Raw genomic sequence first — 114,834 nt, forward strand, 5'->3', positions numbered from 1 at the left:
GGTCCGTCGGTCCACACCACGTCACCGCCGGTGACCATGAAGCGACCGACCAGGTCGGCGCTGGTGAGGTCGTCGTGGCAGCTGATCGTGATCACCGGACGGCCGAGGAGGTGTCCCATGTGCTCGACGAAGCGGGTCTTTCCGCAGCCGGTCGGGCCGGTGAGCATCACCGGCATGTGCTCGGCGTACGCCCACTCGAAGAGCTGAACTTCGTTGCCGCCAGCCAGGTAGAGATCGTCGTTCATTCGGATACCAGCTTTCGATGGATGTGTGCCAGTACTTCCGGGAGGTCGTCCACGTTGCGGATTCGGCGAGACCTGCGGTCCCCGAACACTTCCGGGAGGGGATCGACCCGTACTGGCCCGATGCCGATGTAGTACACGGCGACGCCGGCCTCGTCGGCCTCGTCGAGGGCATGGGAGACGTCGGCCCACGCGTACCGGCCCTCGTATCCCTCGTCCGACATGAGGCCGTCGCCGATGACGATGAGCAGGCGTCGTTCGGACGGTTGATCGAGCAGGCGCCGGGTGAGATGCCGGATCGGTGCGCCGAGGCGGGTGTAGCCGCCTGCGCTCAGGCCCAGGCTGCTCGGGTCGACGAAGTGCGGATCGGCGAAGTCCTTGAGGCAGCTCACCTCCACGCGGTGCCGGGTGTTCCCGGAGAACACGAAGATGCCGTGCTTCTCCCGCGACAGCGTCATCGCTCGCGAGAGCGCGTCCGCGCACGCCAGCTCGGTGCGGAAGGCCCGCCCACCGTTCGTGCTCAGCGATGAGCTCCCGTCGAGGAGCAGCGCGGTGCTGACGTCGCGTGAACTCGGCAGCAGTTCACGAAAGACCCGAGGCTCGTCCGCTTCGCCGGCGCGGGTGTCGATGTAGTGGGACACGTAGCGGTCCACGTCGATGTCGGAGCCGTCGTCGAGGCCCGTGCGCATCGCGCGATGGGTGTGTTCGGCGAACCACCGTCGGATGTCGGGGGACACGGCCGAGACCGGGCTGTTGCGCGTCGGGTACCTGCGCTCGAGCACCGCGACGTGATCGGGCAGGAACTCGTCACGCCACATGTTCCACTCGGGATACGGGATGCCGGCGCGCTGGTCCGGACGGATCTCGATCTCCTCGTTCTCGGGTTTGCTCGGTGGCGGGAGATTGGAGTTGCGCGCACCACCGTCACCGCCGACCGGCACGGACATCAGTCGCTTGGCGTCGGTGCGCGACGACGTCCAGGGCATGCGTCCGTACGCGCGTCGCACCGCAGCGGAGAGTGCACCGCGTGCGGGGGCCCGCAGGGGGAGGTTCCCCAGAACGGGATGACCGTCGATCGGTTTGCGTGAGCGCGCGAGCGACAGGGCCCGCTCGATCATCTCCGCGCCCTCGAGTTCGTGGTCACCGATCTCGAGATGTGGGACGAGGCGCCGGATCTCGGGCAGGAGGCCGGGGAGTCGGTCGGCGATCCAGCCCGCGGCCACGCTGCCCTCGACCAGGGACAGTGCCCCGAGTTGTCGCGGGTCGAGTTGGTGCAGCTCGTACCCTGCGATCCGGTCCTTCGAGGGCGAACACTGCAGGGCCACGCCGCATGTCAGCGTCGATCGCTGCCAGTCCGGTCCGAGTGAGGGGTACGGGACGTTGACGATGCGACGGCTGGGACTCAACCCGAACCCGCGGTGGGGACCGGTCATCAGGCGGACGCCGTCGCGTCGCTGCTCGGAGAAGGCGACCGCGGTGAGCCCGCAGCTCCGCTCGACGGTCAACGCGTGTGAGGTCTCGGCGACGGTCATGGCGCACCGTCCCCGGGGTGCGTGGGTGTGCGGTGCGTTCCGCTCAGAAGGTCCCGATGTTGCGCATGATCCAGTACCAGAACGCGATGACCAGAACCATTACGCCCCAGGCGAATGCGAGTCGAACGATTTCCTGCCACATGACTGTCTCCCTTTCGGTGTGTTGATCGGTTCATCGAGGCTCCAGGCTTCGCAATGTTGTCGTGAGGTAGCTGTTCAGGGTCGACGTGCGCAGTGGTTCCGCGCCCGCGGTGGTGGTGAGCAGGGCGTAGAGGCCGAGGAGGAAGAACGCGGCGCTGTGGTAGGGATCGACGACGATCTCGGCCTCGCCGGAAGCGTCGGCGCGCTGCATCGTGGTGGCGACCAGGACGATGAGAGGGTGGCTGCGCCATTCGTCGGTCAGGGGCCTGGTGGGTGAGAAGTACGACCCGAGAAGGTCTTTGAAGAGCAGTCTTCCGAGGCGCTCCTCGATCGCGACGGTGAGGTCGATGACCTTCTTCAAGATGGCTGTGAGATCTCTTGGAGTGGAGAGGAATTCGCTGAGTTCGCTCGCGATGCGACGCTCTTCGCCTTCCTCGAGTGCCAGGAGGACGTGCTCCCTGGTGGGGAAGTGGAAGTAGAAGGTTCCGCGTGACACGCCTGCGGCCGCGGCGATCGCGGCCAGGTCGGCGTCCGCCATCCCTCGTTCGCTGAACTCGGCCACGGCGGCGTCGAATACCCGCTGTCGGGTCAGGATGCGTTGGGCTTCGCGCCCCGTCGACTCCATGCGATTGCCGGTCATCGTGTTCCCGCACCTTCTGGATTGTCTTCCCGTAAGTGCAACTGGAACGATGATGGCATACTCGTTGACACTTGTCAGTGAAAACTGGGAACCGGGCAGAGCGCGTTCGATCGGCGCGCGGGGTGACGCGTCAGGCGAGGTGGGCCCGAGGGGTGGCGGCCGCAGATCGACGAGCGGATCGGCGCGGGCGACAGAAAGGGGGTACGAAACGAGAAAGGCCCCCGACCGGAGTCGGGGGCCTTTCTTCGGGGTGACCGACGGGACTCGAACCCGCGACAGCCAGGATCACAACCTGGTGCTCTACCAACTGAACTACGGTCACCATCGCTTCCCACGCGCCGCCCTTGCGGGCTGTGCGTCAGCAGCGTGGACGATACTAGCGTGTCCGGAGCTCGGAATGCCAATCGGCGTCTATTCGGCGACCAGATCCTTGACGACGGCGGCAATGTCGCTGGTAGACGGGCCGGGGTCGGCGACGAACGCGGTGCGCCGGTAGTACTGCAGTTCCCGGATCGACTCCTTGATGTCGGCGAGGGCGCGGTGCGCCAGACCCTTCTCGGGCTGACCGAAGTAGATCCGCGGGTACCAGCGTCGGCACAGTTCCTTGATCGAGGAGACGTCGATCATCCGGTAGTGCAGGTACTCGTCGAGCTGCGGCATGTCGCGGGCGATGAAGCCGCGGTCGGTGGCGATGGAGTTGCCGCACAGCGGGGCGGTGCCGGGGTTGGGAATGTGCTCGCGGATGTAGGCGAGGACCTGCCGCTCGGCCTCCTCGAGCGTGACGGTCGAGGCGCGGACCTCGTCGGTCAGGCCCGACTTGGCATGCATCTCCTGCACGACCTCGGGCATGTCCGCGAGGGCCGCGTCGTCGGCGTGGATGACGATGTCCACGCCCTCGCCGAGGATGTTCAGTTCGCTGTCGGTGACGAGCGCCGCCACCTCGATCAGCTTGTCGGTACCGAGCCGCAGCCCGGTCATTTCGCAATCGATCCACACAAGTTTGTCCTGCACAAGCATCCACAGTAGTCAGGGCGGTCTCGGATAGGGTTCGCGGTGGAGCCAAGTCGGGTGGGAATGCGATCGAGGAGGAGCGGATGACGGTGGACCCGGGGTCGGACGCGGCCGCGCTGGCGGAGCGGGCGGCGGCCGCGAAGGCGGCGGCGGAGGAGGCGGCCCGGGTCGCGGCGGAAGCGGCCGCAGCCGCCGAGGCGGCCGCGAAGGCGGCGGCGGAGGCGGAGGGTGCGCAGCCACAGGCGCAGCAGCCCGAGGCCGGTGCGGTGCGGGGCGCCGCCCAGGAGATCGCCGCGGGCTACTCCTTCGAGGGCGGCGCACTGGAGTTGGGCACCGTCGTCGTGGACGGGGTCGTGGACTCGACTGCGCGGGTCCGGATCCCGCTGGCCACCCTGAACCGGCACGGCCTGGTCGCGGGTGCCACCGGCACCGGCAAGACCAAGACGCTGCAGGGTATCTGCGAACAGCTCTCCGCCGCCGGGGTGCCGGTGGTGATGGCCGACGTCAAGGGTGACGTGTCCGGCCTGTCCGCGGCCGGCGAGGCGAGCGAGAAGATGGCCGCGCGCGCGATCGAGACCGGCATCACGGACTGGGCGCCGACCGCGTTCCCGACGGAGTTCGTCTCCCTCGGCACCGAGGGCATCGGGGTGCCGATCCGGGCGACCATCACCAGCTTCGGGCCGATCCTGCTCAGCAAGGTGCTCGGACTCAACGACACGCAGGAGTCCACGCTCGGCCTGATCTTCCACTGGGCCGACACCCAGGGACTGGCGCTGCTCGACCTGAAGGATCTGCGGTCCGTCATCGCGCACCTGACCTCCGACGAGGGCAAGGCCGACCTCAAGGGCATCGGCGGCGTGTCCTCGGCGACCGCGGGAGTCATCCTGCGCGCGCTGGTCAATCTCGAGGCCGACGGCGGCGACACCTTCTTCGGCGAACCGGAGTTCGACACCGCGGATCTGCTCCGCGTCGGTCCGGACGGCAGGGGCGTCATCACGCTGTTCGAGCTGGGCGCCCAGGCGGCACGGCCGGCGATGTTCTCGACGTTCCTGATGTGGGTGCTGGCCGACCTGTTCCAGACGCTGCCCGAGGTCGGCGACGTCGACAAGCCCAAACTCGTGTTCGTGTTCGACGAGGCGCACCTGCTGTTCGCGGACGCGTCGAAGGCGTTCCTCCAGCAGGTCGAGCAGACCGTGAAACTGATCCGGTCCAAGGGCGTCGGAGTCTTCTTCTGCACCCAGTTGCCGACGGACGTGCCGAACGCGGTGCTCTCGCAGCTCGGCGCCCGGATCCAGCACGCGCTGCGTGCGTTCACCCCGGACGATCAGAAGGCGCTGAACAAGACCGTCCGCACCTACCCGAAGACCGAGCACTACGACCTGGAGAAGGCGCTGACCTCGCTGGGGACGGGCGAGGCGATTGTCACGGTGCTCTCGGAGAAGGGCGCGCCGACGCCGGTGGCGTGGGCGAAGATCCCGCCGCCGCGGTCGCTGATGGACACGATCGGCGAGGACGCCGTCCGTGCGGCCGCCGCGGCGAGCCCGCTGCAGGCGAAGTACGGCGCCACACTCGACCGGGAGTCCGCCTACGAGCTGCTGACCGCGCGGTTGGCGGCCCCGACGGACCCGCTGCCGGACCTGCCGCCGGCGCTGCCGGATCTTCCGGACCTGCCGCCGCCTGCCCCGGACGAGCCGAGCGCGGTGGAGAAGATCCTGCAGAACTCCGCGGTCAAGAGCTTCCTGAGGTCGGCCGCGACCGTCGCGGGCCGGGAGATCTCCCGCTCGATCTTCGGCACCGGCCGCCGCAAGCGCTGACGCGGCCTGTGCGCCTTTCCGATGGCGGGACCCGCCAGGAGGGCGCACAGGCGGTGCAGCCGCCTACGGCAACAGGCGGGGGACGACCTTGCCGGCGGCGTTGCGGGGCAGTTCGTCGAGGAAGGTCACGTCGCGGGGCACGCAGAACCGGGTCAGGTGTGACCGCACGTGGTCGCGGACGCCGTCGGTGGTCAGCGCGGACCCGTCCGTGTCGGTGGTTCGCACGACGTACGCCGCGAGGCGCGCACCGAACTCCGGGTCGTCGACCCCGATCACCGCGGCTTCGAGAACGCCGGGCAGCTCACTGAGCAGGTTCTCCACCTCGCGTGGGTAGACGTTCTCGCCGCCGGAGACGATCATGTCGTCGCTGCGGCCGTCGAGGAACAGCAGGCCCTCGTCGTCGAAGTGGCCGACGTCGCCGGTCGACATCATCCCGTCGACGACCTCCTTCTCGCCGCCGGCCCGGGTGTAGCCCTCGAAGAGCATCCCGTTGCCGACGAACACCCGTCCGACGGTGCCTGCGGGGACCTCGGTGCCGGTCTCGTCGAGGATGCGCACCGTGGTGCCGAGGGGTGGCCGCCCCGCGGTGTTCGGATGCCGGAGCAGTTCGTCGGGCTGCGCGATCGACGCCCAGCTCACCTCGGTGGAGCCGTAGAAGTTGTAGAGCACCGGACCGAACACGTCGAACGTCTTGTGCACGACGCCGGTCGGGATGGCGGAACCGCTGGCGGCGATCACCCGCAGGGACGCGAGGTCGACGTCGCGCTGATCCTTGGGGAGGTCCGTGATCCGCTGCAGCATCGTGGGGACCACCCACAGGGTGTCGGCTCGGTGGTGGGAGACGGATTCGACGGTGGCCGCGGGCTCGAAGCGGCGGGTCAGCACCATGGTCGAGCGCAGCGCGAGCGCGAGCTGGGTCCCGGCCAGGCCCCAGGTGTGGAAGATCGGTGACGCGATCACCGTGACGCCGTTGCTGCGCAGCGGCAGCCGCGACAGTACCGCGGACGCCGGCATCCAGTTGCGCGGCTCGGGGCGGGAGGCGCCCTTGGGAGTGCCGGTGGTGCCGGAGGTGAGCACGACCAGCCGACCGCGTCGCGGCCGTCTCGGCAGGGCCAGTGCGCTGCCGCCGCGGCCGTCCTCGAGGAGGCCCTCGAACCGGGCCCAGCCCTCGGCGCCGTCGCCGCCGTCGGTCGCGTCAGGGTCCTCGAACACCGCGACCCGCAACGTCGAGTCCGGGATCAGGGGTGTGAATTCGGGGTCGACGAGCAGCCAGTCCAGCTTCTGTTCCGCGACGATCTCGGCGAGCTGGGCCGCGGACGCGCCGGTGTTGAGCAGCACCAGGTCGGTGCCGAGCCGGGCCGCCGCGCCCATCGCGGTGACGAAGCCACGATGGTTGCGGGCCAGGACCCCGATGCGGCCGCGCTCGCGCAGGCCGCGGTCGTGCAGGGCCAGTGCGAGGGCTTCGGCGTCGGCGTCGAGTTGCCGGTAGGTGACCGGGCCGCGGTCGTCGACGACCGCCACCCGGTCTCCGTCGCGGCGGGCGGCGGAGGCGAGCAGGCCGCCGGCGGTGAAGTCCCACTGGTACCAGGCGGAGGCGACGCCGGGGAGGGCGCTCGGGGCGATCGGTCCGACGATGCCGGCCTTCGTGATCGGAATCAGGCCCTTGATCAGGTCTGTTGCTCTGGAAAGGCGCGGCATGCGGGCGGGTCCTCCTGGGGTCGTGGCGCGACTCGCCCCAACTTACTTGCCGGTAAGGACTGGCGCCAGGGGCAGAGTGCTACAGACCTGCCTCGCGACGCATCAGATCGTCCAGCGTCTCGCGGCGGATCAGCTCGCGCACGGAGCCCCCGGCTACCGCAACGACCGGCGGGCGCCCCACGGAGTTGTACGACGACGCCATGCTGTGGTGGTAGGCGCCGGTCACCGGCACGGCCAGCACGTCGCCGGGTCGTACGTCCGCGGGGAGTGCCGCGTCCTTCACAATCTCGTCACCGGACTCGCAGTGCCGTCCCGCGACGGTCGCGACCATGTCCGGCGCGGTCGAGTGCCGATTGGCCAGCGTCACGGTGTAATGCGCGCCGTACAGTCCGACGCGCGGATTGTCGCTCATGCCGCCGTCGACGCCGACGAAGGTCCGGCCGCCCTCGACCCGCTTGACCGACAGCACGCGGTACACGGTCACCCCGGCCCGCCCGACGATCGCCCGGCCCGGTTCGAGGGTGATCCGCGGTCGCGGGAAGTGGTGCCGGGCGCAGGCGTCGTCGAGGGCGTCCTCGATGGTCGCGGAGAGCGCCGTCGGGTCCAGGCACGGATCGCCGGCGGTGTACGAGATGCCGTGTCCGCCACCGAGGTCCAGTTGGGTCAGGATGGTGCCGTGATCCAGCCGGATCTGTGCCATCTCGGCGATCATCCGGTCGACGGCGATCCCGTAGCAGTCGGCGTCGGTGATCTGGGAGCCCAGATGGCAGTGCAGGCCGATCAGGTTCAGTCGTGGGTGGCCCAGCACCCGCCGGACCGCTTCGTCCGCCTGGCCGTGCGCGAGGGGGAAGCCGAACTTCTGGTCGTCGACCCCGGTGGTGACGGCGCGGTGGGTGTGCGCGTCGATGCCGGGTGTCACCCGGACCAGGACGTTCTGGCGGTGCGCGGACGACGCGGCCAGCAGCGTGATCTCGGCGGCCGAGTCGACGACGATCCGCCCGACTCCGGCCGCGCGGGCCGCGGACAGGTCGGCGGCGGTCTTGACGTTGCCGTGCAGGATGATTCGGCGCGGATCGACACCGGCGGACAGTGCGATCGCGAGTTCGCCTGCCGAGCACACGTCGAGCGCGAGGCCTTCCTCGGCGACCCACGCGGCCACTGCCCGGGTCAGTAGGGCCTTGCCTGCGTACGCGATCTCGGCCTCGGGGAAGGTCTCGCGATAGACCCGGCAGCGATGCCGGACGTCGCGTTCGTCGAGGATGTAGGTCGGTGTGCCGAACCGGTCGGCGATGTCGGCGATCGCAACTCCGCCGACGGTGATCCGGCCGAGTTCGTCGACGTGGGTGGTGGTCGGCCACAGGGTGGGGTCGAGTCGCGGGGTCATCGCCGAGCGCAGCGACGGCAGGATGTCGAGCAGGGTCACGGTGGGCTCCTGAAGGTGGGTTACACCCTCCGGAGTACTCGCCCGCGCCGTGTCCGTCGCAGTCCCTGACGGGGTCTTGACGCCGCCCGCAACGGGTTTGACGCCGGGCTGACGGTCGGGGGCGCATCCGGTGCGCACGGCGGATCGCGGTCGGTGCCACTGACGAGCGGCTTCACACGCTTCCGATGGCGACGTCGATGAGGGTTTGCGCCGCCGCATGCGCGTGCTCGGCCGCGCTCGGGTCTCCGGAGATGGCTGCCGTCGTCTGGGCGCCCTCGGCCAGCAGTACGAGCTGCGCGGCCAGGGTGGGCGGACCCCCGATCTCGTGCACGAGTTCGTCGACGGTCGCCTGGAACGACGCTTTCTGGGCGCGGATGGCGGCCGCGACGGCCGGATCGGTGCGCCCCAGCTCGCCGTAGGCGTTGATGAATCCGCAGCCGTGGAAGTCGTCGGTGCAGAACCACTGGTGCAGGTAGTCGTACACGGCGAGCAGCCGGTCGCGTGGGCTGTCCTGTTCGCTGAGGAACGCGCCGAGGTCGCGTTCCCATCGTGCCCGCTTGTGATCGAGGACCGCCAGGACGAGGTCGGCCTTGGAGGGGAACTCCTGGTACAGCCGCTTCAGGGGAACCCCGGCGGCCGTGCGCAACTCGTCCATGCCGACCGCGGCGTAGCCCTTCTCGTAGTAGAGCCGGTCGGCGGTCTCCAGGATGCGGTCGCGCGGGTCCTCTGCGTTCATGTGACCAGAATACTTGCCACGAGAACGAACGTTCTCTATTCTCTCGAACATCGGGAGAACGGTCGTTCTCCCACGAAGAGAAATGAGCGGACATGGGCTTCGTCACCGTTGGTACCGAGAACAGCACTCCGATCGATCTCTACTACGAGGACCACGGGTCCGGGCAGGCTGTCGTGCTGATCCACGGCTACCCGCTCGACGGCTCCAGCTGGGAGAAGCAGACCCGCGCCCTGCTCGACGCCGGCTATCGCGTCGTCACCTACGACCGCCGCGGATTCGGGCAGTCCAGCAAGGTCACCACCGGCTACGACTACGACACGTTCGCCGCCGACCTGAACGCGGTGCTCACGACGCTCGACCTGACGGACGTCATCCTCGTCGGGTTCTCGATGGGCACCGGTGAATTGGCCCGCTACGTCGGTAAGTACGGGCACGAGCGCGTCGCGAAGCTCGCCTTCCTCGCGTCGCTCGAGCCGTTCCTCGTTCGGCGTGACGACAACCCGACGGGCGTGCCGCAGGACGTGTTCGACGGGATCGAAGCCGCCGCGAAGGCCGATCGGTTCGCCTGGTTCACGCAGTTCTACAAGGACTTCTACAACCTGGACGAGAACCTGGGTACCCGGATCAGCCAGGAGGCCGTCACGGCGAGCTGGAACACGGCGACCCGCTCCGCGCCGGTGGCCGCCCACGCGGTCGTTCCGACGTGGATCGAGGACTTCCGGCAGGACGTGGCTGCCGTGCGTGCGAGCGCCAAGCCGGCACTGATCCTGCACGGCACCGCGGACAACATCCTGCCGATCGACTCGACCGGCCGTCCGTTCCACGAGGCGCTCCCGGAGGCCGAGTACGTCGAGATCGAGGGGGCGCCGCACGGTCTGCTGTGGACGCACGCCGACGAGGTCACCGAGGCGCTGCTGAAGTTCGTGCGCGGCTGACCTGCCGCTGTTCACCGTGTCGGCCCGGGGACGCCGGGCCGACACGGTCGGCTAGCCGCCGAGCTTCTTGTAGAAGGTGCCCACGACCGGGGCGATGACGGCGCGGGGGGAATAACCGCCTGCCACGGACATGCCCTTGCTCAGGATGCCGGGCACGACGCGCATCTTGTTCTTCGCCAGCGCGTCGAGGGACAGCTTGGCGGTGTACTCGCTGGAGATCCACAGGAAGTCCGGGACGAGCCGGTCCACGATCGACGCCTCGGCGGGGTCCGGGGTCTCGGTCCGCACCGGGCCCGGAGCCAGCAGCGTGACATGCACACCCGAGTCCTTCAGTTCGCCGCGCAGCGACTCGGAGAAGGTGTTCACGAACGCCTTCGTCGCTGCGTAGGTGGCGTTGTTCGGAATCGGCATGTTGCCTGCGGCCGAACCCACCATCAGGATGCCGCCCGACCTGCGCGCCAGCATCCCCGGCAGCACCGCGAGGGTGAGGTCGTGCACCGCAACGGCATTGAGCTCGACCTGCGCGCGTTCGTACGCCGGGTCCAGTTCCGCGACCGGTCCGAAGGTGGCGATTCCCGCGTTGTTGCACAGGATCGAGATCTCCCGGCCGGCCAGCTCCTCGACCAGCGGTGCACGTCGGTCCCGGTCGGCCAGGTCCACCGCGCGGACCTCGACGGTGACGCCGTGCGCGTCGGACAGCTTCGCGGCAAGCGCGTCGAGCAGGTCCTCACGGCGGGCGACGAGGATCAGGGAGTGGCCCCGGGCGGCCAACTCGGTGGCCAGCGCCTCGCCGATTCCGGAGGAGGCGCCGGTCACGACCGCGCGGGCGTCGGGGGTTGGGGTAGGCAGGCTCACGGCGCTCAGGCTAGTGCCTACAGCGTCGCGGCGAGCCGGGTGCCCTGCTCGATCGCCCGCTTGGCGTCGAGTTCGGCGGCGACGTCGGCGCCGCCGATCACGTGGACAGGGACGCCCGCGGCGGTCAGGCCGGCTTCGAGGTCGCGCACCGACTCCTGCCCGGCGCAGACGACCACGTTGTCGACCGCGATCGTCCGCGGGCGTTCGCGCTTCTCCCCGAAGCTGATGTGCAGGCCCTCGTCGTCGATGCGTTCGTAGTTGACGCCCGAGATCTGTTGCACGCCCTTCTTCTTCAGCGCGGCGCGGTGGACCCAGCCGGAGGTCTTGCCGAGCCCGGCGCCGATCGGGGTGGACTTGCGTTGCAGCAGGTACACCTGACGCGGCGACGGCGCGACGACCGGTTCGGTCAGTGCTCCGGGCGCGGACTCGTCGTGGGTGACGCCCCACTCCCGGTTCCACTCGGCCAGATCCACGGCGGGGGAGTGCGCGTGGGTGAGGTACTCGGAGACGTCGACGCCGATGCCGCCTGCGCCGATCACCGCGACCGTCGACCCGACCGGTTTCCCGTCGCGCACGAGTTCCGCGTACGACAGCACGCTCGGGTGGTCGATGCCGGGGATCGACGGGATGCGCGGGGTGACGCCGGTGGCCAGCACCACCTCGTCGTAACCGCCGTCGACGAGGGTCTTCGCGTCGACGCGGGTGTTCAGGTGCACCTTGGCGCCCGCGACCTCGAGGCTGCGGGTGTAGTAGCGCACCGTCTCGGCGAACTCCTCCTTGCCGGGGATCCGGCGGGCGATCGCGAACTGGCCGCCGACCTCGGTGCCGGCCTCGAAGAGGTTCACCTCGTGGCCGCGCTGTGCGAGGTTCAGTGCCGCGGACAGTCCGGCCGGGCCTGCCCCGACGACGGCGATCGACTTTCGGCGCCGGGTGGGGGAGAGCACCAGTTCGGTCTCGCGTCCGGCGCGCGGGTTGAGCAGGCAGGAGACGCGCTTGTTCGCGAACGCGTGGTCCAGGCACGCCTGGTTGCAGGCGATGCAGGTGTTGATCTCGTCGCTGCGGTCGGCGGCCGCCTTGTTCACCCACTCCGGGTCGGCGAGCAGCGGCCGGGCCGCCGAGACCAGTTGCGCGTCGCCGCGGGCCAGGATCTCCTCGGCGGTCTCGGGCATGTTGATCCGGTTGGACGCGCACACCGGGATGCTCACCTCGCGGGCGAGGCGTTCGGTGAACGACGTGAACGCGGCCCTCGGCACGGAGGTGACGATGGTCGGGACGCGTGCCTCGTGCCAGCCGATGTCGGTGTTCAGGATCGTCGTGCCCGCGTCCTCGAGTTCCTTTGCGAGGGTGACGATCTCGCTCCAGGTTTGCCCCTTCTCGACGAGATCCGCCATCGACAGCCGGAACAGGATGACGAAGTTCTCGCCGACGGCGGCGCGGGTGCGGCGCACGATCTCCACCGCGATGCGGCGGCGGTTCTCGGGCGAGCCGCCCCATTCGTCGGTGCGCCGGTTGGTGCGCTCGGCGAGGAACTGGTTGAGGAAGTAGCCTTCGCCGCCCATGATCTCGACGCCGTCGTACCCGGCTTCCTGCGCCAGTCGGGCGCAGCGGACGTAGTCGTCGATCGTGGACTCGATGCCGCGTCGGGTCAGTGCGCGCGGCCGGAACGGGTTGATGGGGGCCTTGATCGACGACGCCGACACGCTCAGCGGCTGGTAGGAGTACCGCCCGGCGTGCAGGATCTGCAGCGCGATCTTGCCGCCCTCGGCGTGCACGGCGTCGGTGATCTCCCGGTGCCGGGCCGCCTGCTTGCGGGTGATCAGATCGGCGCCGAAGGGCAACAGCCAACCGGTGCGGTTGGGGGCGTAGCCGCCGGTGACGATCAGTCCGACACCGCCGCGGGCGCGTTCGGCGAAGTACGCGGCCAGCTTCGGGACGTCGCGGGTGCGGTCCTCCAGCCCGGTGTGCATCGAACCCATCACCACCCGATTGCGCAGGGTGGTGAATCCGAGGTCCAGCGGGGACATCAGGTGCGGGTACGGAGTGGTCACGGGTGGGCCTTCCATCGGACGGGTTGGGCTGGGCAGGGACGGGTCATGTCAGAGGGCGGCAAGGATCTCCTCGCACCACTGCGTGAAGCCCTCCTCGACGCGGATGCCGCCGCGTAGCACGAGGTACTGGTGCAGTGCGCTGCCCGACAGGCGGTCGGGTACCGGGAAGTCGCGCTTCTCGATCATCCGGTAGACCTCGAGCCGCTGGGCGTGGCCGTCGCGGTGCCGGACGACCTCGGCGCGCACGTCGCCGGGATCGGCGTAGGCGGCGGCGCGGATCTTCACCGCGAGCTCATTGCGCAGGTGGCCGACCTCGGTCGGTTCCGCGATCCACCGCGCGAGTTCCGCCCGGCCGGCATCGGAAACGCGGTAGACGCGCTTGTCCGGCCGTCCCTGCTGGCCGACCGCCTCGCCGGTGACCCAGCCGGCCTCGTCCATCCGCTTGAGGACGCGGTAGATCTGCTGGTGCGTGGCGCTCCAGAAGAATCCGATCGACTTGTCGAACCGGCGGGCCAGCTCGTAGCCCGAGCCGGACTGTTCCGACAGTGAGACGAGTAGTGCGTGTTCGAGAGCCACGACGCCAGTGTCGACGACCCGCCATCGATATGCAACTCGGTGAATATGCTCCTGTGTGCATATCCCACTCGGCGAGGCGCGCTCGACTCCACGCCCGCGAACCGTTCGCTCGCCTCGCGCGCTGGCTTAGGCTCGCGCCATGAGCACAGCGGTCGACGGTGAAGTGGTCACGCGGACGCAGGTGTTCGCGTGGGGCCTGTGGGACTGGGGATCGGCCGCGTTCAACGCGGTGATCGTCACGTTCGTCTTCTCGGTGTACCTGACCGACGCGGTGGGTGACGACCTCCCGGGGTCGGTGTCGGCGAGCAGCTGGCTGGGCTGGTCTCTCGGCGCGGCGGGGCTGTTGATCGCGCTGCTCGCGCCGGTCACCGGGCAGCGCGCCGACGCGGCAGGCCGGCGCAAGCGCTCACTCGCGCTGCTCACCACGACCGTCGTGGGCTGCATGCTGGCGATGTTCTTCGTTCAGGACGACCACCACTACCTGTGGCTGGGGCTGGGGCTGCTCGGCGTCGGGTCGGTGCTCTTCGAGCTCGCACAGGTGCCGTACTTCGCGATGCTGCGCCAGGTGTCGACCCCGGAGAACATCGGCCGGGTGTCCGGCTTCGGTTGGGCGATGGGGTATTTCGGTGGCATCGTACTGCTGCTGGTGTGCTACTTCGGGTTCATCGTCGGCGACGGCGACACCCGTGGACTGTTCGGGATCGACACCGCCGGAGGCCTGAACATCCGGGCGGTGGCCGTGCTCGCTGCGGTGTGGTTCGCGGTCTTCGCCGTGCCCGTGCTGTTCGCGGTGCCGGAGATGCCACGGTCCGAGGAGGCGGACGAGCGCCCGGGCTTCCTCGGCTCCTACCGGGTGCTCTGGCACGACCTTCGGGAGCTGTGGTCCGAGGACCGGCGCACCGTCGGGTACCTGGTGGCCAGCGCGCTGTTCCGGGACGGACTCGCCGGTGTGTTCACGTTCGGGGCGGTCCTCGCGGTCAACGTCTACGGCATCGCGTCGGGAGACGTGCTGATCTTCGGTGTCGCGGCCAACGTGGTCGCCGCACTCGGTGCGCTCGTGGCGGGCCGGCTCGACGACAGGGTCGGACCGAAGGCGGTGATCGTCGGCTCCCTCGCGTCGATGCTGGTGGTCGGAGCGATTCTGATGGCGGTGTCCGGGGTCGTCGCCTTCTGGATCCTCGGCCTGCTGCTGTGCCTGTTCGTCGGCCCGGCGCAGTCCGCGGCGCGCACCTTCATGGCCAGACTCAGCCCGCCCGGCCGGGAGGGGCAGATGTTCGGCCTGTACGCGACCACCGGACGCGCGGTCTCGTTCCTGTCGCCGACGCTGTTCGGGCTGTTCGCGTGGCTGTTCGCCAGTGACCGGGCCGGCATTCTCGGCCTGCTGGTGGTGCTCGGCATGGGGTTGGCGGCGCTGCTACCGGTGCGGGCGCCCTACCGCACCGCTTCGGTGCGCTGAATCCCCAGCTTCTCCGGGAACAGCCGGCGCTGGACGATCCACCCGGCGGCCGAGAGGGCGATCCACACCAGCGTCGAGGTCACCTGCTCCCATCCGGCCTCCGGGTGACGCAGGAACTCGAAGGCGCCGGACATGCTGCCGAGCCCGCTGAGCATGATGCTGGCACCGCCGATCGAGGTCAGCCACAGCAGCGCCCGGGCGCGGAACTTGTCCGCCAGGAATGCCGCGGCGACCGCGAGCGCCAGGATCACGATCGCACTGAGCGCCCAGTTGTTGTCGCCGGGTTGGAGGACGTCGGCGAGTTTCGCGCCGGCCATTGCGCCGGTGAGGCCGCCGATGAAGTACGCGGAGAACTTGAAGACCAGGGTCGTCACGATCCACGACACCACCGCGCCGATCAGGCCGAACAGCACCAGCGTCCACACCGAGGCGTTGAACAGGTCTGCGATCAGCCAGCCGAGGCCGAATCCGGCGGCGAGCACTGCCAGGTGCATGGATCGGATTCCGTAGAAGCACAGCAGTGCGCCGACCAGGAGTACCGCGATTCCGCTCATGACTGGGTTCCTTCCACCCGCGAGATGATCGCCTCTGCCAAGGCGTCGGGTGCCAGTTCGGGCACCCAGTGACCGATGCCGTCGAGCTCGACGAATCGATAGGGGCCGGTGACGAATTCACCGCACCGCTCGGCACCTGCCCGGCCGAGCGCCTCGTCGCCGGTGCTCCACACGAACGTCGTCGGCACCCGCACCGCGGGGGTGTCGGAGAAGTCGCGTCCCATCGCCCGGTACCAGGACAGCGCCGCGGTCAGGGCGCCCGGTTCGGTCAGCACGCGCAGGTGCGCGTCGACGAGCGCCGGATCGACACCGGCGTAGATGTCGCGCAACCGCTTCGCGTCGTCGGCGAGCAGTGCGCGTTCGGCGGAGTCCCCGTGCCGGAACACCCGGATGTACTGGGATCGGGCCTGCTGGTCGGCATCCTCGCGGAGCGCCCACCCGAATGCCGCGGGGTGCGGGACGGACACCGCGGTCAGTGAGCGGACCCGGTCGGGTCGATGCGCGGTCGTCCACCAGGCGACCGCGGCGCCCCAGTCGTGTCCGACCAGGTGGGCGGACGGCAAGCCGAAGTGATCGAGCAGGCCGAGGACGTCGCCGCCGAGTTCGTCGACGGTGTAGTGCTCGACACCCACCGGCCGGGCGCCCGCGGAGTAGCCGCGCTGCGTCGGTGCGATCAGCCGGAACCCGGCGGCCGTCAGTTTCGGAAGCAGCGGCTGCCAGCAGGCGGCGGTCTCGGGGAACCCGTGCAGCAGCACCACGGGCACACCGTCCACGGGACCCGCGGTCGTGACGTCGAAAGTGTGGTCTCCGATGGCTGTCGCGGACGTTTCGACCGGATCCATGCGTTCCCACCGTCTGTCGGGGCCGGTGCCGGATGGGCGTCGACCTGGTGTTTCGAACCCTACGTCAGTGGACGCGCGCTGCGCGCGAGTCCGGGGAAGCCACGCCGTCGGGGATTCGCGGTGACATCCCAGTGGCTGCGTGGTAACCAATCAGGAAGCATCAAGGTTGCTATTCCGTATTGTCCGGTATCGGGGAGGTCACTGTGACAGTCGAGAATCGAGTCGTGCCGCCACTGAACATCGCGGGTCGGCCGGTGGCCCAATGGCTTGCCGGGGCCGCCCCCGCGCTGACGGAGCGAGTGATCGCTCGCCTGATCGACGAGCTCCCGATCTACCGCGCACTGCCCCGTGAGGAGGTGCACGGAGAGATCGCCGACATCGTGCACCGCAACATGGAGCTGTTCGCAACGCTGGTGTTCGAGCGGCGCACCGCCCGCGACTCCGAGCTCGTCGAACAGCGGCACTCGGCGGCCCGCCGCGCGGAGGAGGGGGTGCCGCTGGACGCCGTCCTGCACGCCTATCACACCGGGATCGGGCTCGCGTCCGAGGAACTGTTCGACGGCGCCGGTCCCGACGACATCGCAGACGTCCAGGTCGTGACGACGATGATCCTCGACTTCCTGCGCCGATTGACGATCGCCGTCAGTGCCGCGTACCTCGAGGAACGCCAGATCATGGAGAGCCAGGAGAACTCGGGGCGTCGGTCGCTGATGTCCGCCCTGATGTCGGGGGAGGGCCTCGAGGCGGTCGTGCACCGCACCGGGTTGCGGCTGGCGCCGCACTACCTGGCGCTGAGTCTGACGATCGGCGAGAACGCCGACGAACGGGGTCTCGGCGTCAGCGGCACCGTTGCGGGGCGCCGCAAACTGCGGCGAGTGCAGGCGGAACTCGATCGGATCACCGGCGAGGCGGCGCTGACGGTGATCGACAGCGGTGGCGGGGTGGCGCTGGTTCCGTGTCCAGCGAGTCCGCCCGACTGGGAGCAACTCCGAGCGGTCGTCGAACGACTCGGCCGGGTTCTCGGTGCGAACCTCCATGTCGCCGGGGCGATCGCGGCGCCCGCCGGGATACCCGAGGCCGTCGAGCAGACCGCCGAGATCGTCGCACTGGTGGCGCGGTCGCGGCGCCCGCCCGGGCTGTACCGCCTCGCGGACGTGCTGCTCGAATACCAGCTCAGCCGGCCCAGTGCCGCGCAGCGGGAGTTGGCCGGACTGCTCTCGCCGTTGGCCGGCAAGCCCGAGTTGATGCAGACCCTCGAGGCATATGTCGCGGCGGGTCTCAATCGGCGGGCCACCGCGGCTGCGCTGGCGGTGCACGCGAACACCGTCGACTACCGGATGCGGCGGGTGTTCGAGCTGACCGGCCTCAATCCCTCCGACCCCGCCGACCTGCCGCACATCGGTGCGGCGCTGGTGGCGCGCCGGGTGCCGGAGTGAACACGGTCGCCGGTGGCGACCTCCGGCCCCCACGGTCGATTCGCGCCGTGATCCGTTGGGGTGCGCTTGCTTTCGCTTGGTGTTGCGTTCTTGTCGCGCTCGTGGGCGTCGTCGCGCACGTCGCCCCGGTGACCTCACCGCCGGTGGTGGTCGCCGCGTCCGCGGCCCCGTACCTGATGTGGGCGGCGGTGCCGGCGGTGGCGGCGTTCCTGGTGGTGCGACATCGGCTGGGCGCAATGGTTGCCGTCACTACCGTGGCCGCCGCGGTGTGGACGCAGGCGCCGCTGTACATCGGTGCGCCGCACCCCGGTGCGGATTCCGGCGAACTGACCGTCATGCAGGCGAACATCGAGTTCGGCAAGGCGGATCCGGATGCGGTTGTCGCGCAGGCACGTTCCCGCGGCGTCGATGTGCTGACGGTCGACGAGCTGACCGTCGCGGCGGTCGACGGGTTGACCGCCGCCGGCCTCGACGAACTCTTGCCGCACCGGTACCTCCGGCCCGCCGCGACCGGTGCCGACGGCACCGGCATCTGGAGCCGATATCCCCTGTCGGAACAGGTGCAGCATCCCGGCTTCGCGATGGCGGCCCTGTCCGCGAGGGTGGCGGTGCCCGGCGATCGGTCGGTCATCGTGCTGGCCGCGCATCCGCTGCCGCCGTGGCCGCGGCAGCAGACACCGATCTGGGCAGACGAGCTGGCCCGCCTGGGCGGCATCCTCGATGGGTTGCGGGCCGACGCCGACACCGTCCTGATGGCCGCGGATTTCAACGCAACCTGGGACCACACGCAGTTCCGGGCGCTGCTCGGCGACGGCGTCCGGGACGCCGCCGAGCAAGCGGGTGCCGGTGTTCTGCGCACCTATCCCGCGGACCGGTGGTGGCCGCCGTTGCTGTCGATCGACCGGATACTCGTCTCCGGTGCGACCGCCACCGCTGTCGACGCCGTCGACCTGGCCGGCTCCGACCATCGCGGAATCGTTGCCCGGATCGTGATGCCGGGGTAGTCGGGTGTCCCTGAACATCTCGAAACATCCCGATCCGCACCGGATCCGGGTGAACACCTGGTGCTCACCCGGATTCGGTGTGTGGGTCGGTTGGCCGGGGGTCAGCTCGCGACGCCGCCGAGCAGTTCGAGCAGCGCCGCCGGGCGCAAGTCCGCGCTGCCGGTGCCGCCCGCGGGCTCCGTCGGGGCGCCGGTCAGGGTCACCTGGGCCACGGGGCCCAGCTTGACGTACGGGTTGGTGGAGGCGCCTTCCTTGCACTGCGTGATCACCGCGTAGGTGCCGGCCGCGAGCTCGATCGAGGTGCCGGTGGCCGCGCCGCCCGTGAAGCCGGGGTACTTGATCTCGTCCACCCGGGTGGTCTTGTCGTACACCGCGGCGTCGAACGGGAAGATCTGCGCCTCACAGTGATTCATGGCCTCGGTGGTGGCGATGTCGTGCAGGGCGACGGTGATGGTGTTGCTGCCGGAGGTCACCGTCGAGGAACCGGTGACGGTCGCGGAGCCGAGCGCGGGGTTCGCGACCAGGGCGAGGGCGGCGAATCCGGCGACGGCGGCGGCACCGGCGATGCGGCGCGTGCTGAACGAAGACATGGGGGTCCTTTGTGTGACACCGCGCGTCGACGTGCGCGGTGAACGTGAGTGCCCGCAGGTGGTTTGGGGACGCGACCGGCGGCGCACATGATCGAACTGAGCCTGCCCTTCGTGAGGGCAGGCTCAGTTAAGGCGAACGTCGGGCATGCTGTCAACGTCTGTGGCCGCCATCGCTTTTGTCGCTTAAACCGCAGGTAAAGAGCATGAAGACCGTCCAGTTCGTGCTGTCCGATTCGTCCCGGGGTTTGTCCGCTTCGGGCCTCTGGTTGCGCCGCAATGGGGGAGGTTTGGGTGTCGGCCGGGTGCGACACGCGTAATTTATGTCACTCCAGGATCTTTCGGCTGCGTGGCGGTGCGGGGAGTGGAACCGGGCGGGTGATACTCGATCGTCCACTATCGAGCAAGGAGTTCCCCGTTGAGTTTCCCCACTGTCACGCGCCGGCGGCTGGCGATCGTCACCGCCGTCACCGCGGCGCTGGCACTGTCCGGCTGTGCGCCCACGGCCGACGCCGACTCGTTCGGCGGCCTCGACTTCGGCAGCGCAGGCGGCGCGGAGCCGGAGTCGTCCGTCGCGGCCGACGCCCTGGCGGCGCTCGCCGCGATCCCGGTCAAGGGCCGCGCGCCCAAGACCGGCTACGACCGCGACCTGTTCGGGCCCGCCTGGACCGATGACGTGCGTGTCGCGGGCGGGCACAACGGCTGCGACACCCGCAACGACATCCTCGCCAGGGATCTGGTCGAGGAGACGTTCAAGCCCGGCACCCGCGACTGCGTCGTCCTCACCGGAGTGCTGTACGACCCGTACACCGCCAAGCGCATCGATTTCGTTCGTGGCCAGGGCACCTCGACCGCTGTGCAGATCGACCACGTCGTCGCGCTGTCCGACGCCTGGCAGAAGGGGGCGCAGCAACTCGACGAGGCCACCCGTCGCGACCTCGCGAACGATCCGCGCAACCTGCTCGCCGTCGACGGTCCGACGAATTCGCAGAAGTCGGACGGCGATGCCGCAACGTGGTTGCCGCCCAACAAGTCCTATCGCTGCACGTACGTCGCCAAGCAGGTTGAGGTCAAAGCCGCCTATGGTCTGTGGGTGACGCAGGCCGAGAAGGATGCGATCAGCACCCAGCTCGCCACCTGCTGATTCACGACCGAGTCGCCGAGCGCCAGCCGCCCATGCCGATGATGATCAGGCGCAGCTGTCGCTCGGCGCGGTCGACGACGGCGTCCTGGTCTCGGGGTTCGGCCTCGAGCAGGTCGATCACCGTCGCCATCATCACGCCCACGATCAGGTTGGCGGCCATGTCCAGGTCCGCCGCCGACCATTCACTCAGTGCCGGTATCCGCCCGAGGTCGGTGCTGAGTTCGCTTGCAAACAGCCGTAGTTCGGACGCGATGGCGCGGCGCACCTCGGCGACGCCGCCGTAGCGCTCGCGGCTGAGGAACCGGAACTGCCCCTCGTTCGCGCGGACCTGGCGCACCAGGACCGCCAGCGAGGTTTTCGCATCGCGCGGACTCGGGTCGCGGCGGGCCTCGCGCAGCATTCGGCGGAGCATGCGCATGCAGTCCTCGACGAGCGCGACTCCGAGCTCGTCCGTCGACGCGAAGTGCCGGTAGAACGCCGTCGGGACGATGCCCGCGGTGCGGGCCACCTCGCGCAGGCTCAGGCTTGCGAGGCTGCGGTCGGCGAGGAGGTCGAGGGCGCCGTCGAGCAGGGCCGTCCGGGTGCGTTCCTTGCGCTCGGCTCTGCTCTCGGGTGCGGTCACCGGTCGAGTGTATGCCCGTGCACCGGACGGCGCGTCCACTACCTGTTATCGGCGTCACATTGCATTTCCCCTTGACATCTACCTGGGACTTCCTGTCACACTCATTTGTGTACAAGTGTTCACTGAAACTGTTGCCGAGGGGGCTTCCAGTGTCGACACAGACCCGATCTCGCGTGCTGTCGCTGCTCGAGGCGATGACCACCCCACACCCGCTCGACCGCTATCTCGAGCTCGTCGACCCGATGGCCACGGTGCGTGACCTGCGCGCCGAGGTGGTCGCCATCCGTCGCGCCACTGCGGACACCGTCACGCTGACGCTGCGGCCGACCCGACGGTGGCGGGGCTTCAGGGCGGGTCAGTTCGTCCAGGTCGGAGTCGTGATCGACGGGGTCCGGCACACCCGCTGCTATTCGCCGGCCTGCGCAGAGGGCGACCCCGGCATCGAGTTGACCGTCAAGGCCCACCCCGACGGCCTGGTGTCCCGCCACTTGCGCGAGTGCGGCGCAGTGGGCACGGTCGTCACCCTGTCCCAGGCGGAGGGGGCCTTCGCGCTCCCGACGCCGCGGCCGGCGAAGGTCCTGCTGGTCAGCGGCGGCAGCGGGATCACGCCGGTGATGTCGATGCTGCGGACCCTGGTGGCCGAGGGGTACGGCGGCGACGTGACGTTCCTGCACTACGCGAACCGGGCCGAGGACGTGCCCTACCTCGCCGAACTGCGCGAACTGGCCCGCGGCCACGGCAACGTGCATCTCGTGCTCGCCTGCACGCATGCGGACGACGGCGACCTGTTCGGACGCTTCGGGCCCGAGCATCTCGATGTCGCGGCACCGGCGCACGCACAGGCGCAGACCTACCTGTGCGGGCCCGCCCCACTGATGCGCGCGGTGCGCGAGTTGTACGACCGACGAGGCCTCGGCGACCGTCTGCACGCCGAGGACTTCGCCCCGGTCCAGACGCCTGTCGACGTGGATGTCGACGGTTCGGTTGCGTTCACGGCCTCCGGCGTCGCCGCGCCCAACGCCGGTGCCAGCCTGCTCGAGCAGGCCGAATCAGTGGGTCTCACACCGGAATACGGCTGCCGGATGGGGATCTGCTTCACGTGCACCACGGTCAGGACGTCGGGCTGCACCCGAAACCTGCGCACCGGCGAACTCGACAGCGACCCCGACAAGCCGATCCAGTTGTGCGTCAACGCGGCCGTCGGCGACGTGTCCCTCGACCTGTAAGACCATCACCCGAAGGAGAGTCCCATGTTCGGTCTGTCCCTTTCCCTACCCGGCCTGTCCGCCCTGCTCGGTGGCAGCTCCCGCGTCACCGCCTCGTCCACTCCCGAGCCGGTGGTGCTCAGCCACCAGCAGGTCGAGGACATCGGCCGTGAACTCGACACGCTGCGTGACCGGGTCGTCGCCGACCTCGGTGCACGGGACCGCGACTACATCTACTCGATCATCAAGGCGCAGCGCGGCTTCGAGGTCGCCGGGCGGGGCCTGATGTACCTCGGCTTCCTGCCACCGTTCTGGATCGCCGCGGTCGGGGCCCTGTCGATCTCGAAGATCCTCGACAACATGGAGATCGGCCACAACGTCATGCACGGCCAGTACGACTGGATGCGTGAACCCGGGCTGAACTCGCGGGTGTTCGAATGGGACACCGTGTGCCCCGCGGACCAGTGGCGGCACTCGCACAACTACATGCACCACACCTACACCAACATCGTCGGCATGGACCGCGACATCGGCTACGGCATCCTCCGGATGGACGACGCGCAGCCGTGGCGGCCCTACCGCCTCGGCAACCCGGTGTATGCCACCGGGCTGATGCTGCTGTTCCAGTGGGGCGTGATGCTGCACGATCTCGAGGTCGAGAACATCGTGGCGCGCAAGCGCACCTGGCGGGACGTGAAACCGCTCGTGCTGGGGATGTGGCGCAAGGCCGGCCGCCAGGTGCTCAAGGACTACGTGATCTTCCCGGCGCTGACGGGGCCGCTGTTCGTGACGACGCTGCTCGGGAACGCGACCGCGAACCTGGTCCGCAACGTGTGGGCCTACTCGATCATCTTCTGTGGCCACTTCCCGTCCGGCGTACAGACGTTCACGCAGGAGGAGACCGCCGACGAGACGCGGGGCGAGTGGTACGTGCGGCAGATGCTCGGCAGCGCCAACATCGAGGGCGGCCGACTGTTTCACATCATGTCCGGCAACCTGTCCCACCAGATCGAACACCACCTGTTCCCGGACCTGCCTGCGAACCGGTATCCGGAGATCGCGCCTCAGGTGCGGGAGCTGTGCGCCAAGCACGGCCTGCCGTACAACACCGGCGGGTTCTTCCGGCAGATCGGATCGGTGTGGGGCAAGATCGTCACGCTCGCGCTGCCTCCCTTCCTCACTCGGTCGACTCCGCCGGTCGGTGTTATCGTCGAGCGTTCCCCGGTCTCGGTCTGAGAGTGGAGTCACCCATGGTGGGCAAGTTCGAACGGCGCAAGGACACCGTGCAGGAGCTGACGGAATCCGGGGCCACGCACGTCGGCCGGATTGCGATGATCATCGCCGGTGCCGTCCGCGACGTGACCCGTGAGATCGGCGACTGGATCAGCGACGGAATCGAGATGCAGGAGGCCGCCAAGCGGGCGCGCGCCGACGCGGAGCGCGATCGTGGCGAGCGTGACGACTCCGGCGAGGCCGGGGTCGATCCGGACTAGCGGGGCTCCGCGGCGTTCGTCACCGCCAGTCCTCGGACTCGGCGTTCGCCGCGATCCGGCGCAGCAGCGTGGCCAGGGTGTCGAGTTCCGCCGCGTCGAGCCCCGTGAGCATCCGGCGGTCGCGCTCGACCCGGCGCGGAAAGTCGCGGTCGACCACCGCCCGCCCGGCGTCCGTCAGTTGCAGCAGGACCACCCGGCCGTCCCGCTCGAAGGGCAGGCGTTCGACCAGACCGTCCCGGGTGAGCCGGTCGGTGTGCTTCGTGGTTGACGCACCGCTGGTCATCGTCGCCGCGGTGACCTCGGACGCCCGCAGCGGACGGTCGCTGCGGGCGAGGGCGCACAGGATCTCGAACTCGACGCGCGAGACGCCGCTGCCGGCGAGAGCGCGGTCGAGTTGATGCAGCGCCTGTGAGCCGATGCGGGTGATGCGCCCCATCACGTTGATCGGCGCCGTGTCCACGTCCGGGTACGCGGCCGCCCATTCGCGCCGGACACGATCGACGAAGTCGCCGGGGGAGTCCGGCTCAACACTCATGGCGTCATCCTAGGCGATCGATTTCACAACGTTTCATATGTATTTTACTTGTGAAATATTTGCTAAGGTGGTGTCATGCCGTCCTCAACCCGAATCGATGCTGCGCGGTTGCGGCACTCGCGAGACGCCCTGGTCCACTCCGTCTCGGCGGCCACCTGGCGCACGGCGTTCGACATCCGGTCGGCGGACGCGACGGTCGCGATCTCGATGCGGGTCGGTCTGGCGGCGGCGCTCGTCCTGGTGGCGTTCGGGCTCACCGGGCACGGAGGCGTGGCCGGGTTCGCCACCCTCGGCGCACTGTCCTCGGCGTTCTCCCGACACGAACCATTGCGCCGGACCGCGCAGAAGGTCGGCTTCATCGGACTGCTCGTCGTCGCCTCGGTCCTCGCCGGCGGCCTGATCGGGCTGGCCGGCCTGCCGATGTGGGCGCAGATCGGATTGATGGCGGTCGTCTCGGCGGTCGGTGCGGCGGTGCTCTTCGCGTTCCGGATCGCGGGCCCCGGCCCGGTGGTCCTCGTCTTCGCCGGCACGGCGGCGGTCGGTGCGACCACCGGTGTCGCCGATCTCGGGGTGGCCGTGCTCGGCACCGCAATCGGTGCCGCCGTCGGCTTCGTGACCGCGCTGCTGCCGTTCGTGTTCCTGCCCTGGGGGCCCGCGCGGCTCGCGGTGGCCCGCGCGCTTGCCGCGGTCGCCGCGGTCCGGGGCGGCGCGGATACCGCGGCCGCGCACGGCGCGATTGCCGCCGCCCGTGAGAAGCTCGCGCTGACCACCCCGTCCGTCGATCACGACCACGTACGTGACCTCGCCGCAGTGCTCACGGAGGCCGAGGCGGCGCTGGGCGCATGGGAACGCGGGGATGCGGCCAGACTCGACGGTGTCGTTCGGCACGAAGCCGAGCTGCGGAAGGTCAAGCGGCACAGGATCATTCTCGGATCCCACATCGCCAAGACGGCACTTCCCCGGCCCGTGCCCTTCGGTGCCGCCGGTGCCGCGGGCCTGCGCACCCGGACGGCCGTCGTGTACGCCGGTCGCGTCCTCATGGCCTCCGCCGTCGCCGGCTGGCTCGCCGCCGCGGTGGGACTCGATCATCCGCTGTGGGCCTCGATGGGCGCGATGGCTGCGATGCAGGGCGTGACCTACGGCCCGACGGTGCAACGCGCGATCCAGCGTCTGCTCGGCAACGTCGGTGGTGCGTTGATCGCCGCCGCGTTGATCGCGCTCTCGCTCGGCTACTGGCAGTCGGTCGTCCTCATCGTCGCCATGCAGATCGGCGCCGAGGTGACGGCGACCCGGAACTACGCGCTGTGCTCGCTGTTCGTCACGCCGATGGCCCTGCTCGTGGTGGGACTCGGCGCCACCGTCGATCCCGGCGTCGGGGTCAGCCGTGTCCTCGACACCCTCGTCGGTGTCGTGGTCGGCGTGGTGGTCGCGGCCGTCACCATCAGCCGGACCGACCGGGCGCACCTGCCTGCCGTGGCGTGAGGTTGCCCCAGTTCGCAGCGTGTTGGGGGTGCCGCGTGATAATTATCCGCAATGACAACACTCGGCGTACCCGGCGGTGCGCCGCGAGGGAGCGGAGGCGGATATGAGTGACGCGGTGCGGGTGGGCGACCTCGTCCACATCTCGGACACTGCGGGAACCTGGGTGGTCGAGGAGATCCGGTCCGGGATCGCGCTGCTGCGCGACGGTGAGGATCGACGCATCTCGTCGCGCGTGTCGAAGCTGACCGTGGTGCGTCGGGGCGGCGCCGCCTGACCGGGCGTCGGCGTCAGGGCGTCGCGAGGAACTTCTCGACCGAAGGTCGCGCCTTGGGGTTGCCTTCGTCGATGCCCATGATGGCGCCGATGCCGCCGCCGACGACGTTGCCGATCATGCAGCCGGCCATGAAGTTCGGGAAGATCGACACGCAACCGATGAGCAGTCCGACGACTGAGCCGGCCATCGCCCGTTGCTGGCCGCCGTTGACCCAGCCCTTGTTGACTTCGTCGGCCATCTCATTGAAGGCGTCCTGCTTGGTCTGATTCTCCGGCCACACCTGTTCGGCGAACATCTGGGCCACCGGCGGCGGGGGAGGCTGCGACGGGTCCACGGGCTGCCCGGGGAGGCCCGGGAGGCCCGGTAGTTGGGGCAGTGCGGGCAACGGTGGAAGCGCGGGCAGGTCGACCTGGATCGGAGACGGCAGCGTGAACGCGGGCAGCTCGGGTGGCGGAATCGACGGCAGTGGTGGCAGTTCGGGCAGTGCGGGCAATTCCGGTAGCGGTGGTGGGGCCGGAAGCTGTGCGGCCGCGGTGCCCGCACCGGATGCGACGGTGGCGGCGACGAGCACGGGCATGACGAGTGCCTTGGCCATCTTCATGGCGATCCCCACTTGATCTGAACTGATCTGGACGCTTCTCACGGACACGGCTGCGATCTGCGATTCGTGGACGCCTGCCGGCCGCGAATCGCCCTGGGACGTATTCCATGGCCCTCCGTGGAGGGTCGGCAAAGCCAGGGGCCAACTTTACCGCGCACAAACCGCTCGCACAGGCGAATCGTGGCCTCGGAGCACGAGTTTGCGGTGCCGGGTTCGTGGGGCGGAATCGCCACGTGTTCGCGGACGGTCGCCGAAACCGCCGTGACCAGCGGGCCTCCTCGCTAGCCGGGACTTGCCTGTGGCGTCGATTCGCGGCACCCGTCGATTCGCGGATTCGCGGCAGCGTCGATTCACGGCACGGTCAAATTCTCGTGCCGCGCCGCGTTCGCCTGTCCGGCTGCGCGTTTCGGGTGGTGAGGCAGGACACCAATCCCGAACGCTTCGGCGGCGGTTGTGCCGGCAATGATTGCCCGCATCGCCAGGGAGGGTGCCGATCTCGTCAATTCTGTTGACCCGAAAGGTGATAGGGCGTTCGGGTTGGTGGGGCCGATGGCTGAAGTACGTCGTGAATCGGTTGGTCGCAGGGATCGGCGGTCCCCGGCCACAGCCGTGGCCGGGGACCGCCGTCGTCGGCTAGGAGCCGAGGCTTCCGCCGCCGCCGAGACCGCCGAGGCTTCCGCCACCTCCGAGGCCTCCGAGGCCGCCCCCGCCGCCGTTGCCGCCCTGCATCTTCTCCATCACGGTCATCAACTTGTCGAGCACTTCGATGAGTTGGGTCATGAATTCCATGGTTTCCTGCACCTTCACTGTCGGAACACGAGTGGTGGGGCGACGACGGAGCGGACGCATCGGACGGTGCACGCGATGCGTCCGGTCCTCGCCGCCTGGTCGGGGCACTTCGTCAGCGTGGAGGGGACCGGCACGGGGCGGTCGGGCGATTCTCGAGAATGTGGTGACCGGGACGGTCGATGTGACGTTCGGGCATGGGACTCACCTCAACCCCGTCTATCGACGCCCGCACCCGTAGTGTTTCACATCACATCGGCTCGTCGTGGGGAGTTCCCGGACCGGAGCCTGCGGTGGCGGGGCCGACGGTCCGCGGATCCCGCTTCGGACGCCCTCGGTGATCCTCTCGGAAGCCCCTCGGTCCGGGTGCCGCGGTGGTAGCTTCCAGCTGTCGGAGCGGCCGGTCGAACCCGTCGAAAGGGATTCCATGCGTGCATCTTTCGTGGCAATCGCGCTCGCGGTGTCGACGGTGCTGGGCGTGCACGCGGGGCCGGCGTCGGCGGAGTCGCTTCCCGTGCCTCACGACGTCACCGCGGGACTGCGGGCCGAAGCAGCCAACCCGGGCGGAACGCTTCCGGAATCGAACGACTGGTCGTGCAGGCCGACCGCCGAGCATCCCCGGCCCGTGGTGCTCGTGCATGCGACGTTCCTCAACCGCCAGGCGAACTGGTCGACGTACGTTCCGCTGCTGAAGAACGAGGGCTACTGCGTCTTCGCGCTGACCTACGGGACGCTGCCGGGTGCCTGGCCGCTGAACGCGATCGGGGGAATCGGCTCGATGAAGGACAGCGCCCGGCAGCTCGGCGGTTTCGTCGACGAGGTCCTCGCGGCGACCGGGGCGGAGAAGATCGATCTCGTCGCCCACTCCCAGGGGACGCTGATGCCGAACCACTACGTCAGGTTCCTCGGCGGCGCGGCGAAGGTGGACAGGTACGTGTCGTTGGCTCCGCTGTGGCGGGGAGGTGGCAGGGCGCCGGCAGCGGACGATCCGACGGTCGGCGCACCCTACGACCTCGACCCGATGCAGCGGGACGTCATCGGCCGTGCCTGCGCCGCCTGCCTCGAGATGGAACCCGGCTCGGACTTCATTCGGGAGATGAACGCCGACGGCGGCCCGTACGCGCCCGGCGTCACCTACACGAACATCATGACCCGCTACGACGACGTCGTCGTTCCCTACACCAGCGGTTTCGTCCCCGGGCCGAACGCGACGAACATCGTCGTCCAGGACCGGTGCCCGCAGGACATGTCACACCACATGGGCATGGCCGGTTCGCCCGTCGCCGCTGGTCACGTGCTCAACGCGCTCGACCCCGCACACCCGCGCCCGGTGCCGTGCATGCCCGTCTCGCCGAACACGGGAGCGCCGCTCGGCTGAGGTGGGTCCGGCCGGTCAGGGTCGGGTCCGGATCGACGTTGTGCGCGACGCGGCGCAGCAGCGTGGTGGCCGCCGGGGCCGGTCGCGGTCCCGTTTCGACGTCCTCTCGGCGTGAACCACTTGGATATCCTGGGGTGGTCAACGAGGTGCCTTGTGCTGTCCCTTTCGAAGATGACCGGCGGAATCGACGCGGGCGATGTCCGATAGCGATCCGTTCGCCACCCAGCGCGGCGTGGCCGTTTCGGTCGACGCGGAACTGGCCGCGGCCGGGTTCACCGATGCACTGGAGATCGGGCGCGGCGGTTTCGGAGTGGTCTACCGCTGCAGACAGTCCTCACTCGATCGAATGGTTGCGGTCAAGGTGCTGACTGCCGATCTCGACGAGGACAACCGTGCACGGTTCCTGCGCGAGCAGCGAGCCGCGGGTCGGCTGACCGGTCACCCCAACGTCGTGACCATCCTGCAGGTCGGAGTCACCGAGCACGACCGGCCCTATCTCGTCATGCCCTTCTTCGCCCGGGGCTCCCTCGAGACACGGATCCGCGGGCAGGGGCCGCTGACGCTGGAAGCCGTCCTGCGGCTCGGCGTCGACATCGCCGGTGTCCTCGAAACCGCCCACGATCTCGGCGTCCTTCACCGCGACGTCAAGCCCGCCAACATCCTCCTCACCGACCAAGGGAAGTTCGCCCTGACGGACTTCGGCATCGCGCACATCACGGGAGGGTTCCGGACCACCACGGGTGTCGTCACCGGCTCGCCTGCGTTCACCGCGCCCGAGATCATCGCCGGCGAGACCCCGACCGGTGCCACGGACGTCTACGGGCTTGGCGCCACGATGTTCGCGGCGGCCACCGGACACGCGGCCTTCGAGCGCCGTAGCGGTGAGCGGATCGTCGCCCAGTTCGTGAGGATCGCTGCCGACCCCACACCGAACCCACGTGACCACGGCATCGACGACGACGTCGCCGACCTCATCCAATCCGCCATGGCCGGAGATCCCGGCGATCGCCCCACCGCCGGGGAGTTCGGCAGGCTGTTGCGCCGCGGACAGCGCGCTCACGGGTTCCCTGCAGACGACGGTCGCGAGCCGGTGGATCGGGGCGAGAGCCCCGGCAGCGCCTCCGTCTCCGGCGGGGCAGCGTCCACCGCACACCCGTCGTGGACGGAAGCGCCACCGACGGGACCCACGAGCCGAACCGGGACTCTGCCGCTCGAGCTGACCAGCTTCGTCGACCGCCGCGCAGAGGCGAGCGAGGTGGCCAACCTGTTGGCCACCAACCGGCTGGTGACATTGACCGGAATGGGTGGGGTGGGTAAGACCCGGCTCGCGTTGCGGGTCGCAGGTAAGGCGCGAACCCGATTCGCCGACGGTGTGATCCTGGCCGAACTGGGTGAGCTGCGCGACGAATCGCTCCTGGTCAACGTGGTTGCCGGTGCCGTGGGAGTGCGGGACCGCGGGGCAATTCCCCTGGCACAGGTGCTTGAGGACTTCCTTTCCCAGCGTGAGCTCCTCCTCGTCCTGGACAACTGCGAACAGGTGCTGGACGGGGTCGCGCACCTCGCTGAATCGCTGCTCCGCTCCAGCCCCCGGCTACGGCTCCTCCTGACCAGTCGCGAGCCGATCGGTGTCAGTGGGGAGGTGGCGATGCCGATCCCGCCGCTCGCCGTGCCGGACCCCGAGCAACCACCGAAGCGTCCGGTTCGCAATGACGCGATGACCCTGTTCGTCGAACGCGGGGTGGCCGCCGCCCCCGGCTTCGAGGTCACCGAGGAGAACCAGGTCACGATCGCCCGAATATGCCGGCGGCTCGACGGGCTGCCGCTGGCGATCGAGCTGGCCGCGGCGCGGCTGCGGGCCATCTCGCCGGACGAGATTCTGGACCGGCTCACCGACCGCTATGCGCTGCTGAGTCGCGGGAACAGGGCAGCCCCGTCACGACAGCAGACACTGCGAATGTGCATCGATTGGAGCTACGACCTCTGTACACCGCCGGAGCGGCAGATGTGGGCACGCCTGTCGATATTTCCCGGCAGCTTCGAGCTGTATGCGGCCGAACAGATCTGTGGTGGTGACCAGCCGGCGGACGAGGTCCTCGACACGGTGACCTCCCTGATCGACAAGTCGATCCTTGTCCGCGACCGGACCGGCCCGGTCGCGCGGTTCCGGATGCTCGACACGGTGCGCGACTACGGGCGGGAGAAGGCGGATGAATCCGGTGGGTATTCCGAACTGCGCGGTCGGTACCGCGACTGGTACGAGCGCCTGGCCCGGGACGCGGAGGCCGACTGGATCGGACCGCGGCAGGCCGAGTGGATCACCAGGCTGCGCGCGGAACAGCAGAACCTGCGACAAGCGTTCGAATTCTGTCTCGCCGACGACCCGGACGCCGGGATTCGCATGGCCGGATCCTTGTTTTCGTTCTGGCTCGTCCGCGGCCTGTTGAGTGAGGGACGGCTCTGGGTCGCTCGGCTTCTGCACGATACGTTCGAGCCCGGCAACCCGGACCGAGCGAAGGTGCTCTACGCGGTGACCATCATGGCCGGGCTGCAGGGTGACGAACCGGCCGCGGCGGCACTGGTGGAGCAGGGTAGGGCGTTCGCCGAGCAGTCGACGGACGCGACGGCGCGGGCGCACGTCGACCTCGCCGACGGCTACCGCGCGTTGTTCAGCGGTGAACTGGAGAACGCCCGTGCGCTGTTCTGCCGCGCCGAGAGCGTGTACCGCGACACGAACAACGAACTCTTCCAGGTCGTCGTGAACAGCGTTCTCGGTCTGACCTTCGGGCTGCTCGACGACGCGCAACGGTCCATCGAATGCCACGAGCGTGCACTCGCCATCACCGCGTCCCGGGGTGAAATCGTCTATCGCTCCTACACGCTGTGGGCGCTCGCGGTCGCGGAGTGGCGGCGCGGCGGCCGAGCCCGGGCGGTCGATCTCCTTCGGCAGGCGCTCGGTCTCGGGCGCAAGGTCGACGACCGCCTCAACGTGAGCATGTGCCTTCAGGTTCTCGCCTGGATCGCGGTCGAGGACGGGAAGTCCGAACGCGCAGCGGTGCTGGTTGCGGCGGCCGAGAAGCTCAGCCGGTCGGTGGAGAGTCCGATGGTGTTCCTGCCGGCGCTGGCCGACTACCAGGAGAAATGTGCACGCGAGACACGGGCGGCGTTGAGTGAGCGGGCGTTCGCCGCGGCGCGCAGGAAGGGGGCCGCAATGGGACTCACGGCGGCCGTGGCCTATGCCCGCGAGGAACGGTCACCCGAGCCCTCGCCACGGCCCGTCCGATCGTCGACCGCTCCGACGAAGCGCGAGCTCGAGGTTGCGCACCTCGTTGCCGAGGGGCTGACGAACCGGGAGATCGCCGGCCGGCTGACGATCTCCGTGCACACCGCCCAGGGGCACGTCGAGCACCTTCTGACGAAGCTGGGATTCACCTCACGTGCCCAGATCGCGGCGTGGGTGGTGGCGTCGCGCGATGCAGATCCCCGATGACCGGCGACCGGTCGGTGCGGGTGCACTCCGGCCGGAAGCCGGCAGTGTCTCGGTGCCCCCGGCAGGAATCGAACCTGCGACCTAGAGATTAGAAGGCTCTTGCTCTATCCAACTGAGCTACGGAGGCACGACCCCACGCGTGGGATCGGGTCAGGAGTCTACCGGCTCCGGTGGGGTGCCTCGGACCGGCACGCGGTGCGGGGTCGAACCTGGACGTGGTTCACAGTCGGGGGCCTCCTACCCTGGTAGTCATGGCATCACCCGAGCTCGCCCACTCCGACGCGCCGCCGACCCGCAGGAGGGGGGAGAGCGCCCTTCCCGTCTTCGTCACCCTCGGCCTGATCGCCGGCCTGGTCGCCGCGATCGTCGTCGGACTGTCGGCGTCGGAGGCGCTGGTGCGGCTCGGCATCCCCGATCCCGGCCCGCTGACCACGTACGGGCTGCCCGCGGTCAAGGCCGTCGGGGAGGTCGCTGCGGTGATCGCGATCGGTTCGCTGCTGTTGGCGTCGTTCCTCGTGCCGCCGCAGAAGTCCGGCGTCCTCGATGTCGACGGGTACCGGGCGGTGCGGACGGCGTCCAACGCGGCGATCGTGTGGGCGGCCTGCGCGCTGGTCCTGGTGCCGCTCACCGTGTCGGACACCGCGGGGCAGCCGTTCGGTGAGGCGCTGAAGCCGGAGAACCTGTGGAAGGCCATCCCGCAGATCGAACTCGCCGGGGCGTGGCGCACCACCGCGATCCTCGCGATCGTGCTGGCGATCTGCTCACGGATGCTGCTGCGCTGGAACTGGACGCCGGTGGTGCTGGCGCTCGGCGTCGTGACGCTGATCCCGCTCGCGCTGACAGGGCACTCGTCGGCCGGCGGTTCCCACGACATGGCCACCAACAGTCTGCTGTGGCACCTGATCGCGGCGTCGCTGTGGGCCGGTGGTCTGTTCGCGCTGCTGGTGCACGCGCGCCGCGGCGGCGCGCACACGGACCTCGCCGCCCGACGCTTCTCGACGGTCGCGACGGTCGCATTCGTGATCATGGCCGTCTCCGGTGTCATCAACGGTCTGGTCCGGTTGCCCGTGAGCGAACTGTTCACCAGCACCTACGGCTGGCTGCTCGTCGCCAAGACCGTGGCGCTGGTGATCCTCGGCGTGTTCGGGTTCGCGCAGCGACGGCGGTCGCTGCCCGCGCTGGCCGCGGACCCGACGTCGCGGGGCGCGCTGATCCGGTTCGCGGGTGGTGAGGCGATCGTGTTCGCCGCGACGATCGGACTCGCGGTCGGGCTCGGCCGCACCCCGCCGCCGCCCGAGGACATCCGCCCCACGCCGGCGGAGGTGCAGCTCGGCTACAACCTCGACGCCCCGCCGACGCTGGCCCGGCTGATGTTCGACTGGCGGTTCGACCTGATCTTCGGCACCGCCGCGATCATCGCCGCGGTCTGGTACATGGTCGGGGTCCGCCGGCTCAAGGCCCGCGGCGACAGCTGGCCCGTCGGCCGGACGGTGGCGTGGCTGCTCGGTTGCGCGACGCTGCTGATCGGCACCTCGTCCGGGCTGGGGCGCTACGCACCGGCCGTGTTCAGCGTCCACATGGGCGCGCACATGGCACTGTCGATGCTCGCGCCGGTGCTGCTGGTGCTGGGCGGTCCGATGACGCTGGCGCTGCGCGCGCTCAAGCCCGCGGGCCCCGACGGTGCGCCCGGGCCCCGCGAGTGGCTGCTGGCGGCGCTGCACAGCCGGTACTCGCGCTTCATCACCCATCCGCTGGTGGCGTCGGTGCTGTTCGTCGGCGGCTTCTACGCGCTGTACCTGGGCGGCATCTTCGGTGCGACCCTCGATTCGCACGGTGCGCACCTGCTGATGAACCTGCACTTCATTCTCAGCGGCTACCTCTTCTACTGGGTTGTGATCGGCATCGACCCGGCGCCGCGGCAGATTCAGCCGGTGACGAAGCTGGCGATGGTCTTCGGCTCACTGCCGTTCCACGCGTTCTTCGGCATCGCCCTGATGAGCACCATGGAGGTCATCGGCGGCTGGTACTACCGCTCACTGGCGTTGGGCTGGAACGACGATCTCTTCGGCGATCAGAAGGTCGGTGGCGGCATCGCCTGGGCGACCGGTGAGATTCCGCTCGTGCTGGTGATGCTGGCGCTGCTGGTGCAGTGGTCGCGGTCCGATCAGAAGATCGCCAAGCGCATCGACCGGGCCGCCGACCGCGACGACGACGCCGAGCTCGCCGCCCACAACGCCATGTTCGCGGAGCTCGCGCGCCGCGACAAGGAGGGCTGGAAGCAGTAGTTCGGGGCGGCCCGATCCCCGCCGGCGCCCCCTGAATCCGCTGCTGCGGGCGGATACCACGTCGCACCGACGAAAACTGCTCCCATGCCCCGGAATCCGACGCCGCTGTGCACCGACTCCGCGGCTGTCCCCAGGTCGCCGCAGGCCCTCCCGTGCCGGATCGTGCACGGGCACTCTGGGATTGGAGGGCCGATCGGGCCCCGGGTGACAGGAGGGCAGCATGTACGAGACGCACACGGCGGTGGTCGGCACCGTCATCACCAACCCGGTCAAGCGGACGACGGGCACCGGGGAGGAGGTGCTGAGCTTTCGGATGGCAAGCAACGCCCGCCGGTTCGACCAGTCGTCGGGGGAGTGGACCGACGGCGGCACGCTCTACCTCACCGTCAGCTGCTGGCGCCGGCTGGTCGGTGGGGTCGCCGCGTCGCTGATGAAGGGCGACCCGATCATCGCGTACGGACAGTTGCGCACCAACGAGTACACGAACAGGGACGGTGTCGAGCGGTCCGACCTGGAGATGCGAGCCGCCGCCGTCGGACCCGATCTCGCCCGCTGCGTCGCGAAACTCGAACGGGTGCCCCGTGTTCCGCAGTCGTCGCCCGACGGTGAGGTGCGGGACGGTGACGTGCTGCCGCACGGCGGATCGATCCGCGCCGATCACGAGATCCCTGATGACACCGCAGGTCTCGAGGTCGCGACGGCCGGATAACGACGCGGCGTCGGCGCCTCCGAAACCCGCATCGGACGTCGTCGCGGGCCTACGGTGTTGAGGGATTCCGGCAGAGCACGACCCGAGCGGTAGCGATCCGAGGGCGGGGTGGTTCCGGTGAGTGTCCTTGCGGTGGGCGAAACGTCGGTGTGCGGTGGCGCACGTGACTCGCGAGGCGATCGCCGAAGGCCGGCGGGCGAAACGTCATGGAGGAGGTCGCTGGTCTCGGCCGCGACGATCGCCGTGGTCGGCTTCGGCGGGCTCGCGGTACCACAGGTTGCAGGGGTGGCCGCGGCGGCGGATGCGCCCGGAACGGTGGTGTCCGTCGAGGAGTTGCCGGCCGCGGCGTCCCTTCCCGGCGCCGCGGACCAGTACCGGGTCACCTATCGGACCACCGATCATCGCGGCGGCCCCCGGCTGAGCACCGGGGCCGTGTTCGTGCCAGCCGGCCCGGCGCCGGCCGGTGGGTGGCCGGTGATCTCGTACGCGCACGGCACCATCGGTCTGGCCGACAAGTGCGCACCGTCCGCGGTCGGCGGCACCGCGGTCGAGGCGGAGTACATGGATCGGTGGCTGCGCCGGGGCTATGCGGTCGTCGCCACCGACTACGCCGGGCTCGGCACGCCCGGCGAGCTCGCGTACCTCGACGGAATCGCGGCGGGTCACGACGTGACCGACATGGTCCGCGCCGGACGGCACGTCGTCCCCGCATTGTCACCGCGCTGGGTGGTGGCCGGGCTGTCCCAGGGCGGGCACGCGGCCCTGCACACCGCACATCTGGCGACTGCGTATGCGCCGGACCTCGACTACCGCGGTGCGGTCGCGCTGGGGGCGCCGACGAATCTGGACCAGGTGTTCTCGCTCGGCAGGCCCGGCATCCCGAACTTCGGTGTCGCCGGCCTCACCACGTTCACGCTGTTCACGATGGCCGGCCTGCGCGCCGCTCGACCGGACCTGAACATCGACTCCTATCTCTCGCCCCGCGGCCGCGAGTTGGCGGGCATCGCGACGCAGGTGTGCAGCGTCGAGTTCGGTAAGTACCTCGACGGCGCCTCGGTCGGCGACCTGTTCTCCCGCCCCCTCACCGACCTGCGCCCCGCGATGACCGACTACCTCGGCGTGCCGGCCGCGGGCTACGACCGCCGACTGTTCCTCGGGCAGGGTGCCGTCGACCGGGTGGTGCCGATCCCGCTCACGCTCGTGTTCGTCGGGCAGCTCGCCGCCTCGCGAACCAACGTGACGTTCCGGGTCTATCCGTCCGCGGATCACCTCGGCACCCCCGCCGCCGCGTTCGACGACTCGGCACGGTTCGTCGACGCGGTGATGCGATGACGTTCCATGCCCTGGACACGCACCGGGACGGAAAGGTAACGATCCGATAACGGTGTCGCGCAGACGCGGCGGGCCGTGTTTGCTCCGGGTAGTTACAACCCCATGGAACGTACCTGGGGGTCTGGTTTTTCGGGCGGGCGGGACGGACGGATTCGTCGCGTCCTGTCCGCCGTGACACGCGCGGGCGCTCGCGCATCGATCGTGGCGATCGCCGTCGCGCTGCTGGGGCCGGTGAGCGCGACCGCAGCGCCGCCGGCCGAGCACGGCACGGTGGTGGCGACCGCGGAGTTGCCGCAGATGGCGCGGCTCCCGGAAGCGGTTTCGCAACGGCAACTCACCTACTGGACCGAGGGGCCGACCGGCGCGCCCGCGCTGAGTACCGGAGGGGTCTACGTGCCTGCCGGCACCGCGCCTGCGGGAGGCTGGCCCGTCGTCGCGTGGGCGCACGGAACCACCGGGGTCGGCGACGACTGCGCGCCCGCGCACGGGTACGACACCACCTGGCTCACCCGTGACTACGTGTCCGCCTGGCTGCAACAGGGCTACGCCGTGGTGGCCACGGACTACGTGGGGTTGGGCACGGAGGGAACCCACGCGTACCTGCACGGGCGCAGTGAGGGCCGCGCGGTGATCGACATGGTCCGGGCGGCGCACGCGGAGACACCGGAGCTGTCGCCGGCCTGGGTGGTCGTCGGGCACTCGCAGGGTGGCCACTCCGCCATGTTCGCCGCGCACGAGGCGACGAGGTACGCGCCGGAACTGGATTACCGTGGCGCGGTCGCGACCGGGACCCCGGCGAACCTGGAGATGTTGCTGCCGCTCGGGGGTCCCGGCTTTCCGGACCTCGGGCTCAACGGACTGACCGTCTTCGCCGCGTACATCATCGATGGCATACGCGTCGCCCGACCCGACCTTCCGATCGACGACTACCTGACACCGGCCGGGGCGGCTCTCGTCAAGGATTCAGAGTCGCTGTGCTACCTGGAGATGCGTGATCGGGCGGGCAAGTTCGGCGTCGGCGAGATGCTGAGCCGACCGCTCAACGAGCCCCGCATCCGGGAGGCGCTGCTCGACTACCTCGCCGTCCCCATCACCGGTTACGACCGACCCGTGTTCGTCGGGCAAGGATTGCGGGACCAGACGGTGCCGTTCCCGCTCGCCACGAAGCTCGCGCTCGATCTGCAGCTGACGGGCCAGCCCGTGACCTTCCGGACCTACGACACCTTCCACGGCGACACCGTCTTGGCCGCGCTGCCCGACACGACCGCCTTCGTCCGCTCGCTGTTCGCGACCGCCTGACGTCCCGAGCCGACCTGCGGCGGGTCGCACACCCGGCGCGGGTCGGCGAGCCCGACGCCCGCACGCCGCTGTGGGACGCCGAGGCGGTCATCGCCCACGAGCGCGACCGCCCCGTGCCCGGGACGCGCGTCCCCGGCGGTCACGCTCGAGGTGTACCCGCACCGTGGCCGGGGGGCGACGACCGGGCGCGGCGGGCCGTGGACGCGGTCTCGCTGCTCGCGGCGGACGGTGCGGGACCGGTGCGGGACGGGGTCGGTAGGCTGTTCCTCGCATAGGTGGTCGCCGCATGGCTTGACCTGGACGAATGCGATTCGACTCAAGGAGTGTTGGTGGCGGAGTTTATCTACACGATGAAGAAGGTGCGCAAGGCGCACGGCGACAAGGTCATCCTCGATGACGTCACGATGAGCTTCTACCCGGGAGCCAAGATCGGTGTCGTCGGCCCGAACGGTGCCGGTAAGTCCTCCATCCTCAAGATCATGGCCGGACTCGACCAGCCGTCCAACGGCGAGGCGTTCCTGGACCCGGAGGCGACCGTCGGCATCCTGCTGCAGGAGCCGCCGCTGAACGAGGAGAAGACGGTCCGGCAGAACGTCGAGGAGGGCCTCGGCGAGATCAAGGTCAAGCTGGACCGGTTCAACGAGATCGCCGAGCTGATGGCCACCGACTACTCCGACGAGCTGATGGAGGAGATGGGCAAGCTCCAGGAGGAGCTGGACCACGCAGACGCCTGGGACGTCGACTCGCAGCTCGAGCAGGCGATGGACGCACTGCGCTGCCCGCCGGCCGACGAGCCCGTCACCCACCTGTCCGGTGGTGAGCGCCGCCGCGTCGCGCTGTGCAAGCTGCTGCTGAGCAAGCCGGACCTGCTGCTGCTCGACGAGCCCACCAACCACCTCGACGCCGAGTCGGTGCTGTGGCTCGAGCAGCACCTCGCCTCGTACCCGGGCGCCGTGCTCGCCGTCACCCACGACCGCTACTTCCTCGACCACGTCGCGCAGTGGATCTGTGAGGTCGACCGCGGGAAGCTGCACCCGTACGAGGGCAACTACTCCACCTACCTGGAGAAGAAGGCCGAGCGCCTGGAGGTGCAGGGCAAGAAGGACCAGAAGCTGCAGAAGCGCCTCAAGGAGGAGCTGGCTTGGGTCCGGTCGGGTGCGAAGGCCCGCCAGACCAAGAACAAGGCTCGCCTCGACCGCTACGAGGAGATGGCTGCGGAGGCCGAGAAGCACCGCAAGCTCGACTTCGAGGAGATCCAGATCCCGACGCCGCCGCGCCTCGGCAACGTCGTGGTCGAGGTCGAGCACCTCGACAAGGGTTTCGAGGGTCGGGTGCTGATCAAGGACCTGTCGTTCACGCTGCCGCGTAACGGCATCGTCGGCGTCATCGGCCCCAACGGTGTCGGCAAGACCACGCTGTTCAAGACCATCGTCGGGCTCGAGCAGCCGGACTCGGGCACGGTGAAGGTCGGCGAGACGGTCAAGCTCAGCTACGTCGACCAGTCCCGCGCCAACATCGACCCGAAGAAGACGGTGTGGGAGGTCGTCTCCGACGGGCTCGACTTCATCGAGGTCGGCCAGAACGAGATGCCGTCGCGCGCCTACGTGAGCGCGTTCGGGTTCAAGGGACCGGATCAGCAGAAGAAGTCGGAGGTGCTCTCCGGTGGTGAGCGCAACCGCCTCAACCTGGCGTTGACCCTCAAGGAGGGCGGCAACCTGATCCTGCTCGACGAGCCGACCAACGACCTCGACGTCGAGACCCTGAGCTCGCTGGAGAACGCGCTGCAGCAGTTCCCGGGCTGCGCCGTCGTGATCTCGCACGACCGCTGGTTCCTCGACCGCACCTGCACCCACATCCTCGCGTGGGAGGGCAACGTCGAGGAAGGCAAGTGGTTCTGGTTCGAGGGCAACTTCGAGGCGTACGAGGCGAACAAGGTCGAGCGGCTCGGCGCCGAGGCCGCCCGCCCGCACCGGGTCACGCACCGCAAGCTGACCCGCGACTAGGCACGAGCGGGTGACGAAGTCCTACACGTGCGAGATTCAGGTGCGCTGGGGCGATTCCGATCGCAACGGCCACGTGAACAACGTGCTCTACGCGGAGTACGCGCAGGAGTCTCGGACCCGGTTCTTCCGTGACTGCATCATCGGGGCGGGCGCACCGCTCGCCCCGATGGTGGTGCGGAAGATGGCGTTCGACTACCTGCGTCCGGTGACGGACGAGACCGGGCCGGTCACGATCGAGGTGTCGATCCTGCACGTGGGCACCTCGTCGTTCGGCGTGCGGCAGGTGCTGCGCGACCGCAACGGCGAGGTGTGCGTCGAGGTCGAGGGCGTCATGGTCGGGTTCGATCCGGAGACCGAGAAGTCGGTTCCGCTGCCCGATCGCACCCGGGAACTGCTGCGGTCGTACGCGCCCGTCGAGGTCACGCCCTAGGCGCGACGGGCCGACTAGGCTCAGCGGTGCACACCTGTCCCAGTGATCAGGGGGTGACCGCGAGATGACCGTGTCCGCAGATCGATTCGGCCCGGGGTGGGCGGCGGGGCTGCCCACCGCCGTCGCCGAGCACCTACCGGAGGTGGCCGCCGCCTACTTCCGGGGCACCGACTTCGCCTGGACGGGTGGAGCGATCACCGACGAGGCGATGGCCGGCTTCCGGGCGCACCTCGAGTTCGCCGGGGAGCGGGCGCCGGGGCAGTCGATCGCCCGCGTGTGCGTGCCGACCCCGGGCGCGCCGGCGGTGCAGGTGGTGACCGACGACATGCCGATGCTCGTCGAGTCCGTCACCGCGCTGCTGGCGCGCCTCGGGGTGACCGTCGTCGAGATCGTGCACCCGGTGCTGCGGGTTCGCCGTGATTCCGACGGAGCCCTGGTCGACGTGCTGGTCGACGGTGCACACCACGAACGGTCCACCCACTCCGAATCGTGGATGCATCTCCAGTTGCATCCGGCGACGGACCCCGCCATGTTCGACGCGCTCGCCGTCGCGGTCCAAGACGTTCTCGTCGATGTCCGGCAGGTCATCGCCGACACGGACGGGATGCGGGGCCTGCAGCGCGAGCTCGCCGAACACCTCGAGGAACTCGCCGACAGCGATGCCGCCGGATACCCGGAGCGGGAGGTGCGCGACAGCGCGGCGCTGCTGCGGTGGTTCGCGGCAGGCAACTTCGCGCTGCTCGGCTACCGCCGCTACGAATACGGCGATCCCGCGGTCCACGGCGTGCCGACGGCGCACATCGTCTCGGGGAGCGGTCTCGGCGTGCTCGGCGCCGCGACCCGCACCGATCACCGGATCGACCTTCCCGCACCGGGATTCGACCCCGATCAGCCGCTGCTGACCTATGCGCAGGGGCCGTCGCCGGCGACCGTGCACCGGTCGGTGTACCCGTCCTTCGTGCGGGTGGTCGACCTGGACGGCGCCGGGCGGATCGTCGGCGAGCACCGCTTCCTCGGAGTTCTCACGGTGACGGCGGTGCACGAGAACATCCTCGACATCCCGGTCATCTCGGGTCGGGCCAGGGCCGTGATCGCGCGGGCGGGCTTCGAGCTGCACTCGTTCTCCGGGCAGGCGATGCTCGAGGTGATCCAGTCGCTGCCACGCACCGAGCTGTTCTCCATCGGTGTCGACGCGTTGTTCGAGACCGTCACCGCCGTCCTCGCGATCGGGGTGCGCAGGCAGGCCCGGCTGTTCCTTCGCGACGACCACGACGGCCGCTTCGTCTCCGCACTGGTGTACCTGCCGCGGGACCGGTACAACACCCGTTCCCGCCTGGCGATGCAGTCGATCCTGTTGCGCGAGCTCGGCGGTGGTGTGCTCGACTACAGTGCCCGGGTCACCGAGTCGGATCTGGCGATGGTGCACTTCACGATTCGGACGGAACCCGGTGCGGCGACCCCCTCCGTGGACACCTCGGCCGCGAACCGGGAACGGATCGAGGCACTGCTGGCCGCCGCGACCCGGGCCTGGGACGACGACCTGATGGACGCCACGGCCGAGGAGCCGCGGGTGACGTCGCTGACCGCGCAGCGGTACGCGGCGGCACTCCCGGAAGGCTACAAGGAGGACTTCGGGGCGGTCCGCGCCACCCGCGACATCGCGAGGCTCGAGGCGTTGCGGGTGGGGGAGATCGATCTCGAGCTGTACCGCAGGCACGGCGCCGAACCCGGCCGGTGGAGGTTCACGCTGTACATCACCGGTGAGGGTGTCTCGCTGAGTCAGGTGCTTCCGGTGCTGCAGTCGCTCGGTGTCGAGGTCGTCGACGAGCGGCCGTACGGAGTGGTCAGACCCGACGGAATTGCTTGCTGGATATATGATTTCGGGTTGTCTGCCGCGCCGGAGCTGATCGGTGCGGCCCTCGAGGAGGATCTCGAGCAGGACCGCGGCGAGCCGGCCGCGGCGGAGGCCGAAGCGCTGCGGCGCCGCTTCACGGACGCGTTCACGGCGGTCTGGAACGGACACTCCGAGCCCGACAAGTTCAACGAACTCGTCCTGCGTTCGCAGTTGGACTGGCGGCAGGCCGCGGTGCTGCGGGCCTACGCCAAGTACCTGCGCCAGGCCGGATTCCCGTACAGCCAGTTCCGCATCGAGTCGGTACTGCTCGAGCACTCCGACACGGCGCGGCTGCTGGTCGACCTCTTCGGGTCGATCTTCGATCCGGACACCGCCGACGTGTCCCGGGCCGAGCATATCGTCGGTGACCTGCGAGCCCGGATCAAGGAGGTGGTCAGTCTCGACGTGGACCGGATCCTGCGCGGCATGCTCTCTCTCGTCCTCGCGACGCTGCGCACCAACGTGTATGTGCGCGGCTCCGACGGCGCCCACCGCGACGTGCTGGTGTTCAAGCTCGACCCCGGACAGGTCAGCGAACTGCCCAGGCCCCGTCCGCGGTTCGAGGTGTTCGCATACTCGCCGCGGGTGGAGGGCGTGCACCTGCGGTTCGGGCCGGTGGCACGTGGCGGGCTGCGCTGGTCGGATCGCCGCGAGGACTTCCGCACCGAGATTCTCGGCCTGGTGAAGGCCCAGGCCGTCAAGAACGCGGTGATCGTTCCGGTCGGGGCCAAGGGCGGGTTCGTCGTGAAGCGGCCGCCGGCACCGACCGGAGACCCTGCCGTCGATCGCCGGTCGGCGCTGGAGGAGGGGCAGGCCTGCTACCGGCTGTTCGTCTCCGGCCTGCTCGACGTCACCGACAACGTCGACACCGCCACCGGTCGGGTGCTGCCCCCGGCGCGGGTGGTGCGCCGCGACGGGGACGACACCTACCTGGTGGTCGCGGCCGACAAGGGCACCGCCACCTTCTCCGACCTGGCCAACGAGGTCGCCGCCGAGTACGGCTACTGGCTCGGTGACGCGTTCGCCTCCGGTGGTTCGGTGGGCTACGACCACAAGGCGATGGGCATCACCGCGAGGGGGGCCTGGGAATCCGTCAAGCGGCACTTCCGGGAAATGGGGGTGGACGTCGCAACGGACGAGTTCACCGCGGTGGGGATCGGTGACATGAGCGGCGACGTGTTCGGCAACGGCATGTTGCTCAGCCGGCGTCTGCGGCTGGTGGCGGCGTTCGACCACCGGCACGTGTTCCTCGACCCGAATCCGGACGTGGTCCGGTCGTTCGCCGAACGGGAGAGGCTCTTCCGGTTGCCCCGGTCGTCGTGGGCGGATTACGACCGGGGCGCGATCAGCGCCGGCGGGGGCGTGTGGGAGCGTTCGGTGAAGTCGGTCGCGCTGGCCCCCGCAGCGCGGGCGGCACTCGGTCTCGGCGACGCGGTCACCGAGTTGTCGCCGCCGGAGTTGATCCGGGCGATCCTGCGGGCACCGGTGGACCTGCTGTGGAACGGCGGCATCGGCACCTATGTCAAGTCCTCCGCCGAGTCGCAGGCCGACGTCGGTGACAAGTCGAACGACACCGTGCGGGTGAACGGAAACGAGGTGCGGGCCAAGGTGATCGGGGAGGGTGGCAACCTCGGTGTCACCTCTCGTGGCCGGGTCGAGTACGACCTGTCCGGAGGGCGGATCAACACGGACGCTCTCGACAACTCGGCCGGGGTGGACTGTTCCGATCACGAGGTGAACATCAAGATCCTGCTCGACACCGCGGTCAGCGGTGGCGCACTCGGGCACGCGGAACGCAACGAACTGCTCGCGTCGATGACCGACGAGGTGGCCCGGCTCGTGCTGCGCGACAACATCGACCAGAACCAGCTGATGGGTACGTCACGGGCCGACGCACCCGGCATGCTCGGGGTGCACGCGCGGCTGATTGCAGTCCTCGAACGCGACCGTGGTCTGGACCGTGGGTTGGAGGTCCTGCCCACCGAGGAGGAAATTGCCCGGCGTGCCGAGGCCGGTCGGGGTTTGACCTCACCGGAACTCGCGACCCTGCTCGCCCACGTGAAACTGGTCCTCAAGGACGATCTACTGGCCAGTGAACTGCCCGACAGCGACACCTACGCGACCCGGCTGCCGCGGTACTTCCCCCGGCCGTTGCGGGAGGAGTTCGCGCGGCAGATCCGCACCCATCGTCTGCGTAGGCAGATCGTGGCGACGATGCTCGCCAACGAGGCCATCGACGTCAGCGGTATCAGCTACCCCTACCGGCTCGCGGAGGAGGCGGGCGCGAGCAGCACCGACGCGATCCGCGCGTTCACCGCCACGACCGAGATCTTCGACCTGCGGCGAGTGCGGGCCGAGATCGCGCACGCCGCGGTGCCGGTGTCGGTGAGCGACGATCTGGTGCTCGAGGCACGCCGGATGATCGACCGCGTTTCGCGTTGGCTGCTGTCGAACCGGCCACAGCCGCTCGCGGTCGGCGCCGAGATCAACCGGTACGCGTCGCGTGTGCGGGAGCTGATGCCGCGGGTGCCCGGGTGGCTGCGCGGACACCACCTGAGCGAACTCGACGCCCGGACGGCGCCGGTGCTCGAGCGGAACTGCCCGCGTGATCTTGCGCTGCAGGTGTTCGGGATGCTCGACGCGTTCCCGGTGCTCGACATCATCGACATCGCCGACATCACCGAGCGGGATCACGAGGAGGTGGGAACGCTGTACTACGCGCTCGACGCGCACCTCGGGATCGACGAATTCCTCACCGCTGTATCGGGACTCGAACGCGGGGACCGCTGGCACTCGCTGGCCAGGCTCGCCCTGCGCGACGACCTGTACGGGTCGCTGCGGTCGTTGACCATGGACGTGCTGGTAGCCGGTGAGCCGCACGAGAGCGCCGCCGAGAAGATCGAGGACTGGGAGTCCACGAACGCTTCCCGGCTGGCGAGGGCGCGGGCGGCGCTCGGCGAGATCGCCGAGTCTGGGACCCTGGACCTCGCGACGCTGTCGGTGGCGGCGCGTCAGGTACGGAGCATGGTGCGCGGAGCGGGCACCCGAGCGGAGGGAACGCGGTGAGCGGGGAACTTGCAGGTACGAACGGGGCGGTGGCCACGCAGGTGGGATTCCACACGAAGGTGGGTGTGCGCTGGTCCGACATGGACGTCTTCCAGCACATCAACCACGCCAGGATGGTGACCCTGCTCGAGGAGGCCCGCATCCCGTGGCTGTTCGAGGACGGACTGCCGACGGTGGCGCTGCGTGACGGCGCGGTGATCGTGGACCTGCACGTGCGCTACCGCGGCCAGTTGCGTCACGACGACGGTCCGCTGGACGTGCTGATGTGGATCGACCAGGTGCGGGCGGTGGACTTCACCATCGGGTACGAGGTGCGTGCCGGTGGCGCCGACCCGGCCTCGGCGCCGTCGATCGTGGCGTCCACCCAGATCGCGGCGTTCGACATCGACACCCAGCGCCTGCGGCGGATCACCGCCGCCGAGCGCGAGTACCTGGAGCGCTGGCAGCGTGGCTGACCGCGCCCTCATCGTTCCCGAGCCGGGAGAGCGCGCGAACCTGACTGCGTTCCTGGCCCGGGCGGTCCGGCTCGACGAGGCCGCGGTCGTGCGCCTGCACCGCCGCGACGACGAGCACCTGGTTGCCTGGACGACAACGGGTTTCGACGTCCTCGCTGCTCGGGTGGTGACCGGCAGGATGCGTCCGGGGGACATCACCGCCGCCGCCGACGGACTGCTGCACGCGCTCGGGGGCACGGAGGAGGAGGTCGACCCCGGGTTCCCGATGGACTCGGCGTGGCGTGGAGCGCTGCCGCCGGAGCACGGATTCGTGCACGTCGACGACGTGCCCGCGCACCTGCTGATCGACCTGGCCCGGCAGGGCACGCAGGTCGCCGCCGAACACGGAGGCCACGGCCCGCCCGCCTCCCTGCTCGACCAGGAGGTGCTCGCCGTCGACGGCGGCGGCGAGCAGGTCGGTGTCACCATGCGGACCGTGTTCGCTTTGACCGCAATGGGTTTCGTCCCCGGAGGGGATGTCGAGGCGGCGGTCGTGGATCCGGCCGAGCTGGTCCGGGTCCGGGCCTCACGCACCTGGCTGCGCCTCGACGCCCGTTACGGCTCGGTCTTCGCCAGGCGCGGCGGCGAGATTCCGCTCTCGGTGGTGTAGGACGACGGCGTCGGTGGGCGGGTCGCGGAATCTGCCACCCCCACCGACGCGGCTGGGGAATTCGCGGCATTGCCCTTGAATAGCTGTGAATTCGACTCACATTCAAGATAGTGTTTATCGCTACTATTTTATTGAACTAGGTTTTGTGCCATAACGTATTTCGGTGCATTTTCGCTGTTCCCCTATGTTTGATCTCGAAAAGCTAACGTTCCGAAACCCGCTTGATCCCATTGAGACGTTTCTTTGATTTTTGCTTACTATTCGCTGGCATGACGACCTCTTCGAAAGCAAAGCAGCGCGTTGTTTTTCGTGATGTTCGGGTGTTCGACGGTGTGTCCGACAAACTCGTCGCCGGGGACGTTCTCCTCGACGGGGACCGCGTGGTGGGGGTCTCGGAGTCCCCGATCGGTGAGGAACCGGGACGCGAGACGCACGTGATCGACGCCGGCGGACGGGTCCTCATGCCGGGCATGTCCGACGCGCACGTGCATCTCGTGGGCAATGCGAATACCTACGTCGACATGGTCATGGGCTCGGAGAGCCACATCGCGATCAACGGTCTCGCCGAGGCCAGGCGCATGCTGCTGCGCGGGTTCACCGCGGTTCGGGACATGGCCGGCGACACCGGCAGCATCAAGTCGGCCATCGACAGCGGACAGTTCGAGGGGCCGCGGATCTATCCGTCACAGGCCGCGGTGTCGCAGACGAGCGGGCACGGCGACTTCGGGTTCGTCTACGACACTCCGACCGCCCTGGCCGGCGAGGAGTCCCGCGCGGAGAAGATCGGCTTCATGCGGGTCGCGAACGGTGAGGCGCAGGTGCTGGCCTCGGTCCGCGAACAGTTGAAGAAGGGTGCGTCCCAGATCAAGGTGATGGTCGGTGGCGGTGCGGCATCGATGTACGACCCCCTGTACACGGTGCAGTTCACTCCCGCCGAGTTGCGGGCGGCGGTGAATGCGGCGACCGACTACGGCACCTACGTCGCCACGCACGTCTACAACGTCACCGGAATCCACCGTGCCGTCGAGGCAGGCGTCAAGTCCATCGAGCATGGCCACCTCGCCGACGAGCCGACCATCACCATGCTGGCTGAGCGGGAGGTGTGGCTGTCGATGCAGCCGTTCGCGCTCGGTGACCACCACTACCCGGATCCCGACCGGGCCGGGAAGGACCGGGAGATCTGCACCGGTACCGACCAGGTGTACCAGTGGGCGAAGAAGCACGGCGTGAAGGTTGCGTGGGGCACCGATCTTCTCCTCGAGCCGCAGTTGGCCGCCAGGCAGAGCGAGATGGCGGCCCGCCTCGGCGACCACTACAGCAACCTCGATGCACTGCGGATGCTGACCTCGGGGAACGCGGAGCTGTTCCGCCTTGCGGGCGAGCGTGACCCCTACCGGCAGGCGCAGTTCGGTGTCATCGCCAAGGACGCATGGGCCGACCTGCTGCTCGTCGACGGCAACCCGCTGGAGGACCTGAACCTGCTTGCGGATCCGGGAAAGAACCTGGCCGTCATCGTGAAGAACGGTGAGATCGTCAAGAACACCCTCTGACCCGGCTCGTCGAGCCATCCATCGAACCCGAACAACACTGTCACGCGCGCGCCGTCGACTCGTCGAACGGCCCGGGAGGAGAGGTGTGAGTTGGTCGAGACCACGACGGCGGAACCGGAGAAGTTCTGGGAACCGATTCCCGGATCGCTCGCGTCCGCGAGGGCAATAGAGCTCGACGGGCCGTGGGGGCACGTGTTCGGCCCCCTCGACCTCGACATCGACGAGGGTGGGGTGACGGTGCTCGCCGCGCAGTCCGGTGCCGCGCGGACCGCGCTGCTCATGGCACTGTGCGGCCGAATGCGCCTGTCGGGCGGAACCCTGACCGTGCTGGGCCACACGAACAAACCCGCGAAGGTGTTTGCGGAGTCCGCCATCGCGTGCGTGAACGAAATCGACGACGTCAGCCCGTCGGTCACCGTCCGTGACATGGTCACCGAGCAGTTGCGGTGGCAGTCGCCGTGGTACCGGTTCGTTCCCAGGGTGCACGAAGACGGTGTGGAGCGAATGTGCGCGGAGGTGTTCGGTGACGTGCCGCTGCCGGCGCTGAACGCCTTCGTGGACGACCTCCCCGAGATTCAGCAGTTGCTGCTGCGTATCGCGGTGGCGAACACCCGCCGCCCACCGTTGCTCGTCGTCGGGCGCATGGACAAGATCGCCGACGACGACGAACGGCTCGGACTCCTCGAACGTCTTGTGGCACTGGGGGAGAAGCAGTCGGTGATCACCGCGGACGTCAACCCGCTCCCGCCGGGCACCGGGGTGCGGGCGGTGGTCGACATGCACGGGTTGCTCGGCGCGGGCGACATCGGCGTCATGACCGAGGGGAGGTGACCGATGCTGGCAGGAGTGTCCCTCGGAAGTGATTCGAAGCGGTACTTCCGCGGCACCATGCCGCGGATCGCGATCATCACGATCATCCTCATGCCGCTGCTCTACGGTGCGATGTACCTGTGGGCGTTCTGGAACCCGTTCGGCGCGGTCGACAAGATCCCCGCCGCGATCGTCAACAACGACACCGGCCGCACCGCGGACGGACAGCAACTCGACGCCGGTGACCAGGTGGTCAAGTCGCTCATCGCGTCCGGACAGCTGGACCTGGCCGAGGTCTCCGACGAGGAGGCATCCGAGGGCCTGGCATCCGGGAAGTACTACTACACGATCACCCTGCCCGTGAACTTCAGCGCGGCGGTCGAATCGCCGAACGGGGACAACCCGGAGAAGGCGGAGCTGATCTTCACGTTCAACGACGCCAACAACTACCTCGCGACGATCATCGGGCAGGACGCTTCGGAACAGGTCATCAACCAGGTCAACTCGACCATCGGTGCGCAGGGCGTCGGGCAGGTTCTCACCGGCCTGCAGAGCGCAGGCTCCGGACTGAAGCAGGCCGCCGACGGCGCCGACCAGTTGGCCTCCGGGATCGACACCGCCAAGAGTGGGGCGGACCAGCTCAGTTCGGGTGCGAACGAACTGGCGACGAACATGGTCACCGCGGAATCCGGATCGGCACAACTGGCAAGTGGCGCAGCTCAACTCGCGACGGCGATCGACGGTGCCACCACCCCGTTGATCAATGCACTGGGCAGTGGTGCAGTCCCGAACGTCAGCGGCCAGGTGTCCGAGCTCCGGCAGTCGTTGGAGGCGCTCGGGAGCCGGCTGCCCGAGTCGGCACCTGCGCCCGCCACCGCGGTCTCGCAAGCACTCGACATCCTCAGGCAGAGCTCGGATCCCCTGGTGCAGCGGGCCGTGGCCGCGCTGTCGCCTCTCACCGCCCAGCAGGTGCGTGGTGACACCGGGGAGCTGCAGGCGGAGATCAGCCGCCTCAGTGAGGACGCCCGCGCGGTCGAATACCAGCTCACGGACCCGAGCAGCCCGCTGCAATCCGGGCTGGCGATGCTGCAGAACGGTGGGATCGCGTCGGATCTTCAGCAGTTGCGCAGTGGTGCGGACGAACTCAGCGCCGGTGCGGCCACGCTCAGCTCGGGGATGGTCCAGTTGACCGATGGCAGCAACCAGCTCGCCAGCGGTGCCGGTCAGCTCGCGTCCGGGATGGTGGAACTGCAGTCCGGATCGCACGAGCTCGCCACCGCGCTCGAGCAGGGGGCCGGACAGGTTCCGAGCTGGACCGACGAGCAGAAGACCGCGACGGCGGAGACCCTGTCGACTCCGGTCGGCCTCAAGCAGGACTACACGAACATGGCGCCCACCTTCGGTACCGGTTTCGCGCCGTTCTTCCTGTCGCTGGCGCTGTTCGTGGGCGGCATCATCACCTGGATGCTGTTGACCCCGTTGCAGTCCCGGCCCACGGTCGGTGGGCTGGGCCTGTACCGAACGGTGCTCGCGTCGTACTGGCCCGCGCTCCTGGTGGGGATCCTGCAGGTGATCGTCATGTACACCGTCGTCCACTTCGGTGTCGGGCTCGACGTCAAGCACGTGCTCGGCACGATCGCGTTCCTGATGCTCATCTCCGCGACCTACCTGGCGATGATCCAGGCATTCAACGCAGTGTTCGGGATCGCGGTCGGGCGTGTGGTGACCCTCGCCTTCCTGATGCTCCAGTTGGTCTCCGCGGGCGGCATCTACCCCGTGCCGACGACCGCCAAGCCGTTCCAGTACATCCACCCGTTCGACCCGATGACCTACACCGTCAACGGGTTGCGGCAGCTCACCATCGGTGAGCACGTCGACTCCCGGTTGTGGATCGCGATCGCAGTACTGGTCGGCATCCTGGTAGTGAGCCTTACCGCCAGCGCGCTCTCCGTCCGCCGCAACCGCCAGTACACCATGGAGCGGCTCTACCCACCCCTGGAGGTGTGACCAGGAGAAACCATCCGGTGACCGGGCGGTGTGCGGTACCGAAGCCCGGAGATTTCCCTCAACCTCTGTGATCTGTGGAACCGAGTATTGGAGAGAAGATGTCTGATTCCTTTGCAGCTCCGGCAGAAACCCTCGCCCCGGCGTACACGGGGCGGCTCGGAACCGATCCGGTGCCGGCGCTTCGCATGCCGAAGTCCGAAACGGATCCGGAAGCCGCCTACCGGTTCATCCACGACGAGCTGATGCTCGACGGAAGCTCGCGACTGAACCTGGCGACCTTCGTGACCACCTGGATGGATCCGCAGGCCGATCGCCTGATGGCCGAGACGTTCGACAAGAACATGATCGACAAGGACGAGTACCCGCAGACCGCGGAGATCGAGACCCGGTGCGTGAACATGGTCGCGGCCCTGTTCAATGCGGAGGACCTCGACGAGTCCGATCCCTCGTCCGCCACCGGGGTGTCCACGGTCGGCTCCTCGGAGGCGGTCATGCTCGCCGGTCTCGCGCTGAAATGGCGCTGGCGCGCGGCACGGGAGGCGGCGGGCAAGGACACGGCGCGGCCGAATCTCATTCTCGGCAGCAACGTCCAGGTCGTGTGGGAGAAGTTCTGCCGCTACTTCGACGTCGAACCGAAGTACCTCCCGATGGCGAAGGACCGCTACGTCATCACCCCGGAGCAGGTGCGGGAGGCCGTGGACGAGAACACCATCGGCGTGGTCGCGATCCTCGGCACGACCTTCACGGGTGAACTCGAGCCGGTCGCCGAGATCTCCGACGTCCTCGACGAGATCGCCGCGAAGGGCGGACCGGACGTGCCGATCCACGTCGACGCCGCCAGCGGTGGCTTCGTGGTTCCCTTCCTTCATCCCGAACTGAAGTGGGACTTCCGCCTTCCCCGGGTGGTGTCGATCAACGTGAGCGGCCACAAGTACGGCATGACCTATCCGGGTATCGGGTTCGTCGTGTGGCGCTCGAAGGAGTACCTGCCGGAGGACCTGGTCTTCCGGGTCAACTACCTCGGCGGTGACATGCCGACCTTCACCCTGAACTTCTCGCGTCCGGGTAATCAGGTGGTGGGCCAGTACTACAACTTCATCAGGCTGGGTGTTGCGGGGTACACCCAGATCATGGAGTCGCTCCGGGACACCGCCCTGATGATCTCGGCGGAGCTGTCCAAGATGGACGACATGCACGTCATCACGGACGGCACCGCGATTCCCGTGCTGTCGTTCGAAGTGGTCGGCGATCCGGGGTACACGGTGTTCGACATCTCGCACGAACTGCGCGCCCGTGGCTTCCAGGTTCCCGCCTACACGATGCCGGCCGACGCGGAGGACGTCGCGGTCCTGCGAATCGTGTTGCGGGAGGGCTTCAGTCGGGACATGGCCTACAAGCTGGTGCTGGCGATCAGGGATGTCGTCGCCCGGCTGAAGGAGGGTACCGAGCACACCGCGAAGGGATTCGCGCACTGAGTTCGTGGCCGGGCCGTAGCTGACGGACAGGGGAGGTGCGGGTGCGGTTGAGCACCGGTACCTCCCCTTTTCCGTGCCGGAAGGAGGTCGAGGTGGCCGGGACCGTGGACGGACCGCTGCGGCGCGCACTGCGTTACCTGAGCATCACCGACCCCGGCCACCAGCGACTGCGCAGCGGACTGATCACGGTCACCGCGCTGGGATTGGCGGTGGCCGCGCTGGCGTTGTTCGGCAGGGTCGGCCACACGACGCCGGCAGTACTGCTGGGCTCGTACGTCGCGATCCAGGCATCCACGGCCGTCAAGGACTCCACGCAGCGTGAGCGGGTGATCACCACCGCGTTCCTCGTCGTCCCGGCGCTTGTGTCGGTGACGGTGGCAACCCTCCTGGCGCGATTCGACAGGATCGCGGACCTGGGGTTCGTCGTCGCCCTGTTCATCGCGGTGTGGATCCGGCGATGGGGCCCGCGGGGCCTCGCGTCGGGCATGGTCGTCTACATCTCCTACTTCTATGCGCTGGTTCTCCACGCCACGGTCGCCGAACTGCCGCTGTTGTGTCTGGGCATCTGCACCGGCGTGGCGGTCACCGTGTTCGTGCGCACCGTGGTGTTTCCGGAGACCCCACTTCGCGAGATCAACAGTCTGCTGGAGGCATTGCGTGCGGAGAGCCGGTCCGGGTTGGACGTGATCCGGCGCAGTGCAGGTTCCGATGGCTCCGCTCCGAGCCGAACCCTCGACCGGATGGAGACCACGGCGATGATGATCGAGGACTGGATCGACCGAAACGACACGAGGTCGTGCCTGGGTGTCGAGAGCGCCGAGCTCTCCCGCGCCGTCTTCGATGCTCAGGTGACCACCGAGGAGGCATTCGCCTTCATGGCCTCCCTCTGGCCGCGCAGAGGTGCCTGTGTGAGCCGGGCTGCCGACGAACTGGCAGACGTGTTGCGCCCGAACCCGACCGCGGAACATGCCTCGGATTCGCTCGTACGAGCGCGGGCCGCGGCCGAGTCGGTGGACGCCGATACCGAGGAGGGATTCGCAGCGCAGCTCGCCTACCGGGCGGTGGAGGCGCATGCGACGCTGGGGCAGCTGGGTCGCCGAACGCCGGTGGCGCCGGACACCGCGCGTGAGCATCGCGCATCACGGACGGAGGGCGGCGACTCTTCCGTCCGGTCGGCGAGCGATCGTGCGGCCGTACAGGTCGCGGTCGCGGCGACGGCCGCGATGGTCGCGGGTTCCCTCGTCAATCCGGGGCATTGGTACTGGGCGGTGGTCACGGCCTTCCTCGTCTACACCGGTACCAGCACCCGCGGGGAGGTGCTCGCCCGCGCGGGTGAGCGGGTGGCGGGAACGATCGGCGGGGTCACCGCAGGCGTCGTGCTGGCGGCGCTCGTCGGCCACCATGCCGGCCTTCAGATCGTCCTGGTCATGACGAGCGTGTTCTTTGCGTTCTATCTCAAGGCGGTGAACTACGTGCTGCAGACGTTCTTCATGACGGTGATGCTCGCGGGTCTGTACGGCCTGCTGGGGGAGTTCAGCGTGGACCTGTTGCTGGTCCGGATCGAGGAGACCGCCGTGGGCGCGGCGGTCGGGGTGGCCACCGCTTTCCTCGTGCTGGCAACCAGTTCACGAGCGGTGTTCGTCGATGCGGTCGACACCTACCTGGCTCGGTTGTCGGATCTCCTCGACCGGTGTTCCGGCACCGCAAAGGGAGTGGGCACTGCCGCGGAGGTGGTCGCCACGACTCGGGCCCTCGACGCGAGACTGGCCGCGGTGCGGGCCGCGGCGGTGCCGCTCATCGAGGACCCGATGACGCGAGGCCGACGGTCCGTGGCGTGGTTCGAGCGTCGGTTGCGCGAAACGAACAGGGGGGCGCACGCGTTGGCCAGGGCAGGTGCCGTCACGGTGCCACAGCAGGAACCGGCCTGCGGCGCCGGACGTGCACTCGAATCGGTGATTCGGGACGTGCAGGGAAACATCGAGTTGGTGCGCCGACGCAACGCCGGACACCGGGGCGGGGCCCCGGTCCGCCTCGATGACACCGCGGTGACCGGTCACGTGGGGCGGTCCGGGTCCGCAGATCCGGATCAGTGCGTCGCGACGCTGTTTCCACCGCTGATCCGGATCAACCGATCACTCGTCGCGCTGGTCGAGTAGCGATTGGTGCGCACGCGACGGCCGGGACGGCGGCGGGCCTCACTCGACCGCGTCGGCGAACTCCTCCGCGGGCCGGTCGTCCTCGCCGAGGCAGACGGCAGAGGCGGCGAAGAAGCACAGCGCGCCGACGAACGTGCCACCGACGGCGAGCGCCGTGTCCAGGGACGTGCCGTCCTGGGTGACGAACGCGCCCGCTGCCGAGATGCCGAACGCGATCGACCCGAGCATGTTCAACCACACGCTCTGCCAGTCCCTCGAGCCCGGTTCCCAGATCTGGTTGGCCCGCAGCAGAATCAGGACGGCCAGTGCACTGCTCGCGAGAAAGGCCACCGATCCCTCGGCATTGGGATTCCACACGAGGTGCATCTCACCCTTGATCGTGTGTGCGTGCAGCGCAGCTCCCGTGCTGATGTTGAACAGCACCGTCCCGAGGAATTGGATTGCTGCGGACAACCACTCGGCTCGAATCGCCGGCTTGCCGTGGTCCGTGGTGGTCGCAGGACCGCTCAACACCAGCTGAACGAACGCGGCGGCGGTGAAGAACCACGATCCGATGAAGAATGCGGTGTTGGCGGCCCCTGTGCCCATCGCAGTGGAGATCCAGGGGGCGGAACCGAGGGCGAACAGCAGAGAGCCGACGATGAATCCCCACGATTGCATGCGCAGAGTCGGGTGAATCAGCATGCGGCGCACTCTAGTTGGTTCAGTGGTGGGATTGCCCGATTTGTGGGTGCGGCGTGCCGCATCGCCACGTGTCGCTGCCGTCGCGTCCCCGTGTGTCAGACCAGCCAGGCGGCCGCGTTGCCGGGCAACGCCCCGTCGACGAGCGGCGCGCTGGCGAGCAGTAGTTGCCCGGGCGGCAGCGGGATCGGGGCATCGGTGGAGTTGAGAGCGCAGATCAGCCCACCACGTCGCCGGAACGCGAAGCATCCGGGCGGGCTTCCGTACCAGTCGATCTCGGTCCCGGTGAACTCGGGTCGCTGGCCCCGCAGTTCGATCGCCGAGCGGTACAGCGACAGCATCGAGCCGACGTCCTCGAGCTGTGCCTCCACCGTCAGCGCCGCCCAGTCCGCCGGCATCGGCAGCCAACTCGAGTCGGCGGTGGTGAACCCGTACGGCGCCTGCGAGCCCTGCCAGGGGAGCGGGACACGGCAACCGTCGCGGCCGCGCTCGGTGTGCCCGGATCGCTCCCACACGGGGTCCTGCAGCGCCTCGTCGGGAAGGTCGACGTTCGGGAGCCCCAGTTCGGCGCCGTTGTAGACGAACACGGCGCCGGGCAGTGCGAACTCCACCAGGGTCATCGCCCGCGCCCGCGCCCAGCCGACCGCGCCGCCGCCGTACCGGGTCACCTCCCGCTCGACGTCGTGGTTCGACAGGGTCCACGTCGGTGTCCCGCCGACCGCGGCAACGGCGGCCAGCGAGTTGTCGATCGCGGCGCGCACCTGTTCGGCGCCGAACTCGGCCTCGGCGAGCCGGAAGTTGAATCCCAGGTGCAGTTCGTCGGGCCGGATGTACTCGCCGAAGCGCTCGTTGTCGCGGACCCAGATCTCACCCACGGACATCGTGTCGGGGTACTCGTTCATCACCTTCCGGATGCCGCGGTGGATCTCGTGCACACCCGGGTTGTTGAACCGCGGGTCGTCGTCGTCGTTGCGCATGAGCTCGTTGAGGTCCCAGTCGTGGTCCGGCAGGCCCTCCGGCTTCGCCATGCCGTGCGCCACGTCGATCCGGAATCCGTCGACGCCGCGGTCGAGCCAGAACCGCAGAGTCGTGTACAGGTCCTCGGCGACCTCGGGGTTGTCCCAGTTCAGGTCGGGCTGCTCGCGGGCGAAGATGTGCAGGTACCACTGGCCGGGAGAGCCGTCGGCCTCGGTGACCCGGGTCCAGGCCGGTCCGCCGAAGATCGACGGCCAGTTGTTCGGTGGTTCGTCGCCGTTGGCACCCCGACCCTCGCGGAAGATGTACCGGCCTCGTTCGGGACTTCCCGGAGGGGCGGCGAGCGCGGCCACGAACCACGGGTGCCGGTCGCTGGTGTGATTGGGCACCAGGTCCATGGTGACCTTGATGTGGCGGGCGTGAGCCTCCGCGATCAGCGCGTCCATCACGTCGAGATCGCCGAACAGCGGATCGATGTCGCGCGGATCGGAGACGTCGTATCCGTGGTCGGCCATCGGCGAGCGCATCACAGGGCTCAGCCAGAGGGCGTCGACACCGAGCAGTTCGAGGTAGCCGAGCCGGTCCCGGACCCCGATGAGGTCGCCGACCCCGTCACCGTTGCCGTCGGAGAACGAGCGAGGATAGATCTGGTAGAAGACGGCGTTCGTCCACCACCTGTCGCCTGCCCCCCGATCCGACGCCTCCGCAGCGTTGTCCACTGTGCTCACGTCCGTCACAGTGCCACACGCCGCCGACCGCCACGACTCGTAGGCGTGCGCGTCGCGACCCCGATTTCCGTCCGGCCCGGTGCGAGTCAGACGGGGGAGTTCACCATCGAGTCGGCGGCCATGTCGATGTACTCGACGAGCGCGCGCCGGTGCGGTGCGTCCATGGTCTGCTCGTCGATCGAATCGATCGCGATGTGCATGCAGCGCAGCCAGGCGTCCCGTTCGAGCGGACCGATCTTGAACGGGTGGTGCCGCATCCTCAGGCGCGGATGCCCTCGCTCCTCCGAATAGGTGCGCGGACCACCCCAGTACTGCTCGAGGAACATCCGCATCCGGCGCTCGGCCGGTCCCAGATCCTCCTCGGGGTAGAGAGGGCGGACGATCTCGTCCTTCGCGACCTCTTCGTAGAAGCGGGCGATCAGTTTGCGGAACGTCTCGGCTCCACCGACCGCGTCGTAGAAGCTCATCTCGGCATCACTCATGGCGCCACCATTGTGCCTGGCTGATCGCGCTGCGTCGATGTGCGCCGGGAGCGGAGCGTCGATGTGCGGCCCGATGTCGCCTTCCGTTCACCGAATGTCCCGTATTCGGTGGCACAAATGCACGTGCGTCGGCGCGTCATCCGTGGTCAACTGGGACAGGTCGTTCTCCGGAGGTCGCATGAAGCACCGACACAGCACCCGCACGCACCGACAACTCGAGCCCGCCGACGCCCGTGACAGGCCGGTGTCGGGGGCTTCCCCGCTGTATGCGATCGACGAGGGCAACAGACCCTCGCACCCCGGAGAGGATGCGGTTCCCTCCTGGGTGAAGCGTCGGGTGCTGCTGCTCAACGCGACCTACGAACCTCTCACCGCACTCCCCATCCGCCGCGCGGTCGTGCTGCTGGTCTGTGACAAGGCCGATTCCGTGCACGAGGATCCGCTCGGGCAGGTCATCCACTCCGCCGGTTGTTCGGTGCAGGTGCCGTCCGTGATCCGGCTCCGCAAGTACGTGCGCGTGCCGTATCGGGCGCGTATCCCGATGACCCGCGCCGCCCTGATGCACCGTGACCGATTCCGGTGCGCCTACTGCGGCGACAAGGCGGAGACCATCGACCACGTGATCCCCCGCAGTCGCGGCGGCGAGCACTCGTGGGAGAACTGCGTCGCCTGCTGCGCCCCCTGCAACCACCGCAAAGCAGACAAACTGCTCAGCGAGCTCGGGTGGACGCTGCGCGCGTCGCTGGCCCCGCCGAAGGGTCAGCACTGGCGGCTGCTCGCCGCGACGAAGGAACTCGATCCACTGTGGCTCCGGTATCTCGGAGAGGGTGCGGCCTGAGCCGGTTTTCCCGGGGCCGAGAGCACATTTTGGCTGCCAGTGGGCTACCTTTGCCGGGTGAGCATTCTCGAGACAACGCTGATCTTCGTCGGGATTCCCGTCGTCGTCATCGCGATCATCGCGGGGCTGTGCTATCCGGCCACGCGTGATCCAAGTCCCAAGCCCCCGCGCTACACCCTGGACAAGAAGTGGACCCACGAGCCGGTGCTCTGGTCCGCCACTGACGAGGTGACGACCCGCCCCGGACACCACGGTGGACACGCGGCGATCGAGGCCGGTTCGGCAGATCTGATCGGAGGTTCGGCAAGTGGCAGGTGGTAACCGTTTCCCGGCAGTGATCGAGGCCGATCTTCCGGTGGGGTCGGCGGTGACCTCCAGCGGTCGCGTGTCCGCGGTGCACCGGGTCGGTGAGCCGCTCGACACCGCGCTCCCGTTCGACACCGACGAGCTCGTCGCGCTCGACGATGCGCTGACCGACGCGACCCGCGCGACGAAGGTGCGCTTCAACGCGTACGTCGGCCCGCTCGGCACGGACCCGGCCGCCGGAGTCACCGAGCTGTTCCCGAACACCCCCGAGGCGGAGCGTTCCGTGCTCATCGCGGTCTCCCCGAACCAGCGGGTCATCGAGGTGCGTTCCGGCAAGGACGTGGCCGACCGCGTCACCGACCGTGTCGCGCAGCTCGGTGTGACGGCGGCCGTGTCGTCGTTCGCCGACAACAACCTGATCGACGGCCTGATCTCCGCGATCCGCGTGATGAGCGCGGCCATCGCCAAGCCGTAGCAGCGCAGTCTCGACCAGAGGGGTGTCCCTCGCCCGATCGGGCGAGGGACACCCCTTTTCGGCTATTCGGCGTCGAACGCGCGGGCGGCCAGGGACCGCACGATGCCGGCTCGGCCCTCGACGACGAGGCGGCGCAGCGCCGGCGGATGCTCGCCGGCCAGGAACGCGTCCGCCGCGGCCACCGAACCCTCGCTGATCGACCACGCCGGGTACAGCCCGACGACCACCGTCTGCGCGACCTCGCTCGAGCGGCGCTCCCACACGCCGGCGATGTCGGCGAAGTAGCGCGCCACGAATGGCTCCAGCAGTTCGCCCTGGCCGGGCCCGGCGAAGCCGCCGATGATGGACCGCGCCGTGATGTTCGCGACCGAGTCGTCGCCCACGACCGTCGCCCACGCCTGCTCCTTGACGGCGGCCTGGGGGCGTGCCGCCCGCGCCGCGGCCGCCGCCCGTGCCCCGGCCGCGGTCGGGTCGCGTTGCGCCTCGGCGTCGATGAACGGCGACTCGGGACCCTCCGAGTCGACCTCACCGGCCGCCGCCAGCGCGGTCACCACGCGCCAGCGCAGGTCCGTGTCGACGGTCAGTCCGGGCAGGCCGACCGTTTCCGGCGCGGCGTCCAGCAGTTCGGCCAGCACCTCGGTGTGCCACGGCGACAGCTGCGCCCCGGTCAGCGCGTTGACGAACGCGAGCTGGTGGTCGGAGCCGGCCTCTGCCTCTCGGGCCAGTTCGAGCAGCCGGTTCGCGAAATCCGGCCAGCCGGCCTCGGTGGCCCAGCCGGGTTCGGCATAGGACGCCAACGCGGTGTGCGCCTGCATCAGCAGCCGCTGCACGACACCGACCTCGGTCTCGGCGCCGATGCCGCGCTGCACGAGGGCGACGAAGTCACGCGCCTTGAGCTCGGCCTGCCGGGTCATCTCCCACGCCGCCGACCACACCAGCGTGCGGGGGAGCGGGTCGACGATGTCGCCGATCCGGGCGATCGCGGTCGCGAGCGACTCGGGGTCGAGCCGTACCGAGCAGTACGTCAGGTCGTCGTCGTTGACCAGCACCAGCTTGCCGCGGGCATTGCCGACCAGCTCGGGAACCTCGGTGCGCGGACCCTCGATATCGAGTTCGATGCGCTCGGTGCGGACCAGCTTGCCGTGCGGGCCGTCGTCGTAGATGCCGATCGCGAGCTGGTGCACGCGCGTCTCGCCCGCCCCGGGTGCGGCACCGTCCTGCAGCACCGCGAACGAGGTGAAGTTGCCGTCGGCGTCCACCTCGAACTCGGGCCGCAGGATGTTCAGGCCGGTCGTCTTGAGCCACTGCGCACCCCAGTCGGACAGGTCGCGTCCCGATGAGCGCTCCAGGGCAGCGAGCAGGTCGTCGAAGGTGGCGTTGCCGTAGGCGTGCTCGGCGAAGTAGGCACGCAGTCCCGCCAGGAACGGTTCCAGCCCGACGTACGCGACGAGCTGCTTGAGCACCGACGCGCCCTTCGCGTAGGTGATGCCGTCGAAGTTCACCTCGACGGCGGCGAGGTCGGGGATGTCCGCGGCGATCGGATGGGTGGACGGCAGCTGGTCCTGCCGGTACGCCCATGACTTCTCGACGTTCGCGAAGGTCGTCCAGGCGTTGGTGTACTCGGTGGCCTCGGTCTGGCACAGCACCGACGCGAAGGTGGCGAACGACTCGTTGAGCCACAGGTCGTCCCACCACTTCATCGTGACCAGGTCGCCGAACCACATGTGCGCCATCTCGTGCAGCACCGTCTCCGCGCGGCGCTCGTACGAGTAGCGGGTGACCTTGGACCGGAAGACGTAGTCCTCGAGGAACGTCACCGCGCCCGCGTTCTCCATGGCGCCCGCGTTGAACTCGGGCACGAACAGCTGGTCGTACTTTCCGAACGCGTACGGAATCCCGAAGTTGCGGTGGTAGAAGTCGAAGCCCTGCTTCGTCTCGGTGAACAGGCGCTCGGCATCCATGTGTTCGGCGAGCGAGGAACGGCAGTAGATGCCGAGCGGAATGTGGCCGTGCTCGTCGGAGTACGAGTCGGTCCACTGCGCGTACGGTCCGGCGATCAGTGCCACCAGGTAGGTGCTCATGCGCGGGGTGGTGCGGAAGTGGTGCTCACCCGGCGTCGCGACCAGGGTCTCGACGGTCGCGGCGTTCGAGATCACCTTCCAGGCCACCGGCGCGGTGACCCGGATGTCGAAGGTGGCCTTCAGGTCCGGCTGGTCGAAGCACGCGAACATCCGCTTGGCGTCCGCGGTCTCGAACTGCGAGTACAGGTACACCGCGTCGTCGGTGGGGTCGACGAAGCGGTGCAGTCCCTCGCCGGTGTTGGTGTACAGGCAGTCGGCGTCGATCACCAGCTCGTTGCGGGCCGCGAGGCCGGTGAGCGCGATCCCGGTTTCCTCCGAGTAGCCGGAGATGTCGACCGGGAGGCCGTTGAGGGTGGCCGAGTGCACGGTCTTCGCGATCAGGTCGATGAACGTCGCGCCGCCCTCGGAGGCGTCGAACGTGACCGTGGTGCGGGAGCGGAACGTGCTCTCGCCCGGGGCCCCGGCACCGTCGGTCAGGTCCAGGTCGACGGCGTAGTTGTCGACGGTCAGCAGCGCCGCGCGCTCTGCTGCCTGCTCGCGGGTCAGGTTCGGTGGGGCCACGTTTCGACGCTCCTCGGGATTGGATTCGGTAACGGACGACCCCTATCCCATCACGCGCGGGCGACGCGATCGACCGCTCACCCGAAGACGTCGTCCAGCGCGACCGCCGGATCGGTCAATCGATCGACGTCCACGGGCTGCCGGGAGCCGACGAGTTCCTTGACGTCGTCGGTGACGTCCCAGACGTTGACGTTCATTCCCGCCAGCACCCGGTTGTCCCCGTCGAGCCAGAACGCGACGAACTCGTGCCGGGCGGCGTCACCACGGACCGCCACCCGCGCATACCCGTGCGGGGCGTACCCGACGTACTCCATTCCCAGTTCGTACTGGTCGGTGAAGAAGTACGGCAGGTTCGTGTACTCGGCCGGGTGCCCGAGCATCGTCGCGGCCGCGACCGCAGGCTGGTTGAGGGCGTTGGCCCAGTGCTCGACGCGGATCCGGGCGCCGAGCACCGGGTGCTGCTGGGCGGCGATGTCGCCGATCGCGACGACATCGGGGTCGCTGGTGGTCAGGGACGCGTCGACGAGGACGCCCCCGTCGACGGCCAGACCGGCGCTCTCGGCGAGTTCGACGTTCGGTTGCGCGCCGACCGCGACCAGCACTGCGTCCGCATCGACCACCTCGCCGGTGCCCAGGCGCACCCCGGTGGCGCGCCCGCCGGCGACGACGACGGCGTCCACCGCGCTCTCGAGGCGCAGGTCCACACCGTGCTCGCGGTGCAGTTCGGCGAACAGGGTCCCCATCTCGGGACCGAGCGCCCCCAGCAGCGGGAGCGGCGCGGTCTCCACCACGGTCACCACGGCGCCGTGTCCGCGGGCGGCGGCGGCGACCTCGAGGCCGATCCATCCGGCACCGACGATCACCAGTCGAGCGCCGTGCCGCAGTGTCGCGAGGAGCGCGTCGGACTCGTCCACGGTGCGCAGGAAGTGCACTCCGTCGGCGTCGGAGCCGGGGATCGGGGGCCGTCGCGGTCGGGAACCGGTGGCCAGCGCCGCCTTGTCGTAGTGAACGGTGCTGCCGTCGGGGAGCGTGACGGTGTGGGCCGCCGGGTCGAGCGCGGTGACGGTGGTGCCCAGGCGCAGGTCGATGTGGTGGTCGCGGTACCAGTCGGAGGGGTGCACGGTGAAGTCGGCGAGTGGCTTGCCGCCGATCAGGTGGTCCTTCGACAGCGGCGGCCGCTCGTACGGCAGGTGCTCCTCCGCGCAGAACAGAACGATCCGGCCGTCGAAGTCCTTCTCTCGCAGTGCCTGTGCGAGTTTGGCGCCGGCGAGCCCACCGCCGACGATGGCAAAGGTCCGGCTCGTTGACATCGGTCACCCTCCGGGATCCGCGGGTACGTCCGTACCTGTCGACCGTACTGCCCGGCCGCGGTGGGCGGGAAGCAAACGCGGCAGGTGTTGGTTGATCCCACAGGACGACTGTTCCCACCGACGAGTGATGGAGATGCGAGTGAGCGAGAACCTGCAGAAGGACACCGCCGATTTCTGGTTCGACCCGCTGTGCCCCTGGTGCTGGATCACCTCCCGCTGGATTCTCGAGGTCGAGAAGGTTCGCGACATCGACGCTCGGTTCCACGTGATGAGCCTCGCGGTGCTCAACGAGGGCAAGGACCTCCCGGAGGAGTACCGCGCGATGATGGAGAAGGCGTGGGGCCCGGTCCGCGTCGCGATCGCGGCCGCGCAGGCGCATGGCGACGAGGTGCTCCGCCCGCTGTACACCGCGATGGGCACCCGGATCCACAGCGAGGGCAACAAGGACTTCGGTGTGGTGATCGCCGAGTCCCTCGCCGAGGTCGGGCTGCCCGCCGATCTCGCGTCCGCCGCCGACACCGACGTCCACGACGAGGCGCTGCGCGCGAGCCACAAGGCCGGTATGGACGCGGTCGGCGACGACGTCGGCACGCCCACGATCCACGTCAACGGGGTGGCGTTCTTCGGTCCGGTGCTCTCGCGGATCCCGCGCGGCGAGGACGCGGGCCGGGTCTGGGACGGCGTCGTCGCGATGGCGTCCTACCCGCACTTCTTCGAGCTCAAGCGCACCCGCACCGAGGGCCCGTCCTTCGAGTAGCGGCGCTTCGCGCCTGTGCGCACTTCCGGTGGCCAGGGCCACCGGAAGCGCGCACAGGTGGCGCGGCCGCCTAGATCATCGAGCGGTGGATGCCCTGCGGCTCGCCACCGAGCTCGGAGAGCGCGGACGCGTAGAAGATCGAGCCCGGCACGTGGATCGCGTGTGACAGGCCGGCGTGCGCGTCGCGCCAGAACCGCTGCAGCGGCAGCTTGTTCTGCAGCGCGCCACCACCGGAACGGGCGAAGATCTCGTCCACTGCCCGCACCGCACGCCACGCGGCGGCGGTCTGGGTGCGCCTGCCGACGGCCCGCTGCTCGAAGGTGACCTCCTTGCCGCTGTCGGTGATGTCCCAGAAGCGGTCCACCGTCTCCAGGATCGCGGCGCGGGAAGCGGCGATCTCCGCGGCAGCCTCACCGATCGCGAACAGCACGTGCGGATCCTCCTTGATCGGCACGCCGGTGATCGCCACCCGGTTCTTCTGCGTGGCGATGTGGATCGCCAGGGCGCCCTCGGCGATGCCGATCAGCGAGGAGGTGATGCCGAGCGGGAAGATGCACGAGAACGGGAAGTTGTACAGCGTCTCGGGCCGGCCGGCGTTCTTCGGTGCGGTGCCGTCGTACACCGTCGCGGAGTCGATGGTCCGGTGTTCGGGAAGGAATGCGTTCTTGACGATCAGGTCCTTGCTGCCGGTGCCGCGCAGGCCGACGACGTCCCAGCTGTCCTGGTCGATCTCGTAGTCGCTGCGCGGCAGCAGCACGTGCAGGATCTTCGGCGGCATCTGCGGCTTGCCGTTCTGATCGCCGACCATCGCGCCGATCATCACCCACTGGCAGTGGTCGGTGCCGGAGGAGAAGGACCAGCGGCCGTTGAGGATGTAGCCGCCATCGGTCGGCACCGCGACACCCATCGGCGCGTACGGTGACGCGATCCAGGTGTCCTGGTCCTGACCCCAGACCTCCTCCTGCGCCTTCGGATCGAAGAACGCCATCTCCCACGGGTGCACGCCCACGATGCCGCTGACCCAGCCGGTCGCGCCGTCCATCGCGCCGATCGCCATCGCGGTCTCGGCGAACTCCCGCGGGTGCACCTCCAGGCCTCCGTGACTCTTCGGCTGCAGCATCCGGATCACGCCGGCATCCTTCAACCGCTTGGCGCTGGCGTCGGTCAGGCGCATCAGCTTGTCGCCCTCGACCCCGTCCGCGCGGATCTCGTCCGCGTACTGCTCGATCCGATCCAGGACCTGCCCCATGACTTCCCTCATCTCTGACGTCGGTGGTCCGCTTCCTCCGGAATACTAGAACACGTTCTAGTTGGTTAGGGGCGAAAGAACACTCGCCCGTGCCGTGACCGGTCCCGGAGAGCACTTGCCCGCCAGGTGAGCACCGGATGGCCGGCGAGCAGGTTCACCAGCCAGGGGAAGAATCCGGTCTCGGTGCGTGCGCGGTCGGCCATCTCGTGGAAGCCGACCAGTCCAAGCAGGTACTTGCCTGCGCCCATGACCCCGATCGCCCCGGCGGCGCCGTCGGGCCGGTAGCACAGGCCGTGGTTGTCGGCCGTGTACTCCTGCGCCCGTGAGAGCGCCGAGCCGAGCACCGGGATGTAGTTCGACGCGAACATCCCGAGCTGACGCCAGTAGGAGGCGTGCCCCGCAGCGATGTGCCCCACCTCGTGGCCGATGATGAACGCCAGGGCCTCCGGGTTGCGGGCCTGCCCGCCGACCTCGAACAGGTCGCTGTAGACCACCACGTACCGACGGAACCCGTGTCCGGAGGCGAACGCGTTGATCTGGCCGTTCCCGAGAACGACGTAGCCGTCCGGCACCTCGGCCATGCCGAAGCGAGCTGCGGCGTCGACGAGCATCCGGTATCCGTCGGGGAACTGTGTCGGCGACATCTTCACGCCGTTGACACGCTGCGCCGCGTACATCCGACCCCGTGCGAGGTACACCAGAACCGGGGCTGCCAGCAGGAGCATCGCCACGTAGTCGAGACTGCCGCTCAGCAGCATGCCGAGCGCCGTCAGGTACGCGATTGCGGTGACCCCGACCGCGAGGACGAGCAGCGGATTCTCGAACCGGTGCCGGGCCGGCATCCCCCACGGAGACAGTCCGCGGGGTGGAACCACTTGCGGCGGTGGGAAACCCGGCGCAATCGGGGGCATGGGTGCGTGTCCCGGTGCGGGCGTGTACTGCTCCATGTGTTCCGACTGTAGGCGTGGGCGCCTCGTTCGCCCGGTTGCAGACCTGTCAGAATTGGGCCATGCGCGTATACCTGGGTGCCGACCACGCCGGCTTCGAGCTCAAGAACACCATCAAGGACCATCTGATCGCGAACGGGCACGAGGCCATCGACTGCGGGGCGCACGAATACGACGCCCTCGACGACTACCCGGCGTTCTGCATCGACGCCGCGCGCCGCGTCGTCGAGGACGAGGGCAGCCTCGGCATCGTGCTCGGTGGCAGTGGTAACGGCGAGCAGATCGCGGCGAACAAGGTGCCCGGCGCCCGCTGCGCGCTGGCGTGGAGTGTCGAGACCGCGCAGCTCGCGCGTCAGCACAACAACGCCCAGCTGATCGGAATCGGCGGCCGCATGCACTCGGTCGAGGAGGCGCTCGCGATCGTCGACGCGTTCCTCGCGACCCCGTGGTCGGAGGAGGAGCGCCACCAGCGTCGCATCGACATCCTCGCCGAGTACGAGCGCACCGGCGTCGCCCCCGCCGTCCCGGGCGTCGAGAACTAACACGCATGCCCGAGGGGCACACCCTCCATCGACTCGCGCGGGAGCACCAGCGACACTTCGCCGGTGCTCCCGTTCGTGTGTCCAGCCCGCAGGGCCGGTTCGAGGCCGGCGCGGCAGCCGTCGACGGGCGCGTCCTCGAACGGGCCGAGGCCGTCGGGAAGCACCTGCTCCACCACTACGAGGGCGGCCGGATCGTGCACGTGCACCTCGGCCTGTACGGCAAGTTCACCGACCTGCCACTGCCGATGGGTGAGCCTGTCGGGCAGGTGCGGATGCGCATGGTCGGTGCCGACATCGGTACCGATCTTCGCGGCCCGACGGCCTGTGAGATCTACGACGAGCCCCAATTGCGTGCGCTCGTGGGCAGACTCGGCCCCGACCCGCTGCGTTCCGATTCCGACCCCGACCGGGCGTGGCGCCGGATCTCCAAGTCCCAGACCGCGATCGGGTCGTTGCTGATGGATCAGGCGGTGCTCGCCGGTGTCGGCAACGTGTACCGCGCCGAGGTTCTGTTCCGGCACGGCATCCACCCCGAGCGTCCCGGGGCGAAGGTGAGCCGCGGCGAGTGGGACGGGATCTGGGCCGACCTGGTCGCGCTGATGGCCGTCGGTGTGGACGCCGGCGTCATGCACGTGGTGCGTCCCGAGCACGACCACGGCGCACCTTCGTATGCGGTGGACCGGCCCCGGACCTATGTGTACCGGCGCGTGGGGGAGTCGTGCCGGGTGTGCGGTACGCCCGTCCTACACGCGGTCATGAAGGGCCGCAACCTCTTCTGGTGCCCGACCTGTCAGCCCGCCTGACGCGCACAGCGGCCCGGGTCCGAGGACCCGGGCCGCTGCCGTTGTTCGTGACTCAGAAGTCGAAGCCGCCGTCGAAACCGCCGCCGTCGAAGCCGCCGCCGCCCCAGTCGCCGCCGCCCATGTCTCCGCCCCAGTCGCCACCGGCGTCGCCGCCCATGTCGCCACCGGCGTCACCGGCGTCACCGCCCATGTCGCCACCGTCGCCGCCGCCGGCCTCCAGTCCGTCCTGGTAGCCGTCGCCGTAGCCGTTCTCGAACGCCTGGGCGTCATACGGGACGCCGGACATGCCGCTGAACATCGCGGAGAACAGCATCATCGAGCCGAGGCCCCACGCGCCGGCAACCAGCGCCGGCTTCCACCACGGCTCGGAGTACCAGCCGGCCGGGACCGGGCGGCCGGCGACCCGGCCGCCGGGGTAGTAGTTCGGGGTGGCCGCGGACGGGTTCGGCGACGCCGAGACCTGCCGGCCCTCGAACTCGATCTGCCGGTCCTCGGTGACCTGGCCCGCGGACTTCTGCCCGTCGATGCTGGGCACCTCGGGGCCGGGGTCCATGCCCATCGCGGTCCGTGCGGCGCGGATGTAGTAGAGGCCTTCGAGCGCGGTCTGCTTGGCCAGGCGTGCCTGTGCCGGGGTGTTGGCCTGCTCGATCTGCGAGCCTGCCGCGGTGTAGCGCTCGGAGGCGTCGGCGAGTGCCTGCTTGGAGGCGTCGTCGGTGCCGGTCAGGTTGTAGACCTGCCCGCCGAGCCGCTCGATCGACTGCCGGGCGTCGGCCTTGGCGTCCTCGAGTTGGTTTGCGGTGTGCCCGGCGGTCTTCTTCTGGCTCTTCATGACCAGGTAGACGACGGCGCCGAGGACGACGAGGATCAGGAGGAGTTCCACGCGAGACCTTCCAGTCGAACCAGGCCCGACACGCTTGCGAACGCGGCGGGGCGGTGATTCGAGCACAGGGACAAATCGGACAATCACAGGATACCGGTGAATTGACGCCGCCTCCTGTTCACCGATCGTGAAACACCGGAGCTGTCGGTGGTCGATGCGAACATGTGTTCGTGTCCAACTCCGAAAGGCTTGAGGCGTCGATCCTGCACGCCGACCTCGACGCCTTCTACGCGTCGGTCGAGCAGCGGGACGACCCGTCGCTCCGCGGCAGGCCGGTGATCGTCGGCGGCGGGGTGGTCCTCGCCGCCAGCTACGAGGCGAAGGCCTTCGGCGTGCGGACTCCGAGCAACGGCGCCCAGGCGCTGCGGCTGTGCCCGCAGGCCGTGGTCGTGCGGCCGCGGATGAAGGCGTACGCGGAGGCGAGCAAGGCCGTGTTCGAGGTCTTCCGGAACACCACTCCGCTGGTGGAGGGCATCTCGATCGACGAGGCGTTCCTCGATGTCGGGGGACTGCGCCGGGTGTCCGGCAGCCCCTTCGAGATCGCGACCCGGCTCCGGCGCGAGGTCCGTGAACAGGTCGGGCTGCCGATCACCGTCGGGATCGCCCGCACCAAGTTCCTCGCCAAGGTGGCCAGCGCCGTCGGCAAGCCGGACGGGTTGCTGCTCGTCCCGCCCGAGCGCGAGCTCGAGTTCCTGCACCCGCTGCCGGTCGAGCGCTTGTGGGGTGTCGGCACGGTGACCTCGCGCAAGCTCCGTGACTACGGCATCGCCACGGTCGGGCAGATGGCGGCACTGCCGGAACGCGAGCTCGCCGCCGTGGTGGGACAGGCGGCGGGACGACACCTGCACGCGCTGGCCTGGGCGAGGGACCCGCGCCGCGTGCAGACGGTCACCCGGCGACGCTCCATCGGCGCCCAGCACGCCCTCGGGCGCAGGCCGCGATCCCAGGATGAGATCGACGTCCTCGCCGCGGCGCTGGTCGACCGCGTCACCCGTCGACTCCGCCGAGCAGGCCGGGTCTGCCGCACCGTGGTGGTGCGGATGCGGTTCGCGGACTTCACCCGAGCCACCCGCTCGTTCACGCTGCCGCAGGCGACGGCGCGCACCGAGACGATCCTGTCGGCGGTGCGGGCCCTGCTGGACCAGGCGCGGCCGCTGATCCTCGGTCAGGGGCTGACTCTGATCGGGGTCGCACTGACCAATCTCGACCGCGAGGGCGCCGAGCAGCTGGCGCTGCCGTTCGACGCCGAGGCCGGGGCGCCCGAGCGGGCGCCGCGGGACGTCACCGCCCTCGACACCGCACTCGACTCGGTGCGGGATCGCTTCGGCGCGGTGGCCGTCACACGGGCCGCGCTGCTCGGGAAGGATCGGGGCCAGAGCGTCCCGATCCTTCCCGACTGACATCAGGCGTTCGCGGCCGCCTCGTTGAGCTGCTCGAGGGTGCCGGTGGCCTCGAGGTACTCCTGCACCCACCGCTCGATCACCGCGGAGGTCTTCTCGACCTTGGTGAACTGGCCGACGACCTGGCCGACCGGGTTGAACGCGACGTCGACGGTCTCGTCCGGGTACTTGTGGGTGGCGGCGACGGCCATCCCGGACACCATGTACTGCAGCGGCATGCCGAGCGGCTCCGGGTTGCCCTCCGTCTCCCACGCCTCGGTCCAGTCGTTCCGCAGCATGCGGCACGGCTTCCCCGTGAACGAGCGGCTGCGGACCGTGTCGCGGCTGGAGGCGTCGATGTACGCCTGCTGCTGGACCGTGGTGTTCTCGGCCTCCTCGACCATCAGCCACTGCGAGCCGGACCAGGCGCCCTGGGCGCCCAGGGCCAGCGCCGCGGCGATCTGCTGACCGCTGCCGATGCCGCCCGCGGCGAGCACCGGAACCGGTGCGACCTCCTTGACGACCTGCGGCCACAGCACGATCGAGCCGACCTCGCCGCAGTGGCCGCCACCCTCGCCGCCCTGCGCGATGATGATGTCGACGCCGGCGTCCGCGTGCTTGCGGGCCTGGTACGGCGAGCCGCACAGCGCCGCGACCTTGCGGCCCGCGTCGTGGATGTGCTTGATCATGTCGGCAGGCGGCGTGCCGAGGGCGTTCGCGATCAGCGTGACCTTCGGGTGCTGCAGCGCGACCTCGACCTGCGGGGTCGCCGTGGCCTCGGTCCAGCCGAGAAGCTGCAACGCGTTCTCGCTGCCGTCGTCGGGCAGGGGCACGCCGTGGTCGGTGAGGATCTTGCGTCCGAACTCGAGGGTGGACTGCGGCACCATCGACTGGAGCATCTTCGTGAGCTCGTCGGCGGACAGGTTCGAGTCCATGCCCTCGTACTTGTTCGGGATGACGATGTCGACGCCGTACGGGTGGTCGCCGATGTGCTCATCGATCCACTTCAGTTCGATCTCGAGCTCCTCGGGAGTGAACCCGACCGCGCCGAGCACGCCGAAGCCGCCGGCCTTGCTCACGGCGACGACGACGTCACGGCAGTGGGTGAACGCGAAGATGGGGAACTCGATGCCGAGTTCGTCGCAAAGCGGGGTGTGCATACGACATTCCTTCACTGAGGCGGATGGCAGACTGAAACATGTTCCACCTTAAGTGGAGCGGCTTCCGGATTGGGGCGGTCTGCGCATCGTTCTCAGTCGACTGCCAGGGTCCGTCCGGCGCGCGCCGCCCGCCACGCCGCGAACGCCTCCCTGGTCGTGTACCGCGGCGTGTATCCGAAGACGCACTTGAGGCGGTCGTTCTTGAGCACGGGACGGTACTGCAGGAACTTCGTCTGTTCCGGTCCGTGCACGGTCAGCCCCAGCGCGTTGCCGACGGCCAGCCCAGCGCGGACCGCGGCCGCCGGGACCGCGAGCGTGGGCTTGCCCAGTGTCTCGGCGATCTCGTCGATCGTCATCGCGCCGTCCCCGGCGACGTTGAAGATCCCGGTGCGGGTGCCGGTGACGGCCTGCACCATCGCGGCCGAGACGTCCTCGTCCCAGACGAAGACGAACGGACTGTCGCTGCCGCGGATCTTGAGCAGCCGCTTCTTGTCGAACAGCGCGGTGATCTGGTTGTCCACGTCGGCACCGAGAATGGTGCCGATCCGGAACACCGTCTGCTCCAGGTGGGGATGGTCGCGTCGGTACTCGGCGAGCATCTCCTCGACGAGACGCTTGTGCCGGCTGTAGGCGAAGCTGTCGTTGCCGCGCAGCGGCGTGACCTCGGTGATCCAGGGTGGATTGTCGGCGTGGTAGCCGTACGCGGCCCCGCTGGAGGACACGACGATCCGCCGGACGCCGTGTGCCACGCACGCCTCGAGGACGTTGCGCGAGCCGTCGACGTCGACGCGGTACTCCTGCTCGCGGGTCGTCGACCTGCCGGGGTTGACGATGGAGGCCAGGTGCACGACGGCCGTGCTGGGGTGTTCGGTCAGCGTCGCGGTCAGCGACGCCGGGTCGCACACGTCGGCGGTCCGGTAGACGACGCCGTCCAGTTGCTCGGCGGGCGGGCGCAGGTCCACGCTGATCACCTGCGCGCCGGCGTCGCGGAGCCCGCGAACCACCGACCGCCCGAGAAATCCGCTACCGCCCGTGACAGTCACGGTCATGCCGGAACCCCTTCCTTGTTCGTGGTGTCCCTGTTCGTGGTGCGACGTCGCGCCCACGCGCTCGCCAGGACGAGCCCGGCGACGATGTCCCAGATGCCCCACCAGCCGGCCACGATGGCCATGCCACCGAGGCCGTCGAAGAACGTGAACACCAGGCCCAGGCCGAGCCCGGCGTTGCGGACGCCGACCTCGAACGTCACCGCCCGCCGGCTGTACTCGTCGAGTCCGGTCGCGGTCCCGCACAGGTAGCCGAGCGCCAGGGCCGCCGCGTCGTGAAGGAACACCGCGACCAGGACGACCCCGATGTGCGCGGCGAAGACGGAGAAGTTCCCGGCGAGCGCGGCGGCGATGAACACAAGCAGTGCGAGCAACGAGAGGTTCTTGACCCAGGGTTCGGCCGCGGCCGCCCAGCCAGGCCGCCGGTTCGCCAGCAGCAGACCGATGGCGAACGGGACACCGATGATCAGGGCGATGTCGGCAAGCATCGCGGCCGGGCTCAGCGAGACCGAGCGCAACAGCGCGTCGGTCTCGGCCTGCCGGCTGCCCCAGAAGGCGATGTTGAGCGGCATCAGGAAGATCGCCAGCACGTTCGAGATGCCGGTCATCGACACCGACAGGGCGACGTTGCCCTTCGCGCGGTGCGTGAGCACGTTGGAGATGTTGCCGGGTGGGCAGCACGCGACCAGGATCATGCCGAGCGCGACCGACGGCGGCGGATTCAGTGCCAGCGTGAGCAGGTAGGTCACCGCGGGGAGCAGCAGGAACTGCGCGGTGATGCCGACGGCCATCGCGCGTGGCATCCGCAGAGCGGCGCGGAAGTCGTCGACCGTGGTGTCGAGGGCGATCCCGAACATGATCGCGGCGAGGACGACGTTGAGCAGGGTCAGCGACGTCGGGTTGAAGTTCAGCACCACGTCATCGATCGGCATGATCGGCTCCCTTCGGGAGGGCGGCCGCGGTGTCCAGGCGCGCGATGTGCTCGGTGACGGCGCGGCGGTACGCGTCCTTGTTCACGTAGTACGACATCCGGTCCAGTTCGAGGTACCGATAGCCGCCACTGAGATCCGGCCTCGGTCCCGCCACCCGGGCCGCGAACTCGGCGGCGGCGTGCGGGGACTCCTCCTGCGCGCGAATCACTTTCGCGACGAGTTCGGCCTGCTCGTGCCGACCCTGCCAGCCGATGCCGGATGCCTCGACCATGCCGAGCACGAAGAGGTTGCGATGCCGCCGCGAGGCGATGTTCAGGTACAGCGACGGGGCCCGACCGGCCCAGTCCAGGTGTTCGGGATCGATGAACGGGTAGTGCAACCGGTAGCCGGTCGCGCACATCACCAGGTCGTAGTCGCGGCGGTCTCCGTCGACGAAGTGGACGGCGGTGCCGTCGAACCGGGCGATGTCGCGGCGGATGGTGACGTCGCCGTGCCCGAGGTGGTGCAGGATCAGCGAGTTCACGACCGGGTGCGACTCGTAGATCCGGTGATCCGGCACCGGGAAACCGAACCGGACGGGGTCGCCGGTGAACATGCGCAGCAGTCGCCCGTCGACGCGTTGCTTGAGCCAGGGCGGCAACTGCGCGCGGCCCCCAACGGTGTCGGCGGGTCGCCCGAACACGTACTTCGGCACGAAGTGGTACCCGCGGCGGACGCTGAGGTCCACCGCCCGGGCATGGTGCACGGCGTCGACGGCGATGTCGCAGCCGCTGTTGCCTGCCCCCACCACGAGCACCCTCTTCCCGTCGAAGATCCGGGGATCCTTGTAGGCGCTGGTGTGCATGACCTCGCCCGCGAAGGCGCCGGGGAAGGCCGGAACGTTCGGCTCGGAGAGGGTGCCGTTGGCGATGATCACCCCGCGGTAGCGGGCGGTCGTGCGGCGGCCGTCGGCCTCGGTGTCGACCATCCAGTGGTCGCCGTCGGGTTCGACGCGGACCACGGTCGTGCCGAAGCGGAAGTGCCGATGCAGGTCGAACCGGAGTGCGTACGCCTCGAAGTACTCGCGCAACTCGGAGTGTCCCGGATAGTCGGCGGCGCTGTCGGGCATCGGGAACTCGGTGAACTGCGTCGTCGTCTTCGACGAGATGAGATGTGCGGAGTGGTAGACCGTGCTGCGCGGGTTGTCGATGTTCCAGAGTCCACCGACCTCCGAGTGCGACTCGAATCCGTCGAACGCGATGTCGAGCCGGGACAGGTTGCGGGCGGCGGCGAGGCCTGACGGTCCGGCTCCGATGAGCGCGTAGCGGTCGTCGGTGCTCGTGGGCGGTGGTGTGGACATGATCACCCGGGCCTTTCGTGCCGATGGGCCGGATCCGCGGATCCGGCGCGTCGGTGAATCGTCCCGTTCGCTGCGACGGTGTCCACAATTTGCAGGAAACCGTGAGAATAATTGGCTATGACGCAGGAAACTGACGGCGGCATCGACGAGGTCGACCTCCGGCTGATCAACGCACTCCAACTCGCGCCGCGGGCGTCGTGGACGCAGCTGGCCGGGGCGCTCGACCTCGACCCGGTGACCCTGGCCCGCCGCTGGCAGCGGCTCGCCGGGGCGGGCAACGCGTGGATCACGGTGTCGCCGGCCGCGAGCGTGTTCCGGCAACTCTGCACCGCCTTCCTCGAGATCAGGTGCAGTCCGGACCGGGGAACCGCGGTGGCCGAGGCGATGCTCGACCACACACTTGCGGTCACCGTCGAGCGGGCGAGCGGCGACGACGACCTGCTGGTGACGGCCGGCGCCCCCGACCTCGCGGCGATGTCCCGGTTCGCGCTCGAATTCGTCGCGGCGGTCGACGGCGTCGAATCGGTCCGGACACGGCTGATCACGCAGTGGTTCACCGAGGGCAGTCGATGGCGTCTGAACGCGCTCGGACCGGAGGAGCGCTCCACACTGCCTGCCGCCCGCAGGTCCGGGGGAGGAATCGGCGCCCCCGCGATGTCGCAGGCCGACAGGGCGTTGCTCCGGATGCTCTCGCAGGACGGACGGACGTCGCTGACCGACCTCGCGGCCGGAGTGGGGATCAGCGCACCCGCCGCGCGGCGCCGGCTCGACCGACTGCTGCAACTCGAACTGGTCACCATGCGGTGCGAGTTCGCGCGCCCGCTCGCGGGATACGCGGTCCTCGCGACCTTCTGGGGGCGGGTGCCGCCCGCCGGACTGGAGGACACCGGACGTCGCCTCAGTCGCGAGCCGGAGGTGCGCAACTGCTTCGCCCTGCACGGCCCGAACAACCTTGTCGCCCAGGTGTGGCTCAGGTCGGTCGGCGACCTCGGCGCGTTCGAGCAGCGACTGGCGGACGGATACCCGGATCTCGAGGTTCGTGACCGGTCGGTGGTCCTGCGTCTGCACAAACTGCTTGGGCACGTGCTCGACGAGCGGGGCAGGCGGGTGCGCTCGGTGGTGCCGGACGTGTGGGGAAACGACGAAGGCCCGTCACCTCGACGGTGACGGGCCTTCTCCCTGCTGGAGGGGATGACGGGAATCGAACCCGCGTAGCTAGTTTGGAAGACTAGGGCTCTACCATTGAGCTACATCCCCGAAGCACACGACATCTTGGGATCGCCATGACTGCCGTCTGCGTTGGAGACTGTACATAACCTCGCTTTGGATTCGCCAATCGGGTGGTCGTAGGATTCCCACTCGGTGCGGATGCCGCGGTTTCGATCGCGGTGTCGGTGCTTCGCGAACGGACGGGGTGTGGCGCAGCTTGGTAGCGCATCCGCTTTGGGAGCGGAGGGTCGCAGGTTCGAATCCTGTCACCCCGACCAGGGACAACATGAAGAAGACGCGGGCATCCGAAGACCGGGTGCCCGCAGACCGGATAGACCACACGAAGGAGCATGTCCGTGAAGAGCACCGTCGAGCAGCTGAGCCCGACGCGGGTCCGTATCAACGTCGAGGTGCCCTTCGAGGAGCTCAAGCCCGACTTCGACAAGGCGTACAAGGCCCTCGCCCAGCAGATCCGTCTCCCCGGCTTCCGTCCGGGCAAGGCTCCGGCGAAGCTGCTCGAGGCCCGTGTCGGCCGCGGCGCCGTCCTGGAGCAGGTCGTCAACGACGCGCTTCCCGCTCGCTACACCGAGGCCGTGACGGCCGGCGAGATCAAGGTCATCGGCCAGCCCGAGATCGAGATCACCAAGATCGAGGACGGTCAGGAGCTCGCGTTCACCGCCGAGGTCGACGTCCGCCCGGAGATCACCCTGCCCGACTTCACGGCCCTCGCTGTCGAGGTCGACCCGATCGAGGTCACCGACGAGGCCGTCGACGAGCAGCTGCTGTCGCTGCGCCAGCGTTTCGGCACCCTGGTTGGCGTCGACCGCGCCGTCGAAGAGGGCGACTTCGTCTCCATCGACCTGTCCGCCACCGTCGACGGTGAGGACGTCCCGGAGGCTTCCACCACCGGCCTGTCCCACGAGGTCGGCTCCGGCCAGCTCATCGAGGGCCTGGACGAGGCCGTCGTCGGGCTCAAGGCCGGCGAGTCGAAGGAGTTCACCACCAAGCTGGTTGCCGGCGAGCACGCCGACAAGGAGGCCGTGGTGACCGTGAAGGTCGACACCGTCAAGAAGCGTGAGCTGCCCGAGGCCGACGACGAGTTCGCCCAGCTGGCCAGCGAGTTCGACACCCTCGAGGAGCTGAACGCTGATCTGCGTGAGCGCGTCGCCCGGGTGAAGAAGGTCGAGCAGGCCGGCCAGATCCGCGACAAGGTGCTCGAGACGCTGCTCGAGACCGTCGAGGTCCCGCTGCCCGAGGCCGTCGTCAAGGCGGAGGTCGACGCCGCGCTGCACGACGCGATCCACGCGCTCGACCACGACGAGGCCAAGCTCGGCGAGCTGCTCGAGGCGCAGGGTTCCTCGCGTGAGGAGTTCGACAACGACACCAAGGCCGCGGCCGAGAAGTCCGTCAAGACACAGCTGCTGCTCGACGCGATCGCCGAGGCCGAGGGCACCAACGTCGGCCAGCAGGAGCTGACCGAGCGAATCCTCTTCCAGGCGCAGCAGTACGGCATGTCGCCGGATCAGTTCATCCAGCAGATCCAGCAGGCCGGTCAGCTCGGCGCGGTGTTCGCGGACGTGCGCCGCGGCAAGGCGCTGGCCACGGTCGTCGAGAAGTTCGCGGTCACCGACACCACCGGTGCCACCGTCGACACCAAGGAGCTGTTCGGCAGCCCTGACGAGGACGGCGCGGACGAGTCGGCCGACTCCGACGAGAGCTAGTTTTCACGCCATCAGCGAACAGGGGCGGCACCGGGACTCCGGGGCCGTCCCTGTTCGTTAGTGTCTGTGTCAGGAAGCAACGTTTCAGTGATCGTGACGACTCGAGCGATCGAGAACCCGCGACCGAGAAACTCCAGTGATCGAGCAAACTCAGCGATCGAGAAGGCAGGTACCGTGACTTCACAGAACCCGGCGGCTTCGCAGGGCCCCGCCATGACTTCGGCCACGTCAGGTCTGAACCTCAGCGACTCGGTGTACGAGCGGCTGCTCCGTGAACGCATCATCTTCCTCGGTACCCAGGTCGACGACGACATCGCGAACAAGCTGTGCGCCCAGATCCTGCTGCTCTCGGCCGAGGACCCGACGCGCGACATCTCGCTTTACATCAACTCGCCGGGTGGCTCGGTGACGGCAGGCATGGCGATCTTCGACACCATGCAGTTCGCGGAGTGCGACATCGCGACCTTCGGCATGGGCCTGGCCGCGTCGATGGGGCAGTTCCTGTTGTCCGCGGGCACCAAGGGCAAGCGGTACGCCCTGCCGCACGCACGGATCATGATGCACCAGCCGTCCGCCGGGATCGGGGGCACCGCGTCCGACATTGCGATCATGGCCGAGCAGTTCGCCCACACCAAGCGTGAGATGGCCGAGCTGATCGCCGAGCACACCGGTCAGACCGTCGAGCAGATCACCGAGGATTCGGACCGCGACCGCTGGTTCACCGCGACCGAGGCCAAGGAGTACGGCTTCGTCGACCACGTCATCTCCCGCGCGCGGCAGGCCGGCGGCACCGGCAACAACTAGCCGCCGCCCGTCCGACGCCCCTACCCTTCCTGGAGAAGCAGATGACCAACCTGTACAACCCCCGCGCGCTCTCGGGCACCGCCCCGGCCGGCCCGTCGGCCCGCTACATCCTGCCGCAGTTCACCGAGCAGACCAGCTACGGCGTGAAGACCTCCGACCCGTACAACAAGCTGTTCGAGGAGCGGATCATCTTCCTGGGCAACCAGGTCGACGACGTGTCCGCGAACGACCTGATGGCGCAGCTGCTGGTGCTCGAGTCGCAGGATCCGGACCGCGACATCACGATGTACATCAACTCGCCCGGTGGTTCGTTCACCGCGCTGATGGCGATCTACGACACCATGCAGTACGTGCGTGCCGACATCACCACCGTGTGCCTGGGGCAGGCGGCGTCGGCGGCGGCGGTGCTGCTCGCCGCAGGCACCCCCGGCAAGCGGCTCGCGCTGCCGAACGCGCGGGTGCTGATCCACCAGCCGGCCACCGGCGGCATCCAGGGCCAGGTCTCGGACCTCGAGATCCAGGCCGCGGAGATCGAGCGCATGCGTCGCCTGATGGAGGACACCCTCGGCCGGCACACCGGCAAGGACCCGCAGGTGATCCGCAAGGACACCGACCGCGACAAGATCCTGACGGCCGACGAGGCCAAGGAGTACGGGATCATCGACGACGTCCTGGCCTACCGGAAGCTCTCCGCGCAGAAGTGACGTCTTCCGCGCTGTTGTGACGCACTGGTGCCGACCCGCCCTGACCTGTAACGGGTAGGGCGGGTCGGCGCGAAACACGGTCAACAAGTCGACCCCGTTCCGGCTGGGCGGGTACGGTCACAGTCAGGGGTTTCGCCCGCGCCGGGCGAGGGCCCGCGACATCAGCCCAACCAGCAGCTCGAACAGCCGGCCCGGAACGGTCAGCACCCGTAGCGAGTGCAGCTGAGAAGGAAGTAGGACCTGACGAGATGGCACGCATCGGTGACGGCGGAGACCTGCTGAAATGCTCGTTCTGCGGCAAGAGTCAGAAGCAGGTGAAGAAGCTCATCGCGGGGCCCGGGGTGTACATCTGCGACGAGTGCATCGACCTGTGCAACGAGATCATCGAGGAAGAGCTCGCCGAGTCCAGTGAGGTCAAGCTCGACGAGCTGCCCAAGCCGGCCGAGATCCGTGACTTCCTCGAGAACTACGTGATCGGACAGGACGCCGCCAAGCGGACCCTCGCGGTCGCGGTCTACAACCACTACAAGCGCATCCAGGCCGGCGACAAGGGCCGCGACGTGCGCGGGGAGACCGTCGAGCTGGCGAAGTCGAACATCCTGATGCTCGGCCCGACCGGCTGCGGCAAGACGTACCTGGCGCAGACGCTCGCGAAGATGCTCAACGTTCCGTTCGCGATCGCGGACGCGACCGCACTGACCGAGGCAGGCTACGTCGGCGAGGATGTCGAGAACATCCTGCTCAAGCTGATCCAGGCGGCGGACTACGACGTCAAGCGCGCCGAGACCGGCATCATCTACATCGACGAGGTCGACAAGATCGCCCGCAAGTCGGAGAACCCGTCGATCACCCGCGACGTGTCCGGTGAGGGCGTGCAGCAGGCGCTGCTGAAGATCCTGGAGGGCACGCAGGCGAGCGTGCCGCCGCAGGGTGGACGCAAGCATCCGCACCAGGAGTTCATCCAGATCGACACCACCAACGTGCTGTTCATCGTCGCCGGTGCGTTCGCGGGTCTGGAGAAGATCGTCTCCGATCGGGTCGGCAAGCGCGGCATCGGTTTCGGTGCCGAGGTTCGCTCGAAGGCGGAGATCGACACCCAGGACCACTTCGCCGAGGTGATGCCGGAGGATCTGATCAAGTTCGGTCTGATCCCCGAGTTCATCGGCCGTCTCCCGGTGGTCGCGTCGGTGACGAACCTGGACAAGGAATCGCTGGTGCAGATCCTGTCTGAGCCGAAGAACGCGCTGGTCAAGCAGTACACCCGACTGTTCGAGATGGACGGTGTGGAGCTCGAGTTCACCACGGACGCGCTCGAGGCGGTGGCCGACCAGGCGATCCTGCGCGGCACCGGTGCCCGCGGTCTGCGCGCGATCATGGAAGAGGTCCTGCTGCCGGTGATGTACGACATCCCGAGCCGCGACGACGTCGCCAAGGTGGTCGTGACCGGCGAAACCGTCAACGACAACGTGCTTCCGACGATCGTCCCGCGCAAGCCGGACCGCGAGCGCCGCGACAAGTCGGCGTAGCAGCCGGAAACGACAAGGCGCCCCCACCACCTGGTGGGGGCGCCTTCGTCGTTGGAGGGGGTCAGCCGAGCCGCTCGAAGACGGCGGCGAGGCCCTGCCCGCCGCCGATGCACATGGTCTCGAGACCGTAGCGGCCCTCGCGCCGGTCGAGTTCGCGCAGGAGGGTGGCGAGGATGCGGGCGCCGGTCGCCCCGACGGGGTGGCCGAGGGAGATGCCGGAGCCGTTCGGGTTCAGCCGCGGGTCGGTGGGGTCGAGGTCCCAGGTCCGCAGCACGGCGAGGGCCTGCGCGGCGAACGCCTCGTTCAGTTCGATGACGTCCATGTCGGCGAGGGTGAGCCCGAGCCGGCCCAGAGCCCGTTCGGTCGCGGGGACCGGCCCGATGCCCATCGTCCGCGGCGCCACCCCGGCGACCGCCCAGCTCGCGAGCCGAGCGAGGGGGCGCAGTCCCAGCGCGGCGGCCTTCTCCGACGTGGTGACGATGCACACCGCGGCGCCGTCGTTCTGGCCGCTCGCGTTGCCCGCGGTCACGGTGGACTCGGGGTCGACACCGGCGCGGATGGCCCTCAGCTTCGCGAGCGACTCGACGGAGGTGTCGGAGCGGGGGTGCTCGTCGGTGTCGACGACGATCGGATCCGACTTGCGTTGCGGGACCGGAACTCCGACGATCTCGTCGGCGAAACGTCCGTCCTTCTGGGCGGCGACCGCGCGCTGATGCGACTGGACGGCGAGGGCGTCCTGGTCGGCGCGGCTGATGGAGAACTCGGCGCGCAGGTTCTCGGCGGTCTCGATCATGCCGCCCGGGACCGGGAAGTTCTTGCCGCCTGCGGTGACCCGGGCCCGCGCGAGGCGGTCCATCAGGGCGACGCCGTCGCCCTTGACACCCCAGCGCATCCCGGTGGCGTAGAACTCGGCCTGGCTCATCGATTCCGTGCCGCCGGCGAGGATCAGGTCGGAGGCGCCGGTGGCGACCTGCATGCAGGCCTGGACGACGGCCTGCAGTCCGGATCCGCAGCGGCGGTCGACCTGGAGTCCGGGCACGTCGATGCCGAGTCCTGCGTCGAGGGCGGCGATCCGGCCGATCGCGGGGGCGTCGCCGCCGGGGGATGCCTGGCCGAGGATGACGTCGTCGATCTGCGAGCCGTCGATGCCGGTGCGGGTGACGAGTTCGGTGATCACCGTCGCGGCAAGCGATTCCGGGGCGATGTCCTTGAACACGCCTCCGAACCGGCCGACCGGGGTGCGCAGCGGTTCACAGATGACGGCGTCGATCATGGTGGGTCCTCACAGTTGTTTCAGGGTTGGGATTGCGTGCGCACCAGGTCGGCGCCGATCGCGTCGACGGTGCTCAGGAGTGCAGGCAGCAGGTCCGTCCGCACCGCCTCGGCGGAGTAGCGGGCGGCCTGCGTGGAGATGTTGGCGGCGGCGACCACCGCGCCGCTCGCGTCGCGGATCGGGGCGGCGAGGGAGCGCAGCCCCTCTTCGAGTTCCTGGTCGACGATGCAGAATCCGTCGGCGCGCACCTTCGCGATCTCGTCGCGCAGGGCGTCGGGGGCGGTGAGGGTGCGGGCGGTGAGCGGGGTCAGCGTGACGGTCGTCAGATAGTCCTCGAACGCGCTCTCGGACAGTCCGGCGAGGAGCACCCGGCCCATCGAGGTGGCGAACGCGGGGAACCGGGTGCCGATGGTGATGGCGACGGTCATGATCCGGCTGACCGGGACCCGCGCGACGTAGACGACGTCACCGTGGTCGAGGATCGACACCGATGCGGACTCGTGTACCTGCTTGGTCAACGCTTCGAGGTGCGGTCCGGCGATCTCCGGCAGCGTCAGGCTCGACAGGTAGCTGTAGCCGAGCTCGAGGACGCGCGGCGTCAGCCAGAAACCCGATCCGTCGGTGCGCACGTAGCCGAGTTCGACGAGGGTGAGCAGGAACCGGCGGGCGGTGGCGCGGGTGAGTCCGGTGGTCTTGGCCACTTCGCTCAGGGTCTGCCGAGCGTGCTCGGCGTCGAATGCGCGGATGACGGACAGTCCGCGGGCCAGGGACTGCACGTAGTCGGGTGACGCTTCGATCATGGTCCGGAAGGCTCCTCGGTGTCGGTCGTGCCGGCGGTGTCGACGGTGTCGGCTGCGGTGTCGGCCGATCCGGCCCCGTCAGCGAGAGCATTCTTGCCGAGGGCGAATGCGCGGTTGCTGTTCGGTACGCCCGCGTAGATCGCGGTGTGCAGGAAGACTTCCACCAGTTCGTCGGCGGTGACGTCGTCGCGCAGTGCCGCGCGGATGTGCATGTCGAGTTCGTGCTCGTTGCCGACCGCGGTGAGGATCGCGAGGGTGAGCAGGCGTCGGGTGTGGTGGTCGAGACCGGGTCGGGTCCAGATGTCACCCCACGCGGTGCGGGTGATGAAGTCCTGGAATGGTGCGGTGAACGCGGTGGTGCCTGCGATCGCGCGATCGACGTGGGCGTCGCCGAGGACGGTGCGCCGCACCCGCATACCGGCCTCGTACGCCTCGCTGCGTTGCGCGGGGCCGGCCACGTGGGCGGCGACCAGCGCGGTGACCCGGCCGGCCTGTTCCACACTGGCCAGGTGTGCTGCCGGATCGAGCACGTGCAGTGTGGAATTCGCGATTCCGTCGGCGATCGCCCGCAGGTCCGCCGGAGTGGTGGCGGGGTCGTGACGGCCCGCGATCACCAGTGTCGGCGCCGCGATGCGGGCGAGGTCGGCGCGGCCGTCCCATCCGGACAGCGCCTCGCAGCAGGCCGCGTATCCTTCGTCGGCGGTGGCGTCCACCATCGCCCTCGACGACGCGATCAGTTCGGGGTCGCGGGCGGCGAGCCCGTCGGTGTACCACCGTCCGACGACGCTCTCGGCGATGGACCCGGTGCCCTCGGCGCGGACGGCGGCCGCCCGGTCCAGCCAGGTCTGTGGTTCGCCGAATCTGGCGGAGGTGCACAGCAGGGTCAGCGTGTGGACGCGGGTGGGCGCGTGGGCGGCGATCCACTGGGCGACCGCGCCGCCGAGGGACAGCCCGACCAGGTGCACCGCGGGCTGTTGCAGGTTGTCGAGCAGCGCCAGTACGTCGCGGCCGAGGTCGTCGATCGTGTACGGCCCTGCGGGAACCGGGGATTCGCCGTGCCCGCGCAGATCGACGGCGACGACGTTGACGTCCGCGGCCAGGGCCCGCACCTGGGGATCCCACATGGTCCGGTCCGATCCGAGCGACCCGAGCAGGACGACGGTCGGGGCGCCGGGTCCGGGGCCGGTGACCTGGTGGGCGAGGGCGACCGTCACCGGGTCTCCTCCTTCGTGGTCGATCGGGCGGCCAGCACGCGGTCGACGAGGTCGCCGGCGTGGCCGAGGTAGGTTGCGGGATCGAGCAGTTCGCGCACCGCCTCGGGTGCGAGGAACTCGACGACCGCCGGGTCGGTGTCCAGCGGCCGGCCGGCCAGGCATGCGGCGGTGACCAGGTCGCGCGCGGCGCCGGTGTGCCCGGACAGGGCCGCGGTGACGCGTTCGGCGAGCAGCATCCCCCCGGTCGCGTCGAGGTTGCGGCGCATCGCGGCGGCGTCCACCTGCAATCCGCTCAGGCACTGGCCGATTCTGTGCGCGGCGCCGCCGGTGAGCCGGAGCAGGTCGGTGACCGTTTCCCACTCGGCGTGCCAGGCACCCGTCGCGCGCTGGAACTCGTGGGCCATCGAGCCGAGCGCGGTCGCGACGAGGCCGGGCACCCGCACGGCCGCGCCCCGCGCGGTCACGGCCGCGACCGGGTTGCGCTTGTGCGGCATCGCGGACGAGCCACCGGGGGCGTCCTCGGCGACCTCGCCGACCTCCGTCGCGGCCATCAGCACCACGTCGCCTGCGATCTTTGCGACGACGCCCGCGGCGACCCCGAGGGCCGATGCGATCTCGCCGATCCGGGTCCGCTCGGTGTGCCATGGCACGGACTGCCGGGCCAGGCCCAGTTCGTCGGCGAGCCGATCGGCCATCTCGAGCCCGAGCGGGTGCAGCGCTGCGAGAGTGCCTGCGGCACCACCGAATTGCACCGGAAGATGGGCGATCACGGTGGTGAGGGAGCGGTGCGCCCGGTCCAGGCCCGCGCACCATCCCGCGGCCAGCGCGCCGAAGGTCGTCGGCAGCGCCTGCTGGCCGAGGGTGCGGGCGGCCATCGGGGTGTCCCGGTGCCGACGCGCCAACGATGCCGCGGCGTCCGCGGCCACCGCCAGGTCGTCGGCCACCACGGCGCCGGCTCGTCGTGCGATCACCATGAGCGCGGTGTCGAGGATGTCCTGACTGGTCGCGCCTGCGTGCACCGCCGACCCGGGCACCCCGGCCGGTGCGCACTCGGCGCGCAGGTGTTTGACCAGGGGAATGACCGGGTTTCCGCCGGCTGCGCCCTCGACACCGAGAAGTGCCGGGTCGAGTGTGCCGGACAGCGTGTGGGCGGCCGACGCGATCGCCGTCGCCTGGCCGGGAGTGATCACGCCGGAGTCGGCTGCCGCGTGGGCGAGTGCGCTCTCGACCTCCAGCATCGCCGCCACCCACGCCCGATCGGACAGCAGGGGATCGATCCGCTGTGCCCCGAACACCGGATCGAACAGCTCACCCCGGGTCACGCGGTCCTCCGGGAGCGGTGGCGCGGGGGCAGGTGCAGCATGTGCGGGCCTTTTCGTCGTGGGAACCGTACGGCCTGTTCGTGATGAGAACGCAGCGCCGCTATGCGAACACGATAGGGCCTCGTGGTGACGCGGGCAACGCCGGCCCCCGAACGCGTTCGCAATGCGGACGCGTGTTCACAGAACGCACAGCACGCGCTATCGTGGTCGCCGTGATGGACAAAGTCATTTCCACAGCAGCCGAAGCGGTGGCGGACATCCCGAACGGCGCGTCAATTGCGGTCGGCGGATTCGGGGTGGTCGGCGTGCCGGAGGCGTTGATCGCGGCACTGCTCGAACAGGGCGCGACCGATCTCGAGACCGTCACCAACAACCTGGGAATCGACGGGTTCGGTCTCGGCACGCTTCTCGCCGCCAATCGGATCCGGCGCACGATCAGCTCCTATGTCGGAGTGAACAAGGAGTTCGCCCGGCAGTTCCTGGCCGGTGAGCTGGAGGTGGAGCTGACGCCGCAGGGCACCCTCGCCGAACGGATGCGTGCCGGTGGCGCCGGTATCCCCGCCTTCTTCACGCCGGCCGGTGTCGGCACCCAGGTCGAGACCGGTGGCCTGCCCCGCAGGTACGACGGCGACGGCGGCATCGCGATCGCCAGCCCGCCGAAGGAGACACGCGAGTTCGACGGCGTCACCTACGTGATGGAACGCGCGATCGTCACCGACTACGCGCTCGTCCACGCGTGGAAGGGCGACCGGCACGGAAACCTCGTGTTCCGCAAGAGCGCTCGCAACTTCAACCCGCCCGCGGCGGCGGCCGGCCGCATCACCGTCGCCGAGGTCGAGCACCTCGTCGAGCCCGGTGAGATCGACGCGGACGAGGTGCACACCCCCGGCATCCACGTGCAGCGTGTGGTGCACGTGCCGGTGGTCGGTGAGAAGCAGATCGAGAACAGGACGGTGCGGAAGTGAGCTGGACCAGGGACGAGATGGCGGCCCGTGCCGCACGGGAACTCGAGGACGGGCAGTACGTCAACCTCGGCATCGGCATGCCGACGCTGATCCCGAACCACATCCCGGACGGCATCGAGGTCGTGCTGCACTCGGAGAACGGGGTGCTCGGGGTGGGGCCGTATCCGTTCGAGGACGAGGTCGACGCGGATCTGATCAATGCGGGCAAGGAGACGATCACCGTCCTGCCCGGCGCATCCTTCTTCGACTCGGCGCAGTCGTTCGGGATGATCCGCGGCGGCCAGGTGGACGTCGCGGTGCTCGGTGCGATGCAGGTCAGCGAGACCGGTGACCTCGCGAACTGGATGATCCCGGGCGCCATGGTCAAGGGCATGGGCGGCGCGATGGACCTGGTGCACGGCGCTCGCCGCGTCATCGTCCTCACCGACCACTGCAGCAAGACCGGCGAGCCCAAGATCGTCGCCGAGTGCTCGTTGCCGCTCACCGGGCAGCGGTGCGTCAACCGGATCATCACCGACCTGGCGGTCCTCGACGTGACGGCGGACGGTCTGCGGTTGGTCGAGACCGCTCCCGGCGTGACCGTCGACGAGGTTCGGGCCGCGACCGGGGCCGAACTCCTCGTCGACGTCGTCGCGGTCGGCTGACCCGCGACGAGACGCCCTCGAACGGCGCCCCGGCTGCAAGCCGGGGCGCTGTCGGCGTTGCGGGGTGTCGGTGCCGGCGAGTAGGAGTGACAGCGAGGGGAGGCGGTACGAGAGGATGCTGCGATGGCCGGACAACCCCGTGAGCCGGGGCGCACCACGACCTCGCGGGTGCTCGCGATCCTCGAGGCTTTCGAGTCGCAGGTCGAACCCCTGCCGCTCACTGACATCGCCACCGCGGCGGACCTGCCGCTGAGCACGGTGCACCGGCTCGCCGGCGAACTGGAGAGCTGGGGTGCACTCCAGCGCGGCTCGGACGGGCGCTACCAGGTCGGTATCCGGCTGTGGGAAATCGCCCAGAACGCCGGCCAGGGGCTGCGTGACATCGTGCATTCGCCGCTGCAGGACCTGTTCGACCTGACTCGGGAGACGGTGCACTTCGCGGTGCGGCGCGGCACCGAGGCGATCTACGTCGACCGGATCTACGGGAGTCGGCGAATCCCGCGGATCGCGCGGGTCGGCGCACGGCTGCCGCTGCATCCGACGGCCGTCGGCAAGGTCCTGCTGGCGTACGAGGAGGACTGGTTCCGCGAGGCGTACCTCTCCCACGCGCTCGAGCGCCGGTCGCGATACACGATCACCGACGCCCGTCGCCTGGCGCGAGAGCTGGACCTCGTGCGGGAGAACGGGTACGCGCAGACCCGCGAGGAGATCGCGCTCGGGCTCTGTTCGGTGGCGGTGCCGGTGCACGCGCCCAAGGGCGACGTCGTCGCGTCCGTCGGCATGGTCCTGCCCAGCTCGCGGTACGCCGAGATCCCGCGATTCCTTCCCGCGATGCGGGGCACCGTCACCAGGCTCGAGAAGCTCTTCCGGGACCTGCCGCAGCCCGTTGAACAGGCAATTCGAAGCTTCTGGCTCGACTCTTCCGTTGAACGGAAGAAATAGCTGGGCTGCGCGCCCGTCGCACGTGAAGGTGGTCTCCATCACAAGGAGGATTCATGGAGACCAGCATCACCACCGCCGGTTGTCCCGTGGCCCATCACGGCTACGAACCGTTCGCGATGACCGACCCGTTCCCCGCCTACTCCCGTCTGCGTGCGAACGAACCGGTCATGTTCGACGAACGGATCGACTGCTGGGTGGTCAGCCGCTACGACGACGTGAAGGCCGTCTTCGACGACTGGGAGACGTTCAGCAGCGAGAACGCGCAGGCGCCGGTCCGTCGGCACGGACCCCAGGCGCGAAAGGTCATGGAGGACGGCGGATTCACCGCATACTCCGGTCTGTCGGCGCGGATTCCCCCGGAACACACCCGAATTCGGAAGGTCGTGTCGAAGGCGTTCACGCCGCGGCGGTACCGGGCCCTCGAACCGTTCATCCGCGACAACGTCGACGCCCAGTTGCGGGCGATGCTCGCGCGTCCGGACCGGCGCGGCGACCTGCTGCGCGACCTCGCCTACGAGGTGCCGACCGTGACGATCTTGACGCTGATCGGTGCGGACGCCGGCCAGGTGGACACCTTCAAGCGATGGTCCGACTCCCGCGCGGCGATGACCTGGGGCGACCTGAGTGACGAGGAGCAGATCCCGCACGCCCACAATCTCGTCGAGTACTGGCAGGAATGCCGGCGCTTGGTGGCGCAGGCCCACGCCCACGGCGGCGACAGTCTGGTCGCGGACCTGGTGCGAGCCCAGCGGGAGGGGGACCCGATCAGCGACCACGAGATCGCGTCGGTCTGCTACAGCCTGCTGTTCGCCGGTCACGAGACCACGACGACCCTGATCTCCAACACCCTGCGCCTGCTGCTCGCACACCGCGATCAGTGGGCCGCCCTCGCCGCGGACCCGCAATTGATTCCCGCGGCCGTCGACGAGGTGCTCCGGTTCAGCCCGTCCATCGTCGGGTGGCGACGGAAGGCGCTGCGGGACACCGAGGTCGGCGGAGTCGCGATCCCCGCTGGGGCCAACCTGCTGCTGCTGATGGGATCCGCGAACCGCGACGACGCCCGATTCGAGGACCCGGACGTCTTCGACATCTCGCGGGCCAATGCGCGCGAGCACGTGGCGTTCGGGTACGGCATCCACTACTGCCTGGGCAACATGCTCGCGAAGCTGCAGACCCGGATCGCGGTGGAGCGGGTGCTGGCCCTGGCTCCCGATCTGGAACTGCTCGACCCCGATGCCATCACGTTCGGAGACAACCTGTCGTTCCGGGTCCCGACCGCGGTCCCGGTGCAATGGGGCGGAGTGGACGAGGGCCCGTACATCCAGTTCTTCGACGACGACACCGCGCCGCGGCACGAACTGCTCGGTGGCAAGTGCGCGTCGCTGGTGTCGATGACGCAGGCCGGTATGCCGGTGCCGCCCGGGTTCGCGGTCACGACCGCCCTCTACGACGACTTCGTCGCCGAATCCGGTGTCGCCGAAGGAATTCGGAGGCTGCTCTCGGATATCGACCCGGACGACGTTGCGCAGGTCGACACCGTCTCCGCCCGGATTCGCGATGCGATCGTCTCCCGGCCGGTACCGGACCGACTGCGACGGCTGACGATCGAGGCGTACGAGCGCTTGCAGTCCGGTTTCGACGAGCCGGTTCCGGTGGCGGTGCGGTCCTCCGCGACCGCCGAGGACCTGCCCGACGCGAGCTTCGCCGGCCAGCAGGACACCTACCTGTGGCTGACGGACCTCGATTCGGTGACCGAGCACATCCGCCGGTGCTGGGCGTCGTTGTACACGAGCCGCGCGATCACCTACCGACTGAAGAACAACATTCCGGACGAGGGACTGTCGATGGCGGTGGCCGTCCAGAAGATGGTCAACGCAAAGGTCGCCGGTGTCGCGATGACACTCGACCCCACCAACGGTGACCGCTCGAAGATCACCATCGACGCGTCCTACGGGGTGGGGGAGATGGTCGTCTCCGGGCAGGTGACTCCGGACAACATCGTGCTCGACAAGGTGACACTGGGCCTGGTCACCGAGAAGGTGGGCGCCAAGCACGCCGAGCTGATCCCGGACGCCGAGTCCCGCAGCCTGGTCGAGCGGGAGGTGGACCCGAGCCGCCGCGCGTGCCGGTGCCTGACCGAAGACGACCTGCGCGCGGTGGCGACGATCGCCAAGCGTGCCGAGAAGCACTACGGGTGCCCGCAGGACATCGAGTGGGCACTCGACGCGGACCTGCCCGACGGGCAGAACCTGCTGCTGCTTCAGTCCCGTCCGGAGACTGTCTGGTCGTCGAAGCCCGCGACCGCCCCGACCGCCCCGACCGCCTCGCCGGTGAAGTCGCGCAGCTTCAGCGTGGCCGGCATCACGAAGTCCATGACCCGACGTCCCGTCGCCCACTGACCGACCCCGTGACCACGATGAGGAACATCCCCATGTCGCTGAAGTCCTTCCCCAGCCCCTTCACGCTCGAGACGCCGGAAGGCGCCGAGGGCTGGCAGGAGCTGTACCCATACAACCTGGTGTTCCAGGAGAGCCTGCAGGAGGCCGAGGACGAGAAGTTCTGGTTCTGCGACAGCCAGCACTGGCCGACCGTGTTCAAGCCGTTCGAGACGATCGGCGGCGAGTTCGCGGTCAAGTGCCTCGGCCAGTACAACACCCGGCACCTGCTGATCCCGAACTCGAACGGCATCGAGTTCCGGATCCACCTGGGCTACCTGTACATGTCCCCGATTCCAGCTCCCGAGAACGAGTTCGAGTCTCGGGTACCGCATTTCGAGGAGCGCGCGGCCTACTACTACCAGAACTGGGATCGCCTTCTCGAGGAGTGGCACAAGAAGGTGCGCACCACGATCGACGAGATGGCCGCGCTGACGTTCGCCAAGCTGCCGGACATGGTCTCGATCGAGGACATCACCTCGGGCAGGGCGAAGGACGGGACCGAGGTTCTGCTCGAGAACTACGACCGGCTGATCCAGCTGTGCTACCAGAACTGGCAGTACCATTTCGAGTTCCTCAACCTCGGCTACATCGCCTACCTCGACTTCTTCGGGTTCTGCAAGCAGGTGTTCCCGAACATCCCGGATCAGTCGATCGCCACGATGGTGCAGGGCGTGGACATGGAGCTGTTCCGGCCGGACGACGAACTCAAGAAGCTCGCAACCCTCGCCGTGGAACTGGGGCTGGACGCGGCCTTCGACGATCCGACCGACGCCGGCGCCACCCTCGCCGAGGTCGGCGCCGCGGAGGGAGGGGAGGGGTGGCTCGCCGCGTACCGGACCGCGCAGGATCCGTGGTTCAACTTCACCGTCGGCAACGGCTTCTACGGCCATGACAAGTACTGGATCGAACACCAGGAGATCCCGCTCCAGTACATCGCCGACTACATCCGCCGGCTGCGAAACGGCCAGGACATCATGAGGCCCGTCGCCGAGCTCGCTGCCGAGCGGGAACGGATCTCCGCCGAGTACCGCGACCTGCTGAGCGGTGAGGACCGGGACACCTTCGACGGCAAGCTGGAACTGGCTCGTACCGCCTACCCGTACGTGGAGAACCACAACTTCTACATCGAGCACTGGACGATGGGGGTGTTCTGGCGCAAGGTTCGCGAGCTGTCCCGGATGCTGCACGAGGAGGGCTTCTGGGAGCAGCCGGACGACCTGCTGTACCTGAGTCGGGGCGAGGTCCGCGAGGCGCTCTTCGACCTCGCCACCGGCTGGGGCGTCGGTGCCGCACCGATCGGTCCGAGCTACTGGCCCAAGGAGATCGAGCGTCGTCGCGGGATCATCGACGCGCTGAAGTCGCGCCGGCCCGAGCCTGCCCTGAACACCCCGCCCGAGTTCATCACCGAACCGTTCACCAGCATGCTCTACGGCATCACCACCGAGCAGGTGCAGCAGTGGCTCGCCGACGACGAGGACACCTCCGGCGGGCTGCGGGGTATGGCCGCGTCCCCGGGTGTCGTCGAGGGTGTCGCCCGGGTGGTGACGAGCGCCGACGAGCTCACCGAGGTCCAGGACGGCGAGATCCTCGTCGCCCCGATCACCGCCCCGTCCTGGGGCCCGATCTTCGGGAAGATCACGGCGACCGTCACCGACATCGGCGGCATGATGAGTCACGCCGCGATCGTGTGCCGGGAGTACGGCCTGCCCGCGGTCACCGGCACCGGGTCGGCGTCCACTCAGATCCGGACCGGTCAGCGACTACGGGTCGACGGCACCGCCGGCACCGTCACCGTGCTGGACGCGTGAGATGACGACCGCGAGAACCGTGCTGATCACCGGCGGCGCAGGCGGACTCGGGCGCGCCTTCGCGCTCGGCTTCGCCGGGCGCGGCCACCGGGTCGCTGTCGCCGACATCGACGGCGCAGGCGCGCAGGAGACCGCGCGTCTGGCCGGTGACCTCGGTGCCGAGGCAACCGCCCTCACCGTGGACGTCACCTCCGTCGACTCCACGGACGCGATGGCCGCGGCCGTCGCCGAGTTCGGTGGCGGCAGCATCGACGTGCTGGTCAACAACGCCGCGATCTACGCGGGGGTCACCCGCAGCCCCTTCGAGCAGATCGACCCCGCCGAATGGGACCGGGTGATGGCGGTCAACCTCAAGGGGCCGTGGATGTGTGCGCGGGCGTGCAGTCCGTACCTGGAGTCCGGATCCCGCGTCGTCAACGTCTCGTCGGCGACCGTCTACAGCGGGTCCGAGCAGTGGATGCACTACGTCGCCTCCAAAGGCGGAGTGGTGGCGATGACCCGGGTGATGGCCAAGGAACTCGGTCGGCGGTCCATCACCGTCAACGCCATCGCACCGGGGTTCACCCTCACCGAGGCCAGCTACGGGCTGATCGAGGGCGCCGAGAACTACGGCGTCGACCGCGGAGCGATCAAACGGGCCAGCAGACCGGAGGACATCGTGGGCGCGGCCCTGTTCCTCGCCTCCGAGGAAAGCAGCTACATCACCGGACAGACGCTCGTCGTCGACGGCGGACGCCAGTTCATCTAGGAGAGACACAGTCATGCCCAAGGTCACATACACCGACTGCGAAGGGAATTCGCGCGCGTTCGACGGGAACGTCGGCGACTCCGTGATGGAGGTTGCGATGCGTAACGGCGTCCCTGGAATCGTCGCCGAGTGCGGCGGATCGCTGTCCTGCGCGACGTGCCACGTCCTCGTGCGCGACGACGAGTTCGCGGCGCTGCCCGACATGGACGAGATGGAGGACGAGATGCTCTACGGGACCGCGGCCCCTCGTGAAGACAGCTCGAGGCTGTCCTGCCAGATCAAGCTCACCGCGGACATGGACTTGCACGTGCGAACTCCCGAAGTGCAGGTGTAGCCGTGGCCGACCACGACGGCGGTCTGCTGATCATCGGGGCGAGCCAGGCCGGGGTGCAGCTGGCCGGCTCCCTGCGTGCCCTCGGCTACGAGAAGCCGATCACGTTGCTCGGAGACGAGAACCACCGCCCGTATCAGCGGCCCGCCCTGTCCAAGGAGTTCCTGCAGGGCGAGGTCACGGCCGAGTCGCTGATCTTCCGCACCGCCCAGTACTGGGACGAGCACCGGATCCGGCTGGTCAAGGGTGAACGCATCACCGCGATCGACCGCACGAACGGCGGCGGAGGCGTCGCGCGTTCCGAGTCGGGAGCGCGGTTCGCGTTCGATCGACTCGCCCTCACTGTCGGGGCGCGGGCCCGGCGGCTCGACGTGCCCGGTGCCGATCTGGGGGGAGTGTTGTACCTGCGCAACGCCGACGACGCGCTGGCGTTGAAGGCCCGGATGCCGGACGCCACCGACGTCGTCGTGATCGGTGGCGGATTCATCGGGCTCGAGGCCGCGGCCAGCGCCCACAAGATGGGCAGGAAGGCAACGGTTCTCGAGGCCGGACCGCGGCTGATCGGCCGTGCTGTCGGGCCGGAGACCTCACGCTTCTTCCTCGAGGCGCACCGCAGTCGGGGCATCGACGTCGTCCTGAACGCCCGGATCGCCAGGATCGTCGGCAGCGAGGGAGCCGTCACCGGCGTGGAGCTGGCCGACGGCCGGGTCGTTGCCGCGCAGATCGTGCTCGTCGGCATCGGCGTCCTTCCGAACACGGAGCTGGCCGAGGCCTTGGGCCTGGAGTGCGACAACGGAATCCGCGTCGACGAGTACGCCCTGGCGTCCGACGGCGTCACCGTCGCGGTCGGCGACTGTGCGAACCTGCCCAACCCGGTCCGTGGCGCGCCGCCCGGGGACCGGATCCGCATCGAGAGCGTCAACAATGCGATCGAACAGGCCAAGGTCGCCGCCTACTCGCTCACCGGCCGCCGCGCGGAATACGCCGGGACCCCCTGGTTCTGGTCGAACCAGGGCGATCTGAAGCTGCAGATCGCCGGCTTGTCCACCGGCCACGACCGGACGGTCGTCCGACGCGACGACGAGAAGGGTCGGTTCTCGGTCCTGTACTACCGGGACGGGCAGATCACCGCCGCCGACTGCGTCAACCACCCGCTCGACTTCATGGCGGTCAAGAACGCACTCGCGAAGGGCGCGAACATCCCCGCCGGCCCGGCGGAGAACGCCGCCACACCACTGAAGTCGATCATCACCGAGGGCCCGCCCGCGGCGACAGCGGCGCCGGCGACGGCCCGGTCAGAGAGGTAACCATGCGCATCCCTACGACCCAGAGCGTCGACACGTCGCCGATCGCCGCCGCACCGGACGAACCCACCGATCTCGATCCGGTATGGAAGTCCGTCGTGCCGGAATCCCGGGCCCGCAGCAACGACATCCATCTGCCGATCTCCCTCGCCTACGCCCAGCGGTTGTGCCTGGCGTACCCGCACGCGGACTCCCTCGTCGTGCGGATCGCGATCCTCCTGCACGACACCGGCTGGGGTCGGGTCGACGAATCCCGGATCATCTCCGAAGGGTTCAGCGGCGACTGGCGCAAGGCCGCGATCCGGTACGAGCACGAACGCCAGGGCTGCATCATCGCCCGGGAGGTGCTGCCGTCGCTGGGCTACGACGACGAGTTCGTCGAGCGGGTGTGCGCGATCATCGACGGTCACGACACCCGGCCCGACGCGCACTCGCTGGAGGACGCGCTGGTGCGCGACGCGGATCGGCTCTGGCGGTTCGGCGTCACCGGAATCGCGTTGGCTTCCTCGTGGTTCGGGCTGACACCGGCCCTCTACTGCGACCGGCTCGAGATCGAGATCGTCCCGGAGCTCAAGACCGAGGCTGCCGTCGAGATCGCGGCGGCGGAGTTGGCACGCTCCCGTGCCCTGCTCAAGACCGAGGTGCTGAGGTGAGGCGATCGGCGGTCCAGCTCCCGTACACCCATGTCGACGACGTGTTCGTCGACGGCGCATGGGTACCGGCCACGAGCACCGGCCGGATCGACGTCGTGGATCCCACAACCGAGGAGACCTGGGGGTCGGTGCCCGATGCCTCCCCTGAGGACGTCGACCGCGCCGTCACGGCCGCCGACCGGGCCTTCCGCGGCGCCGGATGGTCGGATCTCTCGCCCTCGGTGCGCGCGGAGTACCTGCTGCGGCTGGCGGACGAGATCGAGAAGCGGGCAGCACCGATGTCGTGGACCAACACCCGCGAGAACGGCAGTCCGATCGCCGAGACGGCGGGGGCGGCGACGAACGCGGCGGGCATCTTCCGGTACTTCGCGTCGCTGGCGTCGTACCTCGAGTCCGAGGACGTGCGCCCCTACCCGAACCGGCCCGGCGAGACGGCGGTGTACCGCGATCCGATCGGGGTGTGTGCGCTCATCGCGCCGTGGAACTTCCCGGTCAACCTGGTCGTGGCCAAGCTGGCGCCGGCACTGATCGCGGGCTGCACCGTGGTGATCAAGCCGGCGTCGCCGACGCCGCTGTCGATCCGGTTCGTCGTCGACGCGGCACTGGCCGCGGGTCTGCCGCCGGGGGTGATCAACCTGGTGACCGGTTCCGGGAAGGTCGGCGACCGGCTGGTGCGGCACCCGCTGGTGCGGAAGGTGGCCTTCACCGGGTCGACACCCGTCGGTCGGAGGATCGCCGCCGCGTGCGGCGAACTCCTGCGCCCGGTGACCCTCGAGCTCGGTGGGAAGTCGTCGGCGATCGTGCTCCCCGATGCGGACCTGGACGCGATGTCCGAGGTGCTGATCCGGTCCTGCATGCGCAACACCGGGCAGACCTGCTACATCTCCACCCGCATCCTCGCTCCCGCGCAGCGCTACGACGAGGTGGTCGACATGGTCACCCGGACCGTCGCCGCAGGCAAGCAGGGTGACCCGTTCGACGAGGACACCGTCTTCGGTCCCGCAGCGACCCGGGCGCAGTTCGACATCGTCCTCGATCACCTCGAGTCGGCACACGAGGAAGGCGCCCGCGCCACGACCGGTGGCGCGAGGGCCGACGTCGAACGCGGCTGGTTCGTCCAGCCGACGGTGTTCGCGGACGTGACGCCCGGGATGCGGATCGCCCGTGAAGAGGTCTTCGGGCCGGTCGTCGTCGTGCTTCCGTACGACACCGTCGACGAGGCGGTGGCACTGGCCAACGACACCGAGTTCGGCCTGGGCGGACTCGTCTTCGGGCGCGACACCGACGCCGCGATGCGGGTGGCGCGACGCATGGACACCGGTTCGGTCGGCGTGAACTTCTTCGCCTCGAACCACAGCGCGCCGTTCGGTGGGCGCCACGACTCGGGGTTGGGTGTGGAGTTCGGAGTGGAGGGGCTCGGCGCCTATCTGACCCCGCAGTCCGTGCACCGGGCCGGCTGAGCATCCAGGTGTCGACTAAGGTGCCGCGGGTGAGCAGTTCGACCCGCGGCACCGAGGTGGACCGACTCGACGCGCTGCGCGGCGTGCTGGTCGGGCCGCTACCGGAGATCGGGCGCAGGTTCTCGCCGCTGGTGGCGCCGTTGGTGCCGCATTCGGCCCTGGTGATCTTCACCCGGGAGTGCACCGGCCGGCCGCGCAAGGTCGCAGGCGACCCGCGGATCGTGGACCGGGTCACCGTGGCAGAACTCGACCGGCTGCGTACCGAACTCGGTCCGGCGCAACCCGATTCGTCGATCGTCCACCGCGGAACCGCGGTGCTTGGCGGACGGGAACACCCGGTGCACGCGATCCTCGACCGCACGGACACCCTCCTGGTGGTGATCCCACGCGGTAAGGCCGAGGTCGACACCGACCTGCTCGGCGCCCTGTTCTCCGTCGTCGCCCTCGGCATCCAGTTGCAGGTGCGGCACGCCAGCCCCGCCTACCTGGCCGAGTCGCGGGCCGCGTCCGCCGAACGGGCCCGCACCGTCGCCGAACTCACTCAGGCGCACGCCGCGACACTGGAGACCATCCTCGCGACCCTGCGGTCGCCCGACCTCGACGACACCCGCGCGCGGGCGACCGCGCGGGAGTCGGCGACTTCCGCGCTGATCGGCCTCCGCACCGCCGTCGACCAGCACCGCGCGATGGCCGAAGAGGCGGTGACCACCGCGTTCGCCCGCCTGCGGGGAGAGCTCCGGGGCCTGGTGCCCGAGGGCGTCGGCGTCGAGTTCGTCGACCCGCCGGTCGGCGGACGGGGTCTGCCCGGCGAGGTCGCGCACGCGGCGCGGGCCGTGGTGCGCGGTGCGGTGCTCGGGCTGGTGGTGCAGCCCGACCTCGGTCGCGTGCGGGTGGCCTGGGACTGTGACGGCGCGAATCTGCTGATCGACGTCCGGGACGACGGCCGCGGCGCCGTCGACCTGGCCGAACTCGCCCGGCAGCTGCGCCCGCGCGTCGAAACACTCGGCGGCACATACGAATCCGAGTCGACCCCGGGGTGGGGCTCCCGACTGTCGGCTACTCTGCCGCTGGACCACGCCGAGTCGGGGGAGGGCAGTCACGCCCTGTCGGTGCTCGGTCCGCGCGAGATCGAGGTGCTCGAACACCTCGTCGCAGGCAGGCGCAACCGGGTGATCGCGGAGCGCTTGCAGGTCAGCGAGAGCACCGTGAAGTTCCACGTGGCGGCGGTGCTGCGCAAGCTCGAGGTCGGCACCCGCGGCGAAGCCGCGGCGCTGGCCGCCGACGCGGGGGTCAAGGCCGCGCCCTGAGCGCGTCCGCGGCCTGTCTCGTGATCCGGGTGTGCAGCGCGCGCACCATTTCCGTTGCCAGCACTGCGTGGCCGCTCATCGAGAAGTGGATACCGTCGGCGCTGAGGAGATTCGGGCGCAGGCGCATCGGGTGCTGCCAGAGGTCGACACAGACGGCGTCGTACCGGCCGGCCAGTTCCCGCACCGTGTCGTTGAGGACGATCATCCGCTCGCGTATCGCCTGTAGTCGCGGTCCGCGGAAGTTGTCGGCGAACGTGAGCGTGGTGATGGCGGCGCCGGTGGCCGCGACCCGATCGAAGACGGTCGTGACGTCGGCGCGCATCGCGGCGAGGTCGGCGTCCGGGGACCACAGGTCGTTCGCGCCGCAGGTGATGTGCACCAGGTCGGGTGCGAAGTCGGAGACGGGTTCGATCTGGGTGTCCAGCACCCGGGCGCTGGTGGCACCCATCCGGCCGGTGTTCAGGTAGGCGAGGTCGGGCTGGGCGGTCCGCAGCGAGTTCGCGACCCGATCCGCCCACGAGACGGTCGCGTATCCCGGGCTGGGATCGCCGATGCCCTCGGCGATCGAGTCGCCGAGGACGGCGAACCTCCGCCACGGGGCACCGGCGAGGAGTTCGCCGAGATCCTGCTGGGGAAGGCAGTACGGGTCGGTCGCCTCGGTGAGTCCGGCCGGAACGGTAAGGGTGTCGGTCATGATCATCGCTCCTGGGGTTCGCGGTGCCCGGATCGGCACTCGGAAACAAAACGTACGATCGATCGTGTAATTAAAGTACGATCGTTCGTGTGCTTTGGCAAGACCTGGAAGGATGGACACGTGAGCGACACGACCACCGACGGCAGGCTGCTCAAAGGCGCGCGGGCGCGTGCCTCCATCGCTCGGCACGCCGCCGACGTCGCATCGGTCGAGGGGTTGACCGGGCTGAGTCTCGGGCGGCTCGCCGCCGATCTCGGTCTCAGCAAGAGTGGTGTCGCGACGTTGTTCGGCACCAAGGAGAAACTGCAACTCGCGGCCGTGCAGGCGGCTCGGGAGGTGTTCGTCGAGCGCATCGTGCGCCCCGCCCTCGTGGAGGAGCCGGGACTGCCTCGGCTGAGGGCGCTGATCGAGCGGTGGTTCGAGTACGTGAGCGAACCGGTCTTCCCGGGCGGATGCTTCCGCGCGGCGACGATCGCCGAATTCGACAGCAGGCCGGGCGCCGTCCGGGACGCCCTGGCCCGCGATCGCGTGGAATGGCTCGCCCTGCTGGAAGGTGAGGTTGCATGCGCGCAGGAAGACGCGGGCCACGGCGTGCCGTCGCCGGGGGAGGTGGCGTTCGAGATCGACGCGGTTCTCGGCGCGCTGAACACCGCCCTGCGGATGGACGACGGTGAGGCGATCGAGCGGGCGCAGGCGATCCTCGGTCGGATCCTCGGGGGCCTGTAGGCGGGCCGTCTGGCATTTCGGCTAGGTGGAACCATCCTTTCGGTCAGGTCGCCGACGTGGGTGATCGGGCTACGGTCGACATGCGGGTATCGCAATGTGTGCACCCGCATGTCGACAAGGTGAGGAGACCAGGCCATGCCGCAGCAGGTACGAGGCGTGATCGCGCGCTCGAAGGGCGCACCGGTGGAGATCGTCCCGATCACGATTCCCGACCCCGGCCCGGGCGAGGTCGTGGTCGCGGTCGCCGCCTGCGGCGTCTGCCACACCGACCTGACCTACCGTGAGGGCGGGATCAACGACGAGTACCCCTTCCTGCTCGGTCACGAGGCCGCCGGTGTGGTCGAAAGTGTCGGTGAGGGAGTCGATTCCGTCGCAGTCGGTGACTTCGTCGTGCTGAACTGGCGGGCCGTCTGCGGCCAGTGTCGCGCCTGCAAGCGAGGCCGTCCGCAGTACTGCTTCGACACCTTCAACGCCACCCAGAAGATGACACTCGAGGACGGCACCGAGCTGACCCCGGCGCTCGGCATCGGCGCGTTCGCCGACAAGACCCTCGTCCACGCCGGCCAGTGCACCAAGGTCGATCCGTCCGCCGACCCGGCCGTCGTCGGCCTGCTCGGCTGCGGCGTGATGGCCGGCATGGGTGCCGCGATGAACACCGGCAACGTCGGCCGCGGCGACTCGGTCGCCGTCATCGGCTGCGGCGGTGTCGGCGATGCCGCGATCATGGGCTCGCGCCTGGCCGGCGCGGGCACGATCATCGCGATCGACCGCGACCCCAAGAAGCTCGAGTGGGCCACCGACCTCGGTGCCACCCACACCATCAACGCCACCGAGGTCGACGACGTGGTCGAGGCCGTGCAGGAGCTGACCGGCGGCTTCGGCGCCGACGTCGTCGTCGATGCCGTCGGCCGTCCCGAGACCTGGAAGCAGGCGTTCTACGCCCGCGACCTGGCCGGCACCGTCGTCCTCGTCGGTGTCCCCACCCCGGACATGACCCTCGAGATGCCGCTGGTCGACTTCTTCTCGCGCGGCGGATCGCTGAAGTCGTCCTGGTACGGCGACTGCCTGCCCGAGCGCGACTTCCCGATGCTCGTCGACCTGTACCAGCAGGGCAGGCTGCCGCTGGAGAAGTTCGTCACCGAGCGGATCGCTCTCGATCAGGTCGAGGAGGCGTTCGAGTCGATGCACCGCGGTGAGGTGCTGCGTTCGGTGGTGGTCTTGTAATGGCGAGCGAAGCGACGGGGAATCGACGCAGTGGCGCCCTGCGGGTCGACCGCGTCGTCACGTCGGGGACGTTCAGTCTCGACGGCGGCACCTGGGACGTCGACAACAACATCTGGCTGATCGGCGACGACTCCGAGGTCGTGATCGTCGACGCCGCCCACACGGCGCAGCCGATCATCGATGCAGTCGGTGGCCGGAAGGTTGTCGCGATCGTGTGCACGCACGGGCACAACGACCACGTCACCGTCGCGCCGGAGCTGTCCGAGCGGCTCGACGCGCCGATCCTGCTCAGCCCTGCCGACGACGTGCTCTGGGAGATGACCCATCCCGGCGTCGCGCACGGCACCCTCGAGGACGGGCAGCGGATCACGGTGGCGGGCACCGACATCCAGGCGATCGCCACTCCCGGACACTCCCCGGGCTCGACCTGCCTGTACTTGCCGGAGGCGGGGGAGCTGTTCACCGGCGACACCCTGTTCTCGGGCGGCCCGGGTGCGACCGGGCGGTCCTACTCGGACTTCCCGACGATCATCGGCTCGATCCGCGACAAGCTGTTCGCGCTGCCTGCCGAGACCAAGGTGCACACCGGTCACGGCGACGGCACCACGATCGGCACCGAGTCGCCGCACCTCGAGGAGTGGATCAAGCGCGGTAGCTGAGTTTCGCCGTGACGGGCCCCGTGCTGCCGGTTCCGGCGGTGCGGGGCCCGTAGGCTGCGGTGATGGCGCGAGAGTCACTGTTCGATCCGACCGACCGGAGCCTGTTCGTCGAGCAGCGGCAGCGGTTCGACTGGGCGCTGCTGCAGAACGGCTGCGTGTTCCGATACCCGACCCGCTTCGGCCTCGACAGTGCGGGCAACCGGCTCGCCGGACTCGGCTATCTCGTGCACCGGATCGACGGGAGTGCGTGGACAACGGTCGGCGACCTGCACGACGCGCTCGCGTCGGCGATGTCCTTTCCCGCCTACTACGGCCGAAACCCTGCTGCGTTCAACGATGTTCTGTACGACGTCGCCGAATTCGTCTACGGAAGCGATCCGGCGAGCACCGGAACGGTGCTCTCGATCGCGGGCTTCGACTCCCTCGTCGAACTGGATCGATGGAACGCGAACACGCTGCTGGACATCTTCGCCCGGCACGCGCGGCTCGCCGCGCTCTGCGGACATCCGATGCTGTGCCTGGTCGAGTCGACCGCCGCCGATCTGGAACGGGTCGGGAGTGAGAGTGTTCTCACGGGCCCGCTGTGGGATGTCGAGCCCGATCCGCCGGCACCCTTCCGCGACGGCGACGTCGTCGAGAACGAGCTGCAGATCTACGCGACAGAGGTCGGGGCCGTCGAGTACGTCGCCAGGTTGCGTGAGGTCCTCGCCGACACCCTCGACCCCCTCGGCCGCTGGCAGATCCTCGAACCGGTACCGGTACCCGAGCGGCTCGCGGAGTTCCACGCGGCCCATCGGCCCGAGCCGGCGCCTCCCGGCACCCGGCTGTGGGACGTGTCGGTCGGCCTCCGCGGGGAAGGGGACCACAACCTGCTCGCCGACCGGATCGTGCACGTTCTGCACGATGTGGGAATGCGCTTCGATCAGTTGATCTCCGGGTATCACGCTGCCGGGACCGAGGCGCGAGAGATCGCGATCCAGCGGTTTCCCGACCTCGCGTGAGTCAGAACGGTGGCGCATCGTCGATCGGCATGGTGACCGGCACCGTCGGTCCGCCGCGGCGGCCGATGATGCGGGCGCGCGGGCCGGTCGGGTCGGCTGTCCCGGTTGCTCCGCCGGGGAGGGTGACTGTCGTGGTGCCGAGTGTGGAGGTCCACAGCAACGCGTGTCCGGTGGTGCGGGAGTCGCCGAGGGCGACCACCCGCCACAGGCCGAGTGTCTTCAGCTGATGGTGGAATGCGCACAGGCACTGCAGGTTCGACACGATGGTCCAGCCTCCCGCGACCGGGTTCCAGGCGAGGTATTCGACGATGTGGTCGAGTTGGCACTGGGCCGCGGGACGGGTGCAGCCGGGGAACCGGCAGTGGCGGTCGCGGGCGCGGACGAGCGCGGCGGTGGCGGCGTCGGGCCGGTAGGTCAGCGCGCCGACGGGCGGCGCGATCAGCCCGCCGTGCCCGTCGCGAAGCGTTCCCCAGGCGAGCGACGGGTTTGCGCGCACGGCAGCGAGAATCGCCTCGGCCATGGTGCCGACACTCGTCGGGACCATCGGTGGGGGTGGCGGTTCCACGGAGGTGCCGCCGCGATCGGGTACCGGTCCGGCCGTGCGTCGGCTGCCGCGGGTGAGGAACGAGCGCACGCAGAACCGGGGCGGTGGAGATGCCGCGGTGTGTGGCGGTGCATGTTGAGGATTTGGAGTCGGTGAGTCGCTCGCCGTCTCGTCAACGGCGTCTTTCGTGGATGAACCGTGCGCGGTCGCGCCGTCACCATCAGAAGTCTCATGAACGCTGCCGGTAGCAGAATCCTCCATGCCGGTCGACCCCTTGTCGGCGTGCTTCTCGGTCGCTCCGTTTGTGGTTCGACGCTCGTTGTCCGCGCCGGCGGCCTCGTCCTGCACCCGGTGGGGGTGTCCATCCTCGTCGCGGTGGTTGGTCCTGTCGTCGTCCCTGTGCTCGACGAGGCCGAGTTCCTCGGCGAGTTCGAGGATTTCGGTGAGCATCGCCTGCCAGGTGCCGTTCGCCGCCAGTTGTCGGGCGAGGTCGGGATCGATGAGGCCGTGGCCGTGCAGGTAGGCGGGCTCGGACAGCAAGCCGAGTAGTGTCGGCAGGTCCACGGTGATCTGGGTGAGCGGGGCCCGCCGCCCGGGCAGCGCGTCCGTCTTCGCGGCGTCGCAGTCGTCGCGGCCGCAGGTGCACTCGAGGTACGGCTCGCGGTGCGCGAGTGCCAGCACCGAATCGACCAGCTTCTCCTGGGCGCCGCGCCGGTCGTGACGGCACACCGTCCCGGCGAACTCGGCGACCAGTTGCATGAACGCCTCACCCTCCTGCGGGGTGACGGTGATCTCGACCGTCGAACACCCGCGGCCGGACCGTTTGACGACCCGCCGAGAGAACCGCTGAACATCCTCGCGTTGCTCGGCCGCCTCGTCCGGACTGTGCGCCGCGACGAGGCGTTCGATCTCGCCGGCCAGCGGTCCCGGTGAAAGGTGCCGTGCCGCGGCCAGGATCTGCGGTTCGAGTGCCGTCACCGTCGCCGCCGACAGTCCCGCCGTCTCCCGCGAGATCGCTTGCGCCCGAGCAAGATCCAGATCCCCGGCCTCGAAGGCGGCGCGGGTGCGTGGCAGCCGCAACCGCAAGTCGATCCCGAGAGCCGCGAACGACTCGGCCACCGTCTTCGAACATCCCAGGCGCACCGCGAGTTCGGCGATCGCCGCGTTGCCGCAGTCGGTGATCTTCCCGGACCCCAGCTCGACGTCCCGTTCGATCCAGGTGTCCCACAGCGCCCCCGCCGCGAGCACCTTCCGTGCCGCCGCCCGGTTCTCGACCCGCGAGGCGTCGGCGACCGCGGCCAACAGGCGAGTGTCGGCCGTGGTCGCAGCCGCCCCACCCCCGAGCTCCACCCCCGTATCGAACATGCTTTCGATTCTACGTCGACGGGTCGACACGCATCGGGGAATCTCCAACATTCACCTGACTTCGATTCCGTCGGTTCCGGACCTGTTCGAACACCCCCTCAAGACCTGCTCGGACACTTCTCGGTGACTCGACGGGAGTTGCCGGGGAAGGCGGTAATGTTGCTGGTATGCAACAGTTTCCGGTTCGCGCTGTCGTTCTCGGCGCCGGTGGTGTCGTCGGTACTGCGTGGATGGCCGGCCTTGCCGCCGGCTTACGGTGTCTCGGTGTCGACCTGACGGAATCTGATCTGATCGTCGGAACATCGGCAGGCGCGATCGTGGCCGCTGTAATCGCCACCGGGCGGGACCCCGCCGAGTTGGCAGAGCCGCCTCGGCCGACTTCCGTCGACGTGCAGCTGCCACCGGTAGACCCCCTCGTGGTCGACAGAGTCTTCGCGGTGCTGGGGGACAGGGGGATCGAGCCCGACGTCGCGCGGGAACGTGTGGGGCGGATCGCGCTCGAGATGGGCACAGAGTATGAGCCGGTGCATGTCGAGCGGATGCAAAGGATGATCGGATCACAGCAATGGCCGGACAGGCCACTGCTGGTCGTGGCCGTCGATGCCCTGTCGGGCCGGCGCGAAGTCTTCGACAGGGACGGTGTGGCGCCCCTGGTCGACGCCGTCGTTGCGAGCCGTTCCATGCCCGGCTTCTACCCGCCGACAACCATCGGAAGGCGTCGCTTCATGGACGGCGGCATGTACTCGTCGACCAATGCAGACTTGGCCGCCGGGGCGCGGCTCCTGGTTGCCGTGCATCCTCTCGCGCATCTCCTTCCGGTGACAGAACTCGAGTCCGAACTCCAGGTGGCACAGTCCGGAGAATCGATCCTGATCTTCCCCGACGAATGGTCCGTCGCGGCTTTCGGCGGTGATCTGCACGGCCGCACGAACTGGGGGCGAGCGTTCGAGGCAGGCGCACAGCAGGCGAGAGCCGAGGCAGACCGACTCGAGAAGGCATGGGTGGCCGCGGGGCTGGGATTCGGGCAGCAGTGAACCGTCCTGACTCGGCGCCACCCCGCGTAGTGTGATTTCACGATCGCCCTCGAAGATCGAAGGAAATGCCCTCGAGCCCGTATCCCTTGGAGCGCGCAATGGCATCCTCGTACAGCTACAGACTTCTTCGGATCGCGCTCGTCGTCATCGGCGCGTTGATGATCCTTCTCTATCCGCTGGCCGTGGTGTGGCCGTCGGGGTGGGCATGGGAACCCGGTGCCCCTCACGAGTCCAACTACTTCATGATGATCGTCGGTCTGTACGTGACGCTGGGCGCCTTCCTCTGCAACGCGGCGCGACGTCCCGAGGCCAATATCAGCCTGATCTGGTTCGCTGTGTGGTCGAGCGTCGTCCACGCCGCAATCATGGCGGTGCAGTCCTTCGGCGATGGCGACCATCTGGGACACCTGTGGGGAGATGTCCCGGCGCTGCTGTTTGCGGCAATTGTGCTGGCGGTCCTCGTCCGGTCTTCCGGCCTCGGGCAACCTCCTCCCGTCCGACGTACGAACGAGGTGGCCGATGACCCGACCTGAGATCGGCGACCACCGCCTTCACGGCAGCTTGATCCGCTGCTCCCCGGTGTAGACGTTCATGGTCTCGCCGCGGAGGAACCCGACCAGTGTCAGGCCGGACTCCGCGGCGAGGTCGACCGCGAGCGACGACGGCGCCGAGACCGCGGTCAGCATCGGCACCCCCGCCACGACGGCCTTCTGCACCAGCTCGAACGAGGCCCGGCCGCTGACCGCGAGGATCGCCTCGGACAGCGGCACCCGGCCCTCGGCCAGCGCCCAGCCGAGGACCTTGTCGACGGCGTTGTGCCTGCCGACGTCCTCCCGCAACGCCAGCAACGCCCCGTCGGCGGTGAACAGTCCGGCGGCGTGCAGACCACCGGTGGAATCGAACACCCGCTGCCGGGACCGCATCGCGTCCGGCAGCGAGGCCAGCACGTCCGCCGGGACGGTCAGGGGCGAGTCGGCCAGCACGTACGGCGCCCGCACCCGCACCGCGTCGAGCGACGCCTTCCCGCACACCCCACACGCGGACGTGCTCAGGAAATTGCGCTGCGCGACAACCGGTTCCGGTACGCCGGGCGCGAGTGCGACATCGAGGACGTTGTAGGTGTTCGCGCCCTCCTCGTCGACACCGTCGCAGTAGCGGATCACCGCAACGTCCCGGGCGGAGCGGATGATCCCCTCGCCGAGCAGGAACCCGTGCACCAGGTCGATGTCGTTGCCCGGGGTGCGCATGGTGACCGCCAGCGACCGACCGGCCATCCGGATCTCCAGCGGTTCCTCGACGGCGAGGCTGTCCGGTCGGCGGACCGTGCCGGTCGGCCCGATCCGAAGTACCGACCGCCGGGCGGTGACGCGTCCCATCAGTTGCCCCCGACCGGCTCCAGGCGCACGACGACGGCCTTGGAGACCGGCGTGTTGGACTTCGCGGCAACATGATCGAGCGGGATCAACGGATTGGTCTCGGGATAGTAGGCGGCGGCGTTGCCCTTCGGGGTCGAGTACTCGACCACCCGGAAGTCGTGCACCCGCCGTTCCTCGACGGTGCCGTCGACCGCCGTCCACTCGGAGACGATGTCGACCCGGGACCCGTCGATCAGATTCAGGTCCACGAGGTCGGCCGCCGAGACGAACACGACGCGCCTGCCGCCCTTGACGCCACGGTAGCGGTCGTCGAGGCCGTAGATGGTGGTGTTGTACTGGTCGTGGCTGCGCAGTGTCTGCAGGATCAGCCGCCCGGGCGGGGTCGGCACCCACTGCAGCTCGCCGGTCACGAAGTTCGCCTTGCCGGTGTGCGTGGGGAATTCGCGGCGATCGCGCGGCGGATGCGGCAACTGGAAGCCGTCCGGCCGGCGCACCCGCTCATTGTAGTTCTCGCAGCCGGGCACCACCCGGGAGATGGCATCCCGGATCCGGTCGTAGTCGGCGGACAGGGACGCCCACGGGACGCTGTGGCCGGCGCCGAGCAACTCGAGGGCCAGGTCGCAGACGATCGCGACCTCACTGCGCAGGTGCTCGCTCACCGGCGTCAGGTTGCCGCGGGACAGGTGCACCATCGACATCGAGTCCTCTACGGAGACAACCTGTTTCCCGCTCGCCTGGATGTCCTTGTCGGTGCGGCCCAGGGTGGGCAGGATCAGCGCGGTGGTGCCGGTGACCACGTGCGAACGATTCAGCTTGGTGGAGACCTGCACCGTCAAGCGGCACCGGCGCAGCGCGTCCTCCGTCGCAGCGGTGTCCGGGGTCGCGCGGATGAAGTTGCCGCCCATCGCCACGAACACACCGGCCTTGCCGTCGCGCATGGCCCGGATCGCGTCGACGGTGTCGAGGCCGTGCTTGCGAGGACTGGTGATCCCGAACTCGCGATCGAGGGCGTCGAGGAACGAGTCCGGGGCCTTCTCCCAGATCCCCATCGTGCGGTCGCCCTGCACGTTCGAGTGACCGCGCACGGGGCAGACGCCGGCGCCGGGTTTGCCCATCATGCCGCGCATCAGCAGCAGGTTGGTGATCTCCTGGATGGTCGCCACACCGTGGGTCTGCTGCGTCAGACCCATTGCCCAGCAGGCGATCGTGCGCTGCGCGCGAATCAGGGCGTCGGCCGTCTCCCGTAGCTGGGTCATCGTCAGGCCGGTGGCCTCGAGGACGGTGTCGAGGTCGACGGTGCGGGCTGCGCGCTCGTACTCCTCGAACCCGGCACAGTGCTCGTCAACGAACGCCCGGTCCACGACGGTGCCCGGTGCGGCGTCGTCTGCCTCGAACAGCAGCCGCGCCAGCCCGCGGAACAGGGCCATGTCGCCGCCGAGCCGGATCTGTAGGAACTCGTCGGCGATGTCGACGCCGCGGCCGACCACGCCGCCGACCTTCTGCGGGTCCTTGAATCGCAGCAGGCCCGCCTCGGGCAGCGGGTTGATCGCGATGATCTTCGCGCCGTTGCCCTTCGCGGCCTCCAGGGTGGAGAGCATCCGGGGATGGTTGGTGCCGGGGTTCTGGCCCGCGATCAGGATCAGGTCGGCGAACTCGAGGTCTGGAACCGTCACCGACCCCTTGCCGATACCGATGGACTCGGACAGTGCGCTGCCCGACGACTCATGGCACATGTTCGAGCAGTCCGGCAGGTTGTTGGTGCCGTAGCTGCGGATCATCAGCTGGTACAGGAACGCGGCCTCGTTGCTGGTGCGCCCGGAGGTGTAGAAGACGGCATGGTCGGGTGTGGGAAGTGTGCGGAGTTCGCCGGCGATCAGGCGGTACGCCTCGTCCCAGCCGATCGGCGTGTAGTGCGTCGCGCCCTCGCGCAGCACCATCGGGTGAGTGAGCCGGCCCTGCTGACCGAGCCAGTAGTCCGTCCTGTCCGCGAGTTCGGCGACGGAGTGCGCCGCGAAGAACTCCGGGGTGACGGTGCGTAGCGTCGCCTCCTCGGCGACGGCCTTGGCGCCGTTCTCGCAGAACTCGGCAGGCTTGCGGTGGCCGGGGGTCTCCGGCCAGGCGCATCCGGGGCAGTCGAATCCGTGCCGCTGGTTCAGTCGGGTCAGTGTCTGCGCCGTTCGGACCGTGCCCATCTGCTCGACGGCCCGCTGCAGTGACACCGCGACGGCCTCGACGCCGGCGGCGTGGTCCTTGGGGTGGGTGACCACGAGCTGGGATTCGTCGATGTCCTGGGCGGGGCCTCTGCGCGTCATGTGTCCATACTGGCCCGGTCGGTGGTCCGCGGGAAGTCGGGGCGCCCGCCGCGGTCGATATTTCGGCTAACCTTCCCTCGCTTTTGTCGAGGGAGGGTGGTGGGATGGCCGGGCTGACACGTCGCGGGTTTCTGATCGGGACGTGGGGGGCCGTGCTCACGTCCGCGGGGGTCGGCTGCGGCGGCGGCGAGCAGACCGAGGCGTCGACCGGCGCCACGCTGACGACACGCTACGGTCGCACCGTGGTCGGTGCCGACCCGCACCGTGTCGTCAGCGTCGGCTACAACGACCACGACGTGGTCCTCGCCCTGGGTGTGATCCCCGTCGGGGTGTTCGACTGGTACGGCGACAAGCCCGACGCGACCTGGCCGTGGGCCCACGACCTGCTCGGCGGCGCGCACCCGACTGTCGTCGGTACCTCGAGCAGCGGCATCGACGTCGAGGCTGTCGCCTCGACCGACCCCGACCTGATCGTCGGCACCTACTCCGGGCTCACATTGCGCGAACACGACATGCTCTCCGTGCTCGCCCCGACCGTCGCACAGCCGGACGAGTTCGCCGACTTCGGTGTGCCGTGGCAGATCCAGACCCGGGTCATCGGCAAGGCTCTGGGCCGGTCGGCGAAGGCCAACCAACTCGTCCGGTCGGTGCAGCGACGGTTCACCGAGGTGGCCGCCGCGAATCCGTCGTTCGCGGGTAAGACCGTGATCGTCGGCGCGCTCAAAGGGCCAGGTCAGTTCGGCGTCTACGGTCCCGAGGACCCGAAGGTTCGGTTCTTCACCGAACTCGGTTTCGTCAACCCGCCCGTCACCCAGCGGATCACCGGAACCAACTTCGCGCCGATCAGCACCGAGCAGCTCACCCTCGCCGATGCCGATCTCCTCGTCTGGTACGCCGGCGGCGGCTTCGGCGACAAACTCCGAGCCGAACTCGACCGGACGCCGGTCTACGCGGATCTGCGCGCAGTCAGAGAAGGACGGGTCGTCGTCCTCGAGGACGACGCGGCCGAGGCGATGGCGTGGAGCACCGTGCTGTCACTGCCCTACGCGCTGGAGGAGATTCCCCCACGGATCGCGCCGCTGCTGGCCGGACACGGGCCGCGCACCGTGCCAGGCGCCGGGTGAGGTTCGCGGGCTGCACCGTCTCGGGCCCGTACGACACCGTCATGGGCTAGGTTCGTCGGCACGCGTGCCCGGGCGGAGACAGCCGGTATCGCCGGCGCGGGGCACGGCACGAAGGGGCGGTCGAGGCATGGGTGTTACTCGGACAGCGTTGGTCACCGGGGCGTCGTCGGGCATCGGCGAAGCCGTGGCACGGGCGCTCGCCGGTCGCGGCTGGAAGGTGTACGGCACCAGCCGGAACCCGTCCTCGCTCCCGCACCCGATTCCCGGCGTCGAGTACCTGCCGCTGGACCTGACCGACGAGGCGAGCATCGTCGCGTGCGCCGAGGCCGCGGGCGCGGTGGACGTGCTGGTGAACAACGCGGGGGAGAGCCAGAGCGGGCCACTCGAGGAATTGCCGATGGAGGCGATCGAGCGACTGTTCCGCACCAACGTGTTCGGGGCGGTCCGCCTGACCCAGTTGCTGCTTCCCGGCATGCGGGCCCGGAACTACGGGCGCGTGGTGATGGTCGGGTCGATGCTCGCGAGTTTCCCCCTCGCACACCGCTCCTCGTACGTGGCGACGAAGGCAGCGATCAAGGGCTTCGCGACCGCCGCGCGACGTGAGGTGTCACCCTTCGGGGTTGCGATCACCACCGTCGAACCCGGGTCGATCAGTACCGGCATCGGTGAGCGCCGCACCCACTACCTCGCCGAGGGGTCGCCCTACACCGACGACTACCGCACGATGATCGAACATCTCGACGCCAACGAACGGTCCGGCATCACCGCCGACCGGGTGGCTCAGACCGTGCTCGCCGCCATCGACGCGGACAAGCCGAAGCCGCTGTACGCGGTCGGCAGCAACGCGCCGGTGGTGTTCGCGCTACGCCGGATCGCGCCCCGCGGGCTCGTCGAGAAGATGATCGCCCGGCGGCACGGCCTGCGCTGAGTCCGCGACCGCGGTGTCGTGGTGGTCGCCGCCGAGATTGAGCACCACCACACCGGCGACGATGAGGGCCAGGCCCGCCACCTTCGCGATCGAGAGCGGCTCACCGAGCAGCACCACCCCGATCACCGCGACCGCTGCGGTGCCGATGCCCGACCACAGCGCGTAGGTCAAGCTCACCGGGAGGGTTCGCAACGCCTGCGCCATGCACGCGAACGACGTGACGTAGCCGGCGATCACGACCAGTGACAGGGCGGGCCGGGTGAACTGTTCGGTGCTGGCGAGCAGGACGGTGGCGATGATCTCGCTGGTGATCGCCGCCGCGAGGAACGCCCACGCACGCGCTCGGGCGGTCACGCGACACCACCGAGGTTCAGTGCGACGACACCGGCGATCACCAGACCGATCCCGAGGATCTTCGACGCCGAGCGGGGTTCGTGCAGGATCAGCATCCCGATCGCCGCGATGACGGCGGTGCCGACGCCAGCCCACACCGCGTACGCCACCCCGACATCCAATTGGCGCAGGGCCTGCGACAGGCAGTACAGCGCCGCGCCGTACAGGCCCAGCACCGCGACGGTCGGACCGGGCCTGCGGAACCCGTCGCTGCGCGGAAGCAGACTGGTGCCCGCCACTTCCGCGCAGATCGCCACCGCCAGGAACACCCACGCCGTCGTCATGGCCGCCAAACCTAGTCGGCGAACACCGGTGGTTGGCGTTCACGCCACGGCACCGCCTGCTCGAGTTGCGCCGCGACCGCAAGCAGCAGGTCCTCGCGTCCGACCGCGGCGACGAGCTGCACCCCGATCGGCAGTCCCTCACGGCTCTGCCCGAGGGGCAGGCTGATCGCCGGATTGCCGGAGACGTTGAACGCGGCGGTGAACGGGCCGACCTCGAGAATCCGGCGGATCCACGAGCGCACCGTGTGGCCGTCCTCGTCGTAGTCGAGCGTGCCGTGGGGTGGGGGCAGCTGCGCCAGCGTCGGCGTCACCAGCACGTCGACGGTCGTGAAGAACGTGCCCACCGCACGGGTCACGCGGCCCTGCGCGTCGAGTCCGGCAGCGACGTCGAGCATCGTCGCCGCGGCGGTCTCGCCGAGCACGACCCTCGAAACAGCTTCGAGCAGATCGGGACTCGGACGCACCGGTGCCCGCAGCATCGCCGCCCCGGTGGCGTACGCGGTGAGCACACACGCCTCGACCACGTCGTCCGCATCGACCGGCGGGGCACCCTCGACGACGTCGTGCCCGATCCACTCGAGCACCCGCCCGACGTTCACCGCCGCGTCGGCGACCTGACGGTCGACCGGGGCGCCGGCGGCCGTGGACACCGCGATCCGCAGCCGGCCGGGATCGGTGCGGGCGGCGGTGGCGTACGGCCGGGCCGGGGGAGCCGCGGCGTACTTCTCACCCACGATCGGTCCGCTGACCGCGTCCAGGAGTGTCGCGCAGTCCCGCACCGTGCGGGTGAGCCCGAACTCGTACACCTGCCCGAATCCGACCTCGCCGGCGGGAACACTGCCCGAGGCTTCGCCCGAGAGGGACGACTCCACCGGCACTCGGCCCCGGCTCGGTTTCAGCCCGACCAGTCCGCAACACGACGCGGGCACCCGCAGCGACCCGGCGCCGTCGTTGCCGTGGGCGATCGGTACCGCACCCGCCGCGACCAGCGCGGCCGAGCCGCCGCTCGACCCGCCGGTCCCTCGGGTCGGGTCCCACGGGTTGCGCGTCGGCCCGTATCGACGGGATTCGGTCGCGAAGTTCAACCCCAGCTCGGGAGCGGTGCTCTGGCCCAACGCGACCAGCCCGGCCGATCGCAGTCGCCCCATGAGTACGTGGTCCTCGCGCGCGACGGCGCCGCGGATCGCACGGCTGCCCAGGGTGAACGGCACTCCCCGCACGAACGGGCCGCTGTCCTTGACCACGAACGGCACCCCCGCGAGCGGTCCGGTCGGGTCGGCCACCGGGGCAGGGTCGAACAGGGGCAGCGTCAACGCATTCAGGTCGGCGTTCACCGCGTCGAGTGCGCGCCGCGCAACCGACTCGACCTCGGCCGCGGTCACGTCCCCGGACCGGATCGCGGCGGCCAGCCCGACCGCGTCGAGGCTCGCGTATTCGTGGAGATGCACTGTGCCATCACACCCTGGAGGCGGCGGATCGGCCATCGAATTTCGGTACCCGAGAGCGCAGTCGGGTTAGCCTCGGGCATGGCCACCGTACGCGCCGCCACCCGATCCGACGTCCCCGCAACCGCCCGCGTGCTGGCGCGGGCCTTCGATGACGACCCGGTGATGACGTGGATGTGGCCCGACGCCGCAGACCGGCGGCGAGGCCTGCCGCGGATGTTCGCCGCCTTCACCCGGCATCACCACCTGGCGCACGGCGGGGTCGAGCTGGCCGCAGCCGACGGCGGCACCGTCGGGGCCACGTTGTGGGATCCCCCCGGCCACTGGCGCCAGTCCGGGTGGACCCAGGTGTTGATGATGCCCTCGATCATGCGGGCGTTCGGCCGCCGCGCCGGCGTCGCTCGCGCGGTGGGCGAGACGATGGAGTCGGTGCATCCGGAGGAGCCGCACTGGTACCTCAGCGCCATCGGGACCGACCCGACTGCCCGGGGCGCGGGTCACGGCCGGGAACTGATGCGGTCGCGCCTCGGCCGCTGCGACATCGAACACGCGCCCGCCTACCTCGAGTCGAGCAAGGAGTCGAACGTGCCCTACTACCAGCGCTTCGGCTTCGAGGTGACCCGAGAAATCGTGATACCCGACGGTGGTCCCACGCTGTGGGCCATGTGGCGCGAACCACGGTAGGTGCCGTTCTCTAGAATTGCGCAGGTGACCAGTGCCGCGCCGCAAGACCCCAAGAACCCCGCCGACGCCCTCCCGAAGAGCTGGGACCCCAGCACCGTCGAGGAGCAGTTGTACGAGGGCTGGGTAGCGGCCGGATACTTCGAGGCCGACGCGACCAGCGACAAGCCCGGCTATTCCATCGTCCTGCCGCCGCCGAACGTCACCGGCAGCCTGCACATGGGCCACGCCCTCGACCACACCCTGATGGACGCGCTGACCCGCCGCAAGCGGATGCAGGGCTACGAGGTGCTGTGGCTGCCGGGCATGGACCACGCCGGCATCGCCACCCAGACCATCGTCGAGAAGCAGCTCGCCGCCGACGGCACCAAGAAGGAAGACCTCGGTCGCGAGGCGTTCATCGAACGGGTGTGGGACTGGAAGCGAGAGTCCGGCGGCACCATCCAGGGCCAGATGCGTCGCATCGGCGACGGCGTCGACTGGTCCCGGGACCGTTTCACCATGGACGAGGGGCTGTCCCGTGCCGTCCAGACCATCTTCAAGCGGCTCTACGACGACGGCCTGATCTACCGCGCCGAGCGCCTGGTCAACTGGTCGCCGGTGCTGCAGACGGCGATCTCCGACATCGAGGTGAAGTTCGAGGAGGTCGAGGGCGAGCTCGTGTCGCTGCGCTACGGCTCCCTCGACGACGCCGAGCCGCACGTGATCGTCGCGACCACCCGCGTCGAGACCATGCTCGGCGACACCGCCGTCGCCGTGCACCCCGACGACGAGCGCTACAAGCACCTGGTCGGCACCACCCTCGAGCACCCGTTCACCGGCCGCCGGATCCCGATCATCGCCGACGACTACGTCGACCCCGAGTTCGGCACCGGCGCCGTGAAGATCACCCCGGCGCACGACCCCAACGACTTCGAGATGGGCCTGCGGCACAACCTGCCGATGCCGACCATCATGGACAAGACCGGCAAGATCGCCGACACCGGAACGCAATTCGACGGCATGGACCGGTTCGAGGCCCGGGTGAAGGTGCGCGAGGCCCTCGCCGAGCAGGGGCGCGTCGTCGCCGAGAAGCGTCCGTACGTGCACAGCGTCGGCCACTCCGAGCGGTCCGGCGAGACCATCGAGCCGCGGCTGTCGATGCAGTGGTGGGTCAAGGTCGACTCGCTCGCCAAGGCTGCCGGCGACGCGGTCCGGAGCGGCGAGACCACCATCCACCCGGCCAGCCAGGAACCGCGCTGGTTCGCGTGGGTCGACAACATGCACGACTGGTGCATCTCCCGCCAGCTGTGGTGGGGCCACCGGATCCCGATCTGGTACGGCCCGAACGGCGAGGTGCAGTGCTTCGGCCCCGACGAGACCGCACCCGAGGGCTGGGAGCAGGATCCCGACGTCCTCGACACCTGGTTCTCGTCCGGACTGTGGCCGTTCTCCACGATGGGCTGGCCGGACAAGACTCCGGAGCTCGAGAAGTTCTATCCCACCAGCGTTCTCGTCACCGGCTACGACATCCTGTTCTTCTGGGTGGCGCGGATGATGATGTTCGGTACGTACGTCTCCGGCGACGACGCCGTGCAGGGCGGCACCGTGCCGTTCACCGACCTGTTCCTGCACGGCCTGGTCCGCGACCAGTTCGGCAAGAAGATGTCGAAGTCCCGCGGCAACGGCATCGACCCGCTGGACTGGGTGGACCGTTTCGGCGCCGACGCGCTGCGCTTCACCCTGGCCCGCGGTGCCAACCCG

Annotated in this window: 99 protein-coding genes, 4 tRNA genes and 2 pseudogenes (2 of these 105 running past the window's edge); 62 read left to right on the forward strand and 43 right to left on the reverse strand. The window is 69.1% G+C overall.

What is annotated here, in order from left to right; translation table 11 throughout:
- The 5 genes from ACWDUM_RS12505 to orn form a co-directional block, all read right to left on the reverse strand.
- Window positions 1–245, reverse strand: partial view of an AAA family ATPase gene (locus tag ACWDUM_RS12505; RefSeq protein WP_450134241.1) — the 5' end (the start) only. Its footprint begins 547 nt before the window's first position; the window shows 245 of its 792 coding nt (coding positions 1–245); the start codon lies at window positions 243–245; the stop codon falls past the left edge of the window.
- Complete coding sequence (locus ACWDUM_RS12510) at window positions 242–1,774, reverse strand: VWA domain-containing protein (protein WP_450134242.1); 1,533 nt, start codon at window positions 1,772–1,774, stop codon at window positions 242–244. The genes ACWDUM_RS12505 and ACWDUM_RS12510 overlap by 4 nt, the downstream gene beginning before the upstream one ends.
- Before the next feature lie 172 nt (window positions 1,775–1,946).
- Complete coding sequence (locus ACWDUM_RS12515; protein WP_450134243.1) at window positions 1,947–2,555, reverse strand: TetR family transcriptional regulator; 609 nt, start codon at window positions 2,553–2,555, stop codon at window positions 1,947–1,949.
- Window positions 2,556–2,804: 249 nt separating this feature from the next.
- Window positions 2,805–2,877 (reverse strand) — tRNA-His (locus tag ACWDUM_RS12520).
- 89 nt (window positions 2,878–2,966) lie between these two features.
- Window positions 2,967–3,566: an oligoribonuclease gene (gene orn / locus ACWDUM_RS12525; RefSeq protein ID WP_450134244.1), complete on the reverse strand. Its 600-nt coding sequence runs from the start codon at window positions 3,564–3,566 to the stop codon at window positions 2,967–2,969.
- Window positions 3,567–3,649: 83 nt separating this feature from the next.
- On the opposite strand from orn, the gene ACWDUM_RS12530 reads away from it, so the two are divergent.
- On the forward strand, window positions 3,650–5,380 hold the full coding sequence (locus ACWDUM_RS12530; RefSeq protein WP_450134245.1) for a helicase HerA-like domain-containing protein: 1,731 nt from the start codon (window positions 3,650–3,652) through the stop codon (window positions 5,378–5,380).
- 63 nt (window positions 5,381–5,443) lie between these two features.
- On the opposite strand, the gene ACWDUM_RS12535 is transcribed toward ACWDUM_RS12530, so the two are convergent.
- The 3 genes from ACWDUM_RS12535 to ACWDUM_RS12545 all read right to left on the reverse strand — a co-directional run bounded on the left by ACWDUM_RS12535 (window position 5,444) and on the right by ACWDUM_RS12545 (window position 9,237).
- Window positions 5,444–7,078, reverse strand: a complete 1,635-nt coding sequence (locus tag ACWDUM_RS12535) for an AMP-binding protein (protein ID WP_450134246.1) — start codon at window positions 7,076–7,078, stop codon at window positions 5,444–5,446.
- A gap of 79 nt (window positions 7,079–7,157) precedes the next feature.
- The gene (lysA, locus tag ACWDUM_RS12540; protein ID WP_450134247.1) at window positions 7,158–8,501 is read right to left on the reverse strand and encodes a diaminopimelate decarboxylase; all 1,344 of its coding nucleotides are present in this window, start codon (window positions 8,499–8,501) and stop codon (window positions 7,158–7,160) included.
- A 172-nt stretch (window positions 8,502–8,673) separates the two neighbouring features.
- Window positions 8,674–9,237 (reverse strand): TetR/AcrR family transcriptional regulator, encoded by a 564-nt coding sequence (locus ACWDUM_RS12545; protein WP_450134248.1) that lies wholly within the window; start codon window positions 9,235–9,237, stop codon window positions 8,674–8,676.
- Window positions 9,238–9,329: 92 nt separating this feature from the next.
- On the opposite strand from ACWDUM_RS12545, the gene ACWDUM_RS12550 reads away from it, so the two are divergent.
- On the forward strand, window positions 9,330–10,172 hold the full coding sequence (locus tag ACWDUM_RS12550; protein WP_450115875.1) for an alpha/beta fold hydrolase: 843 nt from the start codon (window positions 9,330–9,332) through the stop codon (window positions 10,170–10,172).
- A gap of 51 nt (window positions 10,173–10,223) precedes the next feature.
- On the opposite strand, the gene cmrA is transcribed toward ACWDUM_RS12550, so the two are convergent.
- The 3 genes from cmrA to ACWDUM_RS12565 all read right to left on the reverse strand — a co-directional run bounded on the left by cmrA (window position 10,224) and on the right by ACWDUM_RS12565 (window position 13,651).
- On the reverse strand, window positions 10,224–11,027 hold the full coding sequence (gene cmrA / locus ACWDUM_RS12555; protein WP_450134249.1) for a mycolate reductase: 804 nt from the start codon (window positions 11,025–11,027) through the stop codon (window positions 10,224–10,226).
- A 17-nt stretch (window positions 11,028–11,044) separates the two neighbouring features.
- A complete protein-coding gene (locus ACWDUM_RS12560) occupies window positions 11,045–13,051 on the reverse strand; it encodes an oxidoreductase (RefSeq protein ID WP_450134723.1) in 2,007 nt (668 codons plus the stop codon).
- A 72-nt stretch (window positions 13,052–13,123) separates the two neighbouring features.
- Window positions 13,124–13,651: a PadR family transcriptional regulator gene (locus ACWDUM_RS12565; protein ID WP_450134250.1), complete on the reverse strand. Its 528-nt coding sequence runs from the start codon at window positions 13,649–13,651 to the stop codon at window positions 13,124–13,126.
- 139 nt (window positions 13,652–13,790) lie between these two features.
- Here ACWDUM_RS12565 and ACWDUM_RS12570 point away from each other — a divergent pair, with 139 nt between their 5' ends.
- Window positions 13,791–15,107: an MFS transporter gene (locus ACWDUM_RS12570; RefSeq protein WP_450134251.1), complete on the forward strand. Its 1,317-nt coding sequence runs from the start codon at window positions 13,791–13,793 to the stop codon at window positions 15,105–15,107.
- Here the strand turns inward: ACWDUM_RS12570 and ACWDUM_RS12575 are convergent.
- Both ACWDUM_RS12575 and ACWDUM_RS12580 read right to left on the reverse strand, forming a co-directional pair.
- Complete coding sequence (locus tag ACWDUM_RS12575) at window positions 15,083–15,661, reverse strand: TM7S3/TM198-like domain-containing protein (protein WP_450115880.1); 579 nt, start codon at window positions 15,659–15,661, stop codon at window positions 15,083–15,085. The two genes, ACWDUM_RS12570 and ACWDUM_RS12575, sit on opposite strands and share 25 nt — an antisense overlap.
- A complete protein-coding gene (locus ACWDUM_RS12580; protein WP_450134252.1) occupies window positions 15,658–16,503 on the reverse strand; it encodes an alpha/beta fold hydrolase in 846 nt (281 codons plus the stop codon). The genes ACWDUM_RS12575 and ACWDUM_RS12580 overlap by 4 nt, the downstream gene beginning before the upstream one ends.
- A gap of 203 nt (window positions 16,504–16,706) precedes the next feature.
- Here ACWDUM_RS12580 and ACWDUM_RS12585 point away from each other — a divergent pair, with 203 nt between their 5' ends.
- Both ACWDUM_RS12585 and ACWDUM_RS12590 read left to right on the forward strand, forming a co-directional pair.
- Window positions 16,707–17,939, forward strand: a complete 1,233-nt coding sequence (locus ACWDUM_RS12585) for a PucR family transcriptional regulator (protein ID WP_450134253.1) — start codon at window positions 16,707–16,709, stop codon at window positions 17,937–17,939.
- Window positions 17,940–18,040: 101 nt separating this feature from the next.
- Window positions 18,041–18,943 (forward strand): endonuclease/exonuclease/phosphatase family protein, encoded by a 903-nt coding sequence (locus ACWDUM_RS12590; protein ID WP_450134254.1) that lies wholly within the window; start codon window positions 18,041–18,043, stop codon window positions 18,941–18,943.
- 101 nt (window positions 18,944–19,044) lie between these two features.
- Here the strand turns inward: ACWDUM_RS12590 and ACWDUM_RS12595 are convergent, their stop codons facing one another.
- Window positions 19,045–19,533, reverse strand: coding sequence for a hypothetical protein (locus ACWDUM_RS12595; protein ID WP_450134255.1), 489 nt, complete (start codon window positions 19,531–19,533; stop codon window positions 19,045–19,047).
- 415 nt (window positions 19,534–19,948) lie between these two features.
- Between ACWDUM_RS12595 and ACWDUM_RS12600 the strand changes: the two are divergent.
- Window positions 19,949–20,671 (forward strand): annotated as a pseudogene (locus ACWDUM_RS12600) (HNH endonuclease family protein); the annotation flags it as partial.
- 4 nt (window positions 20,672–20,675) lie between these two features.
- Here the strand turns inward: ACWDUM_RS12600 and ACWDUM_RS12605 are convergent.
- The gene (locus ACWDUM_RS12605) at window positions 20,676–21,296 is read right to left on the reverse strand and encodes a TetR family transcriptional regulator (RefSeq protein WP_450134256.1); all 621 of its coding nucleotides are present in this window, start codon (window positions 21,294–21,296) and stop codon (window positions 20,676–20,678) included.
- A 194-nt stretch (window positions 21,297–21,490) separates the two neighbouring features.
- Between ACWDUM_RS12605 and ACWDUM_RS12610 the strand changes: the two genes are divergently transcribed.
- From ACWDUM_RS12610 to ACWDUM_RS12620, 3 genes are read left to right on the forward strand one after another with little or no spacing between them, the layout of a single operon-like run.
- Window positions 21,491–22,522 (forward strand): ferredoxin reductase, encoded by a 1,032-nt coding sequence (locus ACWDUM_RS12610; RefSeq protein WP_450134724.1) that lies wholly within the window; start codon window positions 21,491–21,493, stop codon window positions 22,520–22,522.
- Between the two features lie 24 nt (window positions 22,523–22,546).
- Window positions 22,547–23,737 carry a fatty acid desaturase family protein gene (locus tag ACWDUM_RS12615; RefSeq protein ID WP_450134257.1) on the forward strand — a complete coding sequence of 397 codons (1,191 nt, stop codon included), beginning with the start codon at window positions 22,547–22,549 and terminating at the stop codon, window positions 23,735–23,737.
- Window positions 23,738–23,751: 14 nt separating this feature from the next.
- Window positions 23,752–23,994 carry a hypothetical protein gene (locus tag ACWDUM_RS12620; protein WP_450115887.1) on the forward strand — a complete coding sequence of 81 codons (243 nt, stop codon included), beginning with the start codon at window positions 23,752–23,754 and terminating at the stop codon, window positions 23,992–23,994.
- A gap of 19 nt (window positions 23,995–24,013) precedes the next feature.
- Here the strand turns inward: ACWDUM_RS12620 and ACWDUM_RS12625 are convergent, their stop codons facing one another.
- Window positions 24,014–24,529 carry a MarR family winged helix-turn-helix transcriptional regulator gene (locus ACWDUM_RS12625; RefSeq protein ID WP_450115888.1) on the reverse strand — a complete coding sequence of 172 codons (516 nt, stop codon included), beginning with the start codon at window positions 24,527–24,529 and terminating at the stop codon, window positions 24,014–24,016.
- A 75-nt stretch (window positions 24,530–24,604) separates the two neighbouring features.
- Between ACWDUM_RS12625 and ACWDUM_RS12630 the strand changes: the two genes are divergently transcribed.
- A complete protein-coding gene (locus ACWDUM_RS12630) occupies window positions 24,605–26,011 on the forward strand; it encodes an FUSC family protein (protein ID WP_450134258.1) in 1,407 nt (468 codons plus the stop codon).
- Between the two features lie 103 nt (window positions 26,012–26,114).
- Window positions 26,115–26,285 (forward strand): hypothetical protein, encoded by a 171-nt coding sequence (locus ACWDUM_RS12635; protein WP_450115890.1) that lies wholly within the window; start codon window positions 26,115–26,117, stop codon window positions 26,283–26,285.
- A gap of 13 nt (window positions 26,286–26,298) precedes the next feature.
- On the opposite strand, the gene ACWDUM_RS12640 is transcribed toward ACWDUM_RS12635, so the two are convergent.
- Both ACWDUM_RS12640 and ACWDUM_RS12645 read right to left on the reverse strand, forming a co-directional pair.
- A complete protein-coding gene (locus ACWDUM_RS12640; protein WP_450134259.1) occupies window positions 26,299–26,886 on the reverse strand; it encodes a hypothetical protein in 588 nt (195 codons plus the stop codon).
- Window positions 26,887–27,519: 633 nt separating this feature from the next.
- Window positions 27,520–27,666, reverse strand: coding sequence for a hypothetical protein (locus ACWDUM_RS12645; protein WP_450115892.1), 147 nt, complete (start codon window positions 27,664–27,666; stop codon window positions 27,520–27,522).
- A gap of 433 nt (window positions 27,667–28,099) precedes the next feature.
- Here ACWDUM_RS12645 and ACWDUM_RS12650 point away from each other — a divergent pair, with 433 nt between their 5' ends.
- Window positions 28,100–29,050: a lipase family alpha/beta hydrolase gene (locus ACWDUM_RS12650; protein ID WP_450134260.1), complete on the forward strand. Its 951-nt coding sequence runs from the start codon at window positions 28,100–28,102 to the stop codon at window positions 29,048–29,050.
- A 196-nt stretch (window positions 29,051–29,246) separates the two neighbouring features.
- Window positions 29,247–32,537 carry a protein kinase domain-containing protein gene (locus ACWDUM_RS12655; protein ID WP_450134261.1) on the forward strand — a complete coding sequence of 1,097 codons (3,291 nt, stop codon included), beginning with the start codon at window positions 29,247–29,249 and terminating at the stop codon, window positions 32,535–32,537.
- Between the two features lie 53 nt (window positions 32,538–32,590).
- Here ACWDUM_RS12655 and ACWDUM_RS12660 read toward each other — a convergent pair.
- A tRNA-Arg gene (locus ACWDUM_RS12660) sits at window positions 32,591–32,664 on the reverse strand.
- Window positions 32,665–32,788: 124 nt separating this feature from the next.
- On the opposite strand from ACWDUM_RS12660, the gene ACWDUM_RS12665 reads away from it, so the two are divergent.
- The 14 genes from ACWDUM_RS12665 to ACWDUM_RS12730 all read left to right on the forward strand — a co-directional run bounded on the left by ACWDUM_RS12665 (window position 32,789) and on the right by ACWDUM_RS12730 (window position 54,657).
- Window positions 32,789–34,822, forward strand: a complete 2,034-nt coding sequence (locus ACWDUM_RS12665) for a cytochrome c oxidase assembly protein (RefSeq protein ID WP_450134262.1) — start codon at window positions 32,789–32,791, stop codon at window positions 34,820–34,822.
- A 220-nt stretch (window positions 34,823–35,042) separates the two neighbouring features.
- Window positions 35,043–35,531, forward strand: a complete 489-nt coding sequence (locus tag ACWDUM_RS12670) for a single-stranded DNA-binding protein (protein WP_450115895.1) — start codon at window positions 35,043–35,045, stop codon at window positions 35,529–35,531.
- Window positions 35,532–35,816: 285 nt separating this feature from the next.
- Window positions 35,817–36,863 (forward strand): lipase family protein, encoded by a 1,047-nt coding sequence (locus ACWDUM_RS12675; protein ID WP_450134263.1) that lies wholly within the window; start codon window positions 35,817–35,819, stop codon window positions 36,861–36,863.
- 102 nt (window positions 36,864–36,965) lie between these two features.
- The gene (locus ACWDUM_RS12680) at window positions 36,966–38,162 is read left to right on the forward strand and encodes a lipase family protein (RefSeq protein WP_450134264.1); all 1,197 of its coding nucleotides are present in this window, start codon (window positions 36,966–36,968) and stop codon (window positions 38,160–38,162) included.
- A 329-nt stretch (window positions 38,163–38,491) separates the two neighbouring features.
- Entirely contained in the window at window positions 38,492–40,165 is a 1,674-nt protein-coding gene (gene ettA / locus ACWDUM_RS12685) for an energy-dependent translational throttle protein EttA (RefSeq protein WP_450115898.1), read from the forward strand.
- 10 nt (window positions 40,166–40,175) lie between these two features.
- Window positions 40,176–40,595: an acyl-CoA thioesterase gene (locus tag ACWDUM_RS12690; protein ID WP_450115899.1), complete on the forward strand. Its 420-nt coding sequence runs from the start codon at window positions 40,176–40,178 to the stop codon at window positions 40,593–40,595.
- A 64-nt stretch (window positions 40,596–40,659) separates the two neighbouring features.
- On the forward strand, window positions 40,660–45,555 hold the full coding sequence (locus ACWDUM_RS12695; RefSeq protein WP_450134265.1) for an NAD-glutamate dehydrogenase: 4,896 nt from the start codon (window positions 40,660–40,662) through the stop codon (window positions 45,553–45,555).
- 29 nt (window positions 45,556–45,584) lie between these two features.
- Window positions 45,585–46,010: an acyl-CoA thioesterase gene (locus ACWDUM_RS12700; RefSeq protein WP_450134266.1), complete on the forward strand. Its 426-nt coding sequence runs from the start codon at window positions 45,585–45,587 to the stop codon at window positions 46,008–46,010.
- The gene (locus ACWDUM_RS12705) at window positions 46,003–46,659 is read left to right on the forward strand and encodes a hypothetical protein (RefSeq protein ID WP_450134267.1); all 657 of its coding nucleotides are present in this window, start codon (window positions 46,003–46,005) and stop codon (window positions 46,657–46,659) included. The genes ACWDUM_RS12700 and ACWDUM_RS12705 overlap by 8 nt, the downstream gene beginning before the upstream one ends.
- 269 nt (window positions 46,660–46,928) lie before the next feature.
- Window positions 46,929–48,209 (forward strand): amidohydrolase family protein, encoded by a 1,281-nt coding sequence (locus ACWDUM_RS12710; protein ID WP_450134268.1) that lies wholly within the window; start codon window positions 46,929–46,931, stop codon window positions 48,207–48,209.
- A 90-nt stretch (window positions 48,210–48,299) separates the two neighbouring features.
- Window positions 48,300–49,040 carry an ATP-binding cassette domain-containing protein gene (locus tag ACWDUM_RS12715; RefSeq protein ID WP_450134269.1) on the forward strand — a complete coding sequence of 247 codons (741 nt, stop codon included), beginning with the start codon at window positions 48,300–48,302 and terminating at the stop codon, window positions 49,038–49,040.
- 3 nt (window positions 49,041–49,043) lie between these two features.
- Complete coding sequence (locus ACWDUM_RS12720) at window positions 49,044–51,026, forward strand: YhgE/Pip family protein (protein ID WP_450134270.1); 1,983 nt, start codon at window positions 49,044–49,046, stop codon at window positions 51,024–51,026.
- A gap of 98 nt (window positions 51,027–51,124) precedes the next feature.
- A complete protein-coding gene (locus ACWDUM_RS12725) occupies window positions 51,125–52,501 on the forward strand; it encodes a glutamate decarboxylase (protein WP_450115906.1) in 1,377 nt (458 codons plus the stop codon).
- A 92-nt stretch (window positions 52,502–52,593) separates the two neighbouring features.
- Window positions 52,594–54,657, forward strand: coding sequence for an FUSC family protein (locus ACWDUM_RS12730; RefSeq protein WP_450134271.1), 2,064 nt, complete (start codon window positions 52,594–52,596; stop codon window positions 54,655–54,657).
- Between the two features lie 39 nt (window positions 54,658–54,696).
- Here ACWDUM_RS12730 and ACWDUM_RS12735 read toward each other — a convergent pair whose 3' ends face one another.
- The 3 genes from ACWDUM_RS12735 to ACWDUM_RS12745 all read right to left on the reverse strand — a co-directional run bounded on the left by ACWDUM_RS12735 (window position 54,697) and on the right by ACWDUM_RS12745 (window position 57,523).
- On the reverse strand, window positions 54,697–55,341 hold the full coding sequence (locus ACWDUM_RS12735) for a hypothetical protein (protein WP_450134272.1): 645 nt from the start codon (window positions 55,339–55,341) through the stop codon (window positions 54,697–54,699).
- A 95-nt stretch (window positions 55,342–55,436) separates the two neighbouring features.
- Window positions 55,437–57,032, reverse strand: a complete 1,596-nt coding sequence (locus ACWDUM_RS12740; protein ID WP_450134725.1) for a glycoside hydrolase family 13 protein — start codon at window positions 57,030–57,032, stop codon at window positions 55,437–55,439.
- A gap of 95 nt (window positions 57,033–57,127) precedes the next feature.
- Window positions 57,128–57,523, reverse strand: coding sequence for a globin (locus tag ACWDUM_RS12745; protein WP_450115909.1), 396 nt, complete (start codon window positions 57,521–57,523; stop codon window positions 57,128–57,130).
- Window positions 57,524–57,701: 178 nt separating this feature from the next.
- Between ACWDUM_RS12745 and ACWDUM_RS12750 the strand changes: the two genes are divergently transcribed.
- Genes ACWDUM_RS12750 through ACWDUM_RS12760 form a run of 3 tightly spaced genes read left to right on the forward strand, consistent with a single transcriptional unit; the run spans window position 57,702 to window position 59,142 of the window.
- Complete coding sequence (locus ACWDUM_RS12750) at window positions 57,702–58,361, forward strand: HNH endonuclease (RefSeq protein ID WP_450115910.1); 660 nt, start codon at window positions 57,702–57,704, stop codon at window positions 58,359–58,361.
- Between the two features lie 57 nt (window positions 58,362–58,418).
- Entirely contained in the window at window positions 58,419–58,682 is a 264-nt protein-coding gene (ctaJ, locus tag ACWDUM_RS12755) for an aa3-type cytochrome oxidase subunit CtaJ (RefSeq protein ID WP_450115911.1), read from the forward strand.
- Window positions 58,669–59,142: a DUF5130 domain-containing protein gene (locus ACWDUM_RS12760; RefSeq protein ID WP_450115912.1), complete on the forward strand. Its 474-nt coding sequence runs from the start codon at window positions 58,669–58,671 to the stop codon at window positions 59,140–59,142. The genes ctaJ and ACWDUM_RS12760 overlap by 14 nt, the downstream gene beginning before the upstream one ends.
- Window positions 59,143–59,204: 62 nt before the next feature.
- Here the strand turns inward: ACWDUM_RS12760 and pepN are convergent, their stop codons facing one another.
- A complete protein-coding gene (gene pepN / locus ACWDUM_RS12765; RefSeq protein ID WP_450134273.1) occupies window positions 59,205–61,784 on the reverse strand; it encodes an aminopeptidase N in 2,580 nt (859 codons plus the stop codon).
- Between the two features lie 77 nt (window positions 61,785–61,861).
- A complete protein-coding gene (locus ACWDUM_RS12770) occupies window positions 61,862–63,094 on the reverse strand; it encodes an NAD(P)/FAD-dependent oxidoreductase (protein ID WP_450134274.1) in 1,233 nt (410 codons plus the stop codon).
- 133 nt (window positions 63,095–63,227) lie between these two features.
- On the opposite strand from ACWDUM_RS12770, the gene ACWDUM_RS12775 reads away from it, so the two are divergent.
- Window positions 63,228–63,851 (forward strand): DsbA family oxidoreductase, encoded by a 624-nt coding sequence (locus tag ACWDUM_RS12775; protein WP_450134726.1) that lies wholly within the window; start codon window positions 63,228–63,230, stop codon window positions 63,849–63,851.
- Window positions 63,852–63,921: 70 nt separating this feature from the next.
- On the opposite strand, the gene ACWDUM_RS12780 is transcribed toward ACWDUM_RS12775, so the two are convergent.
- Both ACWDUM_RS12780 and ACWDUM_RS12785 read right to left on the reverse strand, forming a co-directional pair.
- Window positions 63,922–65,100 (reverse strand): acyl-CoA dehydrogenase family protein, encoded by a 1,179-nt coding sequence (locus tag ACWDUM_RS12780; RefSeq protein WP_450134275.1) that lies wholly within the window; start codon window positions 65,098–65,100, stop codon window positions 63,922–63,924.
- Window positions 65,101–65,165: 65 nt separating this feature from the next.
- Window positions 65,166–66,011 (reverse strand): M48 family metallopeptidase, encoded by an 846-nt coding sequence (locus ACWDUM_RS12785; protein WP_450134727.1) that lies wholly within the window; start codon window positions 66,009–66,011, stop codon window positions 65,166–65,168.
- A gap of 98 nt (window positions 66,012–66,109) precedes the next feature.
- Here ACWDUM_RS12785 and ACWDUM_RS12790 point away from each other — a divergent pair, with 98 nt between their 5' ends.
- Together ACWDUM_RS12790 and ACWDUM_RS12795 are read left to right on the forward strand one after the other, a co-directional pair.
- Window positions 66,110–66,589, forward strand: a complete 480-nt coding sequence (locus ACWDUM_RS12790; protein WP_450134276.1) for a ribose-5-phosphate isomerase — start codon at window positions 66,110–66,112, stop codon at window positions 66,587–66,589.
- Window positions 66,590–66,594: 5 nt separating this feature from the next.
- Complete coding sequence (locus ACWDUM_RS12795) at window positions 66,595–67,392, forward strand: Fpg/Nei family DNA glycosylase (protein ID WP_450134277.1); 798 nt, start codon at window positions 66,595–66,597, stop codon at window positions 67,390–67,392.
- A gap of 52 nt (window positions 67,393–67,444) precedes the next feature.
- Here ACWDUM_RS12795 and ACWDUM_RS12800 read toward each other — a convergent pair whose 3' ends face one another.
- The gene (locus ACWDUM_RS12800; protein WP_450134278.1) at window positions 67,445–68,272 is read right to left on the reverse strand and encodes a DUF1542 domain-containing protein; all 828 of its coding nucleotides are present in this window, start codon (window positions 68,270–68,272) and stop codon (window positions 67,445–67,447) included.
- Window positions 68,273–68,436: 164 nt separating this feature from the next.
- On the opposite strand from ACWDUM_RS12800, the gene dinB reads away from it, so the two are divergent.
- Complete coding sequence (gene dinB, locus ACWDUM_RS12805; RefSeq protein ID WP_450134279.1) at window positions 68,437–69,672, forward strand: DNA polymerase IV; 1,236 nt, start codon at window positions 68,437–68,439, stop codon at window positions 69,670–69,672.
- Between the two features lie 2 nt (window positions 69,673–69,674).
- Here the strand turns inward: dinB and ACWDUM_RS12810 are convergent, their stop codons facing one another.
- The 4 genes from ACWDUM_RS12810 to ACWDUM_RS12825 all read right to left on the reverse strand — a co-directional run bounded on the left by ACWDUM_RS12810 (window position 69,675) and on the right by ACWDUM_RS12825 (window position 74,128).
- On the reverse strand, window positions 69,675–70,811 hold the full coding sequence (locus ACWDUM_RS12810) for a nitronate monooxygenase (RefSeq protein WP_450112071.1): 1,137 nt from the start codon (window positions 70,809–70,811) through the stop codon (window positions 69,675–69,677).
- A gap of 92 nt (window positions 70,812–70,903) precedes the next feature.
- On the reverse strand, window positions 70,904–71,860 hold the full coding sequence (locus ACWDUM_RS12815; protein WP_450112072.1) for an SDR family oxidoreductase: 957 nt from the start codon (window positions 71,858–71,860) through the stop codon (window positions 70,904–70,906).
- Window positions 71,857–72,789 (reverse strand): bile acid:sodium symporter family protein, encoded by a 933-nt coding sequence (locus ACWDUM_RS12820; protein ID WP_450134280.1) that lies wholly within the window; start codon window positions 72,787–72,789, stop codon window positions 71,857–71,859. Before ACWDUM_RS12820 ends, ACWDUM_RS12815 begins: the two co-directional genes overlap by 4 nt.
- On the reverse strand, window positions 72,776–74,128 hold the full coding sequence (locus tag ACWDUM_RS12825; protein ID WP_450134281.1) for a flavin-containing monooxygenase: 1,353 nt from the start codon (window positions 74,126–74,128) through the stop codon (window positions 72,776–72,778). The genes ACWDUM_RS12820 and ACWDUM_RS12825 overlap by 14 nt, the downstream gene beginning before the upstream one ends.
- A 117-nt stretch (window positions 74,129–74,245) precedes the next feature.
- Here ACWDUM_RS12825 and ACWDUM_RS12830 point away from each other — a divergent pair, with 117 nt between their 5' ends.
- Window positions 74,246–75,295, forward strand: coding sequence for an Lrp/AsnC family transcriptional regulator (locus ACWDUM_RS12830; protein WP_450134282.1), 1,050 nt, complete (start codon window positions 74,246–74,248; stop codon window positions 75,293–75,295).
- Between the two features lie 16 nt (window positions 75,296–75,311).
- Here ACWDUM_RS12830 and ACWDUM_RS12835 read toward each other — a convergent pair.
- Window positions 75,312–75,385, reverse strand: a tRNA-Gly gene (locus tag ACWDUM_RS12835).
- A gap of 153 nt (window positions 75,386–75,538) precedes the next feature.
- Between ACWDUM_RS12835 and ACWDUM_RS12840 the strand changes: the two genes are divergently transcribed.
- The 5 genes from ACWDUM_RS12840 to clpX all read left to right on the forward strand — a co-directional run bounded on the left by ACWDUM_RS12840 (window position 75,539) and on the right by clpX (window position 80,092).
- Window positions 75,539–75,615 (forward strand) — tRNA-Pro (locus tag ACWDUM_RS12840).
- Window positions 75,616–75,693: 78 nt separating this feature from the next.
- Window positions 75,694–77,058, forward strand: a complete 1,365-nt coding sequence (gene tig, locus ACWDUM_RS12845) for a trigger factor (protein WP_450134283.1) — start codon at window positions 75,694–75,696, stop codon at window positions 77,056–77,058.
- Between the two features lie 174 nt (window positions 77,059–77,232).
- Window positions 77,233–77,862, forward strand: coding sequence for an ATP-dependent Clp protease proteolytic subunit (locus ACWDUM_RS12850; protein WP_450112077.1), 630 nt, complete (start codon window positions 77,233–77,235; stop codon window positions 77,860–77,862).
- A 41-nt stretch (window positions 77,863–77,903) separates the two neighbouring features.
- Window positions 77,904–78,566, forward strand: a complete 663-nt coding sequence (locus ACWDUM_RS12855; protein WP_450112078.1) for an ATP-dependent Clp protease proteolytic subunit — start codon at window positions 77,904–77,906, stop codon at window positions 78,564–78,566.
- A 248-nt stretch (window positions 78,567–78,814) separates the two neighbouring features.
- Window positions 78,815–80,092, forward strand: coding sequence for an ATP-dependent Clp protease ATP-binding subunit ClpX (clpX, locus tag ACWDUM_RS12860; RefSeq protein ID WP_450112079.1), 1,278 nt, complete (start codon window positions 78,815–78,817; stop codon window positions 80,090–80,092).
- Window positions 80,093–80,153: 61 nt separating this feature from the next.
- On the opposite strand, the gene ACWDUM_RS12865 is transcribed toward clpX, so the two are convergent.
- Genes ACWDUM_RS12865 through pcaB form a run of 4 tightly spaced genes read right to left on the reverse strand, consistent with a single transcriptional unit; the run spans window position 80,154 to window position 84,701 of the window.
- Window positions 80,154–81,365, reverse strand: a complete 1,212-nt coding sequence (locus ACWDUM_RS12865; RefSeq protein WP_450134284.1) for an acetyl-CoA C-acetyltransferase — start codon at window positions 81,363–81,365, stop codon at window positions 80,154–80,156.
- 20 nt (window positions 81,366–81,385) lie between these two features.
- Window positions 81,386–82,165 carry an IclR family transcriptional regulator domain-containing protein gene (locus ACWDUM_RS12870; RefSeq protein ID WP_450134285.1) on the reverse strand — a complete coding sequence of 260 codons (780 nt, stop codon included), beginning with the start codon at window positions 82,163–82,165 and terminating at the stop codon, window positions 81,386–81,388.
- Complete coding sequence (gene pcaDC, locus ACWDUM_RS12875) at window positions 82,162–83,379, reverse strand: bifunctional 3-oxoadipate enol-lactonase/4-carboxymuconolactone decarboxylase PcaDC (protein WP_450134286.1); 1,218 nt, start codon at window positions 83,377–83,379, stop codon at window positions 82,162–82,164. Before pcaDC ends, ACWDUM_RS12870 begins: the two co-directional genes overlap by 4 nt.
- Entirely contained in the window at window positions 83,376–84,701 is a 1,326-nt protein-coding gene (gene pcaB, locus ACWDUM_RS12880; protein WP_450134287.1) for a 3-carboxy-cis,cis-muconate cycloisomerase, read from the reverse strand. The genes pcaDC and pcaB overlap by 4 nt, the downstream gene beginning before the upstream one ends.
- A gap of 215 nt (window positions 84,702–84,916) precedes the next feature.
- Here pcaB and ACWDUM_RS12885 point away from each other — a divergent pair, with 215 nt between their 5' ends.
- From ACWDUM_RS12885 to ACWDUM_RS12940, 12 genes and pseudogenes are all read left to right on the forward strand, one after another.
- Window positions 84,917–85,666: a CoA transferase subunit A gene (locus ACWDUM_RS12885; protein ID WP_450134728.1), complete on the forward strand. Its 750-nt coding sequence runs from the start codon at window positions 84,917–84,919 to the stop codon at window positions 85,664–85,666.
- Window positions 85,663–86,310 carry a CoA transferase subunit B gene (locus ACWDUM_RS12890; RefSeq protein WP_450134288.1) on the forward strand — a complete coding sequence of 216 codons (648 nt, stop codon included), beginning with the start codon at window positions 85,663–85,665 and terminating at the stop codon, window positions 86,308–86,310. Before ACWDUM_RS12885 ends, ACWDUM_RS12890 begins: the two co-directional genes overlap by 4 nt.
- Window positions 86,311–86,433: 123 nt before the next feature.
- Complete coding sequence (locus tag ACWDUM_RS12895) at window positions 86,434–87,252, forward strand: IclR family transcriptional regulator (RefSeq protein WP_450134289.1); 819 nt, start codon at window positions 86,434–86,436, stop codon at window positions 87,250–87,252.
- 53 nt (window positions 87,253–87,305) lie between these two features.
- A pseudogene (locus ACWDUM_RS12900) lies at window positions 87,306–88,547 on the forward strand (cytochrome P450); the annotation flags it as partial.
- A 6-nt stretch (window positions 88,548–88,553) separates the two neighbouring features.
- Complete coding sequence (locus ACWDUM_RS12905; protein ID WP_450134729.1) at window positions 88,554–89,651, forward strand: PEP/pyruvate-binding domain-containing protein; 1,098 nt, start codon at window positions 88,554–88,556, stop codon at window positions 89,649–89,651.
- Between the two features lie 32 nt (window positions 89,652–89,683).
- Window positions 89,684–91,498 (forward strand): PEP-utilizing enzyme, encoded by a 1,815-nt coding sequence (locus tag ACWDUM_RS12910; RefSeq protein ID WP_450134290.1) that lies wholly within the window; start codon window positions 89,684–89,686, stop codon window positions 91,496–91,498.
- Between the two features lies 1 nt (window position 91,499).
- Window positions 91,500–92,246 (forward strand): SDR family NAD(P)-dependent oxidoreductase, encoded by a 747-nt coding sequence (locus ACWDUM_RS12915; protein ID WP_450112087.1) that lies wholly within the window; start codon window positions 91,500–91,502, stop codon window positions 92,244–92,246.
- Between the two features lie 13 nt (window positions 92,247–92,259).
- Window positions 92,260–92,580: a 2Fe-2S iron-sulfur cluster-binding protein gene (locus tag ACWDUM_RS12920; protein ID WP_450112088.1), complete on the forward strand. Its 321-nt coding sequence runs from the start codon at window positions 92,260–92,262 to the stop codon at window positions 92,578–92,580.
- Between the two features lie 2 nt (window positions 92,581–92,582).
- Entirely contained in the window at window positions 92,583–93,884 is a 1,302-nt protein-coding gene (locus ACWDUM_RS12925) for an NAD(P)/FAD-dependent oxidoreductase (protein WP_450134291.1), read from the forward strand.
- Between the two features lie 2 nt (window positions 93,885–93,886).
- Window positions 93,887–94,534, forward strand: a complete 648-nt coding sequence (locus tag ACWDUM_RS12930; RefSeq protein ID WP_450112090.1) for an HD domain-containing protein — start codon at window positions 93,887–93,889, stop codon at window positions 94,532–94,534.
- Window positions 94,531–95,994: an aldehyde dehydrogenase family protein gene (locus ACWDUM_RS12935; protein WP_450134292.1), complete on the forward strand. Its 1,464-nt coding sequence runs from the start codon at window positions 94,531–94,533 to the stop codon at window positions 95,992–95,994. Before ACWDUM_RS12930 ends, ACWDUM_RS12935 begins: the two co-directional genes overlap by 4 nt.
- Window positions 95,995–96,023: 29 nt before the next feature.
- On the forward strand, window positions 96,024–97,301 hold the full coding sequence (locus tag ACWDUM_RS12940) for a LuxR C-terminal-related transcriptional regulator (RefSeq protein ID WP_450112092.1): 1,278 nt from the start codon (window positions 96,024–96,026) through the stop codon (window positions 97,299–97,301).
- Here ACWDUM_RS12940 and ACWDUM_RS12945 read toward each other — a convergent pair.
- Entirely contained in the window at window positions 97,285–97,995 is a 711-nt protein-coding gene (locus ACWDUM_RS12945) for an SGNH/GDSL hydrolase family protein (RefSeq protein ID WP_450134293.1), read from the reverse strand. The two genes, ACWDUM_RS12940 and ACWDUM_RS12945, sit on opposite strands and share 17 nt — an antisense overlap.
- A 120-nt stretch (window positions 97,996–98,115) precedes the next feature.
- Between ACWDUM_RS12945 and ACWDUM_RS12950 the strand changes: the two genes are divergently transcribed.
- The 4 genes from ACWDUM_RS12950 (at window position 98,116) to ACWDUM_RS12965 (ending at window position 101,605) form a co-directional block, all read left to right on the forward strand.
- Window positions 98,116–98,721: a TetR/AcrR family transcriptional regulator gene (locus tag ACWDUM_RS12950; RefSeq protein WP_450112094.1), complete on the forward strand. Its 606-nt coding sequence runs from the start codon at window positions 98,116–98,118 to the stop codon at window positions 98,719–98,721.
- 135 nt (window positions 98,722–98,856) lie between these two features.
- Entirely contained in the window at window positions 98,857–99,945 is a 1,089-nt protein-coding gene (locus tag ACWDUM_RS12955; RefSeq protein WP_450112095.1) for an S-(hydroxymethyl)mycothiol dehydrogenase, read from the forward strand.
- Window positions 99,945–100,604 carry an MBL fold metallo-hydrolase gene (locus tag ACWDUM_RS12960; protein WP_450134294.1) on the forward strand — a complete coding sequence of 220 codons (660 nt, stop codon included), beginning with the start codon at window positions 99,945–99,947 and terminating at the stop codon, window positions 100,602–100,604. Before ACWDUM_RS12955 ends, ACWDUM_RS12960 begins: the two co-directional genes overlap by 1 nt.
- Window positions 100,605–100,666: 62 nt before the next feature.
- On the forward strand, window positions 100,667–101,605 hold the full coding sequence (locus ACWDUM_RS12965) for a barstar family protein (RefSeq protein ID WP_450134295.1): 939 nt from the start codon (window positions 100,667–100,669) through the stop codon (window positions 101,603–101,605).
- Window position 101,606: 1 nt separating this feature from the next.
- On the opposite strand, the gene ACWDUM_RS12970 is transcribed toward ACWDUM_RS12965, so the two are convergent.
- Window positions 101,607–103,514 carry a DUF222 domain-containing protein gene (locus ACWDUM_RS12970; protein WP_450134296.1) on the reverse strand — a complete coding sequence of 636 codons (1,908 nt, stop codon included), beginning with the start codon at window positions 103,512–103,514 and terminating at the stop codon, window positions 101,607–101,609.
- Between the two features lie 167 nt (window positions 103,515–103,681).
- Here ACWDUM_RS12970 and ACWDUM_RS12975 point away from each other — a divergent pair, with 167 nt between their 5' ends.
- Window positions 103,682–104,548, forward strand: coding sequence for a patatin-like phospholipase family protein (locus tag ACWDUM_RS12975; RefSeq protein WP_450134297.1), 867 nt, complete (start codon window positions 103,682–103,684; stop codon window positions 104,546–104,548).
- Between the two features lie 98 nt (window positions 104,549–104,646).
- On the forward strand, window positions 104,647–105,081 hold the full coding sequence (locus ACWDUM_RS12980) for a DUF6632 domain-containing protein (protein WP_450134298.1): 435 nt from the start codon (window positions 104,647–104,649) through the stop codon (window positions 105,079–105,081).
- Window positions 105,082–105,099: 18 nt separating this feature from the next.
- Here the strand turns inward: ACWDUM_RS12980 and fdhD are convergent, their stop codons facing one another.
- The gene (fdhD, locus tag ACWDUM_RS12985) at window positions 105,100–105,924 is read right to left on the reverse strand and encodes a formate dehydrogenase accessory sulfurtransferase FdhD (RefSeq protein WP_450134299.1); all 825 of its coding nucleotides are present in this window, start codon (window positions 105,922–105,924) and stop codon (window positions 105,100–105,102) included.
- Complete coding sequence (locus ACWDUM_RS12990) at window positions 105,924–108,236, reverse strand: FdhF/YdeP family oxidoreductase (protein ID WP_450134300.1); 2,313 nt, start codon at window positions 108,234–108,236, stop codon at window positions 105,924–105,926. The genes fdhD and ACWDUM_RS12990 overlap by 1 nt, the downstream gene beginning before the upstream one ends.
- Window positions 108,237–108,340: 104 nt before the next feature.
- Here ACWDUM_RS12990 and ACWDUM_RS12995 point away from each other — a divergent pair, with 104 nt between their 5' ends.
- Together ACWDUM_RS12995 and ACWDUM_RS13000 are read left to right on the forward strand one after the other, a co-directional pair.
- A complete protein-coding gene (locus tag ACWDUM_RS12995; RefSeq protein WP_450134301.1) occupies window positions 108,341–109,360 on the forward strand; it encodes an iron-siderophore ABC transporter substrate-binding protein in 1,020 nt (339 codons plus the stop codon).
- A gap of 127 nt (window positions 109,361–109,487) precedes the next feature.
- Window positions 109,488–110,288: an SDR family oxidoreductase gene (locus ACWDUM_RS13000; RefSeq protein ID WP_450134302.1), complete on the forward strand. Its 801-nt coding sequence runs from the start codon at window positions 109,488–109,490 to the stop codon at window positions 110,286–110,288.
- Here ACWDUM_RS13000 and ACWDUM_RS13005 read toward each other — a convergent pair.
- From ACWDUM_RS13005 to ACWDUM_RS13015, 3 genes are read right to left on the reverse strand one after another with little or no spacing between them, the layout of a single operon-like run.
- Window positions 110,223–110,642: a DMT family transporter gene (locus tag ACWDUM_RS13005; RefSeq protein ID WP_450134303.1), complete on the reverse strand. Its 420-nt coding sequence runs from the start codon at window positions 110,640–110,642 to the stop codon at window positions 110,223–110,225. The genes ACWDUM_RS13000 and ACWDUM_RS13005 overlap by 66 nt on opposite strands.
- Window positions 110,639–110,965, reverse strand: a complete 327-nt coding sequence (locus tag ACWDUM_RS13010) for a DMT family transporter (RefSeq protein ID WP_450134304.1) — start codon at window positions 110,963–110,965, stop codon at window positions 110,639–110,641. Before ACWDUM_RS13010 ends, ACWDUM_RS13005 begins: the two co-directional genes overlap by 4 nt.
- 11 nt (window positions 110,966–110,976) lie before the next feature.
- Entirely contained in the window at window positions 110,977–112,413 is a 1,437-nt protein-coding gene (locus ACWDUM_RS13015; RefSeq protein ID WP_450134305.1) for an amidase, read from the reverse strand.
- Between the two features lie 78 nt (window positions 112,414–112,491).
- On the opposite strand from ACWDUM_RS13015, the gene ACWDUM_RS13020 reads away from it, so the two are divergent.
- Both ACWDUM_RS13020 and ACWDUM_RS13025 read left to right on the forward strand, forming a co-directional pair.
- The gene (locus tag ACWDUM_RS13020) at window positions 112,492–113,094 is read left to right on the forward strand and encodes a GNAT family N-acetyltransferase (protein ID WP_450134306.1); all 603 of its coding nucleotides are present in this window, start codon (window positions 112,492–112,494) and stop codon (window positions 113,092–113,094) included.
- A gap of 24 nt (window positions 113,095–113,118) precedes the next feature.
- Window positions 113,119–114,834, forward strand: partial view of a valine--tRNA ligase gene (locus ACWDUM_RS13025; RefSeq protein WP_450134307.1) — the 5' portion only. It continues 948 nt past the right edge of the window; 1,716 of the gene's 2,664 nt are visible here — the first part of the coding sequence; its start codon is at window positions 113,119–113,121; the stop codon falls past the right edge of the window.

Source organism: Rhodococcus sp. NPDC003322 (genome assembly GCF_053589555.1).

Excerpts from the sequence above, each read along its gene's own strand:
- ACWDUM_RS12510 (WP_450134242.1), bottom strand. The coding sequence starts at position 1,774 with ATGACCGTCGCCGAGACCTCACACGCGTTGACCGTCGAGCGGAGCTGC.
- ACWDUM_RS12515 (WP_450134243.1), bottom strand. The coding sequence starts at position 2,555 with ATGACCGGCAATCGCATGGAGTCGACGGGGCGCGAAGCCCAACGCATC.
- ACWDUM_RS12530 (WP_450134245.1), top strand. The coding sequence starts at position 3,650 with ATGACGGTGGACCCGGGGTCGGACGCGGCCGCGCTGGCGGAGCGGGCG.
- ACWDUM_RS12535 (WP_450134246.1), bottom strand. The coding sequence starts at position 7,078 with ATGCCGCGCCTTTCCAGAGCAACAGACCTGATCAAGGGCCTGATTCCG.
- ACWDUM_RS12545 (WP_450134248.1), bottom strand. The coding sequence starts at position 9,237 with ATGAACGCAGAGGACCCGCGCGACCGCATCCTGGAGACCGCCGACCGG.
- ACWDUM_RS12550 (WP_450115875.1), top strand. The coding sequence starts at position 9,330 with ATGGGCTTCGTCACCGTTGGTACCGAGAACAGCACTCCGATCGATCTC.
- ACWDUM_RS12560 (WP_450134723.1), bottom strand. The coding sequence starts at position 13,051 with ATGTCCCCGCTGGACCTCGGATTCACCACCCTGCGCAATCGGGTGGTG.
- ACWDUM_RS12570 (WP_450134251.1), top strand. The coding sequence starts at position 13,791 with ATGAGCACAGCGGTCGACGGTGAAGTGGTCACGCGGACGCAGGTGTTC.
- ACWDUM_RS12575 (WP_450115880.1), bottom strand. The coding sequence starts at position 15,661 with ATGAGCGGAATCGCGGTACTCCTGGTCGGCGCACTGCTGTGCTTCTAC.
- ACWDUM_RS12580 (WP_450134252.1), bottom strand. The coding sequence starts at position 16,503 with ATGGATCCGGTCGAAACGTCCGCGACAGCCATCGGAGACCACACTTTC.
- ACWDUM_RS12595 (WP_450134255.1), bottom strand. The coding sequence starts at position 19,533 with ATGTCTTCGTTCAGCACGCGCCGCATCGCCGGTGCCGCCGCCGTCGCC.
- ACWDUM_RS12610 (WP_450134724.1), top strand. The coding sequence starts at position 21,491 with ATGACCACCCCACACCCGCTCGACCGCTATCTCGAGCTCGTCGACCCG.
- ACWDUM_RS12615 (WP_450134257.1), top strand. The coding sequence starts at position 22,547 with ATGTTCGGTCTGTCCCTTTCCCTACCCGGCCTGTCCGCCCTGCTCGGT.
- ACWDUM_RS12620 (WP_450115887.1), top strand. The coding sequence starts at position 23,752 with ATGGTGGGCAAGTTCGAACGGCGCAAGGACACCGTGCAGGAGCTGACG.
- ACWDUM_RS12625 (WP_450115888.1), bottom strand. The coding sequence starts at position 24,529 with ATGAGTGTTGAGCCGGACTCCCCCGGCGACTTCGTCGATCGTGTCCGG.
- ACWDUM_RS12630 (WP_450134258.1), top strand. The coding sequence starts at position 24,605 with ATGCCGTCCTCAACCCGAATCGATGCTGCGCGGTTGCGGCACTCGCGA.
- ACWDUM_RS12635 (WP_450115890.1), top strand. The coding sequence starts at position 26,115 with ATGAGTGACGCGGTGCGGGTGGGCGACCTCGTCCACATCTCGGACACT.
- ACWDUM_RS12640 (WP_450134259.1), bottom strand. The coding sequence starts at position 26,886 with ATGAAGATGGCCAAGGCACTCGTCATGCCCGTGCTCGTCGCCGCCACC.
- ACWDUM_RS12645 (WP_450115892.1), bottom strand. The coding sequence starts at position 27,666 with ATGACCCAACTCATCGAAGTGCTCGACAAGTTGATGACCGTGATGGAG.
- ACWDUM_RS12650 (WP_450134260.1), top strand. The coding sequence starts at position 28,100 with ATGCGTGCATCTTTCGTGGCAATCGCGCTCGCGGTGTCGACGGTGCTG.
- ACWDUM_RS12655 (WP_450134261.1), top strand. The coding sequence starts at position 29,247 with ATGTCCGATAGCGATCCGTTCGCCACCCAGCGCGGCGTGGCCGTTTCG.
- ACWDUM_RS12665 (WP_450134262.1), top strand. The coding sequence starts at position 32,789 with ATGGCATCACCCGAGCTCGCCCACTCCGACGCGCCGCCGACCCGCAGG.
- ACWDUM_RS12670 (WP_450115895.1), top strand. The coding sequence starts at position 35,043 with ATGTACGAGACGCACACGGCGGTGGTCGGCACCGTCATCACCAACCCG.
- ACWDUM_RS12680 (WP_450134264.1), top strand. The coding sequence starts at position 36,966 with ATGGAACGTACCTGGGGGTCTGGTTTTTCGGGCGGGCGGGACGGACGG.
- ACWDUM_RS12695 (WP_450134265.1), top strand. The coding sequence starts at position 40,660 with ATGACCGTGTCCGCAGATCGATTCGGCCCGGGGTGGGCGGCGGGGCTG.
- ACWDUM_RS12710 (WP_450134268.1), top strand. The coding sequence starts at position 46,929 with ATGACGACCTCTTCGAAAGCAAAGCAGCGCGTTGTTTTTCGTGATGTT.
- ACWDUM_RS12720 (WP_450134270.1), top strand. The coding sequence starts at position 49,044 with ATGCTGGCAGGAGTGTCCCTCGGAAGTGATTCGAAGCGGTACTTCCGC.
- ACWDUM_RS12725 (WP_450115906.1), top strand. The coding sequence starts at position 51,125 with ATGTCTGATTCCTTTGCAGCTCCGGCAGAAACCCTCGCCCCGGCGTAC.
- ACWDUM_RS12735 (WP_450134272.1), bottom strand. The coding sequence starts at position 55,341 with ATGCTGATTCACCCGACTCTGCGCATGCAATCGTGGGGATTCATCGTC.
- ACWDUM_RS12745 (WP_450115909.1), bottom strand. The coding sequence starts at position 57,523 with ATGAGTGATGCCGAGATGAGCTTCTACGACGCGGTCGGTGGAGCCGAG.
- ACWDUM_RS12750 (WP_450115910.1), top strand. The coding sequence starts at position 57,702 with ATGAAGCACCGACACAGCACCCGCACGCACCGACAACTCGAGCCCGCC.
- ACWDUM_RS12770 (WP_450134274.1), bottom strand. The coding sequence starts at position 63,094 with ATGTCAACGAGCCGGACCTTTGCCATCGTCGGCGGTGGGCTCGCCGGC.
- ACWDUM_RS12775 (WP_450134726.1), top strand. The coding sequence starts at position 63,228 with ATGCGAGTGAGCGAGAACCTGCAGAAGGACACCGCCGATTTCTGGTTC.
- ACWDUM_RS12780 (WP_450134275.1), bottom strand. The coding sequence starts at position 65,100 with ATGGGGCAGGTCCTGGATCGGATCGAGCAGTACGCGGACGAGATCCGC.
- ACWDUM_RS12785 (WP_450134727.1), bottom strand. The coding sequence starts at position 66,011 with ATGCCCCCGATTGCGCCGGGTTTCCCACCGCCGCAAGTGGTTCCACCC.
- ACWDUM_RS12790 (WP_450134276.1), top strand. The coding sequence starts at position 66,110 with ATGCGCGTATACCTGGGTGCCGACCACGCCGGCTTCGAGCTCAAGAAC.
- ACWDUM_RS12795 (WP_450134277.1), top strand. The coding sequence starts at position 66,595 with ATGCCCGAGGGGCACACCCTCCATCGACTCGCGCGGGAGCACCAGCGA.
- ACWDUM_RS12810 (WP_450112071.1), bottom strand. The coding sequence starts at position 70,811 with ATGCACACCCCGCTTTGCGACGAACTCGGCATCGAGTTCCCCATCTTC.
- ACWDUM_RS12815 (WP_450112072.1), bottom strand. The coding sequence starts at position 71,860 with ATGACCGTGACTGTCACGGGCGGTAGCGGATTTCTCGGGCGGTCGGTG.
- ACWDUM_RS12820 (WP_450134280.1), bottom strand. The coding sequence starts at position 72,789 with ATGCCGATCGATGACGTGGTGCTGAACTTCAACCCGACGTCGCTGACC.
- ACWDUM_RS12825 (WP_450134281.1), bottom strand. The coding sequence starts at position 74,128 with ATGTCCACACCACCGCCCACGAGCACCGACGACCGCTACGCGCTCATC.
- ACWDUM_RS12830 (WP_450134282.1), top strand. The coding sequence starts at position 74,246 with ATGACGCAGGAAACTGACGGCGGCATCGACGAGGTCGACCTCCGGCTG.
- ACWDUM_RS12855 (WP_450112078.1), top strand. The coding sequence starts at position 77,904 with ATGACCAACCTGTACAACCCCCGCGCGCTCTCGGGCACCGCCCCGGCC.
- clpX (WP_450112079.1), top strand. The coding sequence starts at position 78,815 with ATGGCACGCATCGGTGACGGCGGAGACCTGCTGAAATGCTCGTTCTGC.
- ACWDUM_RS12865 (WP_450134284.1), bottom strand. The coding sequence starts at position 81,365 with ATGATCGACGCCGTCATCTGTGAACCGCTGCGCACCCCGGTCGGCCGG.
- ACWDUM_RS12870 (WP_450134285.1), bottom strand. The coding sequence starts at position 82,165 with ATGATCGAAGCGTCACCCGACTACGTGCAGTCCCTGGCCCGCGGACTG.
- ACWDUM_RS12885 (WP_450134728.1), top strand. The coding sequence starts at position 84,917 with ATGGACAAAGTCATTTCCACAGCAGCCGAAGCGGTGGCGGACATCCCG.
- ACWDUM_RS12895 (WP_450134289.1), top strand. The coding sequence starts at position 86,434 with ATGGCCGGACAACCCCGTGAGCCGGGGCGCACCACGACCTCGCGGGTG.
- ACWDUM_RS12910 (WP_450134290.1), top strand. The coding sequence starts at position 89,684 with ATGTCGCTGAAGTCCTTCCCCAGCCCCTTCACGCTCGAGACGCCGGAA.
- ACWDUM_RS12915 (WP_450112087.1), top strand. The coding sequence starts at position 91,500 with ATGACGACCGCGAGAACCGTGCTGATCACCGGCGGCGCAGGCGGACTC.
- ACWDUM_RS12920 (WP_450112088.1), top strand. The coding sequence starts at position 92,260 with ATGCCCAAGGTCACATACACCGACTGCGAAGGGAATTCGCGCGCGTTC.
- ACWDUM_RS12930 (WP_450112090.1), top strand. The coding sequence starts at position 93,887 with ATGCGCATCCCTACGACCCAGAGCGTCGACACGTCGCCGATCGCCGCC.
- ACWDUM_RS12945 (WP_450134293.1), bottom strand. The coding sequence starts at position 97,995 with ATGACCGACACCCTTACCGTTCCGGCCGGACTCACCGAGGCGACCGAC.
- ACWDUM_RS12955 (WP_450112095.1), top strand. The coding sequence starts at position 98,857 with ATGCCGCAGCAGGTACGAGGCGTGATCGCGCGCTCGAAGGGCGCACCG.
- ACWDUM_RS12960 (WP_450134294.1), top strand. The coding sequence starts at position 99,945 with ATGGCGAGCGAAGCGACGGGGAATCGACGCAGTGGCGCCCTGCGGGTC.
- ACWDUM_RS12965 (WP_450134295.1), top strand. The coding sequence starts at position 100,667 with ATGGCGCGAGAGTCACTGTTCGATCCGACCGACCGGAGCCTGTTCGTC.
- ACWDUM_RS12970 (WP_450134296.1), bottom strand. The coding sequence starts at position 103,514 with ATGTTCGATACGGGGGTGGAGCTCGGGGGTGGGGCGGCTGCGACCACG.
- ACWDUM_RS12975 (WP_450134297.1), top strand. The coding sequence starts at position 103,682 with ATGCAACAGTTTCCGGTTCGCGCTGTCGTTCTCGGCGCCGGTGGTGTC.
- ACWDUM_RS12980 (WP_450134298.1), top strand. The coding sequence starts at position 104,647 with ATGGCATCCTCGTACAGCTACAGACTTCTTCGGATCGCGCTCGTCGTC.
- fdhD (WP_450134299.1), bottom strand. The coding sequence starts at position 105,924 with ATGGGACGCGTCACCGCCCGGCGGTCGGTACTTCGGATCGGGCCGACC.
- ACWDUM_RS12990 (WP_450134300.1), bottom strand. The coding sequence starts at position 108,236 with ATGACGCGCAGAGGCCCCGCCCAGGACATCGACGAATCCCAGCTCGTG.
- ACWDUM_RS12995 (WP_450134301.1), top strand. The coding sequence starts at position 108,341 with ATGGCCGGGCTGACACGTCGCGGGTTTCTGATCGGGACGTGGGGGGCC.
- ACWDUM_RS13000 (WP_450134302.1), top strand. The coding sequence starts at position 109,488 with ATGGGTGTTACTCGGACAGCGTTGGTCACCGGGGCGTCGTCGGGCATC.
- ACWDUM_RS13010 (WP_450134304.1), bottom strand. The coding sequence starts at position 110,965 with ATGACGACGGCGTGGGTGTTCCTGGCGGTGGCGATCTGCGCGGAAGTG.
- ACWDUM_RS13020 (WP_450134306.1), top strand. The coding sequence starts at position 112,492 with ATGGCCACCGTACGCGCCGCCACCCGATCCGACGTCCCCGCAACCGCC.